The sequence below is a fragment of the Limnobacter sp. UBA7229 genome (genome assembly GCF_002473065.1).
Classification (GTDB): domain Bacteria; phylum Pseudomonadota; class Gammaproteobacteria; order Burkholderiales; family Burkholderiaceae_B; genus Limnobacter; species Limnobacter profundi.
In genome coordinates this window covers 241,773-344,098 of record NZ_DKTN01000010.1, presented here as the reverse complement: position 1 = coordinate 344,098, position 102,326 = coordinate 241,773, and the positions used below count along the sequence as shown (strand labels likewise).

The window sequence follows — 102,326 nt, the reverse complement described above, 5'->3', positions numbered from 1 at the left end:
ATCGCAAGGCTCAGCAAGGGATCACAGGTTTTCTGGCGAGAGATCGGAACCCAAGTCGAGTGGGCGATTAATAACCGCCAAGAGATCGGAACCCACGCCGATCGGGCAGTTAACAGGCAGGCGAGAGATTGAAACCCTCGCCAATTGGGCAATGAATACTCGCCGATCAGTTCCGGAAGTACTTCCTCGACCGATACACCAGTGCCTCACCTTCCCGGAAGTCGCAGCGCAACACCTCGCCCACCATGATGAAATGATCGCCCTCATCGTAGCGGCTGCGCACTTTGCACTCAAAATGCGCCAAAGCATGTGGAATCAAAGGCGCGCCACCCAATCCCTCAATCACCTCAACGCCCGCAAAACGATCACCCTTGAAAGTCGAGAAGTGATGCGACAGATCTTCCTGGTCGGCAGACAACACGCTGACGCCATAGTGTGTTGCCGCTGCGAATGCATCATGGCTGCTGGCTTTCTTCGACAAACTCCACAGCACCAACGGTGGGTGTAGAGAAACCGAGTTGAAGGAATTGGCTGTCACACCCACATATTTGCCCTCGGCATTCTTGGTGGTAATAATGGTGATGCCAGTGGCGAACTGGGCCAGCGCTTGCCGAAACATGTGCGCGTCCAGCTCGGCGTCACCTTCGCGTTTCTCGGCGCGAATGAATTCGGGTTTGGCGTGTTGTTGCATGGGGTACTTCTAATTTTGTGAATGGCTCCATTGTGCCAAACAAGTGCTTGAATTGCTGGAATGGCCACTCAAAACGTGGTTTTCAGGCCCATGTGCTTGAAATGATTTAAAATACGGCCAATTCTAAAAAGGCATTTTTCTTGAGCGCACTGTCCTTCAAACTCAAAACCACCTCGGGCAAAGCCCGTCGCGGTGAAATTACAACCGCACACGGCGTTATCCAAACCCCGATCTTCATGCCAGTGGGCACCTATGGCACCGTGAAGGGCATGACGCCGCGCGACCTCACCGAGATCCAGGCGCAAATTATTCTGGGCAACACCTTTCATTTGTGGATGCGCCCGGGCCTGGACATCATGGAAAAATTCGGTGGTCTACACCAGTTTATGGGCTGGAAAGGCCCGATTCTTACCGACTCAGGCGGCTTTCAGGTGTTCAGCCTGGGGGCCATGCGCAAAATCAAGGAAGAGGGTGTTCATTTTCGCAGCCCTGTGAATGGCGACAAGTTGTTCCTCACCCCGGAGGAAAGCATGCGCATTCAAACCGTGCTGAATTCTGACATCGTCATGATTTTCGACGAATGCACGCCTTATCCAGCCACGCACACTGAGGCACGCCTGTCCATGGAAATGTCCATGCGTTGGGCACGCCGTTCCCGTGACTCCTTCGATGCGCTGGGTAACAACAATGGCTTGTTTGGCATTGTTCAGGGCGGCATGTATGAAGACCTGCGCGATATTTCACTACAGGGCCTGGAAGAAATCGGTTTTGACGGGTACGCCATTGGTGGCCTGTCAGTGGGTGAGCCCAAAGATGACATGCAGCGTATTTTGGCGCACACCGCGCCGAAGTTGCCGCAACACAAGCCCCGCTATCTGATGGGTGTGGGTACTCCCGAAGACCTGGTGAATGCGGTGGGGCAGGGCATTGACATGTTTGACTGCGTGATGCCAACCCGCAATGCACGCAACGGCTGGCTGTTCACGCGCACGGGCGACATTCGAATTCGCAACGCGAAATTTCGCAACGATGAAAGCCCGCTTGATGCCACCTGCAGTTGCTACACCTGCAAAAATTTTTCACGCGCGTACCTACACCACCTGGACCGCAGCAAAGAAATTTTGGGTGCGCAGTTGAACACCATGCACAATCTGCATTACTACCTTGAATTGATGCGGGAAATGCGCGAAGCGATCGAGCAAGACCGCTTCGATGAATTCGTGAAAGAGTTCAATGCGCTGCGTGCTGAGAATGCCCTAGCGGGTCAACAACAGGTGCAGCAACAGCCTCAATCGCAGTAGGTACAGCCAAACCAAACTGATCGAGAATCAACAGCACTTGCTGTTGCAAATCGATCACCTCCACCATGCGCTGTTGTTTGTTTTCTCCAATTTGTGCAAGTCGTTGCATGGTTTTTAACTGACCGTGCAGCAATTGCCTTTGCTCGCCCAACACGGGTACATTCGGCTCCCACTGCGCATTTTCAATCGCGGTCAGTGAGGTCACGGCAAAGCCGACGCTGGCGCCATGCGCATTCACCACCAAAATGCTGGATTCATGATCAAGGCTTTGGCGTTCTGCACCCAGCCACTGCGCCAGGTCAAAAACCGGAATGGATTCATTGCGGTGGGTCAGCATGCCCAGCATGGAATTATCGCGTTCAAAAATCTCAATGTCTGCCCGATAGGGAAGTACCTCTCGCACTTGCTCAATCGGTGTAGAAAACTCGGCACCCAATCGATACACCATCAAGCGGTCCAGGCCACGCGTTGCTTTGCCTTGCTGGTTTTTGGCATCCAGTTGTGCGCTTGCACTGGCCTTGGCCAAAATGCAGGCCAGTTCAATCAACTCCTGGTCTTCGCTGATTCGCTGGCAAGACAACACAAAATATTGCGGGCCACGTTGTGAATGTGGGTCCTCTTTTGGAAACGTGGTGCAGGGCAGAGCACCTTCAAGTTGCGCTGCTTTGGGCAGGCCAAAGCCAGGCAGTGGAATGACTGAGTTGAGTGGTACATGAACAATGTCCAGAACCCGATCGATCAGCAAGGCCAGCGGGTTTCCATCGATTCGTATGACAAAGGCCTGCTGCGCAGCATGTTGCAGTTGCTTGTACGTACCAATGCCAAGATAACTCGCCAGGTCAATCGCCGGAATGGTTTGCTCCCTGTAATCCAGGTTGCCCTTGTAGAACCCGCCTGCGTATTCACTGGGCAACAGCACAGGGTTGACCACGGTTGTTTCAATGTCCTTCGGGTTCACTGCAAACAGGGTCGACATGCTTTGCATCAACATCAGCGGTGTGCGGGTGTTCAGGGCGGTGTCTTCGTTCGAAGTTTGCAATTCAAGCGATTGGCGATGCGGTTCCGGGTCCTCGGCTTTGGGCAGCCCGGGCAGGTCGAACAAGGCTTGTGTTGAAAGCACCTGAACCAGTTGGTTCAATTCGCTGTTCATCAGGCTGCCTGCAAAAATGCTGCCTACGGCGTCTGCTGAGCTGACCATGTGCATGGCACCCGGGTTCGCAAAGAACAAGGCTTTGACCTGGTCGGCAATCAGGCCCAGCAAATGATTTTCATGGGCGATCAGCAAAATACAGCCCGGCGTGTACTGGTGTCCGGGCCGATTCAGCAAACATTCCAGGTCGAGCACAGGAATGGTCACCCCGCGCAAATTCAAGCCACCCTTGATCCAGGGCTGTGGGCAGGGCAGTGCCATCAAAGGGTGAAATGGCACCACTTCCCTGACCGATTTCATGGGCAGCGCCAAGGTCATTTCACCAATTCGAAATGAACCAAAGCCCTGTTCGTATTGGCTTAGGTCATTCATGCGGTTTTGCTGCCCGTGTGTTTTTCAATGCCACCAGTGAGCTCTTCGATCAGGCGGTTCACGGCAATGGCCAGGTCGCGCTGCTGTTCTGCCGAACTGGTAATTTGCTTCACGCTTTCACCTGTTTCAGTCACACTGCTCAAAATTCCTTCAAAGCTTTGGGCCGCGTTTTGGCTCACCTCAACACCTTCTTCAACCTGCGCAACCGATTCTTCAATCAGTGTTGCAATTTCGCGTGCTGCGCTTGAACTGCTTTCAGCCAGCTTGCGTACTTCGGCTGCTACCACCGAGAACCCAACGCCATGTTGCCCGGCGCGTGCTGCTTCAATGGCTGCATTGAATGCCAGCAAGTTGGTTTGGTTGGCAATGTCGCCAATAACACGCACAATTTCCGACACTTTGCTCGAGCTGTTCTGGATGGCATGGATTGCAGCGATGGATCGCTTCAATTCGCGGCTTCCCTGGTGGGCTGCTTCCACGCCTTTTTCTGCCAGTTGTGTGGCGGCTGCGGAGTTGCCGGAAATGTCGGTGATACTTTCGACCAGCTTGGACACACGTTCCCGCATTTCGCCCGACTTCTTGTTGATACCCTGTTCCAGCATCACTTCTTTGGTTACATCGTAGGCATATTTCACCACTTTAACCACATTGCCATTCAAGTCCAGAATGGGGTTGTAGGTGGCTTGAATCCATACATCGCGGTTGAACTTGCCCACGCGGTGAAAACGGCCGCTCACAAATTTTCCTTCATTCAGCTTCAACCAGAAGTCGCGGTATTCTTCGCTTTGTGTGTATTCCAGCGTACAGAAAATGCTGTGGTGTTGTCCCTGAATTTCACGCGAGGTGTAACCCATGGCATTGAGGAAGTTGCGGTTGGCGTTCAACACATGGCCGTCCAGATCAAACTCAATCACGGCCTGCCCCAGGTTAATGGCTTCAACCTTGGCTTCGAATTCGGAATTTTTCAATTTGCTATGGGTAACATCGCTGGCAAATTTCACCACCTTGACCAGGTTGCCGCGTGGATCATAAATGGGGTTGTAGGTGGCTTGAATCCACACTTCCCGCCCACCTTTGGCCACGCGTTTGTATTCACCCGATTCAAACTGACCACGGCCCAGGCTTTCCCAAAAGGCCTGGTATTGGGGTGTTGCTGCGTATGCGGCATCCACGAACATGCGGTGGTGGCGACCAATAATTTCTTCCGCTGAATACTCCATCAGTTTTAGAAAGTTGCCGTTGGCTGCAAGTACCTTGCCCTGCATGTCAAATTCAATTACTGCTTGCGAGCGGTCAATCGCGCCCAGTTTGCCTTCGGCATCCAGTCGGGAAAGTTTGGATTCGGTGATGTCTTGCAACATCAACACCACTTTGATCAGTTGCCCTTCAAGGCCTATTACCGGGCTGCGTGTGCCTGAAAGCCAAATTTCTTTGCCACCCACGCCCTTGTAGCGGAATTCACCTGCCAGGTTTTTGCCTTCACGCAAATCATTCCAGATCTTGAAGTGATTGCTGTCGTTGCGTTCTTCATCGAACATCAAAAAGCTTTCGGACTTGTCAGCCAGGTCCGCCTGGCTGTACCCCAGCGATTTTTGCATCAGTTCATTGCTGTTCAGAATTTTCCCTTCCGCATTGAACTGCAGAATGCAACTGGTGTTGGACACTGAATCCATGCGTGCCTGGGTTTCAATGGCGTGCAATTTGGACTGCGTGATATCGCTACAAAACTTGATGACCTTCACCGGGTTGCCTTCCAGGTCAAGAATCGGGTTGTAGCTGGCCTGTATCCAGATCCGCTTGCCATGGTTGCCCACGCGCAGGTATTCACCAGAGTCATACTCGCCTTGGCCCAGCTTTCGCCAGAAAGCCCGGTAAGCACCGCTGCTGGCCTCTTCCTTGTCCACAAACATGCTGTGGTGCTGACCCACAATGTCGCTTAATGAATAGCCTGTCAGGGAGAGGAAGTTCTCGTTGGCGTGCAAAATATGCCCACCCAGATCAAACTCGATGATGCCTTGCGAGCGGTTCATGGCGTTAACCTTGCCATCGTCTTCAATCGCCTTGGTTTTTGCAGCAGTAATGTCGCTGGCAAATTTAACTACTTTCACTGGCTTGCCATTTACACCCAAAATTGGCGTGTAAGTGGCCTGTAGCCACACGGGGCGGCCATGCCGGTTAAGGCGCATGAATTCGCCTGATTTGAACTCGCCAGCCGCAAGGTCTTTCCAGAAGTTGCTGTACTCCTCCGATTCCGCATAGTTTTTTTCACAAAACTGGCGGTGGTGTTGCCCCACAATTTCTTGCAGGCGATAGCCCATGGCGTTCAGGAAGTTGTCGTTGGCCGCCAAAATACGGCCGGCGGTGTCAAATTCAATCACGGCTTGGGTTTTGTCGATCGCAGCCACTTTGCCTTCATTTTCAAGTGACTTGCTTTTTGCATCGGTTATGTTCGATGCAATCTTGATGACCGAGATCAAATTGCCGTCATCATCCCGAACCGGGTTGTAGCTCGCCTGGATATACACCTCTTGACCTTGCGAATCCAGTCGCAAAAACTCACCACTTTGAAACTCGCCTTCGCGCAATTTGCTCCAGAACAGCCGGTATTCGTCCGACTCCGCGGTACTTGCTGTGCAAAAAAGGCTGTGGTGCTTGCCCAGCACATCCTCCTCCGAGTAGCCGAAAACATTCAAAAAGTTCTCGTTGGCATACAGCACATTGCCGTTCAAGTCGAATTCAATGCAGGCCTGGCTTTTCGCCAGCGCGTTGAACAAGTGGGTGCGGTGCTTGCCAGGTTGCTCGATATTGGGTGTCATGGGTCGCCTTGTTAATCAGAATGAGTTGGCTTGATTGGGGTAAATACCATTGTGTGTGGCCTTGTCCGGCTCAATCACTTGATAAAACAGGTAATCACCGGCCAGTTTGCGGTTTTTCCAGCTTTGGGAATCGCACGTTTGGGTAGGGGGTAATGCTGGGGGAGGGGTTTAATGGCCTATCTGACGGGCTTTCAGTTTGGCGTAAGTTTTCGCTTTGATACTCATCCGCAAGCCTAGGCTCGGGAGGGATGTGACCTCGTATTCCGTGTCTGCGGTTAACAACAACCTTAAAAAAGGAGACAAGCGATGAGCAACCCAAAGGGCGGTGAAGCCTACTGGAAAGCGACACTCGGCCTGTTGACCAAGATCATGATTGTGTGGTTTTTGGTTTCTTACGGCGCCGGTATTCTGTTTGTTGAGCAACTGAATCAATTCAGCATCGGTGGTTACCCACTGGGCTTCTGGTTTGCCCAACAAGGTTCTATTTACATGTTCATTATCCTCATTTTCTACTATGCGAAGAAAATGGGTCAGATCGACCGCGAACACGACGTCCACGAAAACTAAGGAGATTGCCAATGGATTTGCAAACAATCACCTACGTTATCGTGGGTTTGAGTTTTGCGCTGTACCTCGGTATTGCGTTTTGGGCTCGTGCTGGAAGCACGGGTGAATTTTATGTGGCTGGCGGTGGCGTTCACCCCGTGGCCAACGGCATGGCGACTGCGGCAGACTGGATGTCAGCCGCATCGTTTATTTCAATGGCGGGTCTGATTGCCAACATGGGCTACGGTGGTTCCGTATTCCTGATGGGTTGGACCGGTGGTTATGTGTTGCTGGCCATGTTGCTGGCTCCGTACCTGCGCAAGTTCGGCAAGTTCACGGTGCCCCAGTTTATCGGTGACCGTTACTACTCCAATACAGCACGTACAGTGGCTGTGATCTGTTTGCTGGTTGCTTCCATTACTTATGTAATCGGCCAGATGACAGGCGTGGGTGTGGCGTTCTCCCGATTCCTGGGCGTGTCTGCTGAAGTGGGTATTTATGTGGGTATGGGTATTGTGTTCATGTACGCTGTGTTTGGCGGCATGAAGGGCATTACCTACACGCAAATTGCACAGTACATCGTGTTGATTTTCGCTTACACCATCCCCGCAATCTTCATTTCCTTGAACCTGACAGGCAATCCTTTGCCGCAGTTGGGCTTGGGTTCCGACATGCTGGCCAATGGCCAACCCATGCTGGCCACCCTGGACAAGGTTGTGACTGACCTAGGCTTTAGCCAATACACCACAACACCTGCTGGTGGTAGCTACCTGAACACCTTCTTCTACACCGTTAGTTTGATGATTGGTACCGCGGGCCTGCCCCACGTTATTATTCGCTTCTTCACTGTACCCACAGTGGCTGATGCGCGTTCATCTGCCGGTTGGGCACTGGTGTTCATTGCAATTTTGTACACCACGGCACCTGCTGTTGGCGCAATGGCCCGTTACAACCTGCATGCCACGGTGAATTCCAATGTGGCCACTGGTGGCGACTTGTTCGCAGCTGACGCAGCTTTGGAAAACGACAAGAAGCCTGACTGGATGGGTCGTTGGGAAACCACTGGCTTGCTCAAGTTTGAAGACAAGAATGGCGATGGTCGTATTCAGTACTACAACGATGCAAGCAAGAACCCCGAGTTCTTGGCCAAAGCGGAAGCTGCAGGCTGGAAAGGCAATGAAATGACAGTGAATGCCGACATCATGGTGTTGGCCAACCCTGAAATTGCATTGCTGCCCAACTGGGTAATTGCCTTGGTGGCTGCCGGTGGTTTGGCTGCTGCGCTGTCGACTGCGGCAGGTTTGCTGCTGGCGATTTCGTCTGCGGTTTCGCATGACTTGATCAAGGGTGTGTTCAATCCCAATATTTCTGAAAAGAACGAACTGCTGGCCGGTAAAATTTCCATGGCGGGTGCGATTGTTCTGGCCGGTTATCTGGGCTTGAACCCGCCAGGCTTCGCGGCGGGTACTGTGGCCTTGGCCTTCGGTATTGCAGCATCAAGCTTGTTCCCGGTAATCATGATGGGTATTTTCTCCAAGACCATGAACTCCACAGGCGCAATCGTGGGTATGTTGACAGGCTTGGCAGTAACCCTGTTCTACGTGTTTGCACACAAGGGTATTTTGTTCATCAACGGTACTGAGTACCTGCACTTGGTTGGCGGTGCCAACGGCTTCTTCGGCATCACGCCTGAAGCTTTCGGTACGGTAGGCGCGATTTGTAACTTTGTTGTGGCCTATCTGGTCAGCAAGGTAACAGCACCACCCCCAGAGCACATTCAGCACTTGGTTGAAGATGTACGTACCCCGCGTGGTGCTGGCATGGCAACTGGTCACTGATTGACTGTTCAACAATAACCACTGCCTTCACTGAAAGGCAGGGCTTGAGAAGCTTGAAAGCCCGGTGAGAAATCACCGGGCTTTTTGTTTTTCTAGAGTAAAACTGTTACTTCCACACTCAAAAAAATGCTCCAATGCTTTGAAATTGGGCATGTATCCATGGGTGACTTGCCAAAGCGGCAATCAGCAGCCCCACGAGCAAAACAATTCCGAAAGGCTTGAGAGGGCTTGTTTTTGTGGGTGTAGCAGGCAATGCAGTGGGCGCTTTGACCGTGTTTTTTTGAACTTGCTGTGTGTTGTCTATCGAGGTTGCTTGGCTGCCTGCCTGGTCCATGGGCAGACTGTTTTTGACCTTTTCCGGAACAACTTTGCCTAAAAACCACATGGCGGCGCTAATCACGACCAAATCGTCGGTAATGCCAAACAGCACGAGGAAGTCGGGGATCAGGTCGATGGGGCTAAACAGATAAACCACCACAGCCAACATGAAGCCCTTGATCCATTTGGGCGTGTCTGCATGCCGGAAAGCGTGCCACAGCATGCGACCATGAGTTTTCAGGGCTTTAAGTTTCGTAAGAATCGGAAAAAAACGTGTGATCATGCGCAGTACCCAACAACTAAAAGAGGACTCATTGTGACCCAAGCACCCTTGATGATCCAGCGTTCATGCCGAATCCCTGTGCCTCTGGCCGATTGCTTTGCCTTGTACACCCGTTTAAAGGCGGATGAATACATTCACAGTGACGCACTCATAGCGCCGATTACTCGTATAGAAATGATTCAGGGCAAATCGTTCAATGAAGTGGGCGATATTCAGCGAATTACATTCAAGGGCGGTGCTGTTATTGATGAAGAAGTGTTGGCCTTTGTGCCAAATCGCCAGTTTGTATACAAGGGTACGGGCTTTAGCCAACCCCTGTTGAATTGGCTTGATCACGCAAAAGGTTCCTTTGAATTTGAGCGGGATGGCGATGGTACCTTGGTGACCTGGCGCTACCTGTTTTATTTAAAACCCGGCTTGGGCATTGGGCCCAAGCGACTCGTATTCAAGGCGGCGGTAGTTGATTTGATCTGGAACCGGATGATGACCAAAACTTTGGTTAATCTCACCCAAATCATCACGCTTCGCGCCTTGCAGGCAGGAAAAAGATGATGAATCCGTGTGTAAAAAACAGCCTGCGAATTGCGGCTGTTTTCAGTTTGATGATGTTGGTTTTTCTGGGTTTCCAGAGTACGGCGCGCGCTCAAACAGTGAGCGGAAAAGAGCCTGATATTTGTGTATTCGACTTACTTGGTGCCAAAGGACCAATTTTTAATTTGGCTCAGGAATATGCCCTTGAGGGCCGAAAAAACGGCTACGGCTTTAAACCTGTGGTGTACACCAATGAATCGGTTGCCGCCAAAGACTTTGAAATTGGTGTGTGCGATGGCCTGGTGGCCACTGGCATTCGAACCCGAAAATACAACAGCTTTACCGGCAGCCTGGATGCGATTGGTGGCTTGCCCAACTACGATGCAGTGCTGCTGGCCCTGAAGTCGATGGGCAGCCCGCAATTGCAAAGTGTGATGCAGCAAAGTGACTTTGAGGTGGGTGGTGTATTGCCCTTCGGCACAGCTTATGTGTTTGTACGCGATCGCGAAATCAATTCACTGGCCAAGGCTGCGGGCAAGCGGGTTGCGGCTTTGTCGCACGATGAATCGCAGCGCAGGCTGATTGAGCAGGTTGGCGCACAACCGATTGCTGCGGACGTATCCAATTACGGTTCCATGTTCAACAACGGCGCTGTGGATATTATCGTGGCCCCTTCGATTGCCTACTCACCTCTTGAGCTTTACAAGGGCCTGGGCAGGCGTGGCGCAATTATTCAGTTGCCTGTGGCCATGGTCACTTATCAAATCATTTTGCGAAAGTCGAAGTTTCAGCCGGGTTCAGGCCAGAAATTGCGGGCTTTTGTCGCGAAGGAAATGCCCAAGGCCTTGGAAGCAGTTAAAAAAATCGACCGACAAATTCCAGACAAAGCCTGGCTGAAAATGACGGATGCAGACAAGGTGGAATACACCACCATGATGCGTGAAGCCCGAATCAGCTTGAGTAAAGATGGCGTGTACGATGGTTGTGCCTTGCGTCTGCTGAAAAAGGTGCGTTGCTCAATCGATGGCAAAGCCTCTGAGTGCAGTTTGCCCGAGGGCTACACAGTGCCCAAGAGTTGCCCGATTCAGGCCATGTAAGCCGGCGCTTCTGGTTTAGCCAATCACCACCGGGGTGTCGGGAAGTTCATTCTTGCCGCCCCCACTGTGCGGAAAGTGCTCAATCAATTTTGTGCTGACCGCATCAATACTGTTCATCACCCCAGCCTCGAATTGTCCTTGGGCAAACGACTGCTCAATTTGGTGGCATAGCACTTCCCAGTAAGCGTTGCCAACCTTGGCGTGAATACCCCGGTCTGCCACAATTTCGATGGCATGGTCCGCCAGCAGCACATAAATGAGCACTCCGTTGTTGAGCTCGGTGTCCCACACATGCAATTCACTGAATACCTCAATGGCGCGTTGACGGGGCGTTTGCGCCTGCAACAGGGGGTGTAGTTCGAGCGCGCTTTCCACCGCGAATCGAATTTCACCGGAATGCTGGCTTTCGCTGGCGCTTATGGCCTGCGCGATATGTTGCAGGTGTGCGGGCGAGAATGTTTTCCGCACATCGCGCTCGGTGGTTATCAGGTGTTTTACTACACGTTTGAAATTCATGGTTACCACCTACCCGAAGCGCCACCGCCTCCAAAACCGCCGCCTCCACCACTGAAGCCGCCACCTCCGCCAAAACCGCCGCCACCGCGACCGAAGCCACCACGGCCGCCACCCATGCCACCCACCGAATTGCCAAACAGGGTGAGCAGCGCAGCCACTACAGCAGCAAGCACGGCAAAAACCACGGCGCCAGCGAACAACCAAGCCACCACGAACACCAAACCGCCAGTGGCCAATGCTGCGGGCAATTTGCCGATGGTTTTGCGCAGAAACCCGCCCACGAAAAGCGAGAGCATGAACAGCACAGGTGCAATGTCTTCAATGGTGCTTGAGTTGTTTGCTGTTTGCTGCGCAACCGGCTCTGGCAGGGGTTCGCCTTCAATTACCTTGATCATTTGGTCCACACCGGCTGCCACCCCACCAGCAAAATCGCCCTGGCGAAACTGCGGCACAATAATCTCTTCAATAATTCGTTTGGAGGTAATGTCGGTAAGCGCACCTTCAAGGCCATAGCCCACTTCGATGCGCAGTGTACGGTCCTGCAGGGCCACCACCAAAATTGCGCCATCGTCCACATTTTTGCGGCCAATTTTCCAATTCTCGGCCACACGCAATGCATATTGCTCAATGGTTTCTGGCTGGGTGCTTGGCACCAGCAACACAGCAATCTGGCTGCCTTTGGTGGCTTCAAATGTCTGCAATTTTTGAATCAGTGCAGTTCTCTGTTCCGGGCTTAGCGTGCCCGTTGTGTCGACCACTTGGGCATTCAAGGGGGGCACAGGTACGTCTTGAGCCGACAACACGCCAGGCACTGGAATCAGCAGCACCATCGCCAGCAGCTTACTTCGCCAAAACCGGGCAATTGAATTGCACATGGTGTGCATCACTTGGTGCCAAAGTCCACGGTGGGTGGTTTGGAAATAGCGGCTTCGTTTTCAACCGTGAAGCTGGGCTTCACTTCGTAGCCCATCACCATCGCGGTCAGGTTGTTGGGAAATGAACGCACTGTCACGTTGTACTCCTGAACCGATTTAATGTAGCGGTTGCGCGCCACGGTAATTCGGTTTTCTGTGCCCTCAAGCTGCGTTTGCAAATCACGAAAACCTTGATTGGCTTTCAGATTGGGGTAGTTCTCGGTAATCAACAACAGCCGCGACAAAGCACCACTCAGCTCACTTTGCGCCTGCTGAAATTTGTTGAAGGCTTCCGGGTCGTTGATCAGTTCCGGAGTGGCTTGAATCGACGTTGCTTTTGAGCGCGCTTCAACCACCTGCGTCAGTGTTTCCTGCTCAAAATTGGCTTCGGCCTTCACCACATTCACCAAATTGGGCACCAGGTCGGCCCGGCGCTGGTACTGGTTTAACACCTCGGCCCAAGCGGCTTTGACCTGTTCGTCCGTGGTTTGAATGGTGTTATACCCGCAGCCGCTGAGTAGCAGCGCAAACATGAGTGTGAGCAGGGAAAAAACGCGATTCATTGGGGCGCTCCTAGGTGGGTTGTTGACTGATTGTGCAATTAAAAAAGCCCACGGTGCAACTGCAGCATGGGCTTTGGTCAGAAAAGATGACTTGAATTACTTCTTCATCATCTCGAAAAACTCTGCGTTGTTCTTGGTCTGGCGGATCTTGTCCATCAGGAATTCCATCGCAGCAATTTCGTCCATGTCGTGCAGCAAGCGGCGCAGCACCCAAATCTTTTGCAGCAAATCGGGTTTGATCAACAACTCTTCGCGACGTGTTGAAGAACGGTTGATGTTGATGGCAGGGTACACACGCTTTTCCGCCATGCGGCGTTCCATGTGAATTTCCATGTTGCCGGTGCCCTTGAATTCTTCGTAAATCACTTCATCCATGCGGCTGCCGGTGTCTACCAGTGCAGTTGCGATAATGGTGAGCGATCCACCTTCTTCAATGTTACGGGCGGCACCGAAGAATCGCTTGGGGCGATGCAGGGCATTGGCGTCTACACCACCGGTCAGCACTTTGCCAGAAGACGGCACAACCGTGTTGTACGCTCGAGCCAAACGGGTAATCGAATCCAGCAGAATGACCACGTCGCGTTTGTGCTCAACCAGGCGCTTGGCCTTTTCAATCACCATTTCTGCAACTTGCACGTGGCGGGTTGCGGGTTCATCGAATGTGGAGGCAATCACTTCACCGCGCACTGAGCGCATCATTTCCGTGACTTCTTCGGGGCGTTCATCGATCAGCAACACAATCAAGGTGATGTCGGGGTGATTGGCGGTAATCGCGTGTGCAATGTGTTGCAGCATCACGGTTTTACCCGATTTCGGTGGGGCCACCAGCAAACCACGCTGGCCTTTACCAATGGGTGCCACCAGGTCGATGATACGGCCAGTGTTGTTTTCTTCGCCGCGCATGTCGCGTTCCAGCTTCAAAGGCTGGTTCGGGTGCAGCGGTGTCAGGTTTTCAAACAGAATTTTGTGTTTGCTGGCTTCAGGCGCTTCGCCGTTCACCTTGTCTACTTTCACCAGCGCAAAGTAACGTTCACCGTCTTTGGGGGTGCGTACTTCACCTTCGATGCTGTCACCCGTGTGCAGGTTAAAGCGGCGAATCTGGCTGGGAGAAATGTAAATGTCGTCCGGGCTGGCCAGGTACGAGGTTTCTGGTGAGCGCAGGAAGCCAAAGCCATCAGGCAGCACTTCGAGCACACCATCACCAAAAATTTGCTCACCGTTTTTGGCGCGTTTCTTCAGGATTGCGAACATCAATTCCTGTTTGCGCATGCGGTTGGCGTTTTCAATTTCAAGGCCACCAGCCACTTCAAGCAGGGCAGAGACGTGTTGCGTTTTTAGTTCAGATAGATACATGTTTGGCTATTTGTGTAGGTGGCGAACGCCGCGAGGTAAACAGGTTAACAAAGGGTGGGGGTTGTACTGCAGTGAGGGGGTTCGATGCCCGGCACGTGCCGGGCGACTCAATCAATATTGTATTACAGGTGGCTGTCGATAAAGGCGGCCAGCTGTGATTTGGACAACGCGCCCACTTTCGTGGCCACTACGGCACCGTTCTTGAACAACATCAAGGTTGGAATGCCGCGAATGCCATACTTGGCAGGCGTTTCAGAATTCTCGTCCACGTTCATCTTGGCGATTTGCAGCTTGCCGTTGTATTCAGAGGACAAGTCATCAAGAATCGGCGCAATCATTTTGCAAGGACCACACCATTCAGCCCAGTAATCCACCAGCACAGGGCCGTCGGTTTTCAAAACATCGCTGTCGAAAGATGCGTCACTGACGTGTTTGATCAGGTCACTGCTCATTTAAATCCTCAAGTGGGTAATTGCTTTGGAGGGTATTCACAAAGCGTGTCCGGGTGATTAAAGCACACGCGCAGACCATGAAAGTTCTTCATTTAAGAAAATGCTATTCTGAATGGTACAGCGAAATTGAACTGAAACACAAACCCACGCACGTTTTAATCGACTTAACAACATACATTAGCCTTTACACGTTTTGACCCAACAACCTGTTTCTATCGATCCTTTTCTAGCCACCCCATTTGCGGCGGCATTTGACTGGCTAAGCCGATCGGGGCTGGATGCCCGCCAGGTGTTGTGGGTGATGCCCCGCATAGAAACCGTGGGCAGCTTTAAGCGGCATTGGGCGCAGCACCACGCGGGCCTTGCCACGCTAGGGCCTTGGGTTCAAACAGCGGACCGTTTAAGCCAGCCAGCCGCCATGGGCCCCTGGTTGGCCTTGCAAGCCGATTTGGTGGGTGTGTTGCGGCAATTGCCTTTGTTGGGCGGTGGTTCATCGCCCTCGCAATTGTGGGGTTTGGCCCAGGAATACCTGGAGTTGGCTTTGCGACAGGTTTTGGTGCAAAAACGCAACACAAGTGCGCTGGCCCAGTATTGTGAGAACAACACTTTTGCTGCTGAAGAGGCTCAAGTGGTGGCCACTTTGGCCCAAACCTATGCAGCTGAACTCATGGACCTGTTGCCCAAGCCAGCCAAACCCAAGGGCAGTCCGCCCGTGCAGGTGGTGTGGTTTGATGATGGCGAAACTGTGCCAGGCCTTTGGCTTGATCTGTTTTACCCCGAGGTGCCGTTGCAGGTGTTCAGGCTTCCTGCCATTGAGGGGCCACAACCCTGGCAACAATTGGGCGCGAAGCGTTTTAACACCCAGCCCAGCCCCTTGGTGTTGCAGGTGGCGCCCGACGAAACCACGCAGGCCCAGCAGGCCGCACACCAAATTCTGGAATGGTTGCGAGAAGACCCGGTCAGCGAAATTGCTGTGGCGGTACTTGATCGCTTGGCTGCGCGCCGTATGGTGGGGCTGCTGGCTGAAGTGGGTGTGTTGGTAGATGACCGCACCGGGTGGCGTTTGTCCACATCGAATGTGGCGGGCTGGTTTGACCACCTGTTGCAACAGTTTGTAGAGCAGGGCCAGCTTACTGCCATTGCTCAGCCCTTTACCGGCTTGCCGCTTGAACACCTGGAGCCTTGGGCTTTCGGTAAAACAGGGAACCGTTACACGCTGGCGCAGTGGGCAGGCGCTTTCATGGCTCTGTTTGAAAAATATGATCTGGACATGGCCTTGCAGCCTGACGAAGCGGGGCAGCAGTTGCTCACCGTGCTGGGTTTGATGCGGCAGGTGCCTGCGCAAACCGAATTTGATTCACACGAATTTTTGGCAGCTTGGCGCAGTTGGGCTGAATCGCAACGTTTTCGGCCGTTGGACATTGAAAGCCCTGTGCGCATGGTGCCCTTACTCAGTACGCGCATGCTGCAATTCAAGCGTGTGTTGGTGTTGGGTTGTGCACAGTCCCATTTTCAGGAAAGCCCACCCGGTTTGTTGCCACCTGCTGTGGCGCAGGAATTGGGTTTTCCCGGCCCGCGCCTGGCTCGCATTCAAAAAATATCTGCGTTGTACGAGTTGCTGTTGCACAGCAATGAGGTGACCTTGGTACACAGCGCACAGGTGGCAGGCAAACCCGAAATGTTGTTGCCTGAATTGATGTGGCTGGACATTGTGTTGCGGGATTCCGAAAGCCACACCCAACATTGGGCCAGCTTGTGGCACCACACGCCTTCCAGTCTTGAAATCGAAGTGCGCGAGGCACCCGAGCAGGCCTTGCAACTGACCGCCTTGAGCAATTCGGGTTCAATGCCCGATTCTTTAAGAGTGACAGCGCTGGACGACTGGAAGGCATGTCGCCTTCGGTTTGGCTTGAAACACGCTTTGCCCTGGCCACCTCAGCGTGATGAGGGTGCCATGCGTTATGAGCAATTGCGCGGTGTGTTTGTGCACAAGGTGCTGGAAAAAACAGCACAGCACATGGCCTTGCCTGGCCAGCCCGTGAATCAGTTGCAAGCGTGGAAACAAACACTGCTGGACCAGGCCCAGCTTGTGTGGAACACGCTAGAGTTGGACGATCGCGCAACTGTTTACCCCTTCCTGAAGTTTTTTGATCAAATTGTGCCGCGCCTGGCCGGTAAATTGATGGAACGTCAAATTCAGGGGTGGCAGTTCAAGGGTGCAGAGCAGCAGGTTGAACACACACTTGTATTGCAACCCAGCGGAGCCTCGCTTGCATTGAAAGGCCGCGTGGACAGGTTGGATACCCGGGGTGGCGCACTGGCGATTTCAGACATTAAATTTACCAACCCTGCCGTGTTGAAAAAAAGACTGGCCGACCCTTTGAGCCAGCCTCAATTGCCCGCCTATCAGGCCATGTTGAACAGCCCGGGTGCGCAACTTGATTTCCTGGGCTTGCACAAAGACAAAGTGGATTGGGTGAGTTTTCCGCCCTTGAGCGATGAGTACCGTGAACAGGGTTTTCAGTCCTGGGGGGAGGTGTTGCTCAGTGAACTGGTCAGTGAACTGAATTCGTTTTTTGAAGGCAAGGCGGTGTGGCAAGCCAACCCAGGTGACGCCTGTGAATACTGCGCCGTGCGTGGCGTGTGCAGGCCCGAAACCCACCCTGCTTTTCACGAAGGAATGAACGGCGAGGAGGGCGACGATGACTGATTCGCCCACCAACAAGTCGCCCAACGACTTCACATCGATTGCCTGCAACCCGGCCAACAGCGTTGTTGTGGAGGCTTGCGCAGGCAGTGGCAAAACCTGGTTGCTCACCGCACGCCTGTTTCGTTTGCTTTTAAGTGGTGCAAGGCCTGATCAAATTTTGGCGATTACCTTCACACGCAAAGCCGCGCAAGAAATGCAGGAACGCCTGTTTGGTTTGTTGCGTGAATGTGCCTTGTTGAGTGACGACAAGCTGAGCGCTTTGTTGACCGAACGCGGTGCCGTGGCCAATGAGACCAACCTGAGCAAGGCGCGTGCGCTTGCGGGCGAGGTGCTGACCAATTCACGGGGGGTGACCATCGACACGTTCCATGGCTGGTTCGCGTCTTTGTGCCAAATGGCACCCTTGGCCAGTGGCTTTTCAAGGCAAAGCGAACCCACCGATCAAACCGGGTTCTGGATGGACATGGCCATTGATGTGTTCACAGCCAATTTGCTGAACGATCAATCGGAATTGCTGCCAGCCTTTGACACGCTGGCCTCACAAATGGACCGTGCCGTGGTGCGCCAGGTGTTGCAGCATGCGTTGACCAATCGCGTGGCTTGCAGCCTGTGGTTGCACAACAGCGAAGCGCCACCGTTGAACTTGGTGTTTGGCATTGATGAAGGCGAACAATGGCCTGTTGAAGTGTTGAACAACAAGCATTATCTGGAGCAATGGCAACAAGCTGCACGCTGGCTGGCCTTGGGCACGGCGAAGCAACAGGGCCATGCTGTGGAAATTGAAAAGGCACTGACTGCATTGCGGGAAGGTGGCGATGCAGGGGATGTTTTTGAGCAGCTGAAAGCGGTTTGTTTGACCGCAAAAAATGAACCGAGCAAAAACTTTTTCAAGATCACTGCGGGCCAGAAAACAGCGGTGGATGAAACAGACTATGTGCAAACCTTGGAGGGCTTGGCCCTGCAAACAGCACAGGCCTTGCAACTTGAAAAAGACCAGCTCGACATGCGGGCCACAGCTGCTTTGGCGCAATTGATTGAGCCCTTGTTTGACACGTACAAATCAATCAAGCTTGAGCAGGGTTTGTGCGATTTCGATGACCTTGAAGCCACGGCATTGCGCATGTTGATGAATGATGAACAGCGCGCTTACATGCAGCAAAAACTGGACACGCGCGTGCGTCATTTGTTGGTGGATGAATTTCAAGACACCAACCCGGTGCAATGGAATATCTTGAAACTTTGGTTGCAAGACTACAGTGGTGATGACAAGCCCAGCGTGTTTTTGGTGGGCGACCCGAAACAATCAATTTACCGTTTTCGACGGGCCGAAGCGCGCTTGTTCAATCACGCGCGCACCTGGCTTGTGGAAAACTTCGCAGCCAAAACTTTGGAATCGGATTCAACACGGCGTTGTGCGCAGTCTGTGGTTGATGTGGTCAACACCGTGTTCGAGCCGGGGCAAACGCGGGGGCAAACTGCCTTTCGCACGCACACCAGTTTGGCTGGAAAAAGTGAATCTACGCTGAGTGGCTTGAATGTTTATCCCAAACTGCTCAAAGAAGAGGAAGGCCCCGATGAAGCGCAGCGTGTGGTGCACACTCTGCAACAGTGGCTGGCCAATGGCAGCATCCAGAATTTGAGTGAAGTGATGGTGCTGGTGCGCGCCCACAAAAGTGGCGTGCCCCTCATGGCTGCTCTGCGTGAAGCCGGTTTGGCTTACACCATCAAAGACAAAGGCGAGCGTTACACCTCGCAGGTATGGGGTGACACCATTGCACTACTGGGTTTTCTGAATGACCCACATGCCAATTTGCACCTGCTGCAATTGTTGCGTTGCCCCCTCATTGGGCTTTCTTCACCGCAATTTCAGGCGCTGATTCAAGCGGGTAAAACAACCCGGACCACCACTGGGGCCAACACCGTGTGGAGTACGCTGGAGGCCTTGGCCAGGCAACATGAGAGACCATGGGCGAACTTGCATGCGCAATTGTCGGAATGGCTGCGCATGGCGTGCGCCTTGCCGCTGTTTGAAACCCTGTCCAAAGTTGTTACCGATACCAAGGCCTCTGAAAAATATTTGAATTCAGCGTCACCGCGCCAGCGGGTCATGATGGCTGAGCACTGGGATTGGTTAAAAGCTTGGGCACTGGGTTTGAACAAGGGTCGTTTTCCAAGCCTGCAGCACGCTTTGGATGAGGCTGTGAAACTGCAAACCTATGCCAGCTCCGACAGCGAAGGCGCAGCCAACAACCCGGATGTCTTGCGCATCATGACCGTGCATTCCGCCAAGGGTTTGGAGGCAAACCACGTGTGGCTGTTCGATGCAAACTCGTCGCCCAAACCCGGTGGCAGCAATGCGGGTTTGCTGATCGATTGGGCTTTGGGTGAATCGCACCCCAACTCAGTCACAGTGATGGGCAATTTGAGCAACCCCAGCCCAGGCCGTGCATCTGCTCAAACCATTGAGCAACAAGCTTATGCCGATGAGGAAGACCACTTGCTGTATGTGGCGCTAACCCGCGCCCGGTATTCCATTCACTTAAGTGGCAGTGAAAAGCGTGGGGCCAACAAGGGCTGGTATGAACGCTTGCTGCCTTTTGCCTCGCTAGTGCACAACACTTGGCCAACTTTTGAAAGTGCAATAAATGCATCCGATGAAGCCAGGCAAGGGCCCGCCCAAATTGAATTGGCTGGGCTGTTCGATCCCCCCGCCGTGTGGGTACGCCCGCAGTTTCCGGTACTGAAAGCATTGAATGCGCCTGTGGGCAAGGTGGTGCCTCGTATTACCACGCCCGAATTGCGAAAAGGCACAGCCTGGCATGCTGCGCTTGAATGGGTTGACGAGCTGTTTGATGTGCCTTTCGACACCTGGTGGGCGCGGGTGTTGGTGCGCTGCGAGGCGGTGTTTCGACCCCTGCGGGACGATGAATTGCTGCATTTGGAGCAAGCCTGCCGTTTGCTGGTGGATAAGGCTGACTTGCAGCCCTGGTTGCAAGGTGCTGTGGTCAGCAACAACCGTGTGTTCAATGAACTGGAATGGGTGCTGGGCGATGGGCGGTCGCTTCGGGCTGACCGGGTGCTTGAGTTGTCCGACCGTTTTCTGGTGCTGGACTACAAATGGGCAGTAAATGCAGGCAATTTGGAAGGCTATACCCAGCAAGTGCTTGAATACGTGGGTTTAGTTGACCTCACCCTGAACAAGGGCAATAAACTGGCGCCCACACAAGCTGCACTGATTGACCGGCATGGCGAGGTTCACTGGCTGACTTCGGTGTAGAATTCAGTCTGGCGGGCCTCCCCGCATGGCGTAGCGGCCAACCTGGTCAGGTCCGGAAGGAAGCAGCCACAACCGTGAAGTCAGTGCCGGGGTTCTGGCTCGCCTCTTAATTTGTTGGACCCAGCGCGGAATCAACCGTGGACACAAACGTGGACCCAATCTGAATGAATCAAACCGTATCTCAGGCTTTGGCACGAAAATGGCGACCGCGAGACTTTGATTCTCTGGTGGGCCAGGCCCATGTGGTTAAAGCCCTCTCCCACGCGCTCGACAATCAACGCCTGCACCATGCCTATTTGTTCACCGGCACCCGCGGTGTAGGCAAAACCACCATTGCCCGAATTCTGGCCCGCGCCGTGAACTGCGAGCAGGGTATTAGCCGCACGCCTTGTGGCAAGTGCCAGGCTTGTGTCGAAATCAGCCAGGGCCGGTTTGTCGATTTGCTGGAAGTGGATGCAGCCACCAACACGCGCGTGGATGAGATGCGTGCCTTGCTTGAGAATGCCATGTACGCGCCCACCGCAGGCCGCTACAAGGTGTATGTCATCGACGAAGTGCACATGCTGTCGACCAGTGCATTCAACGCCATGCTGAAAACGCTGGAAGAGCCACCAGGCCATGTGCTGTTTATTCTGGCCACCACCGATCCGCAAAAAATTCCAGCCACGGTCTTGTCGCGTTGCCTGCAGTTTGCCTTGCGCCAATTGCCGCCCGACCAGCTTGCAGACCACCTGGCCCACATTCTGACGGAAGAGAAAATTGCCTTTGAGCCCGGTGCGCTGCGCCTCTTGGCCAAGGCCGCACGTGGCAGTGTGCGTGATGCACTTTCACTGACTGACCAGGCCATTGCCTACAGCGCAGGCCATGTGGGTGAAGAAACCGTACGAACCATGCTGGGCGCTGTGGATCAGCAAGTAGTGCATCAGTTGCTGCAAGCCCTGGCTGTTGGCGATGGCAAGGCTTTGCTTGAATTGAGCAATGCGCTGGCCACAGCCAGTGCGCCATTTGGCGCCATTCTCGACGAACTGGCCGCCATTGCTTACCGGCTTTCGGTTGCGCACTTTGCCGGTGAACTTGATGCTGATGACCCCGACCAGGCGGCGCTACAACACCTGCAAGGTGCTTTTGGTGCCGAAGATTTGCAACTGATTTATCAAATTGCCACCCATGCCCGTGCTGAATTGCATTTGGCCCCAGAGGAACACATTGGGTTTTCCATGGCGCTGGTGCGCATGTTGGCGTTCAAGCCGGGTGGGCAAGTTGCGGTGGGCCGTACCCTGCCCTTGGCTCCAGCAGCCATCAAAGCGACCGTTCCCCTGTTGGCAGCCAAACCCGCTGCGGCTAAACCAGTGGTGGCTGCTGTGCCTGCAATGCCTGTTGAGGTTTCCGCTGAGGTCCCTGCTGCGCCTGTCATGGAGTCGACCACACCCAAGGGCCCATCGCCTGCGCTTGTGGAGGAATTCGACGAATCACCACCCTGGGACACCGCCGATGATTTGCCAGTGGCCCAATCGAAGCCCGTGGTGCCTGCATCTGCACCAGCGTCGGAATTTAAACCGCAACCGGCTTATACCCAATCAGCCAATGGCAATTTGCCCAGTGCGGCCAACTGGCCGCAGGTGTCTCAAGAAGTGCCCGCCAAGGGTTTGACCCGCCAGGCGCTTGTGCAGGCCGAACTGGTTGAGGCCAGTCGGGATGGCGAGGTGCTGCACATTGTTTTGCGCACAGCAATTAAAGCCTACACCGAACCCAGCATGGCGGCCCGTCTTGAGAGCGCACTGGGCCAGTACTATGGAAGCACTGTCCGTTTGCAAATGCAGTTTGGTGAGGCGCAGCAAACCGCGCATGCGGTGCAAAGTGAAACCCGCAGGCAAGCCCTTGAAGGTGCCAAGCAAGCCTTGCAGGACGACCCGTTTTTAAAAGACATTCAGAACTTGATGGGCGCAACTGTGGTCTCAGGTTCAGAACGCACGCTGAGCAACACAGGCCCAGCCGATATTTGACAGGAGAGATTTCGACATGAACATGATGAAAGGCCAACTGGCCGGCTTGATGAAACAAGCCCAGCAAATGCAGGAAAAGATGGCCAAGATGCAGGCCGAAATTGGTGCCCTGGAAGTGGAGGGGCAATCGGGCGGTGGTATGGTGAAAGTGGTGATGACCTGCAAGCACGATTGCAAACGCATTACCATTGACCCCTCGCTGTTGGGCGAAGACAAGGACATGCTGGAAGATTTGGTTGCCGCAGCATTCAACGACGCTGTGCGCAAGGCCGAAGCCACCATGACTGAAAAAATGTCCTCAGTCACGGCCGGTTTCCCAATGCCCCCCGGCTTCAAAATGCCATTTTAATTAACACGCATGAGCCGTTCCGCGTTTGACGCCTTTGATGGCCTCGACCCTTTGGTTGATCTGGTGCAGGCGCTCAAGCGCTTGCCCGGCGTGGGGCCAAAGTCGGCGCAACGCCTGGCTTTTCATTTGTTGCAAAATGATCGCCAGGCCGCCACGGCGCTTGGTGAATCGCTACTGAAAGCAGTGGCGGAAATACGCCACTGCAGCATGTGCAACAATTTTTGCCATGCCGATGTGTGCTCTATTTGCAGCGACACCCGCCGCAATCCAGGTTTATTGTGTGTGGTTGAAACACCTGCTGACCTTGCTGCCATTGAGGCTACTCAAACCTATCGCGGTTACTACTACGTGCTAATGGGCAGGGCATCGCCCCTGGATGGTGTGCGCCCTGAGTCCTTGGACTGGCCCAAGTTAAGCCAGCGCCTGGACGACAGCGAAGTGAAGGAAGTGATTCTGGCCACCAACTTCACCAACGAGGGCGAGGCCACTGCTGTGTTTCTCACAGACCGAATTCGCCGTATGGCACTGAAGGTTAGTCGCCTTGCCCGTGGCGTGCCTATAGGTGGCGAGCTTGAATACACCGACCCCAGCACCGTGGCGCGGGCTTTGTTGGACCGTCGCCAGTTGGGCTCTGACCCGGAATAACTCTTTTATTTTTGCCAGCGGCTTTTCATGACCAATCCTTCTGAGCAATCTTCCACCACCAACCTTGGTCCTTTGGCGGGCATCCGTGTGCTTGAATTGGGTTCACTGATTGCCGGGCCGTTTGCCAGCCGAATGCTCGGCGAATTCGGTGCCGAAGTCATCAAGGTTGAAACCCCAGGCAGTGGCGACCCCATTCGCAAATGGCGTGTGCTGCACGAGGGCAATTCCCTGTGGTGGGCTGTGCAGGCCCGCAACAAAAAATCGATCACGCTGAACTTAAAAGCCGAAGAAGGGCTGGCTGTATTGCGCAAGCTGATCGAAAGCGCTGACATGCTGGTGGAAAATTTCCGCCCAGGCCAACTCGAAAAGTGGGGCTTAAGCCCAGAACAATTGCAGGCCATGAACCCGGGCCTGATTGTGGTTCGCCTGAGCGGCTATGGCCAAACTGGCCCCTACAAAGACCGCCCCGGTTTTGGTGCCATTGCGGAATCGATTGGTGGCATGCGGTTTTTAAGTGGCGACACCGACCGCCCGCCTGTGCGTGTGGGTATTTCGATTGGTGATTCACTGGCCGGTTTGCATGCAGTAATCGGTGCGCTGATGGCTTTGCAGCACCGCCATAAAACCGGCAAGGGGCAGGTTGTGGACGTGGCGCTGTATGAATCGGTGTTCAACATGATGGAAAGCCTGCTGCCCGAATATGACTTTGCCGGTGTGGTTCGCAAACGTTCCGGTGCAAGTTTGCCGGGCATTGTGCCATCGAACACTTACACCTGCGGTTGCGGCGGATTCATTGTGATTGGTGGCAATGGTGACGCCATTTTCAAGCGCCTGATGGTGGCAATTGGTCGAAGCGATTTCTCAGAAAACCCCGACATGGCCAGCAACGATGGCAGAGTTCGCCACACCGAGTTGATTGACAACACCATTGCCCAGTGGTGCAAGGAACGCAGTATTGATGAGGCGCTTGAAGTGCTCGAAAAAGCCGATGTGCCTGTCAGCAAAATTTACAGCATTGAAGACATTGTGCGCGACCCGCAATTTGCTGCACGCGGCATGATTGAAGAACATGCCTTTGGCGACGACCGTACTTTGAAAGTGCCGGGTATTGTGCCCAAGTTAAGCGACACACCCGGCCAAACCCGCTGGCTTGGGCCCAAGCTGGGTGAGCACAATGTGCAAGTGTTGGCAGGGCTGGGTTATTCGGCTGAAGAGATTCAGCAGATGAAGGATGGTGGGGTGATTTGAATTGTGGGGAGTTGATGCGATGCCGCTGCAAATCTGCTCCTCACAAACACCTTATGCCTTCAACAACCCATCCAGCGTAACCGAATCTTTCACAAATGCTCGAATGCCTTCCGCCAGTTTCTCTGTGCCCATGGCATCGGCATTCAATTCAAAGCGAAAAGCCGCTTCGCCGTCGGGGAATGTTTCATGTGGCTGCGCAAGTGCCCAATCAATGCCCAGGTCGACCTTCAGTGGTGCATCGTCCGCTCGCAGCTCAGCCAACAATTCAGGGCTGATGGTAAGCAGGTCGCAACCTGCCAGCGCCTTGATTTGACCGGCATTGCGAAAGCTGGCCCCCATTACTTCCGTGCGAATTTCATTTTGTTTGTAGTAGGCGTAAATGCGGCGCACCGATTGCACGCCAGGGTCGTTCACGCCCGCATTGGCGGCTTCATCCCAACTGCTACCAGCCGATTTTTTGTACCAGTCATAAATTCGACCTACAAAAGGTGAAATCAATTGAACACCGGCTTTGGCGCAAGCATGCGCTTGAATGGGCGAGAACAGGAGTGTGAGGTTGCAATGAATGCCCTCGGCTTCAAGAATCTTGGCTGCTTGAATGCCTTCCCAGGTGGAGGCGATTTTGATCAACAGGCGTTTTTCTGTCGCAATGCCTTCAGCCCGGTACAGGGACACAATTCGCTTTGCGCGGGCAATGGTGGCCTCTGTGTCAAAGCTAAGCCTCGCATCCACTTCGGTGGAAACACGACCAGGAATAATTTTCAGAATTTCAGTGCCAAAAGCCACCAACAGGCGATCGGTTTGCAGCTCAAGCGGCTCATGGCCATATGCAACCTTGATTTGCTCCAGCAGGGGCAAATATTGTGGTTTTTGAACTGCTTTTAAAATCAGCGATGGGTTGGTGGTGGCGTCTTGGGGAAGAAAGGCGGCAATCGCCTGAAAGTCACCCGTGTCAGCCACCACAGTGGTGGCTTGTTTCAGTTGTTCTAATGCGTTGCTCATGGCTTGATGGTGGGGAAAATTCAACGAAGTACGCTTCAGTATAGGCTTTTAAGGCATTTATTTGATGAATGAAATAGTATCCTTTGAACAGGAATTAAAAAAAACACAACAAACAATGAGTACCCGCCATGTATTCTGAACAAGAATTGGAACAACAACCCTTGATTGATGATGATCAATGGGGACGCCTCGAGAGTGAATTGGGGCTTGAAATGCTGCAGGAATTCGCACAGGAGTTTTTCGAAGAAACGCGTGAAATCTGGTTTGTGCCTGGTTTTGATCCTTTCTCCATCGAGGAAAAAGCGTTTAAATCCATGGCGCACCGAAGCGCGGGTGCAGCGGGCACCATCGGTTTCAAAAAACTCAGGTTCGCTTTTTTGTGCATGGAGCACAATCCGCTTGGGGATGAAACCCGGCATTACCTGTCGGCCATGGCCACTATTTTTCAATCGACCCAGGACTGGGTACAAAGCAAGCAATAAATCATGCAATATTCTTCAGCACGGCCCTGGGCAAGCCTGGGCCTGGCAATTAGTCTTGGTGCGTTGGGTTTGGCACTGTTCTTTCAAATCAGCAAAGAATGGTTTCCATGCCCGTTGTGCATTATTCAGCGTTATGCCTACCTTGCAACTGCCTTTGGCTTTTTGGGCATTGGTTTGACCAGTCGAAAAAGTATGTGGTCAGCGGTGTTTGTGTTGTTGGCACTGCTTGGCTTTGTGGCGGGTGCGGGCGTGGCTTTCTACCATGTGTGGGTGTTGTCGAACCCGGCTCAAACCTGCGGCGTTGACCCCCTGCAAAACACTTTGAATGCTTTACCCTGGGTTCAGTATTGGCCCGATATGTTCGTTGCCGACGGTTTGTGTACCGATGAATATCCACCTTTGTGGGGTTTGTCATTGCCCATGTGGAGCGGGCTTGGTTTTCTGGCGCAAGGCCTTGTGTTGTTGATTGCCGTTCGTACCCGGCAGTACGTCAAAGGCTCATGGTAATTGGGTTGGCCAGGGTCACCCAGTTCTGGGTGCTTTGGCTGGCCATTTGCTTTCTTTCCAGGGTTTCCATGTAGCCCAGCAAGGCGCCCAGTGCGTCCATGGCATGCGGGTTTTTGCTCTGCCTGACCGCGTGCAAAACCACGGCCAGTGCATCGTCAAGATTGGCGTCGCTGTCCTGCAAAGGAGCGGCCATTTGAAGCTCAACAGTTTCCGGGAAACGGAAGTCGTGTTTGGGTGTGGCGTGCAGTTGTATGGTTTGCATGGTGGTGAACCTGGATCTGACTTGATCCAAGAATCTCATCTTTGCCGCTGTGCCCACTTTCTGAATAAACCACTTTTTTTGATCCAGTTCAGCAGATCCCCGAAACGGACCCCACCGATCGGGCGATCATTTTTTTGGCAGTCCGCTCGTTATGTATTAGACGAATAGGAGTCTGCCCATGTTGATCAATATTTCAGATGCCCAGGTCGTGCAACCTTTGTTGCAACGCAAATCCCTGTCGCCCGAGCATTTGTATCTTTATTCCGGCAAACATTACAACCCGGGTACGCGCGTGGCCGGGGAAAGCCTGGTGGCGCTGGAAACTGAACTGACCCAGTCCACTTTGCTGTACCTTCAGGCGCAGGATCTGTTTGAAGAACTGGATTGTTGTTACAAGGTGCTGTCCAAAGCATTGGTGGATGAAGAACCAGAGACTTTTGTGCTGGTAATGGACGAGCTTGCTGGGCGGTTCAAGCACATCGCTATTCATCACTTCGACCTTGCCTACGCTTACCTGGCCTGGCACACGGCTGACGATTATCCAGTGATGCACCATATGCTGGTGGCCTTGACCCTGTTTCGAGTGGGTTTGTGCAGCAACCGGTTTTCAGAGGGCGAGTTGAGTTCGCATTTGAAAGCCGCGTTGACCATGAACATCAGCATGTTGACTTTGCAGGCGCGTTTGCGGGCTCAAACTGAACCACTGTCGCGAGACCAGCGAGAAACCATTCGCAAACATCCGGAGCAAAGCGCCAACAAACTGAAGTTGCTGGGTGTGAAGGATGAAATCTGGATTGAATCGGTGCGCATGCACCACGAGTTGCCCGATGGTTCGGGGTATCCGAACCAGATACCCAACAACAATGTGGGCTCTGTGCTGTTGAGTGTGTGCGATTCGTTCAATGCAAGAATGGCCCAGCGCGACTACCGCAGCAATTTCACGGCGGAGCAGGCTGTAAAAGACCTGTTTGCCCATGCGGACCACTTGTACAGCTGTTTCACTGCCATCATTCTTGAGGAGTTGGGAATTTACCCGGCTGGCAGCCTGGTGCAGTTAACCGGCAATCAGATTGGTTGCAGCCTGATTCGGGGTGAAACCGCAATCAGCCCGGTGGTACTGGTGTTTCGCAATTTGCCCTCTCCAGGCCCGGGCGCTGCATTGGTCGACACCTCAACCGATGGCCACAAAGTACGCAACGCCCTGCCCAGGCGAGACCTTGGCAAATTGCCAGGCTTGCTGGAGCTGCTGTCCAAGGTGGTTTAGAACGATCCGCGTTCAGGCAATTGAAGGCTGGCGACCGTTTGATTGCCCACGCGGTTTAATTTCAGGGTGATGTGATGGCGAGAGGCAATGCGCTCGGCGGTGGCCAGGCCAATGCCTTCGCCTTCAAATTCGTCGTTGCCGTGCATGCGGTGAAACAGCTGAAATTTTTGGGCATCGTGCGTTTCTGAGAAGCCCACGCCATTGTCGATGATTTCCAGGTTGCTCGGGCTGCTCTGCCGAACAATGATTTTTGGGGATTCAACCGGTTTGGAGAATTTCACGGCATTGTCGAGCAACTCTTTGAATGCTTTCATCATCATTGGCTTGTCAAAACGCCATTTGCCCTGCACCAGAATTTCAATCGGTACAGGCGAAAAGTCAAAGTGCTCGTTCACCACTTGCAGCAGTGTCTCGTTCAGGTCGTGCAGTTGAACATTCAACGGGCAAACACCCAGACGCAGGTATTCAATCAGGGCGTCCAGCAACACACCCATGCGTTTGCCGTTTCGGCGAATTTCTTCAAGTGATTTGCTGGCCTCGGGGGGCGCATTTTCGCCTAAGTCGTCGGCGAGGAAAAAGGAGTAGGCGTCAATGGCGCGAAGCGGTGCCCTGAAGTCGTGTGCAATGGTTCCGGACAACCAGTTCAACTGGCTGAGCAAATCATTGTTCTCTTTCATTTGTCGCTGGGTTTCTATGTCGACACTCAGATTGAGTTGGCCCAAGGCCTCTTTCAGGCTGTCAATTTCAGACTGCTGGGCAAGCAGCATTTGTTCATGTGACTTTTGGGTTTCTTTCAACTGCTCGCGCGCCAGGGCCTGTTGGCGTTTCATTTCGCTGCGCAGTTGGCTGGACAGCGATTCCAGCGCAGCCTGCTTGCTGCGCAGGTCGTTGAGTTCAAGTTGTTGGCTGGCGGCCTGCTCGGGTGTCAGCAGCCGTTGGCCGGTGACAAAAGACAGCAGTTTAAGCAGCAGGCGCAGCACGTGAAAATTTAGTTGGTCTTGATGGTTGAAACCTGGGACACGGGCGCTTTCTGGTCTTTGGCGCCAATGGAGTCGGTGTAAGCCCGGTAGGCTTTGCCTGCCGATTCAGCCCTGTAGGCTTCGACCTCACCCCGGTTAATGCCCTCGGCCTGCTCTTTCAGCCAGGTACGGGTGCTCAAGCCAGTTTCAGCATCGGTTGTGCCGGAAATGTGTGATGAGCCCTGATTTGTGTTGGCAGTGCTGTCTTGGGCGCTAGCCAGCAGGGGAGAGGCGCACAACAAAGCGGCCACTATCCATGGCGTGTTTGAGTTCATTGGGTATTTCCTTTGGCGTCAAAACGCCTTTTGATGGAATTGGCTTGCGACATTACCTGGTTGCGGGTGTTGTCAGACCACTGCAGGCGATCTGCGATGTCCATGGCCATGTTGAAATCATCAAAGACCAAAGCCCACAATGCGAGGTTGGCCATGATCTTCGAATCGCCACTGGCCAGTTGATTGGCTTTCATCAGTGTGTTGTAGGCGGGTTCTTTCTGACCTTCCAGTAAGTACACCAAACCCAGGTCGGAGTAGGCATTGATATTCAAGGGGTCTGCCTGAATGGATTTTTCCAGTCGGGTTGCCGCGGTTTTCAGATCACCGCGTTCGATGGCCACTTTGCCCAAACCGTACCAAACGGGTCCACTTTTTTGTTGGCCTTGCCCGCTGAGCAATGATTTGTACACAAGCTCGGCCTGGTCCAACTGGCTGGTTTTTCGCAGCGAATCGGCGCGCAGTTGCTTGCTTTGCCGGTCCGATCCCCATTTTTGGTCATACGCATCCAGGTGGGCCAGAGCGGCGTAAGCGTTGTCTTGTTCAATCATGGTTTGAACAAGTTTCAGGTGCAGGTTTTTCTCGCGTTCAGCGCGGGCTTTTCGGGTTTGTTCGTCTTCCCGGTCAAGTTCTTTGCGTTCGGCTTCGATCAGTGCGTCTTGGGTGGGGCTTGTGGCACTGATATTGGGCGCACTGGGCGTAGCAGCGGGTTCGGGGGCTGGCGCAGGTGCATTGGGTGCCCGCTGCGGTGTTGCACACGCAGCCAGAACCAAGGGCAAGGCCAACATGGCCAGTTGCCGACTGAATTGCCCTGAAATTAGACGACTGCTCAACACGCTTAACCTCCAACCCGTTCAAATGCACGAATAATGGAGATGATACCGGGGCCGCCGGTCATGATCAGCAGGGCCGGCAGCATGGTAATCACCATCACACCAGTCAGTTTAACAGTCAGTTTGCCCATTATTTCTTTGGCGTTGGCTCTTTCTTTTTCGACAAGGCGGTCCGAGAACTGCTTCAGAGGTTCCTGAACAGCACCACCGAACTTTTCAATTTGCTCCAGAACCTGCACGAATGATTTGAATTCGTCGCTCGAATACATATTGCTCATTCGTTTCAACATGACAATCCAGGGCACGCCAGACTTCACTTGAGCGCGAGACCGGCGCAACATGCGGCCCGTGATGGGTACAAGGTCGTACAGTTGCGAGGTCATGACTTCAATGGATTGATCAACGCTCAAGCCTACGCCCTGCAACAAACGCATCACGTCAACCACAGCCACCAGTTCTCGCTCGAAAGCGGCTTCACGACCCTCTCCAACTGTTTTCAGGTACCACTTGGGTGCCATGAAACCGATGCCGGTCACTGCAATGACCTGAATCATGGGAATGGCACCAAACCCTGCATCCCGGTTCAGAAAAAGCCCGATGGCCAAACCGAGAAGCCCGAGTGCAATGCGGATGAGCACAAACCGGCTCAGGTCTTCTTCGCGCCCAAAACCCGCCCGGCCCAACAGTTTTTTGTCTTCTTCTTCGACAAAATAGGTGAATGCCTTGGTTTTGCTGAATTGTTGACCCAGGCGCTCGATGCGCCCCGTGAGTGCACTGGTCGGTACCTGATTGCGAACTGCAGCCGAACTTTGAACCCGACGGCGCAATTCGGTGTACTCATCAATTCGGGCCAACGCCTTTTCTTTGCGACTGGATTGGCTCAAAAGACTCCAGGCCAAGCCAACAAAACCCAAGCCCAGCAGAAAGATGCCAATTGCCAGTAATGTGTTCATGTCCATGTGGGCGCCCTCAGATGCTCTTGACCATGCGATAGATGATCGCAGCGCCAGCGATTTGCAATATCCCGGCGACGAACAGCAGCATGCGACCTGTGTCGTCATTCCACATCGTGCCCAGGTAGGCCGGGTTCAGCGTCAGAATAATGCCGGCCAAAGCAGGCGTCAGGCAGCACATGAACACCGCAGACATTCGAGCCTCCGACGACATCGCCAGCATTTCCTGATGGTGTTGTTCGCGGTCACGCAGGTATTGCGCCAGGCGGCCCAGCAAAATATCGCTTTTGCCACCGTAGTTCAACGCCAGTGCAACAACGGAGGCAATCAGCTTGAATTCGCTCAAACCATAAACGCGCGCCAGGCGGTGCATCGCTTGGTCAAGTTCCAAGCCGGCATACTGCATTTGAACAGCAAGGCCCAGGGCTTCTTTCAGGGGTTGCTCGGCATTTTCAAGGGCGGTGTTGAATGACACGGTCAGGCTGTAACCCACTGCGCTGACCCTGACTACACCGTCCAGAAAGTTGGGCAGCTGACTCAACATTTGCAGTCTGCGTTTGCGCTGGCGATACAGCACATAGGCCGCAATGCCCAGAATGGCGAGAATAAGTGCGCCGGCAGCGCTGGCTGCACCCCGGAAAACGAAGGCAGCCAGCGCGGGTATCAGTGTAACCATCGCCACGCGAATACCCAGTGTCCGATCAATGGTGAGACCTGCAGAAATCAGGCTGTCTGTGATCCATTGCGGAATATATTTTTTGCGCAGTGGGTCTTTTTCCAGAGCCAGTGGATCGCGGGACTTGCTTAGCGCTACATCCAGTCGGCTTTCTGCCAGTTTGCGGTTTTGTTCTTCAGCACCGCGGCCCAGCAACAGCAGGGCCAGAGAGATGAATACCAAGGCAGCAGCGATCAGTCCGAATGTCATGTCAGGCGAATGTGCGAGATTTTCGGGTTTTTGGGGTAGGGCACCACGGGTACCCAGTTGTCCAGTTCCTGGCCATCGGGTCCGAGTCGGCTTTCATGGCGGTACAGGTCTTGAAGCAAAATATTGTCATCCACAATGCCAGCCACTTCCGTAATGCTGTAAATGCGGCGTTTGCCCGAGGGCAAGCGAACAATCTGAACAATCAGATCAAGTGCCGACGCAATTTGCCTGCGCAAACTCATTTCATTGCCTGTAAAGCCCGCAAAGCCGGACAACATTTCAAGCCTGTGCAAACAATCGCGAGGTGTTGAGGCGTGAATGGTGCCCATGGAGCCATCGTGACCCGTGCTCATGGCCTGCAACATGTCGAGTACTTCAGCGCCGCGCACCTCTCCCACTACCACGCGGTCAGGGCGCATACGCAAGCTGTTCTTGACCAGGTCGCGAATTGAAATCGCGCCGGCACCTTCGTGCCCACCCGGACGGCTTTCCAGGCGAACCACATGGTGGTGGTTCAACTGCAATTCAGCGGTGTCTTCAATCGTAATCAAACGCTCGCCGGGTGGAATAAATTCCGCGAGTACGTTCAGCATGGACGTCTTGCCTGTGGACGTAGCACCACTGACCACCAGGTTGCAGCGTTTGCGAACAGCTTCCTGCATCAATTCATACACGCGGGCATCAAAGGTGCCCAAACCCATCAGGTCTTCTGCGCGCAGTGGCGTGCTTCTGAATTTACGAATGGACACCACCACGCCATCGCGAGCCAGTGGGGAAATGATGACGTTGATCCGGCTTCCATCGGGCAGGCGGGCGTCTACCATGGGGCTGGATTCGTCGAGCCGGCGGCCCAGCGGTGCCAGAATGCGTCGAACAATTCTCAAAAGGTGAGCATTGTCGACAAAGCGGGCCTGCACACGTTCCATGCGACCCATTTTGGACACATACACGTCCTTGTAGCCGTTGATCATCACATCTTCAACGTTGGGGTCTGCCAGCAGGTCTTCCAATGGACCAAAGCCCGCAATTTCTTTGTACAGCGAGTCGGCGACGAAGGCCACTTCAGAATCGTTCAGCGGGATCTGCTTGCCATAAATCAGGCTTTGCACTTCACCTTGAATGAATTTTTCAAGGGCACTGTTGTCCATTTTGGCAAAGGTAGCGCCTTTCTTTTCGATGATGGCCAAAATGTGTTCATGGGCCATTTCTTTCACGTCGGCCAGCACTGCAGAGTCCATTTCGCTGACTTTCGCGGTGGCAAACTGCAAGTCTTCTACGGCATTTGCAGCATTGGACACTGAACCTTCGGCGTGCTCAGGTTCTTTGGGTTTTGGGGGCGGCGCTTCCTGGCCGAAAATGATGTCACTCATTTGTTGAACCATTTCTTGAAAGTACTGGCAAGGCCGCCTTGGCCGTCCATGTGTTTGCGGTTGGCATTCACTTTGTCGAGCAACTGGGCCACTGCTTTGGCATAGGGATCTTTTGAATCAGCTGCAGACAGCACCTGGCCGCCATTCACCGCATTGATTAGTGGTGCGCGTCGGTCGGGCAGGGTGTGTACTGTTTCAATGTTCAGTTTCTTGGCAATTGATTCTGCATCCAGCGCAACATCTTTGTGATAAGGCGTAACCACCAGGTCGAATGTCTGGGTCGCAATGCCCTTGTCGTTCAGGCTTTTGATCAATTCGGCGGCAGTCACAATGCCCGGCACCGACTGTGGTGTCAGCACCATGGTGGCGTCGGCGCTTCGCAGCAGGCTGGCCACAAATTCAATGTTCGAGAACCCGCACAAATCAATCACGATATTCTCGAAAAATGATTTGATCAGGTTCAGAAATTTCAACGCATCAGATGCGGAGATATCACGCAGGTCTGCGAGGTTTCGCGGCAGTGAAAGTATGGCCACGCCGGTAGCGTTGTTGCGGCGAAATGCCGTTTTTGCCAGGGTCGCATCAAAGCGTTTCAGGTTGCGCACGCATTCCACAAAATCCATGGCACCCTGCTTGTCTTCGGCGGGCAAGTGCACAAGGCCATCGCCCAAGGGCAAACCAAAATCCAGCAGCAACGTGCTGTCTTTGTTTTGTTTGGCCAGCTGCACTGCCAGGTTGACTGCAAGCGTTGTGGAGCCTACGCCTTGCCGTCCGCCCAACACCACCAAGGCGTAGCCCTTGCGCTCGTTGCTTTGTTTGGGCGCTTTTTCAACCACGCCTGTCAGAATTTTTGTGACTTCGCCAGCGCTGGAGTCGAGGCTCAAAAAGTCTTTCACACCCGATCTCAGCGCATTGACCACATCTTCAGTCGAGTCTTTTGAACCCATGGCCACAACAGGCAGATCGGGGGCCAGCTCGCGCAGTTCTTTCACGATCAGGCTGGCGTCCAGGCCCACTTGGGGAGAGTAATCCACCACGGCCATGCTGGGCGATACCAGGCCCACGCGTTTGGTAATTTCACTGAAGGTGCCCGATTCGCGCACCAACATGAAACGGTCGCCCACTGCGTCTGACAGCCAAAGCCAGTTGGCGTCAGACCCGCTGATGAACAATATTCGGGGCATGCTTTGTTGCATCGCGAATTCCCCTTAATTGGTGGTGAAGCCAGGAACAGGCTCTTGTGCGGAAGGCAGGAAGAGTTGGCCCCACACGCTGCGCGGGCGCATACCTACGTTTTGACCTGGAAGGGCCAAAGCGGGTGCGTCTGCTGCACGGGGTTTTACAAATCGCGGTGTCACAATAATCAGCAATTCTTTGTCTTCCCGGCTGTAGGTGTTGCCCTTGAAGAAGGCACCCAAAATCGGGATTTCAGACAACCAGGGCACCCGGTTGGCGTTTGCGATGATGTTTCGACTGATCAAACCGCCGATGACGAAGCTTTGATTTTCGCCCAGTTCAACTGTGGTGCTTGCACGGCGCGTCAGAATGGCGGGAACCAGCACACCTTGAATGGAGGTGCCGCGAGAAAAGTCGAGATCGCTGACTTCAGGCGATACTTTCAATGCGATTGTTTTGTTCGACAAAATGGTGGGTGTGAAACTCAGGCCCACACCAAACTTTTTATACTCAATGCCAATGGTGCCATTGCCAGAGGGCACTGGGATTGGAATTTCGCCACCCGCCAGAAAGGACGCATCCTGACCCGATTGGGCAATCAACGAAGGTTCGGCGAGAACTTTGGCGTAACCGTCGGCTTGAAGAATGTTCAAATTCGCGGTCAGGTCGCCAGCCAGGTTGCTTAACGTTAATCCAAATGCATTGGCAACTGAGCCGCCTGAAGCGCCGGGGTTTGCTATTTGATAGGTGAACTCTCCTCCGTTGAATTGGCCGGTCAAATTGATGCCAAGTCTCTGAAGTTCACTGCGGGTGAATTCCACCACCTTGACATCGACCTGAACGGTGCCCGATGTTTGAATGGTGGCTTGGTCAATCAGTTCTGCAGGTTTGCCGTCACTGCCCGGTTTAATCAAACTTTCTCGCGCTTGCTGATAAGTGCTTACATTGGGTGTTGACCCCGACAGTTTCAACACCTGTCCTTCTGTTTCAAGGTTCAAGTCTTTCAGGGTTGAAATGGTTTCGGCTGCCTTGCCGGTCACTGCCACGGTAATCACGCGGGCCATGCTGGCACCCCGATCCCAGATCAGCAGTGATGTTGAACCAGTTTTCAAACCAGTGACCAACACGCCCGCATTTTTACCACCACGGTCGGTGGGTTTGAGTACGGTGACTGAGGCGATGGTGGGGTCTCCAATCGACACCCGTGCAGGTATACCTGGCAAGCTGATGACTTTTTGAAAACCAGTGCTCAAGGTGAGTACGAAAGGTGCCGCGCTGCTGGGTGCCGCAGGCGTTTGCCCCACGGCCACCTGGGGGCTGATCAGCCCTGCGCAGGCCACCAATGAAATTGCTGCGACCACGCTTTTCAATGTGATGTTGTTCTTGTTCATCGCGCTGTTTCCCGGGTTGTTTCACCGCCGCGAATGACTTCAACGGTTGCCGGTTCGGCCGTGCGTTGTGTAGTTTGTGCGGGTTTTTTGTTGTCTTTTGTGTTGCCGCTGCCAGGCAATATGGCGTTGTCCAGCGAAATACCAGCGAAGGCTTTGTCGCTTGCTGTCAACTCAACTGGGGGTTGGCTTTTCAGCACTTTCCCATCGGGGCCCTTCACCAGCGCGGGTTTTAATACAGGTTCTGGCTGAGGGTATTTGCTCATGTCAGGGAGTTCTTCTTCCTCTGGGCTTCGCAGCACCACAAACAGCTCACCTTGAGTTTGTGCAATCGCCAAGGTGTTGATGTCGCCAGTGGGTACTTCAACCATCATCGCTTTCAATCGAACGGGGCGATTGTTCACATCTTTTTCATTGGCGGCATTGGTTGTTTCGGGGGCATTCACCAATTGTGAGCCCACCGAGAGAACACGCAGCCTGGGCATGATCAATCGAGAAATTGTTTCTTCAATATCCCGGCTGTTGGATTTGAAAATCGAGAACACATCGACATAATCACCGGCCTTAATCTTGGCGGTGGCCACGTTGTTTTCATCGAGGCGCAAGGCAAAGGCACGGTAGCCTTCACGCACTTCAGCAGCCACAGCGCCAGATTCAAAGTATTGGTTCGTCACTGGCAAACCTTTGCCAATATTGAACAAAGGTTTTTTGCCGATTACATCGCCAATGTCGGTGAAGGCACCACTGGGTGCAATTGCAAATTTCTCCACCTTCAGCATCTCGGGGGTAACAGGCTTGCCAAACTGAATTTCAACTGCGCTGACCACCACCGGAAAACGCTCAAGTTCGGTTTTGATGGCTTCCCCACCTTTCTTCACGTTTTGGCCCGATAAAAAAGCCATGACCATGAAAATCAATCCGATTCCCAATAGCAGCAGTGCGAGTATTTTTGTTTTTCCTGACATGTCGCGAAGGGCTCCCGGAAGAAATTACAGTGCGTCGGTGTTCTGGTACAGAACCACAGCGCTGGCGCTGAGTTGTTCTGGAAAAAAAGTGTCTGAAAAAGGAATGTTGGACAAAAAAGGATTCTCGGCGGTATTGAAAAAACCCCGAAATTCCAGACAACTCAAGGCAGGGTTGGTACCTGCACCCAAGGCGTTGCCACAATCTGCTGCACCGGCCAATTGGTCGGTTGAAAAACTAAAGCCTTCCGGGTACATCGCGCTGGGCAGGGAATTCAACAACAATTGCCTGGCAGCAGCCTCGGGGTCGGCGGTACTTCCTGCAACAGCCACGCTTCGCGCAGCCTGAGATACAGCTGAGCTAAGCGTGTGTTGCACCATGAACAAGAGGCTGTAACCCACAATCGCAAAAATGACGGTGAGCACAACCGGCAACATCAAAGCCAGCTCCACGAGCTGCGCACCGCGCTGTTTAGCGCGATGCTGGATTGCCCTTGAAGCTGTTTGAGTGTCCATTTTCTAATTGCGCACTGGGTTGCTATCAGGTTCCGCCTGTGCCGCCTGTGCCGCCTGTGCCGCCTGTACCACCACTGGAGCCACCTGTAAGAGCTTCCACAATTCCTTCGAATGCTGTAGTCAGACCCTCACCCAAGGTTGCAAAACCAGCCACTGCCAGTGCTACCACCAAGGCCGCGATTACTGCGTACTCGATCAAGGAGGCACCTTCTTCCTTACGTTTCAAAACCAACTGCTTGTTTGCTGCTTTGCCCATGACATTCACTCCTGTGTGAAAACATCGAACTCTAGGTCGAATTCCCCCATATTAGGGGTACTCCAAATGGATCAAAACCACAATCAGACTGTGAATTGCACCGTCTATTCATAATTTTGACCCCAAGGACCACAGCAATCCTAGGGAATTACCCCCAAACTGATTACTCCTTGTGAGTTACGATAGTAAACCAAGTCTGTGACTTGTTGATTAGTACTATTAGAAACAATTTGCCTTTGATGAATTATTCATGCAAAAGACCAATTTACCCAGAGCCCTAATGGGGCCCCTCCATGCCGTAATCGGTCTAGTCACCGGTGGGGTGCCCGTTTCCAAAGAGCCGGGCAAAGCCAAACGCCCTTATGAGCGCTCGAAAGAAATCACCCAGAAGGCTTGTGCAAAAGCTGCCGCCGTGTCGGGTACTTTGGCCCTGCCCGTGGGCCCCTTGGGTATGCTCACGGTGTTGCCCGATCTCGTCATTGTTTGGCGCATACAAGCGCAAATGGTTGCTGACATTGCTGTGGCGTTTGGTCATAAAAAGCCATTGACCGAGCAAGACCTGATGACTTGCCTGTTCAGCCATGTGGCCGGCACGGCAGTGCGCGAGTATGAAAGATCAATTCCCCTGGAGCACGAGGAGAAAACCGGCAAATCGGTACTTGATTTGATCGACCGATTCACACGAAGTGGCAGCCGCGATGTAGCCATTCGGGTCACCAAACAAATTGGGCAGGTGGTGTTTGAGCGAGTGGCCAAACGCACCGCATCCCGAATTGTGCCTCTGGCCGGCGCAGCTGTTGTGTCTGCCTATGCTGCGCTGGATACCAAAGAAGTTGCGCGCACTGCGGTTGAAATGTTTTCTGGTGAAAAATTACCAGCCCGTAAAACCAAGAAAAGTTACCCAAGGCCAGAGGAAATGTTCAACGTGGACAATGTGAAAGACATTCAACCCGACCAAGGGGCTTGAACGCTCGCGGGCTCTGTGTAACACTCGAACAGTACAAGGCACCTCGCACTCGCAGAAACTCATCCGTTTCGTGGAGGAAAGTGGTCATGAATGCCCCTCAGTACCCGCTGTACCGCGCAGTCACGCTCAGTGACAAATACAACCTCTCCCAAGGAAAAATTTACCTGACAGGCACGCAAGCCCTGGTTCGACTCATGTTGCTTCAGTCTGAGCTGGACCGCATGAATGGTTTGAACACCGGTGGATTTGTGTCGGGTTATCGCGGCTCGCCGCTGGGTGGCGTGGACCAGGCTTTTTGGGCAGCAAAACAGTTTCTGAAGCCTGCAAATGTTCACTTTCAGGCTGGCGTGAATGAAGACCTGGCCGCAACTGCAGTGTGGGGCAGCCAGCAACTCAACCTGTTTCAGGGCGCAACAGTCGACGGTGTGTTTGGCCTTTGGTATGGCAAAGGGCCGGGCGTTGATCGAAGCCTGGACGTGTTCAAGCATGCCAATGCAGCGGGCACATCAAAACACGGTGGCGTATTGCTGGTGGCCGGTGATGACCACGCCGCGAAAAGCTCTACCCTGCCGCACCAGTCTGACCATGTGCTGAAAGCGGCCATGATTCCGGTGCTGTTTCCAAGCAATGTGCAGGAAATTCTCGACTTCGGTGTGCTCGGATACTCGATGAGTCGCTACGCCGGTGTGTGGGTTGGCATGAAGGCGGTGGCCGATGTGGTGGAGTGTTCTGCCACTGTAGATATTGACCCCAACCGACACCAGTTTGTGTTGCCCACCGATTTTGATATGCCCGAGGGCGGTTTGAATATTCGCTGGCCCGATACAGCCCTGGCCCAGGAAGCGCGTTTGATTGATCATAAGCTGTATGCCGCGCTGGCTTTTTGCAGGGCCAATGGCGTTAACAAAACCGTGATTGATTCGCCCTCGGCGCGTTTTGGCATTGTGGCCACGGGTAAAGCATTTCAAGACACTTTGCAGGCCTTGAATGATTTGGGTTTGAACCCGCAACGTTGCGCAGAAATAGGTTTGCGGGTTTATAAAGTAGGTATGGTGTGGCCGCTGGATGCCGTAGGCATAAGGGAATTTGCCAAGGGTTTGCAAGAAATTCTCGTGATTGAAGAAAAGCGCCAGTGGGTGGAATACCAGATTAAAGAGGAACTGTACGCTTGGCGCGAGGATGTACGCCCCAAGGTGTACGGCAAGTTTGACGAAAGGCTTGCGGAGGACGGTCGCGAAGGTGGGGAGTGGTCTCTGCCACAAGGCAATTGGTTGTTGCCCAGTCACTACGAGCTAGACCCTGCATTAATTGCTCAGGCGATTGCCAAACGCCTGCGGCATGTGCAGTTGCCTGCCGATATCAAAACCAGAATTGATCAGCGGATCGCCGCCATTGAGCACAGCCATGACGTGGGTCATTCAACGTATTTACCCGTGGAACGCAAACCCTATTTTTGCTCGGGGTGCCCGCACAACACCTCGACGAAAGTACCTGAGGGCAGCCGGGCCATGGCCGGCATTGGGTGCCATTACATGGCCGTGTGGATGGACCGGAATACCCAAACCTACACACAAATGGGCGGGGAGGGTGTGCCCTGGATAGGGCAGGCGCCTTTTACACAAACCCAACACGTGTTTGCCAACCTGGGCGATGGCACCTATTTTCACTCGGGTATTCTGGCCATTCGGGCCAGCGTTTCAGCAGGCGTGAATATTACCTACAAGTTGCTGTACAACGATGCCGTGGCCATGACCGGCGGGCAACATCTGGATGGCACGCTCACCGTGCCACAACTAACCCGTCAGCTGGCTGCCGAAGGCGTTGCCAAAATTGTCATTGTCAGTGACAACCCCGCGCCACACCTACGCAATGTGCCGGACGATCCAAAGGCCGAGGGAATTGAAGTGTTTCACCGTCGGGACATGGACACAGTTCAAAAATTGCTGCGCGACATCAAAGGCACCACAGTGCTTGTGTATGAGCAAACCTGTGCCTCGGAAAAACGTCGCAGGCGCAAGCGCACTGATCCAGCCACGGGCCAATTGCAGTTCCCGAATCCTGCAAAGCGCGTGTTGATTAACCCGCGAGTGTGCGAGGGCTGTGGTGACTGCTCCAAACATTCCAATTGTTTGTCGATCGAGCCCGTATCAACGCCCTGGGGCGTCAAACGCACTATCAACCAATCCACCTGCAACAAAGACTACAGTTGCCTTGAAGGCATTTGCCCAAGCCTGGTGACGGTGGAAGGTGGTGAGTTGCGAAAGCCCGATACTTCAGCGCACCACAGCGCGCTGGCCACAGCACGCGCCAGTCTTGTTGAGCCTCAATTTCACATTCATCCTGATGAATTGACTCAACGCCATGCCGTGCTGATCAATGGCGTAGGTGGCACAGGCGTGGTCACCATTGGCGCATGGCTGGGCATGGCCGCGCATTTGCAGGGCATGGAGGCCTTGGCACTGGACATGGCCGGGTTGGCACAAAAGGGCGGTGCCGTGTTTTCGCATGTGCAGTTTGCCCCGGCGGGCAACGCTTTGGCATCTTCCAAAATTCCGGTGGGCGAGGCTGATTTGATGATCGGAGGCGACCTGATCGTATCTGCGCATGAAAAAACACTGGAACTACTGAACAGCACCGCATTTGTGGTGGTGAATACTGACACGCCACCCACAGCCGATTTTATCGCCCAGCGCGACTGGTGCGCGCCCGTTGAACAAATGCACACCGATATTGCACGAGCCTTGAATAACCCCGAGCAACATTACACGCCGATTCGGGCCCAGTGGCTGGCCGAAAGGCTGTTTGGCGACACCGTGTATGCCAATGCACTGCTGCTGGGCGCCGCTTGGCAACGCGGTTGTTTGCCCTTGCACCTGGCTGCCCTGCGCCAAGCCATTGAATTGAATGGCGTGAAGGTGAATGAAAACCTGCTTGCCTTTGATGCCGGCCGTGTGGCGGTGTCAAAGCCTGGTTTGCTCGAGCAGATGTTGGAAAAGAACTTTGTACCCACCAGTCAGTTTGAAAGCGATGACGAGAAGCTGATGCGTTATCAAGCTGAATTGACGCGGTATCAAAACAGTCAACTGGCAGAGCGCTTCAAAGCCAGGGTGTTGCCCTTGCGCACCGGCTTTGAGGAGCTTGGTTTGAAGCACCAGTGGACGCGCCTGTGCAGCACCTACTTCAAATTACTGGCCTTCAAAGACGAGTTTGAGGTGGCCCGCTTGCACACCAATCCCGAGTGGAAACGGCAAACCATGGCGCAATTTGAACCGGGTGCGAAGTTGTATTTTCACTTTGCCCCCACTTGGTTGGCTGGGCACGGCCACCGGCCGCGGAAAATAAAACTGGGCCCCTGGATTGACCCGCTACTTAGGGTTTTGGCGGGCATGCGTCACTTGCGAAACACGATATTTGATCCATTTAGAGGAAGTTTAGAGCGTAAAAACCAGACTTTACTGGTAGGTTGGTTTGAAACCTGGTTGGAACTGATGCACAATAATCCTTCAATGTTGCAGCACAGCAAACAGACCGATCACCTTCTTGACCTGTTTAATCAGGTGAAAGGATTCGGTCAGGTTCGTGCCCAATCATTTGAACAAGTGCGGTTCGAGATTCAAAAGTCCGTGGAAAACAAGCACAACCTGGATCAGCATGACCAAAGCAGACAATAAACCTGAAACCAAAGTCACCAAACGCAAAGAAACCAAGCGCTCTGAAAAAGTGTTACCCGATGCCTTGGTGCCCGAGAGCCAGTGGGAAATTTTAGGCCAGGCCTGCATGGTCAACGGCAAGGCAGTTCGCTTGCGACAATGGCCAACGCGTTATGGCGACATGCCTTCCAAAGAAGACATGCACGAGCGGGTCGATCAATTGTCGGAGCGCTTAAACCACCTGCTGACCTGTCTGTATGCGCAAGGGGAACACAAACTGCTTGTCATTTTGCAGGGCATGGACACTGCAGGAAAAGACGGCGCTGCCCGTGCCATTATGCGTTCAGTGCACCCCATGGCTTTGCGCATGGTGTCGTTCAAAGAGCCCTCCGAGCAAGAAGCAGCGCATGATTTTTTGTGGCGGGTTCACCCCCATGTACCGGGCGCAGGCCAGTCGGTCATTTTCAACCGTTCACATTACGACGGCATCATCATGCCGATTATTCAAGACAATGTATCGGCCACCTGGCTTGACGAACGCATCCATCAAGCCAACGACTTTGAACGTCTCCTGGTTGAAACCGGCACCACAGTCTTGAAAATATTCTTGAATATTTCCCGTGAAGAACAACACCAGCGCATGATTGAACGTTGGGAAACCCCCGACAAGCGCTGGAAGTTGACCGAAAAAGATCTTCACTGTGGCGAAAACTACAGCATGTATGCCAATGCCTATGAACAGGTGCTGGAAAAAACCTGCACCAAGCAGGCACCCTGGTGGATTATCCCCGCCGATCACAAAGGATTCCGGAACATGCTGGTGGCCGAAATTTTGGTCGGTACGCTTGAGCGTATGGGCCTGGCTTGGCCCGAGCCCGACCCGGCTGTAGCCAAAAGCGAGTTCTGGAAAAAGCCGTCAACCGGCCAGGCAACATGACCGTTATTTGGGTTCCCAAACAACATTCGATAGGGGACCTTAACCATGAATAAAAATACATTGAAACTTGCCGTGCTCAGCAGTGCCCTGATGTTTTCTGCCTCCGCTATGGCGGTGGGCTTGGGGGTGAACACAGGTGTTGGCGTGAAAGCTGAAGTGCCCGGTGTTTCCTTGAATGCAGACGCCAAGGCAAAAGCAGATGCCAACGCAAACGCCAATGCCGATTTGAAAGGCAAGTCCAGCGCGGCCGTGAAAGGCGCAAAGTCTCAAGGCGATGAAATGCGCAGTGAAGCTGGTGCCTTGCATTCCGAGGCCAAAGGCGAGGTGGGCAAGCGTACGGGTCAACTTGAATCTGCTGCCGATGTGAAAGCCAAAGCTGACGTGAAAGCCGATGTGAAGGCCGGCGGCAATCTGAAGGCTGACAAGAAGTAATAGTCTGTTTAACTCGGTTTACAAAAGCTTGAAAATGCCCCCTCGGGGGCATTTTTGCTGTTCAGGTTCTCTACACTGTTCCTTTCAATTCAAACAAAAGTAGTCATGAATTTTTCCAGCCTGCAAGAATGGCTTGTCAACCTGGGTGTACCCAGCGGTGTTTTTACTTACAACACCTGGGTATATCAGGTTTTCATGGTGGTATTTCTCACACTCCTGGTCAGCTATACCGTGGGTTTGGTTTTCAACCGCCTGGGTCGGTTTGCTGAAAAATCGAACAACCCCTGGGACGATGTGTTCCTGGAAAGTGCCCGCAAACCCCTGAAAATTCTGATCTGGTTGCTGGGCATTTCCTGGGCCGCCAGAATTACCCATACCGCAAACAATGCGGAAATATTCGAATTCATCGATCCTGTTCGCAGGGTGGGTGTGATTGTGTTGATTACCTGGTTCCTGTTTGGTTTGGCCAAGCGATTCGAGCTTGCACTTCAAAGCCCGGATAGAGTGAAAGAACCGCTGGACGCCACCACAGCCAGCGCCATCGGCAAGTTGCTTCGCGCCTCCATTGTCATCACCGCTGCCTTGGTTATTCTTCAAAACCTCGGGTTCAGTATTTCTGGTGTGCTGGCGTTTGGTGGTGTGGGTGGCATTGCTGTGGGTTTTGCTGCGAAAGATTTGCTGGCGAATTTTTTCGGTGGCCTCACCGTATACATGGACCGCCCCTTTGTGGTGGGCGACTGGGTGCGTTCACCTGATAAAAATATTGAGGGTACTGTCGAACACATCGGCTGGCGACTCACGCGCATACGCACTTTTGACAAGCGCCCGCTGTATGTACCCAACGCCACTTTCAGCACCATTTCACTGGAGAACCCCTCGCGCATGACGCACCGTCGAATTCAGGAAACAATTGGCGTGCGATATGAGGACCTGCAACAGGTGCGCAGTATTGTTGATGCGGTCAAGCGCATGTTGATTGAGCACGCCGAAATTGATGACAATCAAACCCTGATTGTGAATTTGAATCAGTTTGCAGACTCAAGCGTGAACTTGATGGTGTATACGTTTACGAAAACAACAATTTGGGTGAAGTACCACGAGGTGAAGCAGGATGTGTTGTTGAAAATCGCCGAGATTATTGAGCAGCACGGCGCTGAAATTGCGTTCCCCACCACCACATTGCACGTGGCCAGCCTGCCAGAACAGTTTGCACAGGCAGGCGTTGCGCCAGCCACCAAGCCTTAAAGTTTGCGGATTTTCTCGAGCGTGGCGGTGGTGCTGCGCTCGTGCTCAAACGCGATGGACAGCGCTGTGCCGCCCCAACTTTGAACTTCTTTGGCCCCCACCATCTTTTCAACGGGCCAATCGCCACCTTTTACCAGTACATCCGGGCGCGCCGCCAGAATTGCATTCAAAGGCGTGTCTTCTTCGAAGTAGGTGACCAAAGCTACGCACTCCAGCGCGGCCAGTACATGCATGCGATCCACTTGGGTGTTGATGGGACGGTCTGGTCCCTTGCCCAAGCGTTTGACGGATTCATCGGAATTCACAGCCACAATCAGGCTTTGCCCTTCTTGCGCGGCTTGGTCCAGATAAGTGACGTGCCCACGGTGCAACAAATCAAAAACCCCGTTGGTAAACACCACGAGGCCTTTGAGTTGCTGTGCGCGTTCAGCGAGTTCGCTGGGGTGGCACACTTTTTTTTCAAAGCGTGCCGGTTTTCCGGTTGTTGTCATGGTGCAATCTAATCAGGCTGCGTTGCCAACAGGCGGTTCGGTTGCGCCCAAACGCGCCATGACTTCCTTGCGGTAGCGGTTCAAGTCTTGCACCGATTCAAAAGTGCGTTCAAACAGCAAGCTCATGTTGTGCAAAATGCGGTCAACCACTTTCTTTTCCCAGTCGGCGTCAAAGCGAATTTGACCATCCAGCCAGTTTTCCAGCCAATCCGGATCGGGCAAGCGGCTTTGTACGGTGTCGTTCGGGAACAGGTCTTTGTTCACATGCAAATTGGTGGGGTGCAATGGTTTTTGGGTGCGGCGGGCCGAAGCCATGAGCACGCCAATTTTGCTGAATGCAGCACGTGCTCCATCGCCCACTTCCACCAAGGCTTTTTTCATGTAACGCAGGTAAGCGCCACCGTGGCGTGCCTCGTCATGCGAAATGATTTTGTAGATTTGTTTGATGACTGGCTCGGTGTGCCAATCCGAGGCGCAACGGTACCAGTGATTCAAGCGTATTTCACCGCAGAAGTGCAGCATCAGTGTTTCAAGGGGCGGAGCCGGGTCGAATTCAAATCGCACGGCATGCAGTTCTTCTTCGGTGGGCAGCAGGTCGGGGCGGAAAAGGCGCAAGTATTCCATCAAGACCAGCGAGTGCTTTTGCTCTTCAAAAAACCAGATGGACATGAAGGCCGAGAAGTCGCTGTCGTGTTTGTTGTCACGCAAGAACATTTCTGTGGCGGGCAAGGCCGACCACTCGGTAATTGCGTTCATTTTGATGGTTTGGGCCTGCTCTTCAGACAACTTGGAGGCATCAAACTGATCCCAGTTGATGTCCTTTTCCATGTTCCAACGAACGGACTCCAATGACCTGAATAACTCTGGATACAACATGTTGCTCCACCTTCACTGAATAGATTTGACTTTGTGATTTTAACAAGACATGTCATGAAGCGCATGAAGATTTGGTGACACGGGGCATTTATGTGCACATGTGTACGCCGAAACAGGTCTGATTCCTGCTTTTAGCCTGCCTGTTTTTTCAACCAGCGCATCAGTCCCCCCAGCATCGGGATCTTCTCGTACAGCTCCTCAGCCGTGTCCCAATAGTCTCTATGTGACTGCACAAGGCCGTTTTGGTTCAACTGCAGGTGCGACGACCCTTTGATGCACTGCACTTGTCCCACCTTGAAACGCTTCATCTCGAACAGGAAGTCCCAAGCCATAAACACTTGTTGCCCCGATTGAAATGCAGTGTGCACCACAAAGCGCGGGTTATTAACCTGATGAAACATCTCTCCAAAAATACGGGCGATGTCCTCTACCCGGTTCACTTCGTTGAACGGGTCTTTGAAATAAGCGTCACCCGCGTAAAACCTGGGCATGTCAGCCACGGTTTGCTCGGTCAGGTGCTCAAAAAAATCGATTAGTCTGCGCAGGGGTTCAGACAATTGCTGGCGATCCAGCGGGGCCAAGCCACCTGTTTTGTTGGCGGTGTTATTTGCTTTGCTCATGGCCCAGTTCCGCCTTGTTTTTGTTCGCAGTAATTTTACGCACTGCAGCAAAGTACAGTGAATACGGCAGTATGCGCAGTGTGCGCAAGGTGCGAGTGAATGCCTTGGGGAAATGGATTTCGAACTCGCCCTTTTCCAGACCGGTAATAATTTCCTGTGCAGCTTTTTCAGCAGTAATCAGAAATGGCATGGGAAACGTGTTTTTGCGGGTCAGTGGTGTGTCTACAAAGCCCGGGTTCACCACGCTTACGCCCACGTGGTGGGGCTGTAACTCCACATGCAAAGCCTCGGCCAGGTTGATCAAGGCCGCCTTGGTAGGGCCATAGGCCAGCGAATTTGGCAACCCCCGATAACCCGCCACGCTCGAAACAATCGCCAGGTGCCCCGACTTTTGTTCAAGCAGTTTGGGCAGTGCATTGGCCAGCACATACATGGTGCCGTTCAGGTTCACATCGATTTGTTGTTTTACTTTTTCAATGTCGAATTCTGCAACCGACATTTCCGAGTAAGTGCCTGCCATCAGCACGATCAAATCCACGCCACCCCAGGCGGCGATTACATTGTCGAAAGCGGTTTGCACAGCAGCTTGTTGGGTAATGTCCAGGGGCAGGGCAGTGGCATGCTGCAATTCTCCGGCCAGTGTGGTCAGTTTGTCCGCACTGCGCGCCGACAACATTTGTTTGCAGCCGAGTTGGTCCAACTGGCGGGCCAAGGCCTCACCAATGCCGGTAGAAGCGCCCACCAGCCACACCCGCTTGTTTTGCCACTGGGTCAGTTTCGGGTTAAAGCTCATGCGGGTTCCTTCTTAATCTCGTTTGCGAAAGCTCAGCAGCACCTCGCCCAATTCAATTCCGAACTTGCTCATGGTGGCACGGTTAAGCATCACCTTGTCATCCATCTGGTACATCCAGTCATCGAACTGCACTTCATAGGTGGTGCCGTCGACTGGCAGCAGCATGGTGTATTTCCATTGAAATGCATTGCCTGAAGTTTCGCCATTGGCTTGCCCCAGCACATCGCCGGCGGTGCCGGTGTACTTGTTGCCGTCTTTTTTCAATGTCCACACCCGTTTTTGGGTGGTGCCATCGGAGTAAGTAAAGTCTTCATCCAGCACGCCGGTGTTGCCATCCCAGGTGCACTTCATGACCACGGTGAAACGCTTCACCACTTTACCCGAGCGGTCTTGAAACACACCCCATGCATCAATGGTGCCATTGAAATATTCTTTCAAGTCCAGCACCGGTTTTTCCTGTGCATAGTCTGTGGGTTGCGGGCTTGCGCAAGCGGTTAAAACCAACGCACCTGCCAGGGCTAGGAAAGCCAGTTGCAGTTTGCGTGCCCATTGTTTTACCCATTGCTTTGCGATAGTCATGCTGTACTCCCAATTGCGGTGTTGCTTGTTGTTTGGTTCAGGCTGGCCAGGCCACTGCGGCCCAATAGCACAATGGCCAGCAACTTCAAGGCGCAGGGCACCAAGGCATAAACCCACAGCAGTGGGTCGTTGGCCAGTTGTTGCAGCAAGCCCATGTTTTGGTAAGACTCGGTTTTTGCCATGTCGGCTGAATAGCTGAACCACTGCAAGGTGCCCAGTGCAAAGCTGGGTGCCAATGCCAGGTTGAATTTGTTGATCCAGTTCCAAAGTCCAAAGTAAGTGCCTTCAGTTTTGCCACGTTCACCGTTTTCTTCAATCAGGCGGGCCACCAGGGCTGCGGGTAGTGACAAATCGGCGCCCAAGGCAAAGCCGGTGACTACGCATACAAACAGATAGCCTGCCAAGTCACCTTCACCCAGCACAACCACAATGATGAAGGCGGGTATGGACAACACCATGCCCAATAACCATGAGCGCGCCAGGCCAATTTTGCTGGCCAGCCATACCCAGAATACTGTGGATGCAGCACCCACTAAAAAGTACACAGCCAGCACCCATTGATCCGAATCGCCCAAGCCAAGGCGGTCGCGCATGTAAAAAGGCACCAGTGTGGCAGGCAGTGCAGCGGCCAGACCGTTGCACAGAAACACACCCATTAACTTGCGAAAGTTTTGTCGACGCAAGGGTTGCACAATGTCGGCAAAGCCTTTGCGAATCGCAGTGGCCGCGCTGGCCTGCGCGTTGTTGAAAGTTTCAGCAAACGGGCTCGCGGCTTGTTGTGCTGTTCGATCGGGTTTGGGTGAAAACTTAAGCAATAAAAACATGCCCAACACCAGCATTACCGCGAATACTGTGAATATCAGTCCCGCATTCGTTTCAAGTGCCAGCGACACGGCAAACACCACACCCAGAATACCCACGCCTTCACGCACTGCCACATAGGTGGAGCGTTCCTTGTCAGTGTGCCCAAGTTCAGCCCCCCAGGCCTGGTAAGCAATGCTGGCGAAGCTGTAGCCAAGGTGCACCACGATCAAGCTCACCATCAGGCTGGCTGCATATTCAGTGGGTGTATTGCCCACCGGGAAAAACACACCTGCCATGCCCAGCAACAACAAAGGTACCGCCAGGAGCAAGGGCAGGGCGTAGCGGTTTCCCCGTCCGCTGCGTCGGTCAACCCACAAGCCGATGGCAGGGTCAAGCACTGCATCGAGCAGGCGCGACAACAGCAGGATGATACCCACCCAAGCGGACGGTACTTCGTAAATGCGGGAGTACAGGTAGGGCACCTGAATGTAGATGGGCACGGCCACCGCGCCCAGAGCCCAGCCCAGAAGGCCGTAGTTCAGCAGATCTTTGGCGCTGGTGCGGGGCAGTTGGTTCATGTCGGCGAGGCCGTATCAGCGCTTCAAGCCAATCAATTCGCGGCGCATTTCAGGCGCAGAAGTTTTTGGGTCCAACCAAATACCCATGAAAGCCTCGGCAAGTTCCGGGTCGTCCACTTTGGCCAGTGGCAAACCGTTGCGGAAAAATTGAACTCCCTTGCCCGGTGTAAAAAGGGCACTCAAGGTGTGGCCTTTTTTCACATCCGGAAAAATCTCATTCAGCTTTACCAGCCAACCTTGGCGTTGCACCTCAGTACCAGCGCCAATTTCTTCCATTTCATCAATGCTGCGCTCGGCAATGTCGCTGCCTTCAAAATCGCGGGCGTATTTCAGTTCAAGCCAAGAGGGGTCACGTTTGTAGTTAAATCCTTCGGGGTCGGCGTTCGACCACAATTGCCCGTCATACACCCGCAAACCGAACCAGCGCAGTGTACCGTAGCCCATCAGCTTTGCATTCTCAATGGTTTGCGTGACCTGTTTGGGCGGGGCATTCAAGTTGCTGTTGGCCAGCGCGAAGGGTGCAGTGCCCAGCAGGACCAGACACAACAATACGCGTTGAATGAACTGAACCGGAAACAACTTCATTGATTCTCCACTTTCTCGAGATAAAACTGAATGACATCGGTGCTTTCATATTCAAAGCCGGCTTCACAGTAAGCCAGGTAAAACTCCCAGGTACGAATGAACGGGTCATCAAAGCCCTGGTTTTTCACCTGTTCCAGTGTTTTCATGAATTGCACTCGCCACCGGCGCAATGTTTCAGCATAGTCTTTTCCAAAGGCTTTTTCTGACACCACGCGCAAACCATGCTTTTCTGCCATGGCTCTGAACTTGGCGGGCGAGGGCAACATGCCGCCCGGGAAAATATATTGCTGAATAAAATCGGTGCCTTTGCGGTAACGGTCAAACAATTCGTCTTGAATTACGATGGTTTGAATGGCTGCTTTGCCGCCCGTCTTCAGAAGGCGGTTCACCGACTGAAAATACGCTGGCCAGTATTCTTCGCCCACGGCTTCAAACATTTCAATCGATGCAATGTGGTCAAACTGGCCACGGCAATCCCGGTAATCTTGCAGGCGGAAGTCGGCTTGTTCTGCAAAACCCTGTTTGGCCAAGCGCGTCTTGGCGTAGGCCAGTTGCTCCGTTGACAAGGTCAGGCCCACCAGGTTTGCACCTGCCGCACAGGCTTTCTCGGCAAAACCACCCCATCCGCATCCAATTTCCAGAACCTGCTCACCGGCCTTGGGGCTCAGGTAGTTGAGCATGGCTTGGTATTTGGCGTGTTGGGCTTGTTCCAAACTCAAGCTGGTGTCACCGTCAAACAGTGCACTGGAGTAGGTCATTGTGGGGTCTAGCCACAACTGGTAAAACGGATTGCCCAAATCGTAATGGGCATGAATGTTTTTCTTGGCCTGTGCTTTGGTGTTGCGGTTTAGCAGGTGTTTGATTTTGTAGGCAATGCTGCCCAGAAAACTGCCATAAATAACGGTTTCTACTGCTTTGCGGTTTTCCAGAAACACGCCAAGAATGGAGGCTATGTCGTGCGTTTCCCATTCACCCGCAATGTAGGCTTCAGCAAAACCAATATCGCCTGCCTTCAAGGCTCGCTGGCACACAGCCCAAGAGTTCAGCTTGATTTTCGCGCTGGGCTGGTCTTCTTCGCCACCAAACAACAGGTGTACGCCTTCGGGAGTAACAATCTCCAGGCGGCCTTTTTTCAGTTTGGTCAGCAATTTCAGGGTCCACTGGGCCGACGAGGGTGCGTGGCTGGGCAGTTGGAACTGGGAAAAAGTAATGGCTTGAGTCATGCTTCGAGTTCAGTCTGCGTAATAGTTTGACGGGGTGGTGCGGGCTTGCCGTGAAACTTTGCGCCTTTGAGCAGGAGTTTCACCGCTTGCCAATGAATTTTCGCGATCACGGCCAATGTAAACCAACCGTATTTCAATAAGGTTTTACCCCAAAGCAGGGTGCTTGGATGCATCAGTTCTCCGCTCACGCTGGTGCTGAGCTGTTGAACTTGTTCTTCAAAATAATTAATGCGCGCCAGTGAGTGGTCTGCACTGCTGACAAACCGGAACTCATAACGACCCGACACCGGGAAAAAAGGTGACACATGAAATTCTTTCCTGGCATGCAGCAGCATGCCTTTGTTCAATGGGGCCTTGCTTTCCGGGGCCGTTAGCAAATAGAAGTGTCGTTCACCAAAGGTATTGTTCACCTCGCACATCACGGCACGGCACTGTTGCGCGTCATCGTGGAAATACCAAAAACTGACCGGGTTGAATACGTAGCCCAGCACCTTGGGGAAGGTGTGCAAATGCACAGGGCCTTGAAGTGCCAAGCCTGTTTCCAATTCAACCTTGCGCACCAAATTACAAACAAACTCGGGAAACTTCAGCGTGTGCGCCTCGAACCCGTAATTGTGTGCCGACACCGACACCAAACCCTTGCCGTCAATTACCGGGTAAGCATGTGTGGGTTTTGAATCGGATTGAGTCGAGAAAACAAGACGAACAAAGCAGGCGCCCGTGGTAAAACCATTTGCTTTGGGAAGTGCCCGGTGATGTTTCACCATGCCCCAAGCCAGTTTCACTTCATTGAGTTGAAAACGCCCTCGCGCCATCAAGCCGCCTTTTGTGTGGTTTTCGTCAACTTGTCGATTACCGCGCGCGCGGCATTCAAGCCAGACGTATGTCCATCTTCGTGAAAACCATATTTCATCCACGCACCTGCCAGGTAGACATTGTTCAAGCCCTGAAGTTCGGCCAATGCTTGTTGGGCCTGAACCGCTGGCACATCAAAAACGGGGTGCGAATAATGAATTTCCCTGAACACCTGCTTTGGGTCGGGCTGAATAATCGGGTTCAGTGTCACGAAAATTGGCGTTTTCACTGGCAGTGGTTGAAGCAGATTGCTCCAGTAGGTAACCGACACACTGGGTTGAGGATTCAGCACATCACTCAAATAATTCCAGGATGACCATGTGCTGCGGGTTTTGGGCATCAGTTTTACATCGGTGTGCAGGTACGCCACGTTGGCTTGGTACTTAATGTGTTGCAACTGGTGTTTCTGGGCTTCGTTGCCTTTGAGCATTCCCAGCGCTTCATCGCTGTGGCAGGCCAAAATCACATAATCAAATTCCTGCTCGCCCAATTTTGTTTTTACGGTGGGTTTTGCACCTGTGGAATTTACTTCCAGCACGGGGGTGCTCTGGTGTACCTCGTCGACAAAAGGCAATATTTTTTGCACGTAATTGCGCGCGCCGTTCTTAACGGTGAACCACTTGGGCCTGTCGTTCACCTGCAACAATCCGTGGTTGTGGCAAAACTGAATGAATGTGGCCAAAGGGAAGGCGAGCATTTGTTCGCTGGGGCAAGACCAAATTGCGGCGGCCATCGGGATCAAATACCAGTCTCTGAATTCTGCGCTGTATTTTTCCTCGACCAGGTAGTCGCCCAAATGCATTTTCGCCTTGCTTTGGAAAAGTGCCGCACGCCCCGCATCGGCCACCATGGCGGTGGCCTCTTTGTTAAAGCGCAAAATATCCAGCAGCATGCGAATAAAACGGGGGCGTAACAAATTGCGGCGTTGCGCAAACACCGTGTTCAGGTTTGTGCCTGCCCATTCAATATTCAATTCAGGCAAACACACTGAAAAGGACATATCCGATTCCACGGTTTCAACCGAAAGTTCGTCGAACAGGCGAATCAGGTTGGGGTAGGTGCGTTCGTTGTACACCAGAAAGCCGGTGTCCACCGCCACCTGCTTGCCTTCCACTTCGATGTCCACCGTGTTGGTGTGGCCCCCAATGTAATCATTGGCCTCGAACAGGGTGGTGTGGGCATGGCCGCGCAGTGCATAGGCAGCGGTCAGGCCGGAAATTCCGCCACCCACAATGGCAACTTTGGGCAGTAATTCTTTTGAATTCTTGATCATGTGTACTCAGGGTTAAAAAAAGCAAGGGTATTCACCAGCATCCTAACCTTTTATTTACTGCAGTAAGTGAAATTGGTTCTGGCTTTTTGAGCCAGAACCAGCTTACGGATTAATTTTGTTTGCGTTTGTCTTCTTCAATCCAGGCCACGGCAGAATGGTTGTGGATCGATTCAAAGTTTTCGCTTTCAATGCGGTAAGCCAAAACTTTCTTGCTGGCCCTCAGGCGAATGGCAACATCACGTACCAGGTCTTCAACAAACTTGGGATTGTCGTAGGCGCGCTCTGTCACATATTTTTCGTCAGGGCGCTTCAGCAAGCCCCACAATTCACACGAGGCCGATTCTTCCGCCATGCGGATCAGTTCTTCCACGGTGATGCCGTCTGCCACCAGTGCTCGAATCGTAATGTGGCTGCGCTGGTTGTGCGCACCATACTCGGAAATTTTCTTGGAGCAGGGGCACAGGCTGGTCACGGGCACCACCACCGTCATAAACACATCTGTGCTTGCACCATTGTCGTCGGCTTCCAAAGTCACTTCATAGTCCAGCAGGCTGGCTACACCCGATACGGGTGCAACTTTGCGCACGAAGTAAGGAAACTTCATCGTGATGGTTCCCGCATTCGAATCCAGGCGTTGAAGCATGTCGCGCATCATTTGCTTCATGCCCGCAGGCGTCAATGCACTTTCCTGGGTTTGAAGAATTTCAAGGAAACGCGACATGTGCGTTCCTTTCACATCGCCGGGCAGGAACACCGACATGTCGATGGTGGCCACTGAAGGTTGTGGGCCTTCCAGTGTTTCCACAATGATCGGGTGTTTAATTGCGCGCACCCCCACGCGTTGGATGGCAATGTTGCGCTTGTCCGCGCGTGATTGTTCGTCAGGTAAAAAAAGTCCGTCCGGTGCATTCATGATGAAGCGCTCCAATAATAGTTACTGCTTTGTGATTGGATGTGCATCGAGTGCACGGCGAAATACTTGCTTGGTTTGTGCATGGGTCTGTACTGGCGCCTTGGTCCCAAGGTTTTCCCGGACTGGACTAGACAGACGCTTGTCTTTACAATGCACTTTATTCACTTGAATGTCTCTATATGTGTGGTTAAATCTCAGCCAATATGCTAATTTGATTGGCAATCAGGCTTTGAGTTCCATTATTATTCGTTCAGTGTGGCAAGTCAATTTGTCTAGGACAAAACAAAGATGTTGAAGTTTCACCGTGGTCAGGTTCAGGTATGAATGAGCGTGCAGATCTAAGTCAACCCTCATTTTCTATTGCAGCAGTCGAGCGGGACACCGGCTTGCCCAAAGACACTTTGCGTGTCTGGGAAAAACGCTACAACTTTCCACAACCCGGTAGGGATTCATTCGGCGAGCGTATTTATTCCATCGATCAAGTTGAAAAACTGCGAGTCATCAAGCGTCTTCTCGATGGTGGGCATCGTCCCGGAAAAATCATTGGTTTGAGCATTGACGAGCTGGTGAAACTGGCCGAGGTCAGCAGCGCTGGGTCGCGCATGCATGTTGCGCCCGACAGTCTGGACGAGCTGAATGGTTACATGGAACTGATCAAACGGCACGATGCAGAAGAGTTCCGCCAGGCCATGTCACGCTTGGCGCTGACCATGGGCTTGCGCAGATTTGTGGTGGAAATTGTGGCGCCCATGAACGCCATGGTCGGCGATGCTTGGGCACGTGGTTACTTTGAAATTTTTGAAGAGCATATTTACACCGAAACCATTCAGGTGGTGTTGCGCAATGCCTTGAATACCATTCCGTCCACCCGCAAAGGCCCACGCGTTTTGTTGACCACCCTTCCCAACGAATTGCATGGCTTGGGTTTGTTGATGGCAGAGTGTATTTTTTCCATGGAGGGTGCGCAGTGTATTTCCTTGGGTACGCAAACGCCTATTTACGACATAGTGTTGGCTGCCCGTGCGCAGAATATCAATATCGTGGCTTTGTCTTTCTCGGTTATACAGAGCTCGCCTGCAGTGCTTGAGGCGGTCGCTGAGTTGCGCGAGAAGTTGCCTCCTATGGTTGAAATTTGGTGTGGAGGTTCCTCCACGGCCTTGCGCAAAAAGCCCTCCGAAGATTTCGTGCTGCTCTCCAGCCTTGAGTCGATCAGCGAGTCGATTGCAGACTGGCGACTGCGCAACAAATTCAATCAGCAGTAATTCCAGTGCCGGGCAAGCAGCAGTCTTTCAAAGGCAATAAGTCGTATCTGCCAAGTAAACCCTGCACGGTTTGTGGCAAAGAAATGACCTGGCGCAAAAGCTGGGCCAAGAATTGGGATGAAGTGAAGTATTGTTCAGACGCTTGCCGCAAGGCAGCGCCTAGACAGGGCAGCAAATAAACTGGCAGCAAACAGCATGAGCAGCAAAACCAAAGCCGTGGTGGTGTTGGGCGATCAACTCGACCTGAATAACCCCGCACTTCTGGCCAACCCCCCGAAATTAGCCGATGTGCTCATGGTGGAGTCACCTGTCGAGTCCACCGTGGTGTGGGTTCATAAGGTTCGAATTGCTTTGTTTCTCAGTGCAATGCGCCATTTTGCTCAAGAGTTGCGCAATGCCGGTTACACCGTGCATTACCGCAGTTTGGGCGATACGGGCCAACACAGCTTGGCCACGGAAGTGGCAAACCTGTGCAAACAGCACGGGTACACCAGCATCGACATGGCCGAGCCCGGCGAATGGCGCTTGGAGCAAGACTTTCTAACGCTCGCCAAATCAGAAAACATCAAGCTTCGCATGCTCGAAGACTCGCATTATTTGTGCAGCCGTGCTGAATTCGCAAAGTGGGCCAGTGGTTACAAACAGATGCGCATGGAGTATTTTTATCGCGAAATGCGCAAGCGCACCGGTGTGTTGATGGAGGGTGCTGAACCTGCTGGCGGTAAATGGAATTTTGATGCGGACAATCGCAGTGCCTTTCCCAAGGCTGGTCCTGGAGACATTACGCCCCCTGCATTTTTTGAACCCGATGAAATAACACAAACGGTGTTTGCCGAGGTTGAAGCGAATTTTCCCGGTCACCCGGGCACATTGAAAAATTTCGCGTGGCCAGTTACGCGTCAACAGGCTTTGAAGGCACTCGATGCCTTCATTGAAAACCGATTCGTCAACTTTGGCACCTATCAGGACGCCATGTGGACTGACACGCCGTTCGGTTGGCATTCATTGGTTTCGAGCGCAATCAATCTGCATTTGCTCCATCCGCTCGAGGTGATTGAAAAAGCCGAAGCCGCGTACCGCGCGGGCAAGGTGGATGTAGCCAGTGCAGAAGGGTTTATTCGCCAAATTCTGGGCTGGCGTGAATTCATGCGTGGGGTGTATTGGCTCGACATGCCGAAGATGCGCGAAGACAATCATTTGCAAGCCAAACTTGATTTGCCCAAATGGTTTTGGACCGGCAATACCCACATGAACTGTCTGAAAGACTCCATCGGTCAAACACTGGATTATGGTTATGCGCATCACATTCAACGCCTCATGGTGATCGGCAATTTCGCCCTGCTCGCAGGGCTCGTTCCACAGCAGGTAGAAGATTGGTTTTTGGCGGTGTATGTGGATGCGGTTGAATGGGTTGAGCTGCCCAATGTGGCCGGCATGGCCTTGTTTGCAAATGGCGGGCGCTTCACCAGCAAGCCCTACATTGCCTCGGGTGCTTACATCAAACGCATGAGCAACTACTGCACCGGTTGCAAATACAACCCAGCTGAGAAAACTGGTGACAAGGCCTGCCCATTCACCACGCTGTACTGGGGGTTTCTTGACCAGCATGAAAAAATGCTGTCCGCCAACCCGCGCACTGGCCTCATGGCCAAAAACATTGCCCGACTGGATGAAGCCCAACGTCAGGCCCTTCGGCAAAAAGTGGCCGACACCTTCAAGAATATTGAACAACTGTAAGCCTTTGCTTTGTTAAGGTGAAGGCTTGTTGTTGCAGTTCAAGGAGTAATCGCATGGGTTTGTTGGTCGATGGTCAGTGGCAAGACAAGTGGTACGACACCAGTTCAAGCGGTGGCAAATTTCAGCGCGAAAGCGCCAAGTTGCGCAACTGGGTGACTGCCGATGGCAGCGCCGGGCCAAGCGGTGTAGGTGGATTCAAGGCAGAAAGTGGCCGCTACCATTTGTATGTGTCACTGGCCTGCCCATGGGCGCATCGCACGCTTGTTTTTCGCAAGTTGAAGAATCTGGAGCAGCACATTGATGTGTCGGTGGTCAGCCCTGACATGCTCAGCAATGGCTGGACATTCAACACGGATGCAGGCAGCACCGGCGACATGCTTTTCAACAGCGAATTCATGCACCAAATTTACACGCGCAACAAAAGCGACTACTCCGGGCGGGTCACCGTGCCCGTGTTGTGGTGTAAAAAAACCAATCAGATTGTCAGCAATGAATCGTCTGAAATTATTCGCATGTTCAATTCAGCGTTCAATGAAATCACTGGCAATCACGATGATTACTACCTTGAAAACCTGCGTGCCATGATCGATCGGGTCAATGGCCTGGTGTATGACAACATCAACAACGGTGTATACCGGGCTGGCTTTGCCACTGCGCAGGGCGCTTACGAAGAGGCCTACAACGCCGTGTTCATGGCGCTAGATTCTGTCGAAAAGATCCTGGAGAACAACCGCTATTTGGTGGGGCCAAGAATTACAGAAGCGGATTGGCGCTTGTTTACCACCTTGATCAGGTTTGATGCGGTATACCACGGCCATTTCAAGTGCAATCGCCAAAGGCTTGAAGACTTTCCAAACATTTCCAACTATGTGCGCGAGTTGTATCAGTGGCCTGGCGTGGCAGAAACCGTTGATTTTTATCACATCAAACGCCATTACTACTACAGCCACGACATGATCAACCCCACACGGGTTGTGCCCGCTGGCCCAGCCATCGACTTCACCCGTGAGCACAACCGCACGCGTTTGCCTGCAAGCCACGCCGCATAATTCGGTGGTAATCTTGGGCAACATTCATTCTCGTGTTGCCCATGGCCCGCCACCCTGAACTGCAAGGTTTTCAACTCGATTCCGCCATTGAACGATTGCCCGCCCGTGCCAAAGTGTATGTGGTGGGTGGTGCAGTTCGCGATGCGCTGATGGGTCGCACCAGCAGCGATAGGGACTGGGTGGTAGTCGGTGCGACCGTGGACAATATGCTGGCTGCTGGTTTTACTCCGGTGGGCTCAGACTTCCCCGTGTTTTTGCACCCGCGCACCCACGAAGAATATGCCCTGGCCCGCACAGAGCGCAAAAGCGGACACGGCTACAAAGGCTTTACTTTTCACGCAGACCCCTCGGTTACCCTCGAAGAAGACTTGGCTCGGCGTGATTTCACCGTGAATGCCATGGCCATGAATGCGAAAGGTGATTTAATCGACCCATTTCAGGGGTTCACCGACCTTCAAAACAAATGCATGCGCCATGTTAGCCCTGCTTTTTCTGAAGACCCGCTGCGTGTGCTTCGCCTGGCGCGCTTTCTGGCACGTTTTCTCGATTTTTCAGTGGCCGAGGAAACCATGGACTTGTGCCGGGAATTGCGGGAAAGCGGCGAGTTGAAGCACCTTGTGGCCGAGCGTGTGTACGCCGAGTTGAACAAAGGCATGGGCGAGGTGAAGCCTTCCCGAATGATCAAATTGATCAGCAAGCTCAATGCCTGGGGTGAGTTGGCACCGAGCTGCCCTGTGCCGTTCTCTGGTTTTGACAAGCCAGAATACGATCGTCTGAACGGTCTTTCCGCCGCTGAAGCGCGCTGGGTTTATTGCCTTGGATTTTTCCTGGATGTTGCACAGATCAAGGCCTTGGCCAAGGCATGGCGTTTGCCGCGCAACACCGAAGATTTGGCGATCGTCACGCGTCAGTGCCTTGATTTCCTGGCGCAGTGCACGACCGATTCCAGTAGTTTTGGCAGGTTTTTCAATCAGGTCGATCTCTACAGAAAGCCAGTCCGTTTGCGGCAGATTAACCAGCTTGTGGCCCAGCTCAGTGGGGAAGGGCCAGTGCATGTTTTTGTCGAAAAGGCTGTGGCGGAATTGGAACAGGGGCATTACAAAACTTTTGTTGGTGATAAAATTGCGAATGCCCAGCCAAGCGAACAGGTGGCCCAAGTGGCCTCGGAAGCGCGACAGGCTTGGGTCAGTGAATTACATTCCAGATACTTTTGATTCTTGAAGTGAGGACGACCTCACCGCTCAACCTTCGATCGGGGACGGCCCCATTTGCTTGATGGGAGTTGTCATGTCCTGGTTAATTTTGTTTGTAGCGGGTCTCTTTGAAATCGTATGGGCCATTGGCCTGAAGTACACCGACGGCTTCACCCGCCTGCTTCCCTCTGCCATCACCTTGATTGCCGCCGCAATCAGCTTCGGGCTGTTGGGGTTGGCCATGAAAACCCTGCCGGTGGGCACCGCGTACAGCGTTTGGGTCGGTATCGGTGCGGCTGGTACGGTGCTCATGGGTATTGTCTTGTTTAACGAGCCTGTCAATGCACTGCGCATTGGCAGCGTGGTGCTGATTGTGTTGGGTGTATTGGGCTTGAAGCTGTCATGAAAAATATTTGTGTGTACTGTGGCTCCAGTGCGGGCAACCGGGTCGAATACACCGAAGGTGCCAAGGCCTTGGCCCGTGCATTGGTCGACAACAATTTCGGCTTGGTTTACGGCGGATCTAATTTGGGCTTGATGGGTGTGGTGGCCGAAGAGGTATTGGCTTTGGGCGGCAATGTCATTGGCATCATTCCCGAATCGCTGGTGACCAAAGAACTGGCGCACCCTGCCTTGACCGAGTTGATCGTGACCCGCAACATGCACGAGCGCAAAGCCATGATGGCCGAGCGCTCCGATGGCTTTGTCGCATTACCCGGTGGTTTGGGAACTTTCGAAGAACTCTTTGAAATCCTGACCTGGGCGCAACTCAGTTTTCATCACAAGCCTGTGGGTGTGTTGAATGTAAATGGCTACTACGACGGCCTGCTCTCGTTTCTGGATCATGCTCACCAGGAGGCATTCATTCGGCCCCAGCACCGCAATATGTTGATGGCCAATACCTGTGCATTCTCGCTGCTCGAAGCTTTCAAAACGTACAGCGCGCCCGCGGTCGTAAAGTGGGTTTAACCGGCCATGCAATTCGCCATACGTCCAGCTTTTCAGATTCGGGATGCCACCCTGGCCGACATGCCTGCTGTGCAGGCTTTGTATGCGCATTATGTGCTTCATGAGCTGGCCACGTTTGAGCTGATACCACCGACTTTGGAGGAAATGTGTTCCCGACGGCAAGCCATACACGAGTCTGGTCTGCCTTATCTGGTTGCACAAATCGGTCATGAGGTTGTTGGGTATGCCTATGCAGCCAGTTACAGGCCCAGGCCCGCTTACCGCTACACCGTTGAAGATTCAGTGTATTTGTCGCCAAACCACAAAGGCATGGGCCTGGGTGCGGCTTTGCTTGGAGAGGTCATTCGCAGGTGCGAGCAAGGTCCCTGGCGGCAAATGGTGGCGGTGATCACCCAGGGAGGCACAGCAGGTTCGGCCGAGTTGCATCAAAAACTGGGCTTTCTGGAAGTTGGGCGCATGCCGAATGTTGGTTACAAATTCAATCGTTGGGTGGGCACGCTCATCATGCAACGTGCTTTGGGAGAGGGTGGCAATTCTTCACCCGAACCCTTTTGAGGAAATGACTCTGGAAATTAACGACTACACCCTGATCGTCGGCTTGGCATTTTTGGTAGCAGGTTTCGTCAAAGGCGTCACAGGCATGGGCCTGCCCCCGATCGCAATTGGTTTGATGGCGGTGGTGGTTGCACCAGTGCAGGCGGCCGCGCTCATTGTTGTTCCCTCCATGGTCAGCAATGTGTGGCAAATGCTGATCGGCCCAGGCTTCTTGATTGCCGCGCGCCGTTTCGCCGGTTTACTTGTCATGGTTTGCATTGGCGCTGCATTCGGTGTGGGCGTATTAACCGGTAGCACGCCTGCCTACGCTACCTTGGCTTTGGGTCTGGTGTTGTTTGTGTACGCCGTGTTGGGTCTGTTCAAGTTCAACATGCATGTGAACGCAAGCCAGGAACGCTGGGCTTCGCCCCTGGTGGGTGGGCTTACCGGTTTTTTGGCAGGTGCAACCGGTGTTTCATCGGTGCCTTCCGCACCGTACATGAATTCTTTGGGCATGGGCAAAGACGAGTTGTTGCAGGCTTTGGGTTTGGTATTCACCGTGGGCACTTTTGCGCTCGCCGTGGGCCTGTACCTCAAGGGGCGGTTTGAATTGGCTGCAGCCTGGGAATCTACTTTGTGCCTGATACCCACCATGGCCGGGGTGCTGGCGGGGCAAAAATGCCGAGCCCTGTTGAGCGCAGAGACTTTCAAAACCGTGTTTTTTCTGGGCTTGCTGCTACTGGGCAGCTACATGATTGCCCGTGTGCTTTGGCTGTAGGCTGATATACACTGAAAGCTCAAACTCCTTGGAGGAAAAACATGCGTCGCATGTGGGTTGCCGTGTGCATGCTGATTGGGTTTGCTGGTGTGCTCAATCCTGGTCTGGTTCAGGCCGTACCTATCACAGTCGAGAAAGCACATGCCCGTTTGAATCAGGAAGTGCAGGTTCAAATGAAGGTCCGTTCCAGCAAGTTGCGCACCGAACGCGATGAAGTCGACTTGAACTCACACACCAGTTTTCGGGATCCAGCCAATCTGGCTGTAGTCATTGATGGTCGCGTGGCGGCTTGGTATTCCTATCAAGGTATTCACGACTTGCCAAAATTCTTTTTTGGGAAAAACATTGTGGTGTCGGGTGTGGTTGAGCAATTTGGCGATCAAACCCGAATCCTTGTCGTCGACCCAGCCCAAATTCAAATCGTGAAGTAGGCCCATGTATTTGCCCAAGCAGTTTGAGGAAACCTCGATTCCAGTGTTGTTGAGTTTGATCAAGGCTCACCCCTTGGCCACAGTCATTACGCTGTCAACCTCGGGGCTAAACGCCAACCATATACCCATGGTAGTGGCGGAAAATGCGGATGCAACAATGGTGTTGCGCGGCCATGTGGCAAGGGCCAACCCAATGCTGGCTGATTTGGCGGTGTCCGCGCAAACCTTGTTGGTGTTTCAAGGGGCTGAGCATTACATCACACCCTCCTGGTATGCCACCAAAAAAGAAACCGAGAAAGTAGTTCCCACCTGGAATTACGCGGTGGTGCATGTGAAAGGTCAAATGCGCGTAGTGGATGACGCCGAGTGGTTACACCAGCAACTGGAAGACTTGACCGCGCAACAGGAAAGCAGGCTGAACACGCCGTGGTCGGTGAATGACGCACCTGCAGAATTTCTGAATCAAATCAAGCAGGCCATTGTGGGTTTTGAAGTCCAAATCGAGAGCATGGTTGGCAAATGGAAAGTCAGCCAGAACCAGCCGTCCAAAAACAGGGTCACTGTGGTGCAGGGGCTGGAAGAGGAGGGCACCGAAAAAGCCCTTTACATGCGTGATTTGGTGAAAAAACACCTTTAGTCCGATTCTTGAACCATGCCTTCGTCCCGGTTAAAAAGCGGTCAGTGTTTGTGTTGTGGGCGTTTTACTGCGCTAACCTTTCATCACCTCATTCCCAAAAAATTACATCGACGTGCTTTCTATCGAAAAAAGTTTGACAGGGAAACTTTGAACCGGGGTGTCAATATTTGCAGACTTTGTCATGATGGCATTCACGATTTGTACGATGAAATGCAATTGGCCAAGCAATTTTCGAGCGCCGAAACACTGCTGGCCGATGAGGCCTTGCAAAGGCATTTTGCCTGGGTAGCCAAAAAGAAATAACCGAAAGAGTTAAGGGGTAATCGCTATGAATGAGAACTGGTTGTTTTACCTGAACAGAATTCGAGAAAAGCTCTGGGTCAAGCCTTTGGTGATGTGTTTGCTGTCGATTGCTGCTGCCTTTCTAGCAACCTTGGCCGATCGGCCAGGCGTGGGCGAGTGGTTACCCACCGTTAGCAAGGAGTCTGTGGAAACCCTGTTGGAGTTGGTGGCCTCGACTATGTTGGTGATTGCCATGTTTTCCGTAGGCTCTATGGTGTCTGCTTACGCCTCAGCCAGCAGCTCGGCCACGCCCAGGTCGTTTCCGCTGGTGGTTGCTGATGACACCTCACAAAATGCCTTGTCCACGTTCATTGGCGTATTCATTTTCAGTGTGGTGGCCCTGATCGCGCTGAAAAATGATTTCTATGAAAAGGCGGGGGTCTTTGCCCTGTTTGTGTTCACTGTTTTTGTATTTGCAATCGTAATTCTTGCGTTCATTCGCTGGGTGGACAGCATCGCAAGGCTCGGGCGCTTGGGCAATACCATCGACAAGGTCGAAGCAGCTACTTCGAATGCGTTTGAGCAACGACTTGGCATGCCCTATCTTGGAGGGCAAAAAGCCGATGAAAAGGTTTCGAAAGGAGTGCCTGTTGTTGGTTCCTCAATTGCTTACCTGCAGCGAATCGACATGGTCAAATTGCAATCATTGGCTGAAAAATTTGATCTGAAGATCCATGTTCAATCTCTGCCCGGTACCTTTTGTACGCCCAACCGTGCGATCGCTTTGGTGGAGCAGACCTCGCGAACTGAGGAGTTGGCCGAGGAATGTTTTCAGTCCATTACCGAATGTTTCGTGTTGTCGGATACGCGTACCTTCGATCAGGATCCACGGTTCGGTTTGGTGGTGTTGTGTGAAATTGCCAGTCGCGCGCTATCCCCTGCAGTTAACGATCCTGGAACAGCAATTGGCGTCATTAGCACACTCGTTCGTCTTTTTCATCAGTGGGCCAGGGGTACACAGGACATGAAGCCTGAGGTGCAATACGATCGAATTTTCGTGCCGTGTTTGGCTGAGCAGGATATGTTCGATGATGCATTTACCGGCATTGCCCGAGACGGCGCGGGTGCGGTTGAGGTGGCGATTCGCTTGCAAAAAGCGTTTGACAGCCTCTCAGCGCTTAAGTATCAACCCGTCTCTGAAGCGGCCATCAATCATTCCCGATTGGCGCTGGCCCGCAACGAGCTCGCAATGACTTTGCAGCAAGACATTGAGGCGGTCAGAAGCGCTGCCAGGTTCTAGTATGGGAATACTTGGTACAATCAGAGGCTTAGCTCAAACCTGCCTGAACTGTCCCCATGCTTGCCCAACAACGAAATACGCTGATCGCCGCATTTGAAGCGGCCGCTGCCGCTGCCCTGAACCAGCCTTTTGAGGGTGTGGTTACGCTGGAAAAACCCAAAGATGCCAGCCATGGCGATGTGGCCTGTAACCTGGCCATGCAATTGGCCAAGCCTGCCCGGCGCAACCCCCGTGAGCTGGCCCAGCTACTTGCCGACCATGTCAAAGCCAACGCCGACTGCGCGAATTTGGTCGATGCCGTTGAAATTGCAGGCCCGGGCTTTATCAACATTCGTTTGAGCCAAAAGGCCCGTGTTGCGGTGGTGGCGCAAGTGCTGGAGCAAGGCGCTGAGTTTGGAAAGTCTCAAGCCCGTTCGGGCGACACTGTCTTGATCGAGTTCGTGTCGGCCAACCCCACGGGGCCCTTGCATGTGGGGCATGGTCGGCAAGCTGCGCTGGGCGATGCAATGGCTGCTGTCATGCAAACCCAGGGCTGGAAAGTTCACAAAGAGTTTTATTACAACGACGCAGGCGTGCAAATTCAAACTTTGGCCACGTCCGTTCAGGCCCGCGCCAAAGGGCTTAAGCCAGGTGACACTGAATGGCCCGAAAGTGCCTACAACGGCGATTACATTGCCGACATCGCAGCCGACTTTCTGGCTGGCAAAGAAGTGAAGGCCGCCGACGGTGAACCCGTCAAAGGCAGTGGCAACGTGAACGACTTTGAATCCATTCGTGCTTTCGCTGTGGCTTACTTGCGTGCAGAGCAAGATCTTGATTTAAAAGCCTTTGGTGTCAATTTTGATCAGTTTTACCTGGAAAGCTCCCTGTATTCCGAGGGCAAGGTCGAGCAGGCCGTTGCCCTCATGGTTGCGTCTGGTAAAACTTTTGAGGAGGGCGGAGCCCTTTGGCTGCGCTCAACCGATTACGGCGATGACAAAGACCGCGTCATGCGCAAATCTGAAGGTGGTTACACCTACTTTGTGCCCGATGTGGCCTATCACATCCAGAAATTCAAGCGTGGCTTTGGCAAGGTCATCAACATTCAGGGCACCGACCACCACGGCACCATTGCGCGTGTTCGGGCGGGTTTACAGGCCTGCAATGTTGGCATTCCGCAGGGTTACCCCGATTATGTGTTGCACAAAATGGTCACGGTGATGAAAGGCGGGCAGGAAGTCAAAATTTCCAAGCGTGCCGGCAGTTACGTGACTGTGCGCGACCTGATTTGCTGGTCGGGCGGTGTGGATGAAAGCCAGCCCATGCTAAGCCAGCCTGAAGCCTTGACCAAAGGCCGTGACGCTGTACGCTTCTTCCTGGTCAGCCGCAAGGCGGACACTGAATTCGTGTTTGATGTGGATTTGGCCCTGGCCCAGTCCGATGAAAACCCGGTGTATTACGTCCAGTATGCGCACGCCCGCATTCATTCCATTCTGGATCAGGCTGAAATCGACCTGACAGGCTTGAACAATGCAGATTTGAGCCTGTTGGGCGCACCTTCCGAGCTGGCTTTGCTCAGAACGTTGGTTTCTTACCCGGACATTTTGTCCAAGGCAGCTGAAGAGTTGGCGCCACACCACATCGCGTTTTACCTGCGTGAACTGGCTGGTGCGTTTCATACTTTTTACAATGCCGAGCGCGTCCGTATCGACGACATAGCCCTTAAAACCGCCCGTGTGGCCTTGCTGGTGGCTGTGGCTACTGTGTTGGCCAATGGCTTGGCAGTGTTGGGTGTTTCTGCGCCCAAACGAATGTAAAAAAGCCGCAGTCAAAAGCTGTCAAAACCCTTGTCGTGTAAGGGTTTTGAACGGAAGTTGAGGAGTCGCCACTCTAGGCGCATGTGCCCTGTTTTTGGTACCATGACAAGCTAAGCAGTCAAAAGGTTTTACATGAACGCACCCGTCGAATTGAATACATTGAAACCCTCAGCCGGCGAAACCGCGCGGCTGCGGGAAATTCCATACAACTACACCTCGTTTTCGGACCGTGAAATCGTGATCCGCCTGCTGGGTGAGTCGGCCTGGAACATTCTTCAAGAGCTTCGCCAGGAAAGAAAAACCGGCCGATCCGCCCGCATGTTGTTCGAAGTATTGGGCGATATTTGGGTGGTTCGCCGCAATCCTTATTTGCAAGACGACTTGCTGGACAACCCCAAGCGCCTGACCGCGCTGATCGAGGCTTTGTTTCACCGCTTGAGTGAAATTGATGCCCGCCGGGTTGAGGTGAAAGACGCTGCTGTAGAAACCGACTCTGAGGACCGCAGCGCCAAGGTACGCGAATTGTTGACCGTGGCTGAAAAGGCCGTGTTCGAGTTTCAGCGCGAGCTGGAAGCCATGGCAATTTTGCGGGGTCATGCCCGCAAAGCACTGGGTGAGCACACCGCAAAAGACAACATCAAATACGATGGTTTGTCCCGTGTTTCACATGTAACCGATGCAACCGACTGGCGCGTTGAATACCCCTTCGTGGTGCTCACCCCCGATCGAGAATCTGAAATTCCCGGTTTGGTGAAAGCCTGTATCGATTTGGGGCTCACCATCATTCCACGTGGGGGCGGCACGGGTTACACCGGTGGCGCAGTGCCACTCACGGCCATGTCAGCCATTATCAATACCGAAAAGCTGGAGGAACTCGGCCAGGTAAAAATGGAAGTGCTGCCCGGCTTAAGCGAAGAATACGCCACCGTATTCTCTGGCGCAGGCGTGGTTACCAAGCGTGTGTCCGAGGCGGCAGAACATGCAGGCCGTGTGTTTGCAGTAGACCCTACGTCGGCTGAGGCCAGCTGTATCGGCGGCAATATCGCCATGAATGCGGGCGGCAAGAAAGCCGTGTTGTGGGGCACCGCGCTAGACAACCTGGCCTGGTGGAGAATGGTTGACCCGCAGGGTGACTGGCTTGAAGTGACCCGCGTGAACCACAACCTGGGCAAAATTCACGACGCACCTTACGCCGAGTTCGACCTGGTGTGGTCCGATGGTCGCCAGGCCCCGAACGCCAAAATTCTGAAGACCGAACGTTTGACTGTTGAGGGAGCGCGATTCCGCAAAGTGGGGTTGGGCAAAGACGTCACCGACAAGTTTCTGGCCGGTTTGCCTGGCATTCAGAAAGAAGGTTGCGACGGGCTGATTACATCCGCCAAATGGATTTTGCACCGCATGCCCAAGCACACCCGCACGGTGTGTCTGGAGTTTTACGGTCAAGCCCGCGATGCAGTGCCCTCGATTGTTGAAATCAAAAATTACCTCGACGGTGAAGGCAAAGCCATGGGCGCCATTCTGGCGGGCCTTGAGCATCTCGACGAGCGCTATTTGCGTGCGGTGAAATACAGCCCCAAATCCAAGCGTGGTGCCTTCCCGAAAATGGTCTTGTTTGGTGACATCGTGGGCGACGATGAAAACGCAGTGGCCCAAGCGGCCTCTGAAGTGGTCCGCTTGTCCAACGGTCGCGCTGGTGAAGGTTTTGTGGCAGTCAGCCCTGAAGCCCGCAAGAAGTTCTGGCTCGACCGCGCACGCACAGCGGCCATTGCGCGCCACACCAATGCCTTCAAGATCAACGAAGACGTGGTCATCCCCTTGCCGCGCATGGGTGAATACACCGACGAAATTGAACGCATCAACATTGAACTGTCAATTCGCAACAAGCTGAAGCTGGTTGCGGCATTGCGCTCGTTCTTTGAGAAGCCGCTCACCTTGGGCAAGACCGACGAAGTCGATTCAACCAAGTTGTCTGTTGAAGACTTGGTTGGTGATCGTGTGGGTCGCGCTGTTGAATTGCTTGAATCGGTACACGAGCGCTGGAGCTGGTTGCTGGGCAATATGAACATGCCTTTGGCACAAGCCAACCCGGTGATGAAAACCATTGGCTTGGGGCACCTGGATGCTGCACTTGAAAAGCGCCTGGCTGAACAGCCCGAGGCCACGGTGTTTGATGTGCTGCAAGACCGCACCATCCGTGTCAGCTGGAAAACCGAGCTGCGCCACAACCTGAATCGCATTTTCGAGGGTGGTGTGTTTGTCCCTGTGATGGAAGAATGCAAGGCCATTCACAAGCAAGTGTTGCGTGGCCGCCTGTTCGTAGCACTGCACATGCACGCTGGGGATGGCAATGTGCACACCAACATTCCGGTGAATTCTGACGACTATGAAATGCTGCATGAAGCGGAACACACTGTGGACCGAATCATGCAAATTGCCCGCAATCTCGATGGTGTTATTTCCGGCGAACATGGCATTGGTATTACCAAATACCAATACCTGACGAAGGAAGAGTTGCAGCCTTTCCAGGACTACAAGCAGCGCATCGACCCGGAAGGTCGATTCAACAAGGGCAAGTTGCTGCCAGGCGGCGATTTGACCAACGCTTACACGCCCAGCTTTAACCTGATGGGCCATGAAAGCCTGATCATGAGCCAAAGCGACATTGGCTCCATTGCCACTTCAGTGAAAGACTGTCTGCGTTGCGGCAAGTGCAAGCCTGTGTGTTCTACCCATGTGCCGCGCGCCAACTTGTTGTACAGCCCACGCAATAAAATCTTGGCCACCTCATTGTTGGTTGAGGCCTTCCTGTATGAAGAGCAAACCCGCCGTGGTGTGTCTATCAAGCATTGGGAAGAATTTGAAGATGTGGCTGACCACTGCACCGTGTGCCACAAGTGCTTGACGCCTTGCCCGGTCGACATTGACTTTGGCGATGTGTCCATGAACATGCGCGCCTTGTTGCGCAAGATGGACAAGAAAAGCTTTAACCCGGGCACAGCCTTGGCCATGACTTTCCTGAATGCGAAAGACCCGGCCACCATCAAGGCCATGCGTGTGGGCATGACCGGTATTGGTTACAAGCTGCAACGCGGCGCATACAAGGTGGCCAAATCGCTGGGCATGTTGAACAAGCAAACTGCCAAGCCACCAGCTACCGTCGGCAAGGCACCGATTCGTGAGCAGGTGATTCACTTCATCAACAAACCCATGCCCGGTGGTTTGCCCAAGAAAACGGCACGTGCGCTGCTTGACATCGAGAACAGCGATTACGTACCGGTTATTCGCAACCCGAAAACCACACAGGCTGACACCGAAGCGGTGTTCTACTTCCCTGGTTGCGGCTCGGAGCGCTTGTATAGCCAAGTGGGTTTGGCCACGCAAGCCATGTTGTGGAATGTAGGCGTGCAAACCGTGTTGCCACCCGGTTACCTGTGTTGCGGCTACCCGCAGCGCGGGGCTGGGCAGTACGACAAAGCCGAGAAAATGATTACCGATAACCGTGTGCTGTTCCACCGCGTGGCCAATACACTGAACTACCTCGATATCAAAACCGTGGTGGTCAGTTGTGGCACGTGTTACGACCAGTTGCAGGGTTATGAATTCGAGAAAATCTTCCCGGGCTGCCGCATCATCGACATTCATGAATTCCTGATGGAAAAAGGCGTGAAGCTGGACAACGTGACGGGTACGCAATACATGTACCACGACCCTTGCCACACGCCCATGAAAACCTATGATCCGCTGAAGGTCGTGAACCAGTTAATGAACAGCGAATTGCAAGGTCAAAACATCACGAAAAATGACCGTTGCTGTGGCGAGTCAGGCACCTTCGGTGTGTCACGTCCCGATGTGGCCACGCAGGTTCGATTCCGCAAGGAAGAGGAAATGCGCAAGGGGGCTGACAAGCTGCGCGAGAAAGCGCCTCAGGCGGATGTCAAAATTCTGACCAGTTGCCCGTCTTGCTTGCAAGGTTTGAGCCGCTACAGCGACGACGCCAATGTGGATGCCGATTATATTGTGGTTGAAATTGCCAAGAATGTACTGGGCAAGGAATGGCTGCAAAACTACGTGAAAGAAGCCAATGACGGCGGTATCGAGCGCATCCTTGTCTGATTCCGTTTCACAAAATCCCAATTGCCCCCTGTGTGCCACACCGGGCGGTGATTGGGTGTTCAATTGCAGCAAATTCCGTGTTATCGAGGCCGTCGATGCGGACTACCCGGGCTTTCTTCGCCTGGTCTGGAACGACCATGTGCGGGAGTTTTCCGATTTAAACCGTGAAGATCGCATGCTGTGTATGGATGCGGTGGTGTTGCTTGAACAATTCGTGCTTCGCGTATTTAAAGCCGACAAAGCGAATATTGCAACGCTGGGTAACGTGGTGCCGCATTTGCACTGGCACGTCATTCCCCGTTTTACAGACGACAAACACTTTCCTGCGCCCGTGTGGGCTGCAGCCAAACCGGGGGTGTCGCTGTCGCCCCGCCAGCAGTGGGTGCTTGATTCAAAGCCCAAATGGATGTTGGCGCTGCGTGCTGAATTGCTGGCTGCGTTTCCGGGCTGAGGTCGCTCAAATCGAGCATTGCACTCAATGTCTCACCGAACGCTACGCTCAAACAACCGTCGCTTCAGCAAGCGCAGGCTTGGAAGCCGCGCCAGCCTTCGCCAGCGGCATCAGAATGGTGAAGGTACTGCCTGCATTCGGCCTGCTTTGAATGTCCAGTTCACCATCGTGGCGTTGCACCACATGTTTCACAATGGCCAAGCCCAAACCTGTACCGCCGCTTTCGCGTGAACGGCTGCGGTCTACACGGTAAAACCGCTCGGTCAACCGCGGAATATGTTCTGCTGAAATACCAATGCCTGTGTCGCGCACCACGAAAGCAGCGCAGGCCTTGCCAATTTCGTTTTCCGCCCGCCTTAGCGTGATCGTAATGTTTCCCTTCTCGGGGGTGTAGCGCACCGCATTGGTCACGATATTCGAGAACGCGCTGAAAATTTCGGCCGAATTGCCAAACCCCATCAGGCCTTTTTCCACATCCACGGAAATATTGTGTTTGCCGGCCGACAGCTGTTGTGCTTCATCGCCTGTTTTTTGTGCAATTCCGCTTAAGTCAACTGGCTCGCCACCTTCGCCTGCGTTGGGCGAGGATTCCAGCGCTGACAAGGCCAACAGGTCCTCCACCAGGTTCTGCATGCGGTTGGCCTGGGTGTACATCAAATTCAGGTATTCGAGTTGCTGTTCTTTGCTCAAAGGCAGGTCGCGGAAGGTTTCCAGAAAACCGCTCAGTACAGTCAACGGTGTTTTCAGTTCATGCGACACGTTGGCGATGAAGTCTCGGCGCATGCGTTCCAGTTTTTCTACCTGGGTTACATCGCGTGAAAGCACCAGCATTTGCTTGTCTCCGTAGCTCACCAACTGCACCGACAAAACCTTGCTGCGGCTGCGCGGCGCGGTCATGATCAAGGGTTGCTCCCAGGAGCGGCTACGAATGTACTTGGAGAAGTTCGGGTTACGGACCAGATTAATCAAAGGCTGCCCAATGTCACTGCCCAGCTTTAAGCCAAGGTGGTCTTGCGCAGTGTCGTTGCACCAGGAAATGTGGCCTTCTGAATCAAGCGTGACTACGCCGTCGGGCAGGGCTTGGGCAGCCGTACGAAATGACACCAAGGCATTGGTGAGTGCCTGTTGTTGGCGCTGATGTAAACGAAGGTAACGAAACAGCTTCGCGGCCAGGTCGTCCCACCAGCCCGAGACATCGGGCACATTTTCAACCTTGAAGTTGTCCAGCCATTCAATAATTCGCAGACCCGAACGCACATGCAGGGCATATATGAAAAGCGAGGCCAAGATAGACCCTGCCACTGCGCCCTTGTGGCCAGCGACCATTTGACCCACGATGGCGGCTGCACCTAGCACCATGGCCAACAGTATCAATCGAAAAAAGATGAACGCCATAGGTGCGTATTCTAGGGGAATATCCCTTCCAGGGGAGCCCTTAGTTTAGTGCACCTTCATTTTGCGTTGCAGTAAAACGGTAGCCGGCACCGCGAACTGTTTCAATCAGGCGGTCATGGCCAGAAATGGTCAAAGCCTGGCGCAAACGTCGAATGTGTACGTCTACAGTGCGCTCTTCAACAAACACATGGTCCCCCCAAACTTGGTCCAGCAACTGGGTGCGGCTGTGCACGCGCTCTGGGTGGGTCATGAAGAAGTGCAGCAGGCGGAATTCTGTGGGGCCCATGTCGATGATCTTGTCATGGCCCATGATGCGGTGCGTCACCGGGTCCAGTTTCAGACCGTGTACTTCAACAATGTCGTCGGTCAACTGGGGCGCACGGCGGCGCAGCACGGCTTTGATCCGAGCCAGCAATTCCTTGGGCGAGAAGGGCTTGGTGATGTAATCGTCTGCTCCAGCTTCCAGGCCATCTACCTTGTCTTGTTCCTCGGTGCGGGCAGTCAGCATGATCACCGGCACATGGCGCGTGCGCTCGTGGCCACGCAGTTCATGCGCGAACTGAATGCCGGTTTTGCCGGGTAACATCCAGTCCAGCAGCACCAAATCAGGCAATTCCGCGGTAATCAATGTTTTTGCCTGGTCCGCATCAGCGGCTCGCAGCACTTTGTGCCCGGCAAAACTCAAGTTGACAGCAATCAGTTCTGCAATCGCGGGTTCATCTTCGACAACTAGGATGGTGCTGGACATCTCGTTTTTCCTCTTCTCTGGCATATTTGTTGTGTGCAATGCCACCTAAAGTAGTGGATTTCCATGACAGTAATATGACACTTGAATGAATCGTCATCAAATTAATCCCGCGCCGTGGTGTAAACCGCTGTTGGCCTTGATGAGATACACTTGAGGATTACGCATTCCAAAGACCCCAAGCAGCATGGAAACCACCAATATCCCCACCCCGACACGCATTGTTGTGCATCAAAAGTCCAAGGTACTCGAGATCGAGTTCGACACCGGTGCCTGTTTCAACCTGCCATTCGAACTGTTGCGGGTGTATTCGCCTTCTGCAGAAGTTCGTGGTCATGGCCCCGGACAGGAAACCCTGCAGGTGGGTAAAAAAGAAGTAACCATCAACAATCTTGAGCCTGTGGGCATGTATGCCATCAAGCCGTTTTTCTCGGATGGTCATGATTCAGGCCTTTTTAGCTGGCAATACCTGCTGTGGATGGGCGAGAACCAGGAAGGTTTGTGGGAAGACTACCTGGAACGCATGAAGGCTGCTGGCGCAAGCCGCGAACCGAATGCGCCTGAAAACATTCCTTTTGAACAGAAGAAGGGCGGCGCCTGCGCAAGCCATTAATCAACGCCACACATCAACATGAACGATAAAATTACCGATTTCGGCTTTGAGAAGGTTCCCGAGGACCAAAAAGCCAAGAAAGTAGCCGAGGTGTTCGACTCGGTGGCGGCGAAATACGACATCATGAACGACCTGATGTCGGGTGGTATGCACCGCCTTTGGAAGGCCAGCACAGTGCGTGCGGCGGGTGTTCGCCCCGGCATGAAGGTGCTCGATATTGCGGGTGGTACGGGCGATTTGAGCAAGGCCTTTCTGGACAAAGTGGGCCCAAGCGGCGAAGTGTGGCTGACGGACATCAATGAGAGCATGTTGCGTGTGGGCCGGAATCGCATGATCGATCATGGGTATTTGCCAAAAATGACCCTGTGCGACGCTGAAAAGCTGCCATTTCCCGACAATTACTTTGATGTGGTGACCGTGGCGTTTGGTTTGCGCAACATGACCCACAAGGATGTGGCCTTGGGCGAAATGCGCCGGGTAATCAAGCCGGGTGGCAAAGTGCTGGTGCTTGAATTCTCAAAGGTAAACCCCTTGTTGGCCCCGGCCTATGATCTGTATTCATTTCAGGTGTTGCCAAAAATTGGTCAAATTGTGGCGCAGGACAGTGCCAGCTACCAGTATTTGGCTGAGAGCATTCGCATGCACCCGGATCAGGAAACCCTGAAAAGCATCATGCTTGAAAGTGGGTTCGATCAGGTGAAGTACACCAACTTCACTGCGGGTGTGGTCGCGTTGCACCAAGGAACCAAATTCGCCTGAGTTTGTCTATTGGCTACACGCGAAAAATTAATATTCTGGAGGCTTTTGCTGTGAAAACCCGTGTTTGGTCTGTTCGATTGTCTGTCTTGGCTGTAGTAGCAGCCTTTCTGAGTTTGGGTGCTCTGCCTACCGATGCCGAGGCCAAGCGCCTGGGTGGCGGTGGCAGTTTTGGCCGCTCTGCGCCTTCCCAATTCCAGAAGTCTCCAACCACTGCGCCTTCTGGCACCACTTCCACTGCGCCCAGCAAGCAGCAGGCCACTAACCCTGCCGGTGCTACCGCAGGTACGGCAGCCGCGCCCCGCAACCGTTTCCTGGGCCCCTTGGGTGGCCTGGCAGCCGGTTTGGGCCTGGCGGCTTTGTTTGGTTATCTTGGCTTCGGCGCGGGCATGGCTGAATTCCTGGGCACCATGTTGATGATTGCTGCAGCGGTGTTTGCTGTCATGTTCCTGGTGCGCATGCTGCGCGGTCAGCAAGCGGCCAAACAGCGCCCCGCATACAGCGCACCTGGTGCAGCAAGTTCACCCAACAACAGCTATCGCGAAGCGCCGCAAACGCCGCGTTACAGCTCGCCCTCGAATCCCGTTAACGACCCCGTCCCTGGCATGGGCGCACCACGCAACGATCAAGGTTTCGGCCAGTTTGGCAACGCATCGGCTTTTGATGCACCCATGCCAGCGGCAACACCCGTGAAAGACCTGCCAGCCGGGTTCGATGAAGCGAATTTTGTGAACAGCGCCAAGAAGTTTTTCGTGACCATGCAGGGTGTGTTTGACCAGGGCGATATTGCTGGCCTGCGCGAATACTGCAGTGATGAAGTGGTTGACCACCTGCGTGCTGAAATTGAAGCCCGTGGCAACGCGGTCAACCGCACCGATGTGGTTACCTTGGATGCCCAGCTGATCGGCTTTGAAACCGATGTGGATGAGCAAATTGCTACAGTTGCATTCACTGGCATGTTGCGGGAAGAGCAAGACGCGGCTGCTGAAGAAATAAATGAGTTGTGGATTATGAGCCGCCCAGTGGCAGGCGGTGGCTGGGTGCTTTCAGGCATTCACAATCTGTAATTTTTGAACTTACCCGCCGGGCTTGGCCTGCCCGGCTGGGTTACACTCAAACAAATTTTCGATTGTTGGAAGTGTGCCTTGGCCAGTCCCCCCGTATTGTTTTTTCAGTTTGCCTCCAAACTGCTCTCCTCTGGTTCATCCAAAGGTGCAGCGGGTCATTTGTTCTCTGCCCCCTTGAATTTGATGTCAGCCACTGTTACTCAGACCGTGTGCCTGGTGCTAAACCATTTGCTGGATCAGCAGCGCAGCAGTAAAACAAAATTGCAGAAGGAAGCCGGCAAGGTGCTGGTGCTGGGCATTGCTCCCATGCAGCTTCAGTTGCGTGTGAACGACCAGGGATATTTTCAGGCCAGTGTACCCAGCAATGGTGTGGCGGCACCGGCCGATACCACCATTTCCATGCAATGGGCCGATTTGATTGGTTCGGTGAGCAACCCCAACAGCATGTCGAGAAAAGCGGCCATTGAAGGCGACATGGATTTCGCGCAAACCGTGTCTACCGTGATCAACGACTTGAGCTGGGACCCCGAGCGCGATTTGGCCCGTGTGGTGGGCGATGCACAGGCTGTTTGGGTCATGAACACTTTGTCTGCTTTGGGCACCAATGCACGTGATGTGGTACAGCGTTTCAAAAGCAACCTGCGCGAATACGTTGTGCATGAAAAAGCGATGGCACCTACCGCATCCGAGTTCGATGCGTTTCGCGATGAAGTCAACCAACTGCGTGATGAGCTTGCCCGTATTGAGAAACGTTTCGCCAAGTTGGGTGCGCCCAAATGAAGCTTCGCCGTTTGGCACGTATTGCGTTGGTGGCCCGAAAGTATGGCCTGTTCCTGATTGCCGCCGACTCAATCAACAATGGCTTGGCCAAGTGGTTTCTCACGCTGATTTCTTCCCGCTCGCATGTGCAGGCCCCGCGCGGCGAACGCATGCGCCGTGCACTGGAAGACCTGGGCCCGTTGTTTGTGAAGTTCGGGCAATTGCTGTCAACCCGGCGCGATTTGTTGCCCGAAGACGTGGCCGACGAGTTGGCCAAATTGCAAGACCAAGTGCCCGCGTTTTCCTCCGAGAAAGCCCGTGAATTGATTGAAGCCAGCCTGGGCCGCCAAATTGACGACATGTTTCTGGATTTCCAGAACATCCCAGTGGCCAGCGCCTCGATTGCCCAGGTTCACTTTGCGATAATCAGGGCTGGCGAGCACGAAGGCAAGAAGGTGGCGGTGAAGGTATTGCGCCCCGGCATGATCGAGGTCATCGACAAAGACCTGGCCTTGATGAAAACCGCTGCGCGCTGGATTGAAAAAATTTCATCCGATGGCAAGCGCTTAAAGCCCCGGGAAGTGGTGGCCGAGTTCAACAAATACTTGCACGATGAACTGGATTTAATGCGCGAAGCGGCCAATGCCTCGCAGTTGCGTCGTAATTTCTCGTCCACTTCGGGTAGCGGGCACCTGCTTCGTGTGCCTGAAATGTATTGGGACTATTGCTGCAGCACCGTGATTACCATGGAGCGCATGCACGGCATTCCGATTTCCCAAATCGAGCGGCTTCGCGAGAACAACATTGATTTGAAAAAACTGTCCCGCGAAGGTGTAGAAATTTTTTTCACCCAGGTGTTTCGCGATGGTTTTTTCCATGCAGACATGCATCCCGGCAATATCTATGTGGGTGATCAGCCTGAAGATTTTGGTCGATACATTGCACTTGATTTCGGTATTGTTGGCACCCTCAGCGATGTGGACAAGCAATACCTGGCGCAAAACTTCCTCGCATTCTTCCGGCAAGACTACAAGCGTGTGGCTGAGCTGCATGTGCAATCGGGTTGGGTGCCCAAGGGCACGCGTATTGATGAGCTTGAATCCGCCATTCGAGCCTGCATTGAACCTTTCTTTGGCAAGCCATTGAAGGAAATTTCGCTGGGACAGGCCTTGATGCGTTTGTTTCAAACCTCCCGCCGCTTCAATGTTGAAATTCAGCCACAGCTGGTGCTGCTGCAAAAAACCCTGCTGAACGTGGAGGGTCTTGGCCGCCAGCTTGATCCTGACCTGGATCTTTGGAAAACCGCAAAGCCGTATCTGGAAAACTGGATGCACCAGCAAATCGGTTTGAAGGGTTTTCAGTCCAGCCTGCAATGGGAGGCCGCCCAGTGGTCACAAATTTTGCCGGCCTTACCGCGACTATTGCACCAAACCCTGACGCATTCGAATGGGCGGGTTGACGATCAAATCGAACAATTGGTGAAACAGCAAAAGCGCCTGAACCGGGCTTTGTTCTGGATGGTATTGATGCTCGCTGTGCTTTTTGGTGTGGTTGCACTTGATTTGTTGTGGCCCTTTTTAATTGGCTATTCAGGCCCCAAAGGTCTGTTCTAGCCCTGCGCATGTTTCTTGCCTATAATCCGAAATCATTTTTTCTCTCTGGTGGGTTTTCAAGATGTTGCTTGCCTCCGTTGTAGCGTATTTGCTGGTTTCTGTACTCATTGGCCTGTATGTGGCCAGAAATGTAAGTAGTGCGGCGGATTACGCCGTGGCTGGCCGGCATCTTTCCCTGCCCATTGTGACTGCCACGGTTTTTGCCACCTGGTTTGGCTCGGAAACCGTGCTGGGTATTTCTTCCACCTTTGTGGAAGAGGGTTTGAGCGGCATTGTGGCGGATCCGTTTGGCGCATCCATGTGCCTGATTCTGGCTGGTTTGTTCATCGCACCGAAAATTTATCGCCTGAATTTGCTCACCTTGGGCGACTATTACCGCGTACGTTACAACCGGGTAGTTGAAATTTTTTGCAGCGCCTGCATTGTGGTGTCTTACCTGGGTTGGGTGGCGGCGCAAATCAGTGCACTGGGATTGATCTTCAACGTGCTCACCGATGGTGCAGTTTCCCAAGAATGGGGCATGGTCATTGGCGCCAGTGTGGTGCTGATCTACACGCTTTTTGGTGGCATGTTGTCAGTGGCTATTCTCGATTTCATCCAGATGGTGGTGATTGCAGCGGGCTTGGTTTACATCATGTGGATCGTGGCTGATTTGGCTGGTGGTGTGGGCACTGTGGTTGACCATGCTGAAGCCGCCGGCAAGTTGCAGTTTTTCCCGGAGGAATTCAGCTACGTGCTGTGGGTACCTTTTGTAGGTGCCTTTCTGACCATGGCTTTTGGTTCAATTCCACAGCAGGATATTTTCCAGCGCATCAGTTCTGCCAAAGACGAGAAAACCGCCGTGCGGGGTGCTGTGCTGGGTGGTTCCATGTACTTTTTCTTCGCGTTCATCCCGGTGTTTTTGGCCTACGGCGCTATTCTGATTGACCCTGCAACCTTCACGGCGATGGTGTCGGAGGATTCGCAGATGGTGTTGCCCAACCTGGTGTTGATGCACACCCCCGTATTTGCACAAATCGTGTTTTTTGGTGCACTCATTTCTGCAATCATGAGCACGTCCAGCGCAACCTTGTTGGCACCCTCCGTGTCGTTTGCAGAAAACATTGTCAAGAACATCTATCCAAAAATGGATGACAAGGCCTTGTTGTTGACCATGCGCATTTCAGTGTTCGTGTTCACCATCATTGTGGTGGCCTTTGCCATCAACAGTGAATCTTCAATTTTCGAGATGGTGGAAAGCGCCTACGAAATTACCCTGGCTGCTGCATTTGTTCCGCTGGTGTTTGGCTTGTATTGGTCAAAAGCAACCTCGCAGGGTGCAGTTGCATCAATTGTAGTGGGTGTCAGCAGTTGGTTGATCGCCAAAAACTTTTTCCCCAGTGAAGTTTGGCCACCCCAGTTGTTGGGCATGGTGCTGGGTTTATTCACCATGATCATTGCTTCGCTTCTGCCTCAGTGGATCGAACACAGGCCAGCGCTGCGTGACGGTGTTGTGCACCTACATTAAGCTAAAATAGCCGGATTACCTTTGTTGAAAGTGATCCGGCTGTGAAATACCTCACCATTGAAGATACCATTGGCAACACCCCACTGGTGCAGTTGCAACGTTTGCCTGGCAAGGCCAATGCCGACCGTGGCAATGTGATTCTGGGCAAACTGGAGGGCAACAACCCAGCCGGTTCAGTCAAAGACCGCCCAGCCATTTCCATGATCAAGCGTGCCGAAGCTCGCGGCACAATCAAGCCGGGCGATACGCTGATTGAGGCCACTTCAGGCAACACCGGTATTGCCTTGGCCATGGCGGCCGCCATTCGCGGTTACCGCATGGTGCTGATCATGCCCGAGCACCTCAGCATTGAACGTCGCCAAACCATGCGTGCCTTTGGCGCAGAAATCATTTTGACCCCGCAAAAAGGGGGCATGGAATATGCGCGTGACCTGGCCGAGCAAATGCGTGACCAGGGCAAGGGCGTAATTCTTGACCAGTTCGCCAACGAAGACAACCCACTTGCCCACTTTGAAACCACTGGCCCTGAAATTTGGCGCGACACCGCTGGCCAAGTGACTCACTTTGTGAGCGCCATGGGCACCACGGGGTCGATCATGGGTGTGTCTCGTTACCTAAAGGGCCAAAACCCGGATGTACAAATTATCGGTGCTGAACCCAGCGAGGGTTCGCAAATTCCGGGCATTCGCAAATGGCCGAAAGAATACTTGCCCAAAATTTACAAACCCGCCGGTGTAGACCGCGTGGTGCAGGTGACCCAGCTTGAGGCCGAGGAAATGGCCCGAAAGATGGCAGCTGAAGAAGGTATTTTCTGTGGTATTTCAGCAGCAGGTGCGGCGCACATTGCCCTGAAAATTGCGGAAGAAGTTGAAAACGCAACCATTGTTTTTATTGTATGCGACCGTGGTGATCGCTACTTGTCCACGGGTGTGTTTCCTGCCTGACAAAGCACTCAATTCAGCATCTCCCTTCTAAGTTTCAACGCTTCGCTGAGTTCCAGCACCGCGTTGGCATAGAAGGAGCTGCGGTTGTAACGGGTTACCACGTAAAAGTTATGCCCACCAGCCACAAAGGCAGGCTCGCCGTCTCCACGCACCAGTTCAATCAGCGCCAGTTTTTCATCAGGCTGTGTTTCGCCATTTAACTTCACGCCTTTTTGTTGCATCGCCGCCGGGGTGAAGGTGGGCACAATGTCGGGTGCCAGCAGTTCCTGCAAATTGTCGGCATGTTCTATGTCCACCAACACACGAGTGGCTTTGCCAGTTTCCCACCCGTGTACTTTCAGAAAATTGGCCACGCTGAAAATTGCATCGCGGCGGCTGTGAAACAAATCCACGATGCCGTCGGCGTCGCCGTCCACGGCAAATGCAGTCCATGAGCTGGGCATGAATTGGCCCAGCCCGATAGCCCCCGCATACGAGCCTTTCACCTCAAGCGCATCCAGGTGAGTTCTATTGCACAACGCAATAAACGCCTCGAGTTCGCTTAAAAAGAATTCAGAGCGGTCACGTTGGCCTTCAGGGTAGGCAAAGGCCAGTGTGGCCAGGGAGTCGAGCACCCGGTAGTTGCCAATGTGTTGCCCGTAAATGGTTTCCACGCCGATGATGGCCACAATTACCTCTTGCGGAATGCCGTATTTGGCTTCCGCCTCTTTCAAAGTGTCCAGGTTTGCATCCCAGAACTCCACGCCTTTACGAATGCGGTAAGGTTCTACAAAGTTGTTTCGGTATTTGTCCCAGTTTCGAACACTCTTGGTTTTTGCTGGCTTTACTGCCTTCACCACCTGTGGCAAGAGCTCAGCCTGCTTCAACAGTTCCAGCGTCATCGCCGCAGGTATTCCTTCTTTGGTTTGCAGGCGCTCTGCCAAGGCAGCAGCATTCTTGTGCTCGGCAAAGTTTACCTTCTGGGCGTCTTGGGCGTGCACAGCTTGAGTGCACAGGGCTGTGCTGATTAGAATGGAGGCAAAGCTTGTTAAGATTCGTTGAGCAGTCACAAAAGGAGTCAGCATGTCCGGTATCGGTGTAGTCAAAAGAAGTAGTGGTCGACCCGGCGCATGTTTGCTTGAATTGGCAGGTCCGTTGTTCACTATAACCCAGCATTCCCGTGCTGTTTGGGCCTAAGCCATGACCACAGCCTATATTTCCCATTCTGATTGCGCCCTGCACAACCCTGGTCTGGGCCACCCCGAGAGCATGGCTCGTTTGCGGGTGATTCGTGAAAAATTGCAGGCCTCCGATTTGTGGCCGCGCCTGGTTCATTGCGAGGCGCCCGAGGTGCCATGGTCGGCTGTGACGGCAGTACATACGCCCGCATATGTAGAAAGCATCAAAGCCCGTTTCCCCTTGAAGCGGAATATTGACATCGATGGCGATACCACTTTGTCAGAATTTTCGTTGGATGCAGCACGTCGCGCTGCGGGTGCCTGTGTGCATGCAGTCGATTTGGTCATGGCCCATGCTGTGAACAATGCTTTTTGTGCCGTTCGCCCGCCCGGGCACCACGCGTGTGTGGACCGTGCCATGGGCTTTTGCGTGTTCAACAACGTCGCAATTGCTGCGCAGCATGCCATTGATGCCTATCGGCTTGAGAGAGTGCTTATCGTGGACTTTGATGTACACCACGGCAATGGCACCGAGCATGCATTTGCCAACAACCCCAAGGTGCTGATGTGCAGTACTTTTCAATCGCCTTTGTATCCTTTCAGTGGCGGGCTTGATGGAGCGCGCAACATGGTGAATTGTCCCATTCAACCCGGTGGTGGTCGCGAAGAAATCAAACACGCCATTCAAACCCACTGGGTAGATGCGATTGATCGCTTCAAGCCACAGTTGGTGTTGGTCTCAGCCGGGTTTGACGCCCATGAAAGCGACCCATTGGCTGACATGACCCTTAGCACTGAGGACTATGGCTGGATCACCCAATTCCTCAAGCGTGTCGCTGAAGAATATTGCGATGGCAAACTGGTCAGTACGCTGGAAGGGGGTTATGAACTGGAGGCTTTGGCCGATTCTGTATATGCCCACGTGGAGGCGCTTGCATCGTGATTTTTTCAACCCCCGCGCCGTATTCCGAAAATCGATTGAGTGAAATGTTGGCGCGCAATGCGCAATGGGCTGGGCAAATTACAGCGCAAGATCCCGATTACTTCAAGCGGCTTTCTGCTGGGCAAAGCCCGGCCTTTACCGTGATCAGTTGTTGCGATAGTCGAGCCGATCCCAATACCCTGCTGCAAAGCAATCTGGGTGAATTGTTCGTATACAAAAATGTGGCCAATCAGGCTGGTTTGAACGATCTGAGTTTGCAAACTGCAATCCAGTTTTCCATTGACAGCTTGAAAGTGAAACATATCCTGGTGTTTGGGCACCACAATTGCGGTGGCGTTCGTATTGCCTTGGGTTTGCATGCGGGCGGTGCACCTGGCGATTGGCTGGAAGGTGTGCGTGAGCTGGCCCACGATCATCAGTTGTTCAACCCGGCCTCGCCTGAGCAAGCCAACCGGAATGTCGACAAACTGTGTGAGCTCAATGTGATTCAGCAGGTGAGACTGGCTGCGTTGAGCCCAGCGGTGAATGCCGCCTGGGGTCGGGGCGAACCGGTGGCTGTGGGTGGCTTGGTGTACAGCCTGTCAACCGGGCGGGTCATTGATCTGGATTGCACGATTCGAAGCCGGGCCGAGATCGATGAGCGCTGCTTTTCAGCCATGAAAGCGATCTGCGCACGCTACCAATAACCTCGACAAACCCCCCCTTAGAGTGTAGACTCTATGAAAAATCGAACGATCGTGCGTTTTTTCTGAAAACGCTTCGTATAATCACATTCACACATTATCAATTTCAATTATGGGATGGCTTGCATGAAGATCCTGGTACCCGTTAAACGCGTAGTCGACTACAACGTAAAAGTGCGCTGCAAAAGCGACGGTTCTGGCGTGGATATCGCCAACGTTAAAATGTCGATGAACCCCTTCGACGAAATCGCCGTTGAAGAAGCCACGCGCCTGAAAGAAGCTGGCGTGGCCACTGAAGTGATTGCCGTAAGCTGTGGCGTGGCCCAATGTGTTGAAACTTTGCGCACCGCTGCTGCCATTGGCGCTGACCGTGGCATTCTGGTTGAAACCGATGTTGAGCTGCAGCCTCTGGCCGTTGCAAAAATCCTCAAAGCGATTGTTGAGAAAGAAGGCATTGACCTGGTCATCATGGGTAAGCAAGCCATTGACGACGATTGCAACCAGACCGGCCAGATGCTGGCTGCCCTGGCAGACATGCCACAGGGCACCTTCGCATCCAAAGTGGTTGTTGAAGGTGGCAAAGTGAATGTAACCCGTGAAGTGGATGGCGGCCTGGAAACGGTTAGCCTGAGCCTGCCAGCGGTTGTAACCACTGACCTGCGCCTGAACGAGCCACGCTATGTGACTTTGCCCAACATCATGAAGGCCAAGAAAAAACAGATCGACACCATCAAGCCCGCTGACTTGGGCGTGAATGTTGATCCACGCATCAAAACCCTGAAAGTGAGCGACCCGCCCACTCGTTCAGCCGGTATCACCGTGCCCGATGTGGCCACGCTGGTCGACAAGCTGAAGAATGAAGCGAAAGTGATCTAACACAGGGAATACAGGAGCACAAATCATGTCAGTACTCGTAATTGCAGAACACGACAATCAAAGTATCAAGCCCGCTACGCTGAACACCATTGCTGCGGCCCAGAAAATTGGTGGCGACATTCACGTGTTGGTCTCTGGCAAGGGATGTGGTGCTGCCGCTGAGCAGGCTGCCAAGGCTGCCGGTGTAGCCAAGGTATTGCTTGCAGATTCTGATTCACTGGGTGACCAGTTGGCAGAAAATCTGGCTGCGCAAATTCTGGCCGTGGCCGGTAACTATGGTCACATTTTGGCACCCTCAACCAGCGTGGGTAAAAACGTGTTGCCGCGCGTTGCTGCCAAGCTGGATGTTGCACAAATTTCCGACATCATCAGCGTTGAAAGCGCAGACACCTTCACACGCCCAATTTATGCTGGCAACGTGATCGCCACGGTTCAGTCTTCTGACGCGACCAAAGTAATCACCGTGCGCACCACCGCATTCGATCCAGTTGCAGCCGTTGGTGGTTCTGCTGCCATTGAAACCTTGAGCGCTGCTGCCGATTCTGGCAAGTCCACATTTGTAAGCCGCGAAGTGGCCAAGAGCGACCGCCCTGAACTGACCGCCGCCAGCACCATTATTTCCGGTGGTCGTGGTATGGGTTCGGCTGAAAATTTCAGCGTGCTGAATCCCTTGGCCGACAAACTGAACGCTGCCATTGGCGCTTCACGCGCAGCAGTGGATGCAGGTTATGCACCCAACGACTGGCAGGTTGGCCAAACCGGCAAAATCGTGGCGCCGCAGTTGTACATGGCTTTTGGTATTTCCGGTGCCATTCAGCACCTGGCTGGCATGAAAGACAGCAAGGTGATCGTGGCCGTGAACAAAGATCCCGAAGCACCAATTTTCGGCGTGGCCGATTACGGTTTGGTGGGTGATTTGTTCGACGTGGTGCCTCAACTGACCGAGAAGTTGTAATCAAGAAACTGTAAACAACGTAAAACGCAAAGCTGTATCAGGAGACGACAATGAGTTACAACGCCCCAGTCAAAGACATGATGTTTGTCTTGAAAGAATTGGCCGGCTTGGATCAAGTATCCCAGTTGCCCGGTTGTGAAGATGCGACCGAGGAAACCGTGGATGCGGTTCTGAATGAAAATGCGAAGTTCACCAGCGAAGTGGTAGCCCCATTGAACTGGTCGGGCGACGTAGAGGCCGCCAACTGGAAAGACGGCGTTGTAACCACAGCCAAAGGCTTCAAAGAGGCATTCAAAGCCTTCGGCGAGCAAGGCTGGCAGGGCCTTCAGCACCCCGCTGAATTTGGCGGCCAAGGTCTGCCCAAGCTGGTGGCAACACCTTGCATGGAAATGGTCAACGGCGCCAACCTCAGCTTTGCGTTGTGCCCCTTGCTGACCGATGGCGCAATTGAAGCGTTGTTGGTGGCAGGCAGCCAGCAACTGAAAGAAACGTATATCCCCAAAATGATTTCCGGCGAATGGACCGGCACCATGAACCTGACCGAGCCACAGGCCGGTTCAGACCTGGCGTTGGTGCGTTCCAAAGCCGTGCCGCAAGGCGATGGCACCTATCGTATTTCTGGCCAGAAAATCTACATCACCTACGGTGAACACGACATGGCGGGCAACATTGTGCACTTGGTGCTTGCCCGTACCCCCGATGCGCCCGAAGGCGTGAAAGGCATCAGTCTGTTCGTAGTGCCCAAGTTTTTGGTGAACGAAGACGGTTCTTTGGGCAAACGCAACGATGTGTACTGCGCATCCATCGAACACAAGCTGGGCATCAAGGCCTCGCCAACCGCGGTGCTGCTGTATGGCGACAACAAGGGCGAAGTGGGCCAGGGCGCGATTGGTTACCTGGTGGGTGAAGAGAACAAGGGTTTGCAGTACATGTTTGTGATGATGAACGCCGCCCGTTTCCAGGTGGGTGTTCAGGGCATTGGTTTGGCCGAGCGTGCTTATCAAAAAGCCGTGCAGTACGCCAACGACCGCGTGCAGTCTCGCCCGGTTGATGGCTCTGCCAACGAAGCCGTTGCCATTATTCACCACCCCGATGTGAAGCGCATGTTGATGAGCATGCGTTCGCAGGTTGAAGCTGCGCGCGCCATGGCTTGCGTGGCCGGTGCTGCATACGATGCCGCCCATTTCCACGCCGATGAAGCCACACGCAAGCAAAACATGGCTGTGTATGAATTCATGGTGCCGCTGGTTAAAGGCTGGTCGACTGAAATGAGTATCGATGTGACATCCACCGGTGTGCAGGTACACGGCGGCATGGGCTTCATTGAAGAAACAGGTGCAGCGCAGTACTACCGCGATGCAAAAATCCTGACCATCTACGAAGGCACAACCGCCATTCAGGCCAACGACCTGGTGGGCCGCAAAACCTCGCGTGACGGTGGCGCCATGGTCAAAGCCCTGTGTGCGGAAATTGCACGCACAGTGGTTCAGTTGAATGAATCCGGTTCTGCACACGCCAAGGCAGTGGCAGCGCGTCTGGATGCGGCCCGCGCCTCATTCCTGGATGCGGCACAGTTTGTAGTCGACAACATGAAGAGTAATCCAAACGCAGTGTTTGCAGGTTCAGTGCCTTATTTGAAATTGGCTGGCACCACTGTGGCTGGTTGGCAAATGGCGCGTGCGCTGTTGGCTGCAGAAGCGAAAATCAAGGCTGGCGAAACAGACAGTTTCTACAGCGACAAGATTTTGACCTCGCGTTTCTTCGCCGACCATGTATTGAACACCGTGCCTGGCCTGCGCGACAGTATTGTGAACGGTTATCAGGGTGTCACAGAAATGGCAGTTGCAAATTTCTGATTGACCCTGGTTGTTCAGTCATTAAAAAGCCCCTCACATCGAGGGGCTTTTTGTTTATGCTGCCTGCATGAACTATTCACATTTTGCTGACTTGGTGCTCTTGATCCACTTTGCCATTGTGCTATTCGTGGTGGGTGGCTTGCTGCTGATCGTATTGGGCAATTTCTTGCGTTGGTCTTGGGTCAACCACTGGTGGTTCAGGGCCATGCACTTACTCGCAATTTCAGTGGTTGTTCTTGAAAGCTGGCTGGGCATTGAATGCCCGCTTACCACACTTGAAAACTGGTTGCGCCTGCAGGCAGGGCAGGGTGTTTATCAGGGCAGCTTCATTCAACACTGGGTTCACGGGGTCATGTTCTATCAGGCCCCAGGCTGGGTGTTTGCCTTGGCTTACACCCTGTTTGGCCTTGCGGTTGTGACGGCTTGGTGGCGCTGGCCGCCGCAGCGAATTTGCAGTTAATACTTTGTTTTTGGTTCATGCATTGCCTTGGCAATCGCTTGAATCACCACATCATGGTGTGTGGTTTGTTGGGCAATTTCCGTTGTCTTGGTGGCCTTGGCTTTCTCGCATTCGGTCATCGGTTGATTCACCGGGTTGTTTGCCAAAGCAAGGGTGGATGCTGTGCTTATGGCGATTGCAAAGCAAGTTTGTGCGAATGTTTTCATGGCGGTCTCCAGTGGTTGAAGATTCGGCACGACCTCGTACCGAATCCAGTTCCACTGTGCGACCTTTCGAATGACAAACTTCCCACTGCATGATTACAGTTGTGTCATTCTGGTCTTACCAACCCCCAATGCTGGCACCTGCTGCGTCAAATCCGCCAATTGCACCGTCAGAAAACCAGCCGGAAAAGTTCAGCCATTCCGTGGTTTCGGTCACCAGCACGGTGGGCAGCTCAGTGGTCAGATTCGTGGCTTGGGCCAGGCCAATGCCAGCCAAAACAATCAGCAAAATTAATGTTGTCCTGAGTGCCTTGTTTGCGGTTTCAAACAGGTTCCAGTTCAGGTCCAGGCCAGTGAGGTTTTCGGGCCATTCGTTCATGATTCACACTCCTTTTGAGATGGTGTGAAGTCATGGTATTGATGTACATTGTGCAAATAAACTACCGGTATCGAATTACACCATTGCGCCATGAGCAACAATTTCAATGAACTTCAAGCGGCTGAAACCTTCCTGATGGTGGTGAACACTGGCAGTTTTGCGGCTGCGGCCAAGCTGAAAGGCGAGAACCCGTCCAGTATCAGCCGGGCCATTGCGCAGCTCGAGGCCCATTTGAATATCCGTCTGCTTAACCGCACCACGCGGCAGGTCAAAATTACCGAGGCGGGCGAAATTTATAAACTGTATGCGCAGCGCATGCTGGAAAGTCAGCAAGAGGCGCGTGATGCGATTACACAACTGCAAAGCGGGCAACCGCACGGAACCGTTCGTATCAGCCTTCCAGTGATCGTGGGTGAAAAAATACTCGCACCCCGCCTGCCTGAATTTCATGCCAAGTACCCCGATGTGCAACTGCAAGTGGACCTCTCCAACCGCAACGCAATGATTGTAGAGGAGGGCTTTGATATTGCTTTGCGCGTCGGCCTACTGCAAGACTCCACCTTGCGGGCTCGCAAAGTGGCCACCATTTGGCGAAAGCTGTACGCCGCACCCGCTTACCTTGAAAAGCATGGCGTGCCTCAAACCCCTGCCGATTTGGTGCACCATCAATGCATTGCATTTTCTCAGCGCGGAGACCAAAAGGAATGGGAGTTCTGGCCCAAGAACGGCGCGCAGCCCAGTCAAAAGCACCGGGTGATTTCATGGCTTACCTGTTCCAGTCCTATGATGGTGGTTCGGGCCATTCAGTCGGGTCTGGGTTTGGGCCGAAGTGCGGACTGGATGTTGCAGGGTGCTTTGGCACGTGGCGAATTGCTTGAAATTCTTTCAGACTGGTATTGCGACAACCCGGCTACAGGCGGTTTGCCCATGTATTTGGTGTTTCCACCCGGTTTAAGCAGCCAGTTGTCCTTGAAAACCCGTGTGGTTGCCGACTTTCTGGAGCAAATTGTTCGCACAGAATTCAAAAAGGCGGATTAAACGTCAATTTGCTGACAGCGAAACAGCCAGCCTTGGGCTACATTAGCTGAACAACAAAAAATACCCCATGGAGACACAATGCTCGGCAACACCTACATCACGATTGGTTTACCCGTTTCCCTTTTCATCATCATGATTGGCATGGGTTTAAGCCTGACTGTCGAAGATTTCCGGCGTGTCAAAGAACAGCCCAAAGGCGTTGTGGTCGGTACAGTATTGCAGCTGGTGGGCGTGCCTTTGCTGGGGTTCGCCATCGGTGGCATTTTCGGTGGCGGTGTCATGGCGGCTGGTCTGGTGCTGAGTGCAGCCATGCCCGGCGGTACTACTTCGAACGTGCTCACTTACCTGGCCAAAGCCAACCTGGCTTTGTCAATTACGCTCACCGTGCTGGCCAGCCTGCTTACCGTGGTGACCATTCCGTTCTACATGGCCTACGCTTTGCCCATGTTTGTAGGCGAGGGCACGCAGCTTGAACTTCCATTTCTGAAAACCCTGCTTACCATGATGGTGATCGTGATTATCCCAGTGTGTATTGGCATGTTTATTCGTGCCAAGAAGCCGGAGTTGTCACAAAAGTTTGAACCGGCAATCAATAAATTCGCGGTGTTTGTGCTGGTTGCAATTATTGTGTTGATCGCAATCAGCGAGTCTGAAAACATGCCTGGCTGGTTTGCCGAGGCCTGGATGCCCGTGATGGCGCTAAATTTTGCTGCCGTTGCCCTAGGTTTGCTGGGCGGAAAAATTAGCGGCTTGAATGCCCGAGACAGTTTGACTGTGTCAATTGAAATGTGTGTGAAAAACTCGACACTGGGTTTGACCATTGCGCTGTCATTGCTGGGCAATGCTGAAATAGCGGTTCCGGTTGTTGTTTATGGCTTGTTGATGTACGCCACGGTGGCGGTGTTGTGTTGGTATGGTCGACGCATCGCGGCCTCAAGCCCTGCTTAATTCCCCGAAAGTTCTCCAAAGTTCTCGATAGGCCACACTTCGGTGTGGCCGAACCCGGCTGTTCCGGGTATAATTCTCGGCTAGCTGAATGATTCTTAGGCAAAAAGCCTGCGCGGGTGTTATTTGTCCCCGGGTGTTTTGTCGCATCTATTGGAGTTTCCCTTGTCGAAATTAGTCGCAAGCGCCCACCCGCGCGCCTTGCTCGCGCTCGCAGACGGCACAGTATTCGAGGGCATTTCTTTTGGCGCCCCCACCACGCAAGTGGGTGAAGTGGTGTTCAATACATCGCTCACGGGTTATCAAGAAATCGCCACCGACCCATCCTACTGCCGCCAAATTGTCACCCTCACTTACCCTCACATCGGCAACGTTGGCACCAACCCTCAGGACGAAGAATCCGCCGGGTTGCATTTGTCTGGCCTGGTCATCAAAGACCTGCCTGAACTGGTGTCCAACTTCCGTTCAACAATGCCCTTGGCTGATTACCTGAAAAAGCATGGTGTGCCTGGCATTGCTGGTATTGATACCCGCAAGCTGACCCGTATTCTTCGTGAAAAGGGCGCCCAGAATGGCTGCCTTTTGACTGAAGGCAGTGGCGAAACCTTGAGCGCTGAGCGCGCCATTGAACTGGCCAAAGGCTTCCCTGGCCTGGCTGGTATGGACTTGGCCAAGGTGGTTTCCTGTACAGAAGCCCATGAGTGGGTTGAAGGCGAATGGGCTTTGGGTGTGGCTGCTGAAGAGCCCCATTTCCAGACTGGCGAGCGCCCACATCATGTGGTGGCATTCGACTATGGTGCCAAGCGCAATATTTTGCGCATGCTGGCCCAGCGTGGCTGCCGCGTAACAGTGGTGCCGGCTCAAACCCCGGTGGAGAAAGTACTGGCCCTGAACCCCGATGGCGTGTTCTTGAGCAATGGCCCAGGCGACCCCGAGCCCTGCGACTACGCCATTTCTGCCATCAAGCATATTCTGGACAACACCAAACTGCCCGTGTTTGGCATTTGTTTGGGCCACCAGCTTATGGCTTTGGCCAGCGGTGCCAAAACCATGAAAATGAAGTTTGGCCACCATGGGGCAAACCACCCGGTACAAGACCTGAAAACCAAGCGTGTGGCCATTACCAGCCAAAACCATGGTTTTGCTGTAGATGCCGATTCATTGCCTGCCAACCTGCGCGTTACGCATGTGTCCTTGTTCGACGGGTCTATCCAGGGCCTGGAGCGAACTGACCGTGCAGCCTTTTGCTTCCAGGGCCACCCGGAAGCCAGCCCAGGTCCGCACGATTTGGCAGAACTGTTCGACCGTTTTATTTCAGACATCAAGGCAGCCAAAGCGTAATACGCCCTTGTGCAAACCTGTTTGAACCGTATTGAAATTTTTAAAATTAAAGGGAAGTTATGCCAAAGCGTAACGATCTAAAAACAATCCTGATCATCGGCGCCGGCCCCATTGTGATTGGTCAGGCCTGCGAATTCGACTACTCAGGTGCTCAAGCCTGTAAAGCGCTTCGCGAAGAAGGCTATAAAGTGGTGCTGGTCAACAGCAACCCTGCCACCATCATGACTGACCCGGAAATGGCCGATGTTACTTACATCGAACCCATCACCTGGCAGGTTGTTGAGCGCATTATCGAGAAAGAACGCCCCGATGCCGTGTTGCCCACAATGGGTGGTCAAACTGCCTTGAACTGCGCGTTGGACTTGGCCAAGCACGGTGTGCTGGCCAAATACAATGTCGAGTTGATTGGCGCGAAAGAAGAAGCCATTGAAAAAGCTGAAGACCGCTTGAAGTTCAAGAACGCCATGACCAGCATCGGCCTGGATTCTGCGAAGAGCGGTGTGGCACATTCCATGGAAGAAGCGCTTGAAGTGCAGGCCAGCATCGCCAAGCAGGTTGGCAGCAACGGTTTTCCGGTCATTATTCGCCCCAGTTTTACTTTGGGCGGAACCGGTGGTGGCATTGCCTACAATGCTGAAGAATTCGAAACCATTTGCCGTCGTGGTCTGGAAGCATCGCCCACCAACGAACTGTTGATCGAAGAAAGCCTGATTGGCTGGAAAGAATACGAAATGGAAGTGGTGCGCGACAGTGCAGACAACTGCATTATCGTGTGTTCCATCGAAAACCTGGACCCCATGGGCGTGCACACCGGCGACAGCATTACCGTGGCGCCTGCACAAACCCTGACTGACCGCGAATACCAGTTGATGCGCAATGCTTCCATTGCCATTCTGCGTGAAATTGGCGTGGATACCGGTGGTTCTAACGTTCAGTTCTCGATCAACCCAGCCAATGGCCGCATGATCGTGATCGAAATGAACCCGCGTGTATCGCGTTCATCGGCTTTGGCATCCAAAGCCACGGGCTTCCCGATTGCCAAAGTGGCAGCCAAGCTGTCTGTGGGTTACACCCTTGATGAATTGAAAAACGACATCACCGGCGGCTTGACCCCTGCGTCGTTCGAGCCTTCCATCGACTACGTGGTCACCAAGATCCCACGTTTCGCATTCGAAAAATTCCCCACAGCCGACGACCGCCTGACCACACAGATGAAGAGTGTGGGCGAAGTGATGGCCATGGGCCGCACCTTTCAGGAAAGCTTCCAGAAAGCCCTGCGTGGCCTGGAAGTTGGCGTGGATGGTTTGAATCAGAAAACAACCGATCGCGAAGTGATCGAACGTGAATTGGGTGAACCCGGCCCCGAGCGAATTTTTTATGTGGGCGATGCGTTTGCCCAAGGCTTTAGCCTGGAAGAAGTACACCAGTTGACCAAAATTGATCGTTGGTTCCTGATTCAAATTCAAGACATCGTGGACACGGAACTAGAGCTGGAAACCAAAACGCTGGCGGATCTTTCCGAGCCAGTGTTGCGTTTGCTCAAACGCAAGGGCTTCTCTGATCGTCGCTTGGCTTATTTGCTGGATGTGTCGGAAGCTGAAATCCGCAAGCTTCGCCACCAGCACAATGTTCGCCCTGTGTACAAGCGCGTAGACACTTGCGCAGCCGAATTCAAGACCGGCACCGCTTACATGTACTCCACTTACGAAGAGGAATGCGAAGCTGCGCCCACTGACAAGAAAAAGATCATGGTGCTGGGCGGTGGCCCCAACCGAATTGGTCAGGGCATTGAATTCGATTACTGCTGTGTGCATGCCGCCATGGCTTTGCGTGAAGACGGCTATGAAACCATCATGGTCAACTGCAACCCTGAAACGGTTTCTACCGATTACGACACTTCCGATCGCCTGTACTTCGAGCCATTGACGCTTGAAGACGTGCTTGAAATTGTTGCCATTGAAAAGCCGGTCGGCGTGATTGTTCAGTACGGTGGTCAAACCCCACTGAAACTGGCCAAATCACTGGAAGCCAACGGTGTGCCTATCATCGGTACCAGCCCGGAAAGCATCGACATAGCCGAAGACCGCGAGCGCTTCCAGAAGCTGCTGACCAAGCTGAACCTGCGCCAGCCGCCTAACCGCACTGCACGCACTGAAGCCGAGGCCATTGCACATGCCCAGGAAATTGGTTACCCACTGGTGGTGCGCCCAAGCTACGTGCTGGGTGGCCGCGCCATGGAAATTGTGCATGAGCAGAAAGACCTTGAACGCTACATGCGCGAGGCCGTGAAAGTGAGCAACGACAGCCCTGTGCTGCTCGACCGCTTCCTGAACGATGCGATTGAGGTGGACGTAGACGCCTTGTGCGATGGCCAAACCGTGATGATCGGCGGCGTGATGGAGCACATTGAGCAAGCGGGCGTGCACAGTGGCGACTCAGCCTGTTGCCTGCCCCCCTACAGCTTGTCTGCTGATATGGTCAATGAATTGAAGCGTCAATCCGAACTCATGGCCAAAGCCTTGAACGTGATCGGTTTGATGAACGTGCAGTTCGCGATTCAAAACGACACTGTGTATGTGCTGGAAGTGAACCCACGCGCCTCGCGCACTGTGCCTTATGTGTCCAAGGCCACTGGCAAGCAGTTGGCCAAGATTGCCGCGCGCTGTATGGCCGGCCAAACCTTCGCGGCCCAGGGCGTGACGGAAATTCCCGTACCGAAGTATTTCTCAGTAAAAGAAGCCGTGTTTCCCTTTGTGAAATTCCCCGGGGTTGACACTATTTTGGGCCCAGAAATGAAGTCCACGGGCGAGGTCATGGGCGTTGGCCGCACTTTCGGTGAGGCGTTTGTGAAGTCGCAGCTGGCCGCGTCGGTCAAGTTGCCTGAAGGTGGCACCGCTTTCATCAGCGTGAAAACCGAAGACAAGAAGCACACCGTGAAACTGGCCAAAGGCCTGGTTGATCTGGGCTTCAAGATTATTGCAACGCGAGGCACGGCAGCGGCCATTGCTGAAGGTGGCATTGAATGCACCGTGGTGAACAAGGTGCTTGAAGGCCGCCCGAACATTGTCGACATGCTGAAAAACGGAGAAGTGCAGTTGGTGGTGAACACGGTTGAAGAGCGCCGAAGCGCGATTAACGACAGCCGTTACATTAGAACCACTTCACTGAGTTCTCGTGTTACGATCTTTACAACCATGGCAGGTGCACTGGCTTCAGTCGAGGGCATGAAACACCTCGGCGCAATGGACGTTTACAGCGTTCAAAGCCTGCATGCGGAACTCTCCGCTTAATCTGCCTGTCTGAACCTTTAAGCCGTCTCATAGCAATGTTTGCTATCAGGCGGCTTTCCATTTGCAGGAACAACTGAATTTATGGCCACTATCCCATTGACCGTCAAGGGTGCTGAAAAGCTGAAACAAGAATTGCATCGCCTGAAAACCATTGATCGCCCAGCGGTGATCAATGCCATTTCCGAGGCGCGCGCGCAGGGCGATTTGTCGGAGAATGCCGAATACGATGCAGCCAAGGAAAAGCAGGGTTTTATCGAAGGGCGTATCAAGGAAATTGAAGGCAAGATGAGCAATGCACAGATCATCGACCCCACGAACGTGGATGCGGAAGGCCGCGTGGTGTTTGGCGCGACTGTGAAGCTGGAGGACATTGAAGCCGGCGCCACAGTTGAATACCAAATTGTGGGCGACGATGAGGCCGACATCAAAGCTGGCCTGATTTCCATTTCCAGCCCGATTGCGCGTGCCTTGATTGGCAAGTATGAAGGTGATGTGGCCCATGTTCAGGCACCAGGCGGTTTGCGCGAATATGAAGTGCTGGAAGTAAAATACATTTGATGGTTTTTGTTAAAGGGGTGCAATAACAATGACTTGGCGCGGTTTTCGGGGTGCGGAACTGGCGTTCTGGGCAATTTGGCTCGGGGCTTTGTGGTTCATGGCCATTCTGGTTGCGCCGGGCTTGTTCAAATGGTTGCCACGCCCCGAAGCGGGTTTGGTGGCAGGCCGATTGTTTTACATGTTGGCTTTGTATTCCCTGGTGAGCAGCGCTGTGTTGTTAACCTTGTCAAATTTTGCTGGCGAATTGCGCGCAAGTTTGCGGCTGAATGCCTTGATGGCCGTTATTTTGGGGGTCAGCGTGGTTGAGCTTGCCTGGCTTCAGCCCCACATGAATACCTTGCGTGAAGCCATGGCGGGTTTGCAAGGAGACGAGCTTGCGGCCATGCGTAGCCAGTTCGGCAACATGCACGCCATTTCAAGCGTGCTGTATTCCGTCAAGATGATTGGTGCGCTGGTGTGGGGCTTGAACCGGTTTGGTGTCACAAAGGACAATAAGCCAGCCTCGATTCCAAAGGCTTGAGTTAGTCTTTGGAAACAAACTGACGCTTGGTTTGGCGTGGACCTTTGGGTTTTGGTCGGCTTTTTGCCTTGGTTTTTTCGGAGTCTTCTGCTTTGGGGCGGAACAACACCAGCAACTTGCCAATGTGTTGAACCAAGGCTGCGCCAGTTTCATCGCAAATGGCTTGCGCATATTCAAGGCGGGCTTCCCGGTCGTCGCCAGCCACGCGTACCTTGATCAGACCATGTGCATTCAGGTTCATGTCGATTTCTTTGACCACATTGGGTGTTAAGCCCTTGTCGCCAATCAAAACTACCGGATCCAATGCATGGGCCTGGGCTTTAAGCGCCTTTTTCTCGGCGGGTGTCAGGGTTACAGCTGCGGTGTCCGTCATATTAATTTTTCACTCGGTTGGGTAATCGGTGGCTAAAAAGAAGAAACTCAATAAAAACTGGTTGCATGACCACATCAACGACCCTTACGTGAAAATGGCCACGAATGCGGGTTATCGCGCCCGTGCCGCCTTCAAACTGAAGGAAATCGCCGAGCCGGAAGGGTTGTTGAAGCCAGGCATCAAGGTGGTCGACCTGGGCAGCGCGCCGGGAAGTTGGTCGCAGGTGCTTCGGGAAGCCTTGGTTGGGCCTGGGGGTGTCATCAATGGCCGTATTATCGCACTGGATCTGCTTCCAATGGAACCAATTGCGGGTGTTGAGTTCATTCAAGGGGATTTTCGCGACGAAGCCGTGCTCGAAGACCTGAACCAGCGCTTGGGTGGCGAAAAGCTGGATCTGGTGGTTTCCGACATGGCGCCCAATCTTTCCGGTGTTGCTGCAGCCGATTCAGCCCGAATTGAGCATGTGTGCGAGCTGGCCATTGATTTTGCATTGAATCACCTAAAGCCCAATGGGGCGCTGATCGTGAAGATTTTTCATGGGTCTTCCTACAGCAACATTGTGCACCAGATGAAGCAGGTGTTTAAAAGCGTGTCGCCGCGCAAACCCAAGGCCTCACGAGACCGTTCTCGTGAAACCTTTTTGCTTTGCAAGGGTCTTAAATAGGTATTTTGCAGCATCATGATCCAGGCGATTGCGATTGTTAATGCACACCATGAAATAGTGTGATGGCGTATTTCATTCGCTTGGGTTTAAAATGGACAACCTGCCCCCATTTCCCTAGGGTGGTGGCAGAGTCCTCGAGGAGAAGTGGCATTGAATAATTCGTTTTCCAAAGCAGCAGTCTGGTTGGTTGTAGCGCTGGTGCTCTTTACTGTGTTCAAACAGTTTGAAGGGCAACAAACACGCTCCAACGAAATGACCTATTCCGAGTTCATGCAGGATGCGCAAAATGGACGCATCAAGAGCGTGATCGTTGAAGGGCGTGTGGTTCGCGCCCTGACTACCGATGACCGTGAGCGAGTGGTTTATTCGCCTGGCGACATCTGGATGGTCGGTGACCTGCTGAAGTACGGTGTGCAGGTGCGCGCCAAGCCCGAAGAAGAGCCATCGCTGTTGATGAGCCTTTTCGTGAGCTGGTTCCCCATGTTGCTGCTGATTGGTGTGTGGATCTTCTTCATGCGTCAAATGCAGGGCGGTGGCAAGGGTGGTGCATTCAGCTTTGGTAAAAGCCGCGCCAAATTGCTCGATGAGAATACCAACCCTGTTACCTTTGCGGACGTTGCAGGTTGCGACGAAGCCAAAGAAGACGTCCATGAGCTGGTTGAATTCCTGAAAGATCCCACCAAGTTCCAGAAGCTGGGTGGCCGAATTCCCCGTGGTGTGTTGATGGTGGGTTCACCAGGTACGGGTAAAACCTTGCTGGCCAAAGCCATTGCAGGTGAAGCCAAGGTGCCTTTCTTCGCAATCTCTGGTTCCGACTTCGTTGAAATGTTCGTGGGTGTGGGCGCGGCTCGTGTTCGCGACATGTTCGAGCAAGCCAAAAAGCAAGCTCCCTGTATTATTTTCATTGACGAAATTGATGCGGTGGGTCGCCAGCGTGGTGCAGGTTTGGGTGGCGGTAACGACGAACGCGAACAAACCCTGAACCAGATGCTGGTTGAAATGGACGGTTTCGATACCAACCAGGGCATTATCGTGATTGCTGCGACCAACCGCCCCGATGTACTCGACCCAGCCTTGCTGCGTCCAGGCCGTTTTGACCGCCAAGTGGTTGTTAGCCTGCCCGATATCCGTGGCCGTGAACAAATTCTGAAAGTGCACATGCGCAAAATTCCAATGTCGCCAGACGTGGATGCATCTGTACTGGCCCGTGGTTGCCCCGGTTTCTCGGGTGCTGATTTGGCCAACCTGGTGAATGAAGCCGCTTTGTTTGCCGCACGCCGCAATGGCCGTGTGGTTGAAATGAACGACTTTGAAAAAGCCAAAGACAAGATCATCATGGGTGCCGAGCGCCGCAGCATGGTGATGCCCGAAGAGGAGCGCCGCAACACGGCCTACCACGAGTCGGGCCACGCTGTGGTTGCCAAATTGATGACAAAAACCGACCCGGTGCACAAGGTAACGATCATTCCGCGTGGCCGTGCCTTGGGCGTGACCATGCAGTTGCCGGAAGGCGACCGTTACAGCATGGACAAAGAACGCATGCTGTGTACCATCGCCGTGTTGTTTGGTGGTCGTATTGCTGAAGAAATTTTCATGAACCAGATGACCACGGGTGCATCGAATGACTTTGAGCGCGCAACAGCCATTGCCCGCGATATGGTGACCCGTTACGGCATGACCGAGGCTCTTGGCCCCATGGTGTATGCAGAGAACGAAGGTGAGGTGTTCCTGGGCCGTTCAGTGACCAAGACCACGCACATGAGCGAGCAGACCATGCAAATGGTGGATGCTGAAATTCGCAAGATCATTGATTCCCAGTATAAAGTGGCTTGGGATATTCTGGATCAGAACCGTGACAAGGTTCACACCATGGCCAAGGCTTTGCTGGAGTGGGAAACCATTGATGCGGATCAGATTAACGACATTATGGATGGCAAAGACCCGCGTCCACCCTCAACTGGCGGTAGCACACCACCCACGGGTGGTAGCCCAAGCTCCAGTGGTGGCGGTGGCGAGAAGGTTGCTCCTGCGCCTCAGCCTGCACCTGCTGCGATGAGTGTGAAAGCAGATTAAACCCTGCTGGGTTTGTTAAAACTTGAAAGCCGTTGGTTTCGCGACCAGCGGCTTTTTTGTTGACTTCTCGCGAGGCTTGGGTGCTACGTCACCAAGCCTTAAGCAAGTCTTCTGATTGTGGCGCGGCGTTGGTGTGGTCGAGGCTTGGGCGCTGTGCCACCTTGCCTAAGCAATGCTTCTGATCCGGCTTGATGCTTCTGGCTTGGGGCATGCGAAACGCTTAAGCGTCTTCGCATCGGTTCCTAGCGGAACCGCCCCGCGCTACGAAGCCGCCGGGAAGCCTTGCAAAGCCGGCAAGGCGGCACAGTACCCAAGCCTGCCCACCCCGCACCCCGCACCCCGAGGGTCGCCGGCGTTGTCGGCCTCACGCTCAGGTGGCGATACCCTCGCAGCGCAGATCAAGAAAACCTGCCCTTGGTGTTGATTCACCGTCCGCTCGGCGAGGCCGAAAGCGCAGCCCGCCCGCTGTTTAGCGGGTGCGCTTAGGACGGTGAACCAATAACAAGGGGGTATTCAGGTTTTCTGGCGAAAGAGGGTATGCACCTGAGCAAGCTAAGCGGAACAGGTTTTCACCTTTGCCGTAAAATACCAGCACAGCAACTCGCAAGGCAGCACATGGTTCGCACTTGGAAAGCAGGTCGTTTCGAGCTTACCTACACGCACGGCAAGCCTTTGATTATGGGCATCGTGAATGTCACGCCCGATTCATTTTCGGACGGTGGCAAGCACCATAAAACCAGCCTGGCAATTGAGCATGCCCGCAAGCTAGTGGAGCAGGGTGCACAAATTCTGGACATTGGCGGGGAGTCTACCCGGCCGGGTGCTCTGGGTGTTGATGCTGACGAAGAATGGGCACGCGTCGCAGACGTTCTGAAAGAGTTGATGAACTGGAATGTGCCGTTGTCGATTGACACCATGAAAGCCGACGTGATGGCGCGTGCGGTAAATTTGGGTGTGGACATTCTGAATGATGTAAATGGTTTTCGGGATGCTGGTGCGGAAGCTGTGCTTGCGCAATCGAACGCGGGTGCGGTAGTGATGCACATGCAAGGTGAGCCGCGCACCATGCAAAACTCGCCCCAGTACAACCATGTGGTCAACGATGTTGAGGCATTTCTGAACCAACGCATGCTGGCGCTTGAGCAAATGGGTGTGCAGGCAAGCCGTATTCTTGTGGACCCTGGCTTTGGTTTTGGCAAAACACTGCAACACAATATTGATTTGCTGAGGGCAACGCCCCTGTTTTCTACTTTGGGAGCTGGGGTGTTGGTGGGAGTGTCGCGCAAGCGCATGATAGCCGAGCTTACAGGGCAAGCTGACCCTGCTTTGCGCACGGCCGGCTCGGTGGCTGCGGCAACCTACGCGGCGCAACACGGGGCGGCTGTGTTGCGCGTGCATGATGTGCGTGAAACGGTGGAGGCCTTGAAAGTGGCCTTCGCCTTGAATCAATGATGCAGGCGGCCAGCGTGCCCAAGTTGCCCACGATTTACGTGAGCGTTGCGGCATACCGCGAGCCCCACCTTTATTTGACCATTCATCAACTGTTTGCCAAAGCCGCTCACCCACAGCGAATTCATGTGGGTTTGGTGGATCAGTCCGAGCAGTTGAACCCTGCGTGGTTAGGCCAGTTTCCCGCGCGCAAAAACATCAACTATGTGGGCTTGTCGCCCGTGGATTCTCGCGGTGTTAGCTGGGCGCGGTCCATCGCTTTTTCGCTGTACAACGACCAGGATTATTTGCTGCAAATTGATTCTCACACTTTGTTTGATCAAGGCTGGGATGAGTTGTTGATTCAACAACTGCTGCGGCTTCAAGCGACTCACCCCAAGCCTTTGATTAGCACCTACCCGCCAGGTTTCCGGTTTGATGGGCAGGGCAGGGCGGTGGCGGATGAACCTGCAAAATCTGACGAGATATTTTTCATTGAACGCGACCCTGGCAGTGTGTTGACCGCCGAGCGCGCTGTGTTGCAGTTCCGGGTGGTGCGAAAGCGGGCTGAGCAGCCTGACACGACCCACCTGCCGGGTTTTCATGTGGGGGCGTGTTTTTTGTTCACCACGGGCGATTTTACCCAGCAGGTGCCGTACGACCCCTATCTGTATTTTCGGGGAGAGGAACAAAGCCTTTCCTTGCGCGCGCATGCCAAGGGCTATCAGGTGTTTCACCCTCGGCACAATCTGATTCCGCTGTATCACTTGTACAAAGAGGTGGGCAAAGTGGTTGAGGGGCAGCATTGGCACCCCGACATGGAGGCCAAGCGCCACACAGCTTTTGGTTGGTTGCAACAACGGTCCAACGAGCGTACCCATGCCTTGTTCACGCCAGGCGCTGATTTGGGGGTGTATGGGATAGACAACCCGGCGCACCTTGAAAGCTTTTGTAAATTAAGCGGGATTGATTACCTTGGGCGCACTGCAGTTCCCGTAAAATCAGATCAATAAACACCATTCACCTATTGCAGATATTCCATGAGCAGACAATATTTCGGTACCGATGGCATTCGCGGCACAGTGGGGCAAAGCCCCATGGTTCCCGACTTTGTGTTGCGTTTGGGGCAAGCCGCTGGCACGGTGCTGGCCAAACACGAAGGTGATGGAAGGCGCCCACAGGTACTAATTGGCAAGGACACCCGAGTGAGTGGCTATTTGCTGGAAAGCTGCCTTGAAGCGGGCTTTACTTCGGTGGGTGTGGATGTGGTGATGGTGGGGCCGATGCCTACAGCAGGCGTGGCCTACTTGGCACGTGCCTTGAACATGTCGGCAGGCGTGGTGATTAGTGCCTCCCACAACCCTTACCAAGACAACGGCATCAAGTTTTTCTCGGGGGAGGGCACCAAATTGCCCGATGCCTGGGAGATGGAAATTGAAGCGCAACTCGCGTTGAATGCGCCTTGCAAATCATCTGAAGAGTTGGGTAAGGCCAAACGCTTGAATGACGCGGCGGGCCGTTACATTGAATTTTGTAAAGGCACTTTTCCCCGCGACAAACACCTGCGCGGGCTAAAAATTGTGGTGGATTGTGCCAACGGCGCTGCCTACCAAATTGCCCCCGCGGTTTTCCGTGAACTGGGTGCCGATGTGGTGGTGTTGGCTGATCAGCC

Annotated in this window: 97 protein-coding genes and 1 other RNA gene (1 of these 98 only partly in view); 59 read left to right on the top strand and 39 right to left on the bottom strand. The window is 53.4% G+C overall.

Features of this window, described 5'->3' with window-relative positions; translation table 11 throughout:
* Positions 1 to 166: 166 nt before the first annotated feature.
* Entirely contained in the window at positions 167 to 691 is a 525-nt protein-coding gene (locus B4C79_RS06085; RefSeq protein WP_291741016.1) for a flavin reductase family protein, read from the bottom strand.
* Positions 692 to 831: 140 nt separating this feature from the next.
* On the opposite strand from B4C79_RS06085, the gene tgt reads away from it, so the two are divergent.
* Entirely contained in the window at positions 832 to 1,992 is a 1,161-nt protein-coding gene (gene tgt / locus B4C79_RS06080) for a tRNA guanosine(34) transglycosylase Tgt (protein ID WP_171097775.1), read from the top strand.
* Here tgt and B4C79_RS06075 read toward each other — a convergent pair.
* Positions 1,922 to 3,514: a chemotaxis protein CheW gene (locus tag B4C79_RS06075; protein ID WP_291741018.1), complete on the bottom strand. Its 1,593-nt coding sequence runs from the start codon at positions 3,512 to 3,514 to the stop codon at positions 1,922 to 1,924. The genes tgt and B4C79_RS06075 overlap by 71 nt on opposite strands.
* Positions 3,511 to 6,330 (bottom strand): methyl-accepting chemotaxis protein, encoded by a 2,820-nt coding sequence (locus tag B4C79_RS06070; protein ID WP_291741020.1) that lies wholly within the window; start codon positions 6,328 to 6,330, stop codon positions 3,511 to 3,513. The genes B4C79_RS06075 and B4C79_RS06070 overlap by 4 nt, the downstream gene beginning before the upstream one ends.
* A 306-nt stretch (positions 6,331 to 6,636) precedes the next feature.
* Between B4C79_RS06070 and B4C79_RS06065 the strand changes: the two genes are divergently transcribed.
* Positions 6,637 to 6,897, top strand: a complete 261-nt coding sequence (locus B4C79_RS06065) for a DUF4212 domain-containing protein (RefSeq protein WP_105028294.1) — start codon at positions 6,637 to 6,639, stop codon at positions 6,895 to 6,897.
* 11 nt (positions 6,898 to 6,908) lie between these two features.
* Positions 6,909 to 8,714 carry a sodium:solute symporter family protein gene (locus B4C79_RS06060; protein WP_291752230.1) on the top strand — a complete coding sequence of 602 codons (1,806 nt, stop codon included), beginning with the start codon at positions 6,909 to 6,911 and terminating at the stop codon, positions 8,712 to 8,714.
* Positions 8,715 to 8,832: 118 nt separating this feature from the next.
* Here the strand turns inward: B4C79_RS06060 and B4C79_RS06055 are convergent, their stop codons facing one another.
* A complete protein-coding gene (locus tag B4C79_RS06055; protein ID WP_171097784.1) occupies positions 8,833 to 9,315 on the bottom strand; it encodes a YkvA family protein in 483 nt (160 codons plus the stop codon).
* A 33-nt stretch (positions 9,316 to 9,348) separates the two neighbouring features.
* Between B4C79_RS06055 and B4C79_RS06050 the strand changes: the two genes are divergently transcribed.
* Both B4C79_RS06050 and B4C79_RS06045 read left to right on the top strand, forming a co-directional pair.
* Positions 9,349 to 9,867 carry an SRPBCC family protein gene (locus B4C79_RS06050; protein ID WP_291739713.1) on the top strand — a complete coding sequence of 173 codons (519 nt, stop codon included), beginning with the start codon at positions 9,349 to 9,351 and terminating at the stop codon, positions 9,865 to 9,867.
* Positions 9,864 to 10,943 carry a putative solute-binding protein gene (locus tag B4C79_RS06045; protein ID WP_291739711.1) on the top strand — a complete coding sequence of 360 codons (1,080 nt, stop codon included), beginning with the start codon at positions 9,864 to 9,866 and terminating at the stop codon, positions 10,941 to 10,943. The genes B4C79_RS06050 and B4C79_RS06045 overlap by 4 nt, the downstream gene beginning before the upstream one ends.
* A 15-nt stretch (positions 10,944 to 10,958) precedes the next feature.
* Here B4C79_RS06045 and B4C79_RS06040 read toward each other — a convergent pair whose 3' ends face one another.
* From B4C79_RS06040 to trxA, 5 genes are all read right to left on the bottom strand, one after another.
* A complete protein-coding gene (locus tag B4C79_RS06040) occupies positions 10,959 to 11,459 on the bottom strand; it encodes a TPM domain-containing protein (RefSeq protein ID WP_291739709.1) in 501 nt (166 codons plus the stop codon).
* Between the two features lie 2 nt (positions 11,460 to 11,461).
* Positions 11,462 to 12,343: a TPM domain-containing protein gene (locus B4C79_RS06035; RefSeq protein ID WP_414673420.1), complete on the bottom strand. Its 882-nt coding sequence runs from the start codon at positions 12,341 to 12,343 to the stop codon at positions 11,462 to 11,464.
* A complete protein-coding gene (locus B4C79_RS06030) occupies positions 12,343 to 12,936 on the bottom strand; it encodes a LemA family protein (RefSeq protein WP_291739705.1) in 594 nt (197 codons plus the stop codon). Before B4C79_RS06030 ends, B4C79_RS06035 begins: the two co-directional genes overlap by 1 nt.
* Before the next feature lie 96 nt (positions 12,937 to 13,032).
* On the bottom strand, positions 13,033 to 14,289 hold the full coding sequence (rho, locus tag B4C79_RS06025) for a transcription termination factor Rho (protein ID WP_008250210.1): 1,257 nt from the start codon (positions 14,287 to 14,289) through the stop codon (positions 13,033 to 13,035).
* A 122-nt stretch (positions 14,290 to 14,411) separates the two neighbouring features.
* Positions 14,412 to 14,741: a thioredoxin TrxA gene (trxA, locus tag B4C79_RS06020; protein ID WP_105028303.1), complete on the bottom strand. Its 330-nt coding sequence runs from the start codon at positions 14,739 to 14,741 to the stop codon at positions 14,412 to 14,414.
* 193 nt (positions 14,742 to 14,934) lie between these two features.
* Between trxA and B4C79_RS06015 the strand changes: the two genes are divergently transcribed.
* The 7 genes from B4C79_RS06015 (at position 14,935) to B4C79_RS05985 (ending at position 24,973) form a co-directional block, all read left to right on the top strand.
* A complete protein-coding gene (locus tag B4C79_RS06015; RefSeq protein ID WP_291739448.1) occupies positions 14,935 to 17,451 on the top strand; it encodes a PD-(D/E)XK nuclease family protein in 2,517 nt (838 codons plus the stop codon).
* The gene (locus tag B4C79_RS06010; RefSeq protein WP_291739449.1) at positions 17,444 to 20,728 is read left to right on the top strand and encodes a UvrD-helicase domain-containing protein; all 3,285 of its coding nucleotides are present in this window, start codon (positions 17,444 to 17,446) and stop codon (positions 20,726 to 20,728) included. Before B4C79_RS06015 ends, B4C79_RS06010 begins: the two co-directional genes overlap by 8 nt.
* A gap of 10 nt (positions 20,729 to 20,738) precedes the next feature.
* Positions 20,739 to 20,835, top strand: an RNA gene (ffs, locus tag B4C79_RS06005) — signal recognition particle sRNA small type.
* Positions 20,836 to 20,892: 57 nt separating this feature from the next.
* A complete protein-coding gene (gene dnaX / locus B4C79_RS06000; RefSeq protein WP_291739450.1) occupies positions 20,893 to 22,731 on the top strand; it encodes a DNA polymerase III subunit gamma/tau in 1,839 nt (612 codons plus the stop codon).
* A 22-nt stretch (positions 22,732 to 22,753) separates the two neighbouring features.
* Positions 22,754 to 23,080 carry a YbaB/EbfC family nucleoid-associated protein gene (locus tag B4C79_RS05995; RefSeq protein ID WP_040512993.1) on the top strand — a complete coding sequence of 109 codons (327 nt, stop codon included), beginning with the start codon at positions 22,754 to 22,756 and terminating at the stop codon, positions 23,078 to 23,080.
* Between the two features lie 9 nt (positions 23,081 to 23,089).
* Complete coding sequence (gene recR, locus B4C79_RS05990) at positions 23,090 to 23,725, top strand: recombination mediator RecR (protein ID WP_008250216.1); 636 nt, start codon at positions 23,090 to 23,092, stop codon at positions 23,723 to 23,725.
* 27 nt (positions 23,726 to 23,752) lie between these two features.
* Positions 23,753 to 24,973, top strand: a complete 1,221-nt coding sequence (locus B4C79_RS05985; protein ID WP_291739451.1) for a CaiB/BaiF CoA transferase family protein — start codon at positions 23,753 to 23,755, stop codon at positions 24,971 to 24,973.
* 51 nt (positions 24,974 to 25,024) lie between these two features.
* Here B4C79_RS05985 and tal read toward each other — a convergent pair whose 3' ends face one another.
* Positions 25,025 to 25,975 (bottom strand): transaldolase, encoded by a 951-nt coding sequence (gene tal / locus B4C79_RS05980; protein ID WP_291739452.1) that lies wholly within the window; start codon positions 25,973 to 25,975, stop codon positions 25,025 to 25,027.
* Positions 25,976 to 26,103: 128 nt separating this feature from the next.
* Between tal and B4C79_RS05975 the strand changes: the two genes are divergently transcribed.
* Positions 26,104 to 26,457 (top strand): hypothetical protein, encoded by a 354-nt coding sequence (locus B4C79_RS05975; protein ID WP_105028313.1) that lies wholly within the window; start codon positions 26,104 to 26,106, stop codon positions 26,455 to 26,457.
* Between the two features lie 3 nt (positions 26,458 to 26,460).
* The gene (locus tag B4C79_RS05970) at positions 26,461 to 26,964 is read left to right on the top strand and encodes a disulfide bond formation protein B (protein ID WP_105028314.1); all 504 of its coding nucleotides are present in this window, start codon (positions 26,461 to 26,463) and stop codon (positions 26,962 to 26,964) included.
* Here the strand turns inward: B4C79_RS05970 and B4C79_RS05965 are convergent.
* Positions 26,948 to 27,226: a hypothetical protein gene (locus B4C79_RS05965; protein WP_171097804.1), complete on the bottom strand. Its 279-nt coding sequence runs from the start codon at positions 27,224 to 27,226 to the stop codon at positions 26,948 to 26,950. The genes B4C79_RS05970 and B4C79_RS05965 overlap by 17 nt on opposite strands.
* A 178-nt stretch (positions 27,227 to 27,404) precedes the next feature.
* Here B4C79_RS05965 and B4C79_RS05960 point away from each other — a divergent pair, with 178 nt between their 5' ends.
* Entirely contained in the window at positions 27,405 to 28,490 is a 1,086-nt protein-coding gene (locus B4C79_RS05960) for an HD-GYP domain-containing protein (RefSeq protein ID WP_291739453.1), read from the top strand.
* On the opposite strand, the gene B4C79_RS05955 is transcribed toward B4C79_RS05960, so the two are convergent.
* From B4C79_RS05955 to B4C79_RS05905, 11 genes are all read right to left on the bottom strand, one after another.
* The gene (locus tag B4C79_RS05955) at positions 28,487 to 29,470 is read right to left on the bottom strand and encodes a sensor histidine kinase (RefSeq protein WP_291739454.1); all 984 of its coding nucleotides are present in this window, start codon (positions 29,468 to 29,470) and stop codon (positions 28,487 to 28,489) included. The genes B4C79_RS05960 and B4C79_RS05955 overlap by 4 nt on opposite strands.
* Before the next feature lie 8 nt (positions 29,471 to 29,478).
* Positions 29,479 to 29,784, bottom strand: coding sequence for a hypothetical protein (locus B4C79_RS05950; protein ID WP_105028318.1), 306 nt, complete (start codon positions 29,782 to 29,784; stop codon positions 29,479 to 29,481).
* Entirely contained in the window at positions 29,781 to 30,614 is an 834-nt protein-coding gene (locus B4C79_RS05945) for a tetratricopeptide repeat protein (RefSeq protein WP_291739455.1), read from the bottom strand. Before B4C79_RS05945 ends, B4C79_RS05950 begins: the two co-directional genes overlap by 4 nt.
* A gap of 5 nt (positions 30,615 to 30,619) precedes the next feature.
* Positions 30,620 to 31,573 (bottom strand): type II secretion system F family protein, encoded by a 954-nt coding sequence (locus tag B4C79_RS05940; protein ID WP_291752235.1) that lies wholly within the window; start codon positions 31,571 to 31,573, stop codon positions 30,620 to 30,622.
* Positions 31,574 to 31,583: 10 nt separating this feature from the next.
* Positions 31,584 to 32,492 carry a type II secretion system F family protein gene (locus tag B4C79_RS05935; RefSeq protein ID WP_291739457.1) on the bottom strand — a complete coding sequence of 303 codons (909 nt, stop codon included), beginning with the start codon at positions 32,490 to 32,492 and terminating at the stop codon, positions 31,584 to 31,586.
* Positions 32,489 to 33,730 (bottom strand): CpaF family protein, encoded by a 1,242-nt coding sequence (locus B4C79_RS05930; RefSeq protein WP_291739463.1) that lies wholly within the window; start codon positions 33,728 to 33,730, stop codon positions 32,489 to 32,491. The genes B4C79_RS05935 and B4C79_RS05930 overlap by 4 nt, the downstream gene beginning before the upstream one ends.
* Before the next feature lie 128 nt (positions 33,731 to 33,858).
* A complete protein-coding gene (locus B4C79_RS05925; RefSeq protein WP_008250241.1) occupies positions 33,859 to 35,058 on the bottom strand; it encodes an AAA family ATPase in 1,200 nt (399 codons plus the stop codon).
* A 12-nt stretch (positions 35,059 to 35,070) separates the two neighbouring features.
* The gene (locus tag B4C79_RS05920; RefSeq protein ID WP_291739458.1) at positions 35,071 to 36,429 is read right to left on the bottom strand and encodes a type II and III secretion system protein family protein; all 1,359 of its coding nucleotides are present in this window, start codon (positions 36,427 to 36,429) and stop codon (positions 35,071 to 35,073) included.
* Positions 36,426 to 37,391, bottom strand: a complete 966-nt coding sequence (gene cpaB / locus B4C79_RS05915; protein WP_291739459.1) for a Flp pilus assembly protein CpaB — start codon at positions 37,389 to 37,391, stop codon at positions 36,426 to 36,428. Before cpaB ends, B4C79_RS05920 begins: the two co-directional genes overlap by 4 nt.
* Before the next feature lie 24 nt (positions 37,392 to 37,415).
* The gene (locus B4C79_RS05910) at positions 37,416 to 37,904 is read right to left on the bottom strand and encodes a TadE/TadG family type IV pilus assembly protein (protein WP_291739460.1); all 489 of its coding nucleotides are present in this window, start codon (positions 37,902 to 37,904) and stop codon (positions 37,416 to 37,418) included.
* A gap of 25 nt (positions 37,905 to 37,929) precedes the next feature.
* Complete coding sequence (locus tag B4C79_RS05905; protein WP_291752237.1) at positions 37,930 to 38,160, bottom strand: Flp family type IVb pilin; 231 nt, start codon at positions 38,158 to 38,160, stop codon at positions 37,930 to 37,932.
* A gap of 250 nt (positions 38,161 to 38,410) precedes the next feature.
* Between B4C79_RS05905 and B4C79_RS05900 the strand changes: the two genes are divergently transcribed.
* The 5 genes from B4C79_RS05900 (at position 38,411) to B4C79_RS05880 (ending at position 45,391) form a co-directional block, all read left to right on the top strand.
* The gene (locus B4C79_RS05900; RefSeq protein WP_291762514.1) at positions 38,411 to 39,127 is read left to right on the top strand and encodes an EcsC family protein; all 717 of its coding nucleotides are present in this window, start codon (positions 38,411 to 38,413) and stop codon (positions 39,125 to 39,127) included.
* Positions 39,128 to 39,213: 86 nt separating this feature from the next.
* Positions 39,214 to 42,798, top strand: coding sequence for an indolepyruvate ferredoxin oxidoreductase family protein (locus B4C79_RS05895; RefSeq protein WP_291752239.1), 3,585 nt, complete (start codon positions 39,214 to 39,216; stop codon positions 42,796 to 42,798).
* Positions 42,779 to 43,714 (top strand): PPK2 family polyphosphate kinase, encoded by a 936-nt coding sequence (locus tag B4C79_RS05890; protein ID WP_291752242.1) that lies wholly within the window; start codon positions 42,779 to 42,781, stop codon positions 43,712 to 43,714. The genes B4C79_RS05895 and B4C79_RS05890 overlap by 20 nt, the downstream gene beginning before the upstream one ends.
* A 45-nt stretch (positions 43,715 to 43,759) precedes the next feature.
* On the top strand, positions 43,760 to 44,146 hold the full coding sequence (locus B4C79_RS05885; RefSeq protein WP_171097829.1) for a hypothetical protein: 387 nt from the start codon (positions 43,760 to 43,762) through the stop codon (positions 44,144 to 44,146).
* 105 nt (positions 44,147 to 44,251) lie between these two features.
* A complete protein-coding gene (locus B4C79_RS05880) occupies positions 44,252 to 45,391 on the top strand; it encodes a mechanosensitive ion channel family protein (RefSeq protein ID WP_291752247.1) in 1,140 nt (379 codons plus the stop codon).
* Here B4C79_RS05880 and rfaE2 read toward each other — a convergent pair.
* The 11 genes from rfaE2 to folE2 form a co-directional block, all read right to left on the bottom strand.
* Positions 45,388 to 45,882, bottom strand: coding sequence for a D-glycero-beta-D-manno-heptose 1-phosphate adenylyltransferase (rfaE2, locus tag B4C79_RS05875; protein WP_291740590.1), 495 nt, complete (start codon positions 45,880 to 45,882; stop codon positions 45,388 to 45,390). The genes B4C79_RS05880 and rfaE2 overlap by 4 nt on opposite strands.
* A gap of 12 nt (positions 45,883 to 45,894) precedes the next feature.
* The gene (locus B4C79_RS05870) at positions 45,895 to 46,758 is read right to left on the bottom strand and encodes a ferritin-like domain-containing protein (protein WP_291740592.1); all 864 of its coding nucleotides are present in this window, start codon (positions 46,756 to 46,758) and stop codon (positions 45,895 to 45,897) included.
* A 131-nt stretch (positions 46,759 to 46,889) separates the two neighbouring features.
* Positions 46,890 to 47,378 carry a nuclear transport factor 2 family protein gene (locus tag B4C79_RS05865; RefSeq protein ID WP_171097837.1) on the bottom strand — a complete coding sequence of 163 codons (489 nt, stop codon included), beginning with the start codon at positions 47,376 to 47,378 and terminating at the stop codon, positions 46,890 to 46,892.
* On the bottom strand, positions 47,362 to 48,171 hold the full coding sequence (locus tag B4C79_RS05860; RefSeq protein ID WP_291740594.1) for an SDR family NAD(P)-dependent oxidoreductase: 810 nt from the start codon (positions 48,169 to 48,171) through the stop codon (positions 47,362 to 47,364). Before B4C79_RS05860 ends, B4C79_RS05865 begins: the two co-directional genes overlap by 17 nt.
* Positions 48,172 to 48,183: 12 nt before the next feature.
* A complete protein-coding gene (locus tag B4C79_RS05855; protein WP_291740596.1) occupies positions 48,184 to 48,750 on the bottom strand; it encodes a DUF3833 domain-containing protein in 567 nt (188 codons plus the stop codon).
* Positions 48,747 to 50,132, bottom strand: coding sequence for an MFS transporter (locus B4C79_RS05850; protein ID WP_291740598.1), 1,386 nt, complete (start codon positions 50,130 to 50,132; stop codon positions 48,747 to 48,749). Before B4C79_RS05850 ends, B4C79_RS05855 begins: the two co-directional genes overlap by 4 nt.
* Before the next feature lie 15 nt (positions 50,133 to 50,147).
* Positions 50,148 to 50,717 (bottom strand): chalcone isomerase family protein, encoded by a 570-nt coding sequence (locus B4C79_RS05845; protein ID WP_291740600.1) that lies wholly within the window; start codon positions 50,715 to 50,717, stop codon positions 50,148 to 50,150.
* Positions 50,714 to 51,940, bottom strand: a complete 1,227-nt coding sequence (locus B4C79_RS05840; protein ID WP_171097847.1) for an SAM-dependent methyltransferase — start codon at positions 51,938 to 51,940, stop codon at positions 50,714 to 50,716. Before B4C79_RS05840 ends, B4C79_RS05845 begins: the two co-directional genes overlap by 4 nt.
* Positions 51,937 to 52,755, bottom strand: coding sequence for a DUF1365 domain-containing protein (locus B4C79_RS05835; protein WP_275270026.1), 819 nt, complete (start codon positions 52,753 to 52,755; stop codon positions 51,937 to 51,939). The genes B4C79_RS05840 and B4C79_RS05835 overlap by 4 nt, the downstream gene beginning before the upstream one ends.
* A complete protein-coding gene (locus tag B4C79_RS05830; RefSeq protein WP_291752250.1) occupies positions 52,755 to 54,068 on the bottom strand; it encodes an NAD(P)/FAD-dependent oxidoreductase in 1,314 nt (437 codons plus the stop codon). Before B4C79_RS05830 ends, B4C79_RS05835 begins: the two co-directional genes overlap by 1 nt.
* A gap of 109 nt (positions 54,069 to 54,177) precedes the next feature.
* Positions 54,178 to 54,981: a GTP cyclohydrolase FolE2 gene (gene folE2, locus B4C79_RS05825; RefSeq protein WP_291752253.1), complete on the bottom strand. Its 804-nt coding sequence runs from the start codon at positions 54,979 to 54,981 to the stop codon at positions 54,178 to 54,180.
* A gap of 320 nt (positions 54,982 to 55,301) precedes the next feature.
* Between folE2 and B4C79_RS05820 the strand changes: the two genes are divergently transcribed.
* From B4C79_RS05820 to B4C79_RS05750, 15 genes are all read left to right on the top strand, one after another.
* A complete protein-coding gene (locus B4C79_RS05820) occupies positions 55,302 to 56,243 on the top strand; it encodes a MerR family transcriptional regulator (protein ID WP_291743450.1) in 942 nt (313 codons plus the stop codon).
* A 5-nt stretch (positions 56,244 to 56,248) separates the two neighbouring features.
* A complete protein-coding gene (locus B4C79_RS05815) occupies positions 56,249 to 56,422 on the top strand; it encodes a DUF2256 domain-containing protein (RefSeq protein ID WP_291743454.1) in 174 nt (57 codons plus the stop codon).
* Positions 56,423 to 56,438: 16 nt separating this feature from the next.
* Positions 56,439 to 57,980, top strand: coding sequence for a cryptochrome/photolyase family protein (locus B4C79_RS05810; RefSeq protein ID WP_291743457.1), 1,542 nt, complete (start codon positions 56,439 to 56,441; stop codon positions 57,978 to 57,980).
* A gap of 53 nt (positions 57,981 to 58,033) precedes the next feature.
* Positions 58,034 to 59,029: a glutathione S-transferase family protein gene (locus B4C79_RS05805; protein ID WP_291743460.1), complete on the top strand. Its 996-nt coding sequence runs from the start codon at positions 58,034 to 58,036 to the stop codon at positions 59,027 to 59,029.
* Between the two features lie 41 nt (positions 59,030 to 59,070).
* Positions 59,071 to 60,243, top strand: a complete 1,173-nt coding sequence (locus B4C79_RS05800; protein WP_291743462.1) for a tRNA nucleotidyltransferase — start codon at positions 59,071 to 59,073, stop codon at positions 60,241 to 60,243.
* A gap of 73 nt (positions 60,244 to 60,316) precedes the next feature.
* Positions 60,317 to 60,628, top strand: coding sequence for a quaternary ammonium compound efflux SMR transporter SugE (sugE, locus tag B4C79_RS05795; protein ID WP_171097862.1), 312 nt, complete (start codon positions 60,317 to 60,319; stop codon positions 60,626 to 60,628).
* The gene (locus B4C79_RS05790; protein WP_291743464.1) at positions 60,625 to 61,191 is read left to right on the top strand and encodes a TIGR00730 family Rossman fold protein; all 567 of its coding nucleotides are present in this window, start codon (positions 60,625 to 60,627) and stop codon (positions 61,189 to 61,191) included. The genes sugE and B4C79_RS05790 overlap by 4 nt, the downstream gene beginning before the upstream one ends.
* A 6-nt stretch (positions 61,192 to 61,197) precedes the next feature.
* A complete protein-coding gene (locus tag B4C79_RS05785) occupies positions 61,198 to 61,746 on the top strand; it encodes a GNAT family N-acetyltransferase (protein WP_291743466.1) in 549 nt (182 codons plus the stop codon).
* A gap of 4 nt (positions 61,747 to 61,750) precedes the next feature.
* On the top strand, positions 61,751 to 62,503 hold the full coding sequence (locus B4C79_RS05780; protein ID WP_291743468.1) for a sulfite exporter TauE/SafE family protein: 753 nt from the start codon (positions 61,751 to 61,753) through the stop codon (positions 62,501 to 62,503).
* A gap of 41 nt (positions 62,504 to 62,544) precedes the next feature.
* Positions 62,545 to 62,934: a hypothetical protein gene (locus tag B4C79_RS05775; RefSeq protein WP_291743469.1), complete on the top strand. Its 390-nt coding sequence runs from the start codon at positions 62,545 to 62,547 to the stop codon at positions 62,932 to 62,934.
* A 4-nt stretch (positions 62,935 to 62,938) separates the two neighbouring features.
* Positions 62,939 to 63,571 carry an FMN-binding negative transcriptional regulator gene (locus tag B4C79_RS05770; protein WP_291743472.1) on the top strand — a complete coding sequence of 211 codons (633 nt, stop codon included), beginning with the start codon at positions 62,939 to 62,941 and terminating at the stop codon, positions 63,569 to 63,571.
* Positions 63,572 to 63,899: 328 nt separating this feature from the next.
* On the top strand, positions 63,900 to 65,153 hold the full coding sequence (locus B4C79_RS05765) for a DUF2254 domain-containing protein (protein WP_291743475.1): 1,254 nt from the start codon (positions 63,900 to 63,902) through the stop codon (positions 65,151 to 65,153).
* 56 nt (positions 65,154 to 65,209) lie between these two features.
* Positions 65,210 to 66,949 carry an arginine--tRNA ligase gene (gene argS, locus B4C79_RS05760; RefSeq protein ID WP_171097877.1) on the top strand — a complete coding sequence of 580 codons (1,740 nt, stop codon included), beginning with the start codon at positions 65,210 to 65,212 and terminating at the stop codon, positions 66,947 to 66,949.
* Between the two features lie 132 nt (positions 66,950 to 67,081).
* A complete protein-coding gene (locus B4C79_RS05755) occupies positions 67,082 to 71,062 on the top strand; it encodes a DUF3683 domain-containing protein (protein ID WP_171097879.1) in 3,981 nt (1,326 codons plus the stop codon).
* Complete coding sequence (locus B4C79_RS05750; protein ID WP_008250305.1) at positions 71,055 to 71,513, top strand: HIT family protein; 459 nt, start codon at positions 71,055 to 71,057, stop codon at positions 71,511 to 71,513. Before B4C79_RS05755 ends, B4C79_RS05750 begins: the two co-directional genes overlap by 8 nt.
* Positions 71,514 to 71,561: 48 nt before the next feature.
* On the opposite strand, the gene phoR is transcribed toward B4C79_RS05750, so the two are convergent.
* Positions 71,562 to 72,908: a phosphate regulon sensor histidine kinase PhoR gene (gene phoR, locus B4C79_RS05745; protein ID WP_291743482.1), complete on the bottom strand. Its 1,347-nt coding sequence runs from the start codon at positions 72,906 to 72,908 to the stop codon at positions 71,562 to 71,564.
* Positions 72,909 to 72,948: 40 nt separating this feature from the next.
* Positions 72,949 to 73,656, bottom strand: a complete 708-nt coding sequence (gene phoB, locus B4C79_RS05740; RefSeq protein WP_008250307.1) for a phosphate regulon transcriptional regulator PhoB — start codon at positions 73,654 to 73,656, stop codon at positions 72,949 to 72,951.
* A 184-nt stretch (positions 73,657 to 73,840) separates the two neighbouring features.
* Here phoB and B4C79_RS05735 point away from each other — a divergent pair, with 184 nt between their 5' ends.
* The 7 genes from B4C79_RS05735 (at position 73,841) to cysM (ending at position 80,912) form a co-directional block, all read left to right on the top strand.
* Positions 73,841 to 74,266, top strand: coding sequence for a gamma-butyrobetaine hydroxylase-like domain-containing protein (locus B4C79_RS05735; protein ID WP_008250308.1), 426 nt, complete (start codon positions 73,841 to 73,843; stop codon positions 74,264 to 74,266).
* An 18-nt stretch (positions 74,267 to 74,284) separates the two neighbouring features.
* Positions 74,285 to 75,025 carry a bifunctional demethylmenaquinone methyltransferase/2-methoxy-6-polyprenyl-1,4-benzoquinol methylase UbiE gene (gene ubiE / locus B4C79_RS05730; protein WP_171097884.1) on the top strand — a complete coding sequence of 247 codons (741 nt, stop codon included), beginning with the start codon at positions 74,285 to 74,287 and terminating at the stop codon, positions 75,023 to 75,025.
* Between the two features lie 50 nt (positions 75,026 to 75,075).
* Positions 75,076 to 76,089, top strand: a complete 1,014-nt coding sequence (locus B4C79_RS05725) for a Tim44 domain-containing protein (RefSeq protein WP_291743486.1) — start codon at positions 75,076 to 75,078, stop codon at positions 76,087 to 76,089.
* Positions 76,090 to 76,167: 78 nt separating this feature from the next.
* Positions 76,168 to 76,869: a ubiquinone biosynthesis accessory factor UbiJ gene (locus B4C79_RS05720; protein ID WP_291743487.1), complete on the top strand. Its 702-nt coding sequence runs from the start codon at positions 76,168 to 76,170 to the stop codon at positions 76,867 to 76,869.
* Entirely contained in the window at positions 76,866 to 78,461 is a 1,596-nt protein-coding gene (gene ubiB, locus B4C79_RS05715; protein ID WP_171097892.1) for a ubiquinone biosynthesis regulatory protein kinase UbiB, read from the top strand. Before B4C79_RS05720 ends, ubiB begins: the two co-directional genes overlap by 4 nt.
* Positions 78,462 to 78,522: 61 nt before the next feature.
* Positions 78,523 to 79,968: a sodium:solute symporter family protein gene (locus B4C79_RS05710; RefSeq protein WP_171097894.1), complete on the top strand. Its 1,446-nt coding sequence runs from the start codon at positions 78,523 to 78,525 to the stop codon at positions 79,966 to 79,968.
* 41 nt (positions 79,969 to 80,009) lie between these two features.
* A complete protein-coding gene (gene cysM, locus B4C79_RS05705; protein WP_171097896.1) occupies positions 80,010 to 80,912 on the top strand; it encodes a cysteine synthase CysM in 903 nt (300 codons plus the stop codon).
* Positions 80,913 to 80,920: 8 nt separating this feature from the next.
* On the opposite strand, the gene mltB is transcribed toward cysM, so the two are convergent.
* Positions 80,921 to 81,976 (bottom strand): lytic murein transglycosylase B, encoded by a 1,056-nt coding sequence (mltB, locus tag B4C79_RS05700; protein ID WP_291739348.1) that lies wholly within the window; start codon positions 81,974 to 81,976, stop codon positions 80,921 to 80,923.
* A 115-nt stretch (positions 81,977 to 82,091) separates the two neighbouring features.
* On the opposite strand from mltB, the gene B4C79_RS05695 reads away from it, so the two are divergent.
* The 6 genes from B4C79_RS05695 (at position 82,092) to B4C79_RS05670 (ending at position 87,842) form a co-directional block, all read left to right on the top strand.
* Complete coding sequence (locus tag B4C79_RS05695) at positions 82,092 to 83,012, top strand: histone deacetylase family protein (RefSeq protein WP_105028371.1); 921 nt, start codon at positions 82,092 to 82,094, stop codon at positions 83,010 to 83,012.
* A complete protein-coding gene (locus B4C79_RS05690; protein ID WP_105028372.1) occupies positions 83,009 to 83,698 on the top strand; it encodes a carbonic anhydrase in 690 nt (229 codons plus the stop codon). Before B4C79_RS05695 ends, B4C79_RS05690 begins: the two co-directional genes overlap by 4 nt.
* Positions 83,699 to 83,821: 123 nt before the next feature.
* Positions 83,822 to 84,571, top strand: coding sequence for an electron transfer flavoprotein subunit beta/FixA family protein (locus tag B4C79_RS05685; protein ID WP_008250324.1), 750 nt, complete (start codon positions 83,822 to 83,824; stop codon positions 84,569 to 84,571).
* 25 nt (positions 84,572 to 84,596) lie between these two features.
* On the top strand, positions 84,597 to 85,526 hold the full coding sequence (locus B4C79_RS05680; protein ID WP_105028373.1) for an electron transfer flavoprotein subunit alpha/FixB family protein: 930 nt from the start codon (positions 84,597 to 84,599) through the stop codon (positions 85,524 to 85,526).
* Positions 85,527 to 85,576: 50 nt separating this feature from the next.
* Complete coding sequence (locus tag B4C79_RS05675) at positions 85,577 to 87,382, top strand: acyl-CoA dehydrogenase (protein WP_291740724.1); 1,806 nt, start codon at positions 85,577 to 85,579, stop codon at positions 87,380 to 87,382.
* A gap of 67 nt (positions 87,383 to 87,449) precedes the next feature.
* Entirely contained in the window at positions 87,450 to 87,842 is a 393-nt protein-coding gene (locus tag B4C79_RS05670) for a DUF2784 domain-containing protein (protein WP_291740722.1), read from the top strand.
* On the opposite strand, the gene B4C79_RS05665 is transcribed toward B4C79_RS05670, so the two are convergent.
* Together B4C79_RS05665 and B4C79_RS05660 are read right to left on the bottom strand one after the other, a co-directional pair.
* The gene (locus B4C79_RS05665) at positions 87,839 to 88,048 is read right to left on the bottom strand and encodes a hypothetical protein (RefSeq protein WP_040512957.1); all 210 of its coding nucleotides are present in this window, start codon (positions 88,046 to 88,048) and stop codon (positions 87,839 to 87,841) included. The two genes, B4C79_RS05670 and B4C79_RS05665, sit on opposite strands and share 4 nt — an antisense overlap.
* 115 nt (positions 88,049 to 88,163) lie before the next feature.
* A complete protein-coding gene (locus B4C79_RS05660; protein WP_138517562.1) occupies positions 88,164 to 88,424 on the bottom strand; it encodes a hypothetical protein in 261 nt (86 codons plus the stop codon).
* A 90-nt stretch (positions 88,425 to 88,514) separates the two neighbouring features.
* On the opposite strand from B4C79_RS05660, the gene B4C79_RS05655 reads away from it, so the two are divergent.
* From B4C79_RS05655 to B4C79_RS05630, 6 genes are all read left to right on the top strand, one after another.
* Positions 88,515 to 89,462 (top strand): LysR family transcriptional regulator, encoded by a 948-nt coding sequence (locus B4C79_RS05655; RefSeq protein WP_291740716.1) that lies wholly within the window; start codon positions 88,515 to 88,517, stop codon positions 89,460 to 89,462.
* A gap of 78 nt (positions 89,463 to 89,540) precedes the next feature.
* Positions 89,541 to 90,410, top strand: coding sequence for a bile acid:sodium symporter family protein (locus tag B4C79_RS05650; RefSeq protein WP_291740714.1), 870 nt, complete (start codon positions 89,541 to 89,543; stop codon positions 90,408 to 90,410).
* 162 nt (positions 90,411 to 90,572) lie between these two features.
* Positions 90,573 to 91,748 (top strand): glutamine-hydrolyzing carbamoyl-phosphate synthase small subunit, encoded by a 1,176-nt coding sequence (gene carA, locus B4C79_RS05645; protein ID WP_168426903.1) that lies wholly within the window; start codon positions 90,573 to 90,575, stop codon positions 91,746 to 91,748.
* Positions 91,749 to 91,807: 59 nt separating this feature from the next.
* Positions 91,808 to 95,038, top strand: coding sequence for a carbamoyl-phosphate synthase large subunit (carB, locus tag B4C79_RS05640; protein ID WP_171097908.1), 3,231 nt, complete (start codon positions 91,808 to 91,810; stop codon positions 95,036 to 95,038).
* A gap of 81 nt (positions 95,039 to 95,119) precedes the next feature.
* Positions 95,120 to 95,596 (top strand): transcription elongation factor GreA, encoded by a 477-nt coding sequence (gene greA, locus B4C79_RS05635; RefSeq protein WP_008250341.1) that lies wholly within the window; start codon positions 95,120 to 95,122, stop codon positions 95,594 to 95,596.
* A 28-nt stretch (positions 95,597 to 95,624) separates the two neighbouring features.
* The gene (locus tag B4C79_RS05630; protein WP_105028386.1) at positions 95,625 to 96,116 is read left to right on the top strand and encodes a DUF4149 domain-containing protein; all 492 of its coding nucleotides are present in this window, start codon (positions 95,625 to 95,627) and stop codon (positions 96,114 to 96,116) included.
* Between the two features lies 1 nt (position 96,117).
* Here B4C79_RS05630 and yhbY read toward each other — a convergent pair whose 3' ends face one another.
* Positions 96,118 to 96,489 (bottom strand): ribosome assembly RNA-binding protein YhbY, encoded by a 372-nt coding sequence (gene yhbY, locus B4C79_RS05625; RefSeq protein WP_291740708.1) that lies wholly within the window; start codon positions 96,487 to 96,489, stop codon positions 96,118 to 96,120.
* Positions 96,490 to 96,517: 28 nt separating this feature from the next.
* Between yhbY and B4C79_RS05620 the strand changes: the two genes are divergently transcribed.
* The 5 genes from B4C79_RS05620 to glmM form a co-directional block, all read left to right on the top strand.
* The gene (locus B4C79_RS05620) at positions 96,518 to 97,153 is read left to right on the top strand and encodes an RlmE family RNA methyltransferase (protein WP_008250353.1); all 636 of its coding nucleotides are present in this window, start codon (positions 96,518 to 96,520) and stop codon (positions 97,151 to 97,153) included.
* A 150-nt stretch (positions 97,154 to 97,303) separates the two neighbouring features.
* A complete protein-coding gene (ftsH, locus tag B4C79_RS05615; protein ID WP_240965889.1) occupies positions 97,304 to 99,226 on the top strand; it encodes an ATP-dependent zinc metalloprotease FtsH in 1,923 nt (640 codons plus the stop codon).
* A 615-nt stretch (positions 99,227 to 99,841) separates the two neighbouring features.
* Positions 99,842 to 100,678 carry a dihydropteroate synthase gene (folP, locus tag B4C79_RS05610; protein WP_171097912.1) on the top strand — a complete coding sequence of 279 codons (837 nt, stop codon included), beginning with the start codon at positions 99,842 to 99,844 and terminating at the stop codon, positions 100,676 to 100,678.
* A 14-nt stretch (positions 100,679 to 100,692) separates the two neighbouring features.
* Positions 100,693 to 101,667, top strand: coding sequence for a GlcNAc-transferase family protein (locus tag B4C79_RS05605; RefSeq protein ID WP_291742388.1), 975 nt, complete (start codon positions 100,693 to 100,695; stop codon positions 101,665 to 101,667).
* A gap of 27 nt (positions 101,668 to 101,694) precedes the next feature.
* Positions 101,695 to 102,326: the 5' portion of a phosphoglucosamine mutase gene (gene glmM / locus B4C79_RS05600; RefSeq protein ID WP_291742391.1), read on the top strand. It continues 712 nt past the right edge of the window; only the first 632 of its 1,344 coding nucleotides appear in the window; its start codon is at positions 101,695 to 101,697; the stop codon falls past the right edge of the window.

Bases quoted from the DNA above. Each gene is read 5' to 3' on its own strand.
- B4C79_RS06085 (WP_291741016.1), bottom strand. From the start codon at position 691: ATGCAACAACACGCCAAACCCGAATTCATTCGCGCCGAGAAACGCGAA.
- B4C79_RS06075 (WP_291741018.1), bottom strand. From the start codon at position 3,514: ATGAATGACCTAAGCCAATACGAACAGGGCTTTGGTTCATTTCGAATT.
- B4C79_RS06070 (WP_291741020.1), bottom strand. From the start codon at position 6,330: ATGACACCCAATATCGAGCAACCTGGCAAGCACCGCACCCACTTGTTC.
- B4C79_RS06065 (WP_105028294.1), top strand. From the start codon at position 6,637: ATGAGCAACCCAAAGGGCGGTGAAGCCTACTGGAAAGCGACACTCGGC.
- B4C79_RS06060 (WP_291752230.1), top strand. From the start codon at position 6,909: ATGGATTTGCAAACAATCACCTACGTTATCGTGGGTTTGAGTTTTGCG.
- B4C79_RS06055 (WP_171097784.1), bottom strand. From the start codon at position 9,315: ATGATCACACGTTTTTTTCCGATTCTTACGAAACTTAAAGCCCTGAAA.
- B4C79_RS06045 (WP_291739711.1), top strand. From the start codon at position 9,864: ATGATGAATCCGTGTGTAAAAAACAGCCTGCGAATTGCGGCTGTTTTC.
- B4C79_RS06040 (WP_291739709.1), bottom strand. From the start codon at position 11,459: ATGAATTTCAAACGTGTAGTAAAACACCTGATAACCACCGAGCGCGAT.
- B4C79_RS06035 (WP_414673420.1), bottom strand. From the start codon at position 12,343: ATGCACACCATGTGCAATTCAATTGCCCGGTTTTGGCGAAGTAAGCTG.
- B4C79_RS06030 (WP_291739705.1), bottom strand. From the start codon at position 12,936: ATGAATCGCGTTTTTTCCCTGCTCACACTCATGTTTGCGCTGCTACTC.
- rho (WP_008250210.1), bottom strand. From the start codon at position 14,289: ATGTATCTATCTGAACTAAAAACGCAACACGTCTCTGCCCTGCTTGAA.
- trxA (WP_105028303.1), bottom strand. From the start codon at position 14,741: ATGAGCAGTGACCTGATCAAACACGTCAGTGACGCATCTTTCGACAGC.
- B4C79_RS06010 (WP_291739449.1), top strand. From the start codon at position 17,444: ATGACTGATTCGCCCACCAACAAGTCGCCCAACGACTTCACATCGATT.
- dnaX (WP_291739450.1), top strand. From the start codon at position 20,893: ATGAATCAAACCGTATCTCAGGCTTTGGCACGAAAATGGCGACCGCGA.
- B4C79_RS05995 (WP_040512993.1), top strand. From the start codon at position 22,754: ATGATGAAAGGCCAACTGGCCGGCTTGATGAAACAAGCCCAGCAAATG.
- recR (WP_008250216.1), top strand. From the start codon at position 23,090: ATGAGCCGTTCCGCGTTTGACGCCTTTGATGGCCTCGACCCTTTGGTT.
- B4C79_RS05985 (WP_291739451.1), top strand. From the start codon at position 23,753: ATGACCAATCCTTCTGAGCAATCTTCCACCACCAACCTTGGTCCTTTG.
- tal (WP_291739452.1), bottom strand. From the start codon at position 25,975: ATGAGCAACGCATTAGAACAACTGAAACAAGCCACCACTGTGGTGGCT.
- B4C79_RS05975 (WP_105028313.1), top strand. From the start codon at position 26,104: ATGTATTCTGAACAAGAATTGGAACAACAACCCTTGATTGATGATGAT.
- B4C79_RS05970 (WP_105028314.1), top strand. From the start codon at position 26,461: ATGCAATATTCTTCAGCACGGCCCTGGGCAAGCCTGGGCCTGGCAATT.
- B4C79_RS05965 (WP_171097804.1), bottom strand. From the start codon at position 27,226: ATGCAAACCATACAACTGCACGCCACACCCAAACACGACTTCCGTTTC.
- B4C79_RS05960 (WP_291739453.1), top strand. From the start codon at position 27,405: ATGTTGATCAATATTTCAGATGCCCAGGTCGTGCAACCTTTGTTGCAA.
- B4C79_RS05950 (WP_105028318.1), bottom strand. From the start codon at position 29,784: ATGAACTCAAACACGCCATGGATAGTGGCCGCTTTGTTGTGCGCCTCT.
- B4C79_RS05940 (WP_291752235.1), bottom strand. From the start codon at position 31,573: ATGGACATGAACACATTACTGGCAATTGGCATCTTTCTGCTGGGCTTG.
- B4C79_RS05935 (WP_291739457.1), bottom strand. From the start codon at position 32,492: ATGACATTCGGACTGATCGCTGCTGCCTTGGTATTCATCTCTCTGGCC.
- B4C79_RS05930 (WP_291739463.1), bottom strand. From the start codon at position 33,730: ATGGACTCTGCAGTGCTGGCCGACGTGAAAGAAATGGCCCATGAACAC.
- B4C79_RS05925 (WP_008250241.1), bottom strand. From the start codon at position 35,058: ATGCAACAAAGCATGCCCCGAATATTGTTCATCAGCGGGTCTGACGCC.
- B4C79_RS05920 (WP_291739458.1), bottom strand. From the start codon at position 36,429: ATGAACAAGAACAACATCACATTGAAAAGCGTGGTCGCAGCAATTTCA.
- cpaB (WP_291739459.1), bottom strand. From the start codon at position 37,391: ATGTCAGGAAAAACAAAAATACTCGCACTGCTGCTATTGGGAATCGGA.
- B4C79_RS05910 (WP_291739460.1), bottom strand. From the start codon at position 37,904: ATGGACACTCAAACAGCTTCAAGGGCAATCCAGCATCGCGCTAAACAG.
- B4C79_RS05905 (WP_291752237.1), bottom strand. From the start codon at position 38,160: ATGGGCAAAGCAGCAAACAAGCAGTTGGTTTTGAAACGTAAGGAAGAA.
- B4C79_RS05900 (WP_291762514.1), top strand. From the start codon at position 38,411: ATGCAAAAGACCAATTTACCCAGAGCCCTAATGGGGCCCCTCCATGCC.
- B4C79_RS05895 (WP_291752239.1), top strand. From the start codon at position 39,214: ATGAATGCCCCTCAGTACCCGCTGTACCGCGCAGTCACGCTCAGTGAC.
- B4C79_RS05890 (WP_291752242.1), top strand. From the start codon at position 42,779: ATGACCAAAGCAGACAATAAACCTGAAACCAAAGTCACCAAACGCAAA.
- B4C79_RS05885 (WP_171097829.1), top strand. From the start codon at position 43,760: ATGAATAAAAATACATTGAAACTTGCCGTGCTCAGCAGTGCCCTGATG.
- B4C79_RS05880 (WP_291752247.1), top strand. From the start codon at position 44,252: ATGAATTTTTCCAGCCTGCAAGAATGGCTTGTCAACCTGGGTGTACCC.
- rfaE2 (WP_291740590.1), bottom strand. From the start codon at position 45,882: ATGACAACAACCGGAAAACCGGCACGCTTTGAAAAAAAAGTGTGCCAC.
- B4C79_RS05870 (WP_291740592.1), bottom strand. From the start codon at position 46,758: ATGTTGTATCCAGAGTTATTCAGGTCATTGGAGTCCGTTCGTTGGAAC.
- B4C79_RS05865 (WP_171097837.1), bottom strand. From the start codon at position 47,378: ATGAGCAAAGCAAATAACACCGCCAACAAAACAGGTGGCTTGGCCCCG.
- B4C79_RS05860 (WP_291740594.1), bottom strand. From the start codon at position 48,171: ATGAGCTTTAACCCGAAACTGACCCAGTGGCAAAACAAGCGGGTGTGG.
- B4C79_RS05855 (WP_291740596.1), bottom strand. From the start codon at position 48,750: ATGACTATCGCAAAGCAATGGGTAAAACAATGGGCACGCAAACTGCAA.
- B4C79_RS05850 (WP_291740598.1), bottom strand. From the start codon at position 50,132: ATGAACCAACTGCCCCGCACCAGCGCCAAAGATCTGCTGAACTACGGC.
- B4C79_RS05845 (WP_291740600.1), bottom strand. From the start codon at position 50,717: ATGAAGTTGTTTCCGGTTCAGTTCATTCAACGCGTATTGTTGTGTCTG.
- B4C79_RS05840 (WP_171097847.1), bottom strand. From the start codon at position 51,940: ATGACTCAAGCCATTACTTTTTCCCAGTTCCAACTGCCCAGCCACGCA.
- B4C79_RS05835 (WP_275270026.1), bottom strand. From the start codon at position 52,755: ATGGCGCGAGGGCGTTTTCAACTCAATGAAGTGAAACTGGCTTGGGGC.
- B4C79_RS05830 (WP_291752250.1), bottom strand. From the start codon at position 54,068: ATGATCAAGAATTCAAAAGAATTACTGCCCAAAGTTGCCATTGTGGGT.
- folE2 (WP_291752253.1), bottom strand. From the start codon at position 54,981: ATGAATGCACCGGACGGACTTTTTTTACCTGACGAACAATCACGCGCG.
- B4C79_RS05820 (WP_291743450.1), top strand. From the start codon at position 55,302: ATGAATGAGCGTGCAGATCTAAGTCAACCCTCATTTTCTATTGCAGCA.
- B4C79_RS05810 (WP_291743457.1), top strand. From the start codon at position 56,439: ATGAGCAGCAAAACCAAAGCCGTGGTGGTGTTGGGCGATCAACTCGAC.
- B4C79_RS05805 (WP_291743460.1), top strand. From the start codon at position 58,034: ATGGGTTTGTTGGTCGATGGTCAGTGGCAAGACAAGTGGTACGACACC.
- B4C79_RS05800 (WP_291743462.1), top strand. From the start codon at position 59,071: ATGGCCCGCCACCCTGAACTGCAAGGTTTTCAACTCGATTCCGCCATT.
- sugE (WP_171097862.1), top strand. From the start codon at position 60,317: ATGTCCTGGTTAATTTTGTTTGTAGCGGGTCTCTTTGAAATCGTATGG.
- B4C79_RS05790 (WP_291743464.1), top strand. From the start codon at position 60,625: ATGAAAAATATTTGTGTGTACTGTGGCTCCAGTGCGGGCAACCGGGTC.
- B4C79_RS05785 (WP_291743466.1), top strand. From the start codon at position 61,198: ATGCAATTCGCCATACGTCCAGCTTTTCAGATTCGGGATGCCACCCTG.
- B4C79_RS05780 (WP_291743468.1), top strand. From the start codon at position 61,751: ATGACTCTGGAAATTAACGACTACACCCTGATCGTCGGCTTGGCATTT.
- B4C79_RS05775 (WP_291743469.1), top strand. From the start codon at position 62,545: ATGCGTCGCATGTGGGTTGCCGTGTGCATGCTGATTGGGTTTGCTGGT.
- B4C79_RS05770 (WP_291743472.1), top strand. From the start codon at position 62,939: ATGTATTTGCCCAAGCAGTTTGAGGAAACCTCGATTCCAGTGTTGTTG.
- B4C79_RS05765 (WP_291743475.1), top strand. From the start codon at position 63,900: ATGAATGAGAACTGGTTGTTTTACCTGAACAGAATTCGAGAAAAGCTC.
- argS (WP_171097877.1), top strand. From the start codon at position 65,210: ATGCTTGCCCAACAACGAAATACGCTGATCGCCGCATTTGAAGCGGCC.
- B4C79_RS05755 (WP_171097879.1), top strand. From the start codon at position 67,082: ATGAACGCACCCGTCGAATTGAATACATTGAAACCCTCAGCCGGCGAA.
- phoR (WP_291743482.1), bottom strand. From the start codon at position 72,908: ATGGCGTTCATCTTTTTTCGATTGATACTGTTGGCCATGGTGCTAGGT.
- phoB (WP_008250307.1), bottom strand. From the start codon at position 73,656: ATGTCCAGCACCATCCTAGTTGTCGAAGATGAACCCGCGATTGCAGAA.
- B4C79_RS05735 (WP_008250308.1), top strand. From the start codon at position 73,841: ATGGAAACCACCAATATCCCCACCCCGACACGCATTGTTGTGCATCAA.
- ubiE (WP_171097884.1), top strand. From the start codon at position 74,285: ATGAACGATAAAATTACCGATTTCGGCTTTGAGAAGGTTCCCGAGGAC.
- ubiB (WP_171097892.1), top strand. From the start codon at position 76,866: ATGAAGCTTCGCCGTTTGGCACGTATTGCGTTGGTGGCCCGAAAGTAT.
- B4C79_RS05710 (WP_171097894.1), top strand. From the start codon at position 78,523: ATGTTGCTTGCCTCCGTTGTAGCGTATTTGCTGGTTTCTGTACTCATT.
- mltB (WP_291739348.1), bottom strand. From the start codon at position 81,976: ATGCTGACTCCTTTTGTGACTGCTCAACGAATCTTAACAAGCTTTGCC.
- B4C79_RS05695 (WP_105028371.1), top strand. From the start codon at position 82,092: ATGACCACAGCCTATATTTCCCATTCTGATTGCGCCCTGCACAACCCT.
- B4C79_RS05685 (WP_008250324.1), top strand. From the start codon at position 83,822: ATGAAGATCCTGGTACCCGTTAAACGCGTAGTCGACTACAACGTAAAA.
- B4C79_RS05680 (WP_105028373.1), top strand. From the start codon at position 84,597: ATGTCAGTACTCGTAATTGCAGAACACGACAATCAAAGTATCAAGCCC.
- B4C79_RS05675 (WP_291740724.1), top strand. From the start codon at position 85,577: ATGAGTTACAACGCCCCAGTCAAAGACATGATGTTTGTCTTGAAAGAA.
- B4C79_RS05670 (WP_291740722.1), top strand. From the start codon at position 87,450: ATGAACTATTCACATTTTGCTGACTTGGTGCTCTTGATCCACTTTGCC.
- B4C79_RS05665 (WP_040512957.1), bottom strand. From the start codon at position 88,048: ATGAAAACATTCGCACAAACTTGCTTTGCAATCGCCATAAGCACAGCA.
- B4C79_RS05660 (WP_138517562.1), bottom strand. From the start codon at position 88,424: ATGAACGAATGGCCCGAAAACCTCACTGGCCTGGACCTGAACTGGAAC.
- B4C79_RS05655 (WP_291740716.1), top strand. From the start codon at position 88,515: ATGAGCAACAATTTCAATGAACTTCAAGCGGCTGAAACCTTCCTGATG.
- B4C79_RS05650 (WP_291740714.1), top strand. From the start codon at position 89,541: ATGCTCGGCAACACCTACATCACGATTGGTTTACCCGTTTCCCTTTTC.
- carB (WP_171097908.1), top strand. From the start codon at position 91,808: ATGCCAAAGCGTAACGATCTAAAAACAATCCTGATCATCGGCGCCGGC.
- greA (WP_008250341.1), top strand. From the start codon at position 95,120: ATGGCCACTATCCCATTGACCGTCAAGGGTGCTGAAAAGCTGAAACAA.
- B4C79_RS05630 (WP_105028386.1), top strand. From the start codon at position 95,625: ATGACTTGGCGCGGTTTTCGGGGTGCGGAACTGGCGTTCTGGGCAATT.
- yhbY (WP_291740708.1), bottom strand. From the start codon at position 96,489: ATGACGGACACCGCAGCTGTAACCCTGACACCCGCCGAGAAAAAGGCG.
- folP (WP_171097912.1), top strand. From the start codon at position 99,842: ATGGTTCGCACTTGGAAAGCAGGTCGTTTCGAGCTTACCTACACGCAC.